The organism is Fuscibacter oryzae, from assembly GCF_016765795.1.
Lineage (GTDB): Bacteria > Pseudomonadota > Alphaproteobacteria > Rhodobacterales > Rhodobacteraceae > Fuscibacter > Fuscibacter oryzae.
Window position 1 is genome coordinate 339,462 of the sequence record NZ_JAESVP010000004.1, and the last position, 106,765, is coordinate 446,226.

The window sequence follows — 106,765 nt, forward strand, 5'->3', positions numbered from 1 at the left end:
GGCGCTGAACCGCACCGATCTGTTCGTGGATGAGGCGCAGTATTGGCTTTGGGGTCAGCATTTCGCCTTTGGCTACTATTCCAAACCGCCGCTGATTGCCTGGGTCATCGGGGCGGTTACGGGGTTGGTCGGGTCGGATGCGCCGTTCTGGGTGCGTATGCCGGGGGCGGCGTTTCACGGCGCAACCGCGCTGCTTCTTGGGGCCTTGGCCGCACGGGGGGGCAGGGCGCTGGCCTTGTGGACGGTGGCGGCCTATCTGACGCTGCCGATGGTGGCCTTCGGCAGCCTGATCCTGTCCACCGACACGATCATGGCACCGTTTTTTGCGGCGGCTTTGCTGTTTCACGCGCGCCTGATCGAGCGGGGCCGGACCACAGACGCGGTTCTGGCCGGGGTGATGGTTGGGGTGGCCTGTCTTGCGAAATATGCGGGGGTCTATTTTCTGATCGGTGTTGCACTGGCGGCGATCTTGCGGCGCGATCTGCGGATCGGCTGGCGCAATGCCGGGCTGATGGTGCTTGCTTGGGCCGTCACGCTGTCGCCGAACCTGATCTGGAACCTGACCCACGGACTTTCGACCTTTTCGCACACCGCCGACAACATCGGCTGGGTGAAAGAGGACAGCGCCGGACCGGGGCTGAACCCCGCCTCGATGGCGGAATTCGTGGTCAGCCAGTTCGGCGTGATGGGGCCTGTGCTGTTCGGGGCGCTGGTTACCGGGCTTTGGCGCTTTCGGCAGAATGCACAGCTTGCCGCTTTTGCTTTGCCCGCGCTGGCGGTGGTGTCGGTCCAGGCGCTGCTGGACAAGGCCTATGCCAATTGGGCGGTTTCGGCCTATTTCGCGGGAACCGTGCTGGCGATGACCCTGTTGGCCAATCGCCCCCGCCTGCGGCTCGGGGGGGTGGCTATCAATACCTCCCTTGCCCTCGCACTGCCTTTGCTGACGGTGTTCCCCGAAGTCCGTCTGGGTGGCGACCGTCCGTTCCTGTTCCGCTATCTTGGACGGGCCGATCTTAGCCAGCAGATCATCGCATTGGCGCAACAGCCGGGAAATCTGCCCGTGGTTTCGACCGACCGTGATGTGCTGGCCGACCTTTTCTATACCGGGCGGGCCAGCGGCTTGGCCTTTTACGCCCCCCGCCCGCAGGGCAAGCCGCAAAGCCATTATGAACAAAGCTATCCTCTGCCCGCCGATCTGCCGGGGCAGGTGCTGGTTATAACCGGCAGGCCAATGCCCTGTCTTGGCGCGCCTATGCCGCTGAAGGCGGATGGCGGTGCCTTTGCGCGCCGCAACCTTGCCGCCTATGTGGCCGATGCGGCCTGCGCAGGGCAGCTCTGATCCCGCGGCATTGACAAGCGGGGTAGCAGGACGTATCAGCCCCTCACTTCCATGACAGGGGATTCTCTGCCGTGGTGGTCAGAATGCTTGATGTGGTCATGATCCGGGCCTTGGCCCCGATCCTCTGAATCTGCACCGCGTCATCCCCATGGGGATGATTGCGGTTTTGTGTTTTGCGATACGCGCAAGATGCACGTCGAGAAGCAGCGTGCCGGGGTCCGGTACGAGTATTGACAGAGCAACACGAGGAACGTGAATGCCGACTATCCAACAGCTTATCCGCAAGCCGCGGGAAGCCAACGTGCGGAAGTCCAAGTCCCAGCACTTGGAATCCTGCCCGCAAAAGCGTGGGGTTTGCACCCGCGTTTACACCACCACCCCGAAAAAGCCGAACTCCGCTATGCGGAAGGTCGCCAAGGTCCGTCTGACTAATGGCTTCGAGGTCATCTCCTACATCCCCGGCGAGAAGCACAACCTTCAGGAACACTCTGTGGTTCTGATCCGTGGCGGCCGGGTAAAGGACTTGCCGGGCGTGCGTTATCACATCCTTCGTGGTGTTCTGGATACCCAGGGCGTCAAAGACCGTCGTCAGCGTCGTTCGAAGTACGGCGCCAAGCGTCCGAAGTGAGGAGATAACAGATGTCCCGCCGTCACGCCGCAGAGAAGCGCGAAATTCTCCCGGACGCCAAGTTTGGCGACCGCGTCATCACCAAATTCATGAACAACCTGATGCTCGACGGCAAAAAGTCCGTCGCCGAGTCCATCGTCTATGGTGCGCTGGAGCGGGTGCAGACCAAGCTCAAGCGTGAGCCGGTCCAAGCCTTCCACGAAGCGCTGGACAACGTGAAGCCTTCGGTCGAAGTGCGTTCGCGCCGCGTCGGTGGTGCGACCTATCAGGTTCCGGTCGAAGTGCGCACCGAGCGCCGCGAAGCTCTGGCCATCCGCTGGCTGATCATTGCTGCCCGCAAGCGCAACGAAAACACCATGGAAGAGCGTCTGGCCGCCGAATTGTCGGATGCCGTCAACAACCGTGGTACGGCTGTTAAGAAACGCGAAGATACCCACAAGATGGCGGATGCGAACAAAGCATTCAGCCACTACCGCTGGTAAGAGGGCATCATGGCACGCGACTATCCGCTCGAACGCTATCGTAACTTTGGCATCATTGCGCACATTGATGCCGGCAAAACCACGACCTCCGAGCGTATCCTGTATTACACAGGCAAGTCCCACAAGATCGGCGAAGTCCATGACGGCGCCGCGACGATGGACTGGATGGAGCAAGAGCAAGAGCGCGGCATCACCATCACTTCGGCTGCCACGACTACGTTCTGGAACCGTCAGGTTGATTCGACCGCTGGCCTTGGCGACAAGGCGACGAAGTTCCGCTTTAACATCATCGACACCCCCGGCCACGTTGACTTCACCATTGAAGTTGAGCGTTCGCTGGCGGTTCTCGATGGCGCAGTCGTTCTTCTGGACGGCAACGCAGGCGTGGAACCGCAGACCGAAACCGTGTGGCGTCAGGCTGACCGCTACAAGGTTCCGCGGATCGTGTTCGTCAACAAGATGGACAAGACCGGCGCAGACTTCATGAACTGCGTTCGCATGATCAAGGACCGTACCGGCGCGAATGCGATGCCGATCGTTCTTCCGATCGGGGCCGAAGACAAGCTGGAAGGCATCATCGACCTCGTGACCATGGAAGAATGGGTCTATGAGGGCGAAGATCTGGGCGCTTCGTGGAAGCGTCAGCCGATCCGCGCCGAGCTGAAGGATGATGCCGACACTTGGCGTCTGAACCTGATCGAAACCGCCGTGGGTCAGGATGACGCCGCGATGGAAGCCTATCTTGAAGGCAACGAGCCCGACGCCGAAACGCTGCGCGCTCTGATCCGCAAGGGTACGCTGGCGATCGACTTCATCCCGGTGATGGCTGGTTCATCGTTCAAGAACAAGGGCGTGCAGCCCCTGTTGAACGCCGTGATCGACTATCTGCCCTCGCCGCTGGACGTGCCGCCCTACATGGGCTTTGCGCCGGGCGACGAGACCGAAACCCGCAACATCGCGCGTTCGGCCGATGACGATCAGCCCTTCTCGGGTCTGGCGTTCAAGATCATGAACGACCCCTTCGTCGGTTCGCTGACCTTTACCCGGATTTATTCGGGCAAGCTGGCCAAGGGTGATGCGATGATGAACGCGACCAAGCAGCGCAAAGAGCGCGTTGGCCGCATGATGATGATGCACGCGATCGAGCGGGAAGAAATTTCCGAAGCTTTCGCTGGCGACATCATCGCATTGGGCGGTCTGAAGGAAACCACCACGGGCGATACCCTGTGCGATCCGGCGAACCCGGTCGTTCTGGAAACCATGACCTTCCCGGTCCCGGTTATCGAAATCGCGGTGGAACCGAAGACCAAGGCCGACCAGGAAAAGATGGGCATCGCTTTGGCCCGTCTGGCTGCCGAAGACCCGTCCTTCCGTGTGGAGACCGATATTGAATCGGGCCAGACGATCATGAAGGGCATGGGCGAACTTCACCTCGACATCCTCGTTGACCGTATGCGTCGCGAGTTCAAGGTCGAGGCGAACATCGGCGCGCCGCAGGTGGCTTACCGCGAAACCATCTCGCGCGAACATGAGATCGACTACACGCACAAGAAGCAAACCGGCGGTACGGGCCAGTTCGCACGCGTGAAGCTGGTCATCACCCCGACGGAACCGGGCGAAGGGTATTCGTTCGAGACCAAGATCGTGGGTGGTGCGGTGCCAAAGGAATATATCCCCGGCGTCGAAAAGGGCATCAAGTCCGTCATGGACTCGGGCCCCTTGGCTGGCTTCCCGGTGATCGACTTCAAGGTCTCGCTGATCGACGGCGCGTTCCATGACGTTGACTCCTCGGTTCTGGCTTTCGAAATCGCTTCGCGCGCTGCTATGCGCGAAGGTCTGAAGAAAGCCGGTGCGAAACTGCTGGAACCGATCATGAAGGTCGAAGTTGTCACCCCGGAAGAGTACACCGGCGGCGTCATCGGCGACCTGACCTCGCGTCGGGGCATGATCAACGGCCAGGACAGCCGCGGCAACGCGAACGTTATCGCCGCCATGGTCCCGCTGGCCAATATGTTCGGCTACATCAACCAGCTCCGCTCGATGACCTCGGGCCGCGCTGTGTTCTCGATGGAGTTCGACCATTACGACTCGGTACCTGAGAACATCTCTCAGGAAATCCAGAAGAAGTACGCCTGATATTGAGCGGTGGGCGGCAACGCCCACCCTACCCACCGTAGGGAGCGCCCTCGCGCGCCGCCCATGAACCTCAAGGAGATGCCATCATGGCAAAGGCAAAGTTTGAACGTAACAAGCCGCATGTGAACATCGGGACCATTGGTCACGTTGACCATGGCAAGACGACGCTGACGGCTGCGATCACGAAGTATTTCGGTGAATTCCGGGCCTATGACCAGATCGACGGCGCGCCGGAAGAGCGTGCTCGCGGGATCACGATCTCGACGGCTCACGTTGAGTATGAGACGGAAAACCGTCACTATGCGCACGTCGACTGCCCCGGCCACGCCGACTATGTGAAGAACATGATCACCGGTGCGGCGCAGATGGACGGCGCCATTCTGGTTTGCGCCGCTTCGGACGGCCCGATGCCGCAGACCCGCGAGCACATCCTCTTGGGCCGCCAGGTGGGTATCCCCTACATGGTGTGCTACATGAACAAGGTTGACCTTGTTGATGACGAAGAGCTGATCGAGCTGGTCGAGATGGAACTGCGCGAGCTGTTCTCGTCCTACGAATACCCCGGCGATGACATTCCGATCATCAAGGGCTCGGCCCACCAGGCGATGATCGGCGAGCGCAAGGACATCGGCGAGGATTCGATCCGCGCGCTGATGGCTGCGGTTGACTCGTATATCCCGACCCCGGCACGCGCTGTTGACCAGCCGTTCCTGATGCCGATCGAAGACGTGTTCTCGATCTCGGGCCGCGGCACGGTTGTTACGGGGCGTATCGAGCGTGGCGTGATCAACGTCGGCGACGAAGTTGAAATCGTCGGCATCCGCGACACCAAGAAATCGACCTGCACGGGCGTGGAAATGTTCCGCAAGCTGCTGGATCGTGGCGAGGCTGGCGACAACGTCGGCATCCTGCTGCGCGGCATCGACCGTGAAGGCGTGGAACGTGGCCAGGTGCTGTGCAAGCCGAAGTCGGTGAACCCGCACACCAAGTTCGAAGCCGAAGCCTACATCCTGACCAAGGAAGAAGGCGGCCGCCACACCCCGTTCTTCGCGAACTACCGCCCGCAGTTCTACTTCCGCACGACGGACGTGACCGGGACGGTGAAGCTGCCGGAAGGCACGGAAATGGTGATGCCGGGCGACAACCTGAAGTTCGAGGTTGAGCTGATCGCTCCAATCGCGATGGAAGAAAAACTGCGCTTCGCCATCCGCGAAGGCGGCCGCACCGTCGGTGCAGGCGTCGTCGCAAGAATCATCGCCTAAGACAGTCGCGAATCCCCTTTTCAAAGGGGTTCGCACCGTATAGAGCCACCGCGGCGCGCCTTGTTTCAGGGCGCGCCGCAGACCATCAACAATGTGAACCTATGGGCCGGGCCTGTTGCCCCGCCTACGTTCCGAAGGAAGAGCAATGCAAGGTCAGACCATTCGCATCCGCCTCAAGGCCTTCGATTACCGCGTGCTGGATGCTTCCACCGCGGAGATCGTCAATACGGCCAAGCGGACCGGCGCCCAAGTGCGCGGCCCCATCCCGCTGCCGAACAAGATTGAGAAATTCACGGTTCTCCGTGGTCCGCACATCGACAAGAAGTCGCGCGACCAGTGGGAAATCCGGACGCACAAGCGTCTTCTCGACATCGTTGATCCGACCCCCCAGACCGTGGACGCGCTGATGAAGCTCGACCTCGCCGCTGGCGTGGATGTCGAGATCAAAGTGTAAGGGGGGGCAAAAGATGCGCTCTGGAGTTATCGCCAAGAAGCTGGGCATGACCCGGCTGTTCCTGGAGAACGGCACGCAGGTTCCTGTGACCGTCCTTCAACTCGACAATCTGCAAGTGGTCGCACAGCGCACCGCCGACAAGGATGGCTATACCGCCGTTCAGTTGGGCGCAGGTTCGGCCAAGGCCAAGAACACCACCGCCGCGCAGCGCGGCCATTTCGCCAAGGCCAACGTGGCCCCGAAGCGTAAAGTGGCAGAGTTCCGCGTGTCGGCTGACTGCCTGATCGACGTGGGTGCGGAAATCACCGCCGAGCACTATCTGGCTGGCCAGTTCGTGGACATCGCAGGCGTCTCGATCGGTAAAGGCTTTGCCGGTGCGATGAAGCGTCACAACTTCGGTGGTCTGCGGGCCTCTCACGGTGTGTCGGTTTCGCACCGTTCGCACGGCTCTACCGGCCAGTGCCAGGACCCCGGCAAGGTGTTCAAGGGCAAGAAGATGGCTGGCCATCTGGGCGCCGTGCGTGTGACCACGCAGAACCTTCAGGTTGTCAAGACCGACGCCGACCGTGGCCTGATCCTGGTTAAGGGCGCTGTCCCCGGTTCCAAGGGTGGCTGGGTCACCGTCAAGGATGCGGTCAAGAAGCCCGAGGCCAAGGATGCTCCGCGTCCCGCCGCGATCCGCACCGCTGCTGCTCCGGCTGCCGAAGTTGCCGCCGAAGGGGGTGAAGCATGAAACTCGATGTGATCAAACTTGACGGCGGCAAAGCCGGTTCGATCGATCTGGACGAAGCCCTGTTCGGCTTGGAGCCGCGTGCAGACATTCTGCACCGCGTCGTCCGCTGGCAGCGCGCGCGTTCGCAGGCTGGCACCCACTCGGTGCTGACCCGTGCGGAAGTGTCGTACTCGACCAAGAAGATCTATCGCCAGAAGGGCACCGGCGGCGCACGCCACGGGTCCAAGAAGGCTCCGATCTTCCGTCACGGTGGTGTTGTGAAGGGCCCGACCCCGCGCAGCCACGCCCATGACCTGCCGAAAAAGTTCCGTGCCCTGGGCCTGCGCCATGCGCTGTCGGCCAAGGCAAAGGCGGGCGAGCTGGTGATCATTGACAGCCTGGCGCTGTCGGATGCCAAGACCGCCCAACTGGCCAAATCGGTCAAGGAGCTGGGCTGGAAGCGCGTTCTGGTGATCGATGGTGCGACGGTTGACGCGAATTTCGCGCTGGCTGCCCGCAACCTCGATGGCATCGACGTGCTGCCGACCATCGGCGCAAACGTCTACGATATCCTGAAGCGTGACACCCTGGTGATCACCAAGGCGGGTATCGAAGCCCTGGAGGCTCGTCTGAAATGAGCGCGAAACCCGAACACTACGACGTGATCAAGAAGCCGATCATCACCGAAAAGGCCACTATGGCCTCGGAAAATGGTGCGGTGGTTTTTCAGGTCGCCATGGATGCAACCAAGCCGATGATCAAGGAAGCGGTCGAAGCCGTTTTCGGCGTCAAGGTGAAGGCGGTCAACACCACCATCACCAAGGGCAAGGCCAAGAAGTTCCGTGGCCGCGCCGGCGAGCGCAGCGACAAGAAGAAAGCCTATGTGGTGCTTGAAGCAGGCAACACTATCGACGTTTCGACCGGGCTTTGATAGAAGCCCGACGAATCGCACGGCCCCGGGTTTCCGGGGCCGTGGATTTTTCTCGGAATCGGTAACGCTTTTGTAGCGAAACTGAACTTGGGGACCTTCGGGGCCCTATAACCTGGGTCGCTTGCGATCCATCTAGCTGACGGAAGACAGAGAACATGGCACTCAAGTCGTATAAGCCGACTACGCCAGGCCAGCGCGGGCTGGTTCTGATCGACCGTTCGGAGCTGTTTAAAGGTCGGCCTGTCAAAGCCCTTACCGAGGGTTTGCAGAGCCACGGCGGCCGTAACAACACCGGACGGATCACTGTGCGCCACCAGGGCGGCGGGGCAAAGCGCCTCTACCGCATCGTGGACTTCAAGCGCCGCAAGTGGGACGTTCCCGCCACGGTCGAGCGTATTGAATATGACCCCAACCGGACCGCGTTCATCGCTCTGGTGAAATACAACGACGGCGAGCTGGCCTATATCCTGGCTCCGCAGCGTCTGGCCGTGGGTGACTCGGTTGTCGCCGGCGCCAAGACCGACGTCAAACCCGGCAACGCGATGCCCTTCTCGGGCATGCCGATCGGGACGATCGTTCACAACGTCGAACTGAAGCCCGGCAAGGGCGGCCAGTTGGCCCGCGCTGCGGGCACCTATGCCCAGTTCGTCGGCCGTGACGGTTCCTACGCCCAGATCCGCCTGTCCTCGGGCGAGCTGCGCATGGTGCGTCAGGAATGCATGGCCACCATCGGTGCCGTGTCGAACCCCGACAACTCGAACCAGAACTTCGGTAAAGCTGGCCGTATGCGCTATAAGGGCATCCGCCCGACGGTGCGCGGTGTTGCGATGAACCCGATCGACCACCCGCATGGTGGTGGTGAAGGCCGGACCTCTGGTGGCCGTCACCCGGTTACGCCGTGGGGCAAGGGCACCAAGGGCAACAAGACCCGGACGAACAAGACGACTGACAAGTACATTGTCCGCTCGCGTCACGCCAAGAAGAAAGGGCGCTAATCCATGGCACGTTCCATTTGGAAGGGCCCATTCGTCGATGGCTATCTGCTGAAAAAAGCAGAAACCTCGCGCGCGTCGGGCAAAAGCGAAGTGATCAAGATCTGGTCGCGTCGTTCGACGATTCTTCCGCAATTCGTGGGTCTGACCTTCGGTGTCTACAATGGCAAGAAGCACATCCCCGTCGCGGTTTCCGAAGAAATGATCGGCCAGAAGTTCGGTGAATACTCGCCGACCCGGACCTATTACGGTCACGCTGCCGACAAGAAAGCCAAGAGGAAATAAGCCATGGGTAAGGAAAAGAATCCGCGCCGCGTGGCGGAAAACGAAGCGCAGGCCATTGCCCGCATGCTTCGCACCTCGCCGCAAAAGCTGAATCTGGTTGCCGGTCTGATCCGGGGCAAAAAGGTTGACAAGGCTCTGGCCGACCTGACCTTCTCGAAGCGCCGCATTGCGGGCGACGTGAAAAAGGCCCTGCAATCGGCCATCGCCAACGCAGAAAACAACCACGGCCTGGACGTTGACAGCCTTGTCGTCGCCGAAGCCTATGTCGGCAAGAACCTGGTGATGAAGCGTGGCCGTCCGCGCGCGCGTGGCCGGTTCGGCAAGATCATGAAACCGTTCAGCGAGATCACCATCAAGGTGCGTCAAGTCGGGGAGACTGCGTAATGGGTCAGAAAGTCAACCCGATCGGGATGCGGCTGCAAGTCAACCGCACCTGGGACAGCCGCTGGTTCGCCGAGTCGAAAGACTATGGCAACCTGCTTCTGGAAGATCTGCGCATGCGCGAGTTCATCCATGAAGAGTGCAAGCAGGCTGGCGTTTCCCGCGTGATCATCGAGCGTCCGCACAAGAAGTGCCGTGTGACCATTCACACCGCACGTCCGGGCGTGATCATCGGCAAGAAAGGTGCAGACATCGAAGGTCTGCGCAAGAAGCTGACGGTCTTCACCAAGTCTGAACTCCATCTGAACATCGTCGAAGTGCGCAAGCCGGAAATCGACGCCCAACTGGTGGCCGAGTCGATCGCCCAGCAGATGGAGCGCCGGGTGTCCTTCCGTCGCGCGATGAAGCGTGGCGTTCAGAACGCGATGCGCATGGGGGCCCTGGGCATCCGTGTGAACGTGGCTGGTCGTCTGGGTGGTGCGGAAATCGCGCGGACCGAATGGTACCGCGAAGGCCGCGTGCCGCTGCACACGCTGCGTGCCGACATCGACTATGCGCTGTCGGAAGCCTCGACCCCCTATGGGATCATCGGTGTGAAAGTGTGGATCTTCAAAGGCGAAATCCTTGAGCATGATCCGCAGGCCCACGATCGCCGTCTGGCAGAAGCCGCTGACGCTCCGGCGCCGCGCGGTCCGCGCCGTGACCGCGAGCGCGAACGCGCGTAAGGAGTAGAAAAGATGCTGCAACCAAAGCGCACTAAGTTCCGCAAGATGCACAAGGGCCGCATCCATGGCGAAGCCAAGGGTGGGTTCCTGCTGAACTTCGGGTCGTTCGCCCTGAAAGCGACCGAACCGGAGCGTGTGACGGCGCGTCAGATCGAAGCGGCCCGCCGCGCGATCACCCGCCACATGAAGCGTCAGGGTCGTGTCTGGATCCGGATTTTCCCGGATGTTCCGGTCTCGGCCAAGCCTGTCGAAGTTCGTATGGGTAAGGGCAAAGGTTCGACCGATTACTGGGCGGCCAAGGTCAAACCCGGCCGGATCATGTTCGAGATCGACGGCGTGAACGAAGAAATCGCGCGTGAGGCCCTGCGCCTTGGCGCGATGAAGCTGCCGGTCACCACCCGTATCGTGGCCAAGGAAGACTGGTAAATCCGGTCGGCCCTGCGCCGTGAAAGTATCGGCCCCCGGCGCGCAATCGCCGGGGGCTTTTCGTTGGCGGATGTTCATGCCAGCGCGGCAATGCTAGACAGCGCCCAACGCGCCCATCCGTGAGAGACCGCCATGCCCGAAATCACCTCGCTTTTCGTCACCCGCCTTTACCGCTCTGCCCTGAATGACCTTGCGAAAAAGAAGGTCAATTATGACGAGCTGCGCTCTTCCTGCGACGCCATCGCCGAAGATGACGACGCCGGGCAGGAATGGTGCGAGGCCAATGGCTATCCGGGCTATACCAGCTATGCCTCGCTGGATGACCTGCCCTGGCGGTTCCCGATCTTTGGCGATCTGGAAAAGGCGCTGGATAAACACGTCGCGGCCTTTTGCGACGATCTGGGCTTTGACCTTCAGGGCAAAAAGCTGAAGTGCAATTCGCTCTGGATCAACATCCTGCCCGAAGGCGGCACCCACGCCAGCCACATTCACCCCCATTCGGTGATTTCCGGCACGACCTATGTGGCGATGCCCGAAGGCACCAGCGCCCTGAAACTGGAAGACCCGCGCCTGCCGATGATGATGATGGCGCCCGTGGTGCGCAAGAACGCGGGGCAGGAGCTCCAGCGGTTCGTCTATGTGCAGCCCAAGGTCGGTGATGTGTTGCTGTGGGAAAGCTGGCTGCGCCATGAGGTGCCGATGAACATGGCCGAGGATGAGCGGATTTCGGTGAGTTTCAACTATGGGTGGGCATAGCATTGCTCGAAGGTCTAGCCCTTCTAGCGATCTCAATGCTGGCGATGTTGCTTGGCGGATTGTGCCGTAGCAACGCCGCAAGATTTCTGCTTTGCGGTTGGGCGATCCTTCCGCTTGTTGGGGCCATAGGGTTCTTGGTGTTTTGGGCGCTTCGGTGTGACGTGGATTGGCTAAAGGGGAATCTCTGTTCTCAGGTTGGTTTGGTCAGAAGCGGAGTTGCCGTGACGTTATTTAGTGTGGGGGCGGGCGCCATTCTGGTCGTTCCCATTGCGATAATCTCTGCGTTCCTTGAGCGCATGGTCCGCCGAGATCAATGTCGCACATGAAGGCTGCTGACACCTGTAGGTCTTCCGGTCGCCGGACAACTTCCCCCTTGCCACCCCAGCCCTTCCCCCCTATACGGGCGCATCCACGGCTCCGGGGCGACTCGGATTCGGTGGTTTGTCATTGATCCGCCAGGTCTCCGGTGACCCTTTCAACAGGGGGCCGTCTGGCGATTGTCAAAAGGAAAAGGCGCATGACCGCCAAGGAACTGATCGGGAAGACCCCCGACCAACTGCGTGACAGCCTTGTCGCGCTGAAGAAAGAAGCCTTCAACCTGCGTTTCCAGCAGGCCACGAACCAGTTGGAAAACACCGCCCGCATGAAGGCCGTCCGTCGTGACGTGGCCCGCATCAAGACGGTGCTGAACGCCAAAGCCGCTGAAGCCGCGAAGTAAGAGGACCGACAAATGCCCAAGCGTATCCTGCAAGGTGTCGTGACCTCGGACAAGAACGAGCAGACCATCACCGTTCTCGTCGAGCGCCGCTTCAAGCACCCGCTGCTGCAAAAGACCGTCCGTAAGTCCAAGAAGTACCGGGCTCACGACGAAGCAAACAAGTTCAAGGTCGGTGACACCGTTCGCATTGAAGAGTGCGCGCCGATTTCGAAGACCAAGCGTTGGACGGTCGTTGTCGAGGCGTAAGCCAGACGTAACCGGTCAGCGATGATCGAAACCCTGGGGCGCTGTCTGCACGGCGTCCCCAAAGGTCGGGAGAAACCAAATGATCCAGATGCAGACGAATCTGGATGTAGCTGACAACTCCGGCGCTCGCCGAGTTCAGTGCATCAAGGTTCTTGGCGGTTCGCACCGCCGTTATGCTTCGGTCGGCGACATCATCGTGGTGTCGGTGAAAGAAGCGATTCCTAAGGGCCGCGTGAAGAAGGGTGACGTGCATAAAGCCGTCGTCGTTCGCACCGCCAAGGAAGTTCGCCGTGAAGATGGCACCGCGATCCGGTTCGACCGGAACGCTGCCGTCATTCTGAACAAGCAGATGGAGCCGGTCGGCACCCGTATCTTCGGGCCGGTCGTGCGTGAACTGCGTGCGAAGAACTTCATGAAGATCATCTCGCTTGCGCCGGAGGTGCTGTAATGGCTGCGAAACTCCGCAAGGGTGATACGGTCGTCGTGCTGACCGGCAAGGACAAGGGCAAGAAGGGTGAAATCACCTCGGTCTCGCCCAAGGACAACAAGGCCGTGGTCGAGGGCGTGAACGTCGCCATCCGCCACACCAAACAGTCGCAGACCTCGCAAGGCGGCCGCCTGGCCAAGGCCCTGCCGATCGATCTGTCGAACCTGTCGGCCGTTGACAAGAACGGCAAGGCAACCCGCGTCGGCTTCCGCATGGAAGGCGACAAGAAGGTTCGCTACGCCAAGACCACCGGGGAGGCGATCTGATGCTGGATCAAGCCACTTACACCCCGCGCCTCAAGGCGCTGTACAAGTCGTCCTACCGGGCCGCTCTGAAAGAAGAGTTCGCCTACAAGAACGACATGATGATCCCGCGTCTGGACAAGATCGTCCTGAACATGGGCGTCGGCGAAGCCGTCAAAGATACCAAGAAGGTCAAGCAGGCCGCCGAGGAACTGACGCTGATCGCCGGCCAGAAGGCTGTCATCACCAAGGCCAAGAAGTCGATCGCCGGCTTCCGCGTCCGTGAAGAGATGCCGCTGGGCACCAAGGTCACCCTGCGCGGCGACCGGATGTATGAATTCCTCGACCGTCTGGTCAACGTGGCTCTGCCCCGCGTCCGCGACTTCCGCGGCGTGAAAGGCAACTCGTTTGATGGCCGCGGCAACTACGCGATGGGTTTGAAAGAACACATCGTGTTCCCCGAGATCAACTTCGACAAGGTCGATGAAGTTCTCGGCATGGACATCATCATCTGCACCACCGCGAAGACCGACGCGGAAGCCAAGGCGCTGCTGAAGCTTTTCAGCATGCCCTTCTCCAACTGACGCGCGAGGAAAAACTCATGGCAAAGAAATCCATGGTGAACCGCGAAGTGAAGCGCGCCAAGCTGGTCAAGCAACATGCTGCCAAGCGCGCCGCACTGAAGACGGTCATCCACGACCAGGCAAAGCCGATCGAAGAGCGCTTCAAGGCGACTCAGAAGCTGGCCCAGCTGCCCCGCAACTCCTCCGCCACCCGGCTGCACAACCGCTGCCAGCTGACGGGCCGTCCGCATGCGTTCTATCGCAAGCTCAAACTCAGCCGCATCATGCTGCGTGAACTGGCCTCGTTCGGTCAGATCCCCGGCATGGTCAAGTCGAGCTGGTAAGGAGATCGCACGATGTCGATGAACGATCCTATCGGCGATATGCTGACCCGCATTCGCAACGCCTCGATGCGTGGCAAGTCCACCGTCGTGTCGCCCGCTTCGACGCTGCGCGCCCGTGTTCTGGACGTGCTGCTGTCGGAAGGCTACATCCGTGGCTATGAAAAGAAAGCCACGGCCAATGGCCAGGGCGAGTTTGAAATCAGCCTCAAGTACTACGAAGGCACCCCGGTGATCCGCGAAGTCAAGCGCGTGTCGAAGCCCGGTCGTCGTGTGTACATGGGCGTCAAGGAAATCCCTACGGTCCGCAATGGCCTGGGTGTCTCCATCGTCTCGACGCCCAAGGGCGTCATGTCGGATGCAAATGCACGCGCGGCCAATGTTGGCGGCGAAGTGCTTTGCACCGTATTCTGAGGAGGGGTCCATGTCTCGTATCGGCAGAAAACCCGTAGAGCTGGTCAAGGGCGTTTCGGCGTCCCTGTCCGGCCAGACCATCGAAGTGAAGGGTCCGAAAGGCACCCGTTCGTTCACCGCTGGCGACGACGTGACCATCACGATCGAAGCCGAAGCTGTGAAGGTCACGCCGCGTGGTCTCTCCAAGCGCGCTCGTCAACAGTGGGGCATGACCCGCTCGATGATCCAGAACTTGGTGACTGGCGTCACCACCGGCTTCAAGTCGGATCTGGAAATTCAGGGCGTTGGTTACCGCGCCGCTGTTCAGGGCAACATCCTGAAGCTTTCGCTGGGCTACAGCCACGAAGTGAATTTCGAAGTGCCGAAAGGGGTCACCGTGACCTCGACGAAGCCGACCGAAATTTCGGTGGAAGGTATTGACCAGCAACAAGTCGGCCAAGTGGCAGCGAACATCCGCGAATGGCGTCGTCCCGAGCCCTATAAGGGCAAGGGTATCCGCTATAAGGGCGAGTTCGTCTTCCGCAAGGAAGGCAAGAAGAAGTAAGGGGCGCAAAAATGGCTTTGAACAAACGAGAGCTGTTCCTCAAGCGCCGCCTGCGCGTACGGAACAAAATCAAGGCGACGTCGGCTGGCCGTCTTCGTCTTTCGGTGCACCGCTCGTCCAAGAACATCTCGGTCCAGTTGATCGACGATGCCAAGGGCGTGACCGTTGCGGCAGCCTCCACCCTGGAGAAAGATCTGGGTGTGGTCGGTCAGAACAACGTCGAAGCGGCGGCCAAGGTTGGCGCGGCAATTGCCGAGCGGGCCAAGAAGGCTGGCGTGGAAGAGTGCTACTTCGACCGCGGTGGCTTCCTGTTTCACGGCAAGATCAAGGCTTTGGCCGATGCTGCCCGTGAAGGTGGCCTGAAGTTCTAAAATCAGCGGGCGGCGCGTCTTATGGATGCGCCGCCCCGATGATCCGGGCCCCGGACCTGATCCGGCGCACCAGGATTGGTGACACCGGCGCTGCGCGCGCCACCAGTGAAGGAATGCCTTATGGCAGAACGTGAAAACCGCCGGGACAATCGTGGGGGCAATGACCGCCGCGACAACCGTCCCGAGGAAACCCCGGAATTCGCCGACCGTCTGGTCGCGATCAACCGTGTTTCGAAAACCGTAAAGGGTGGCAAGCGCTTTGGCTTTGCAGCCTTGGTCGTGGTCGGTGACCAGCGTGGTCGCGTCGGCTTTGGCAAGGGCAAGGCCAAGGAAGTGCCGGAAGCGATCCGCAAGGCGACCGAGCAGGCCAAGCGCTCGCTCATCCGCGTGCCGCTGAAGGACGCCCGCACCCTGCACCACGACATGGAAGGCCGTCATGGCGCTGGTAAAGTCGTGATGCGGACGGCTGTTGCCGGTACGGGCATCATCGCCGGTGGCCCGATGCGCGCCGTGTTCGAAATGCTGGGCATTCAGGACGTCGTGGCCAAGTCGATCGGGTCGCAGAACCCCTACAACATGATCCGCGCGACCATTGATGGTCTGAAGTCGGAAACCTCGCCCCGTCAGGTTGCGGCTCGCCGCGGCAAGAAAGTGGCCGAGATTCTGAAGAAGCCCGAAGCTGAAGCAGTGGAGGCTTGATCATGGCTGCGAAGAAAACCGAGGCTCCGGCCAAGAAGACCATCGTGGTCAAGCAGGTGGCTTCCGCCGCCCGCCGCCCTGCCGTTCAGACCGCGACCCTCAAGGGGCTGGGCCTGAACAAGATGAACCGCACCCGCGAGCTGGAAGATACCCCGGCTGTGCGCGGCATGGTCAACAAGATCGCGCATCTGGTGCAGATCATCGAAGAGCGAGGCTAAAACCAAGCTGCGTGCATAGCACGCTTCTGCCGCAGAAATCAGGCACCCCGGTCGCAAGGCCGGGGTGTTTGCGTTTGTCGATGTCGCAATCTTGCTCCCGAATCCCTGACGTTGGGGTAAGCTGCCCCCGTTGCCATCCGGCACATTCCTTTGGGAGGAGGACAAAATGGCGGAACTCAACGGCGGCTGCGCCCATGTGCATACCCATGCCAAGGCAGGCCCGATCGACAACCACGTTTGCCACTGCAACGTCTGCAAGGGTGTGACGGGACAGCAGACGACGCATGTTGCCTTCTTCAACTATGCTGATCTGGAGGTGGATCATCCCGAAAAGCTGAAGCGGGTGCCTTTCAACAAGGACAACCCCGACGGCCCGCTGGAAATCTGCCTTTGCACCGATTGCGGGGTGGCGATCATGCTGGACGACAAGCAGCACCGAATCCGTGTCGCCGTGCCGAATGTGATGGGCTATGACGACGCCAATTTCCCCAAGGCGACTTATCACGCGTTCTATGACACGTCGAAGGGCTATGCGAAGCCCGATGACGGCCGCCCGGTGTATGAAGGACTGCGGCCGGACTTTGTGTGGCCCAAGGGGGCATGACACAATGCGGGATGGGCCATAACTGCCGCCCATCCCGCGCTTGCAAAGATGTGAGCCGCCCTCTATACGCCCCCGGTGGCCACAAAGGTCACGACTCACAATCAAGAAAAGCCGTGGTCGCCCCGTTTTCGCTTCGGGGGCGTTTCCGGCAAGGAGAAGCGACATGAAACTGAATGAACTCCGCGACAACGACGGCGCGGCCAAAAAGCAGAAACGCGTTGCCCGTGGTCCCGGTTCGGGCAAGGGCAAGACTGCTGGCCGTGGTATCAAGGGCCAGAAATCGCGTTCGGGCGTGGCTTTGGGTGGTTACGAAGGCGGCCAGATGCCGCTGTACCGCCGCCTGCCGAAGCGCGGCTTCAACAAGCCGAACAAGCTGCATTACTCGGTGGTCAACCTGGGCCTGATCCAGAAGTTCATCGAAGCCGGCAAGCTGGACATTAAGGCAGAGATCACCGAGGACGCGCTGGTTGCAGCCGGCCTGACCGCGATCAAGCGCGACGGTATCCGCATTCTGGCCAAGGGTGAAATCAAGTCGGCGGTCAAGCTGAGCGTCACCGGCGCTTCGGCTTCGGCGGTCGAGGCGATCAAGGCTGCGGGCGGTTCGATCACTGTCAAGGCCGATGCGGCGGAATAACGGGTTGTGAGCGGACGCAAGACCGCTTAAATCCATCCAAGTTTTCCCGCGCCGCCGACCGGAGAACGGTTCGGCGGCGCAGTCATGAAAGAGACCGGACATGGCATCTGCTGCAGAGCAAATGGCGGCGAACCTGTCGTGGGGGGCGCTTGGCAAGGCGACCGACCTGCGCCAGCGCATCTTCTTCACGCTTGGCCTTCTGATCGTCTATCGCCTCGGCACCTATGTGCCGGTTCCCGGCATTGACGCCGAAGCGCTGCGCAACTTCATGGACCGTGCGGGTCAGGGGATCGGCGGGATGCTCTCGCTGTTCACCGGCGGTGCGATCAAGCGCATGGGGATTTTTGCCCTTGGCATCATGCCCTACATCTCGGCCTCGATCATCATCCAGCTTTTGTCCTCGATGATTCCCGCCTGGGAAGCGATGAAGAAAGAGGGTGAGCAGGGCCGCAAGAAGATGAACCAGTACACCCGCTACGGCACGGTGGCACTGGCGACCTTTCAGGGCTGGGGCATTGCCGCCTCGATCCAGGCGGGGGGGCTGGCACATACGCCGGGCCTGTTCTTTACCCTGTCCTGCGTGATCACGCTGGTCGGCGGGACCATGTTCCTGATGTGGCTGGGCGAACAGATCACCGCGCGCGGCATCGGCAACGGCACCTCGCTGATCATCTTTGTCGGCATCGTTGCCGAAATTCCGCGTGCGCTGGCGCAGTTCTTTAGCGCAGGTCGTGCGGGCAGCATTGCAACGCCGGTCATCATCGGTGTGCTGATCATGGTTGTCGTGGTCATTGCGGCGGTCGTCTTCATGGAGCGCGCGCTACGCAAGATCCATATCCAGTATCCCCGCCGTCAGGTGGGCATGAAGGTGTATGACGGCGGCTCTTCGCACCTGCCGATCAAGGTCAATCCGGCGGGCGTTATTCCCGCGATCTTCGCCTCGTCGCTGCTGTTGCTGCCGACCACGATCTCGACCTTTTCGGGTGCGCAGACCGGGCCGATCATGTCCACGATTCTGGCCTATTTCGGCCCCGGACAGCCGCTGTATCTGGTGTTCTTCATCTCGATGATCGTGTTCTTCGCCTATTTCTACACCTACAACGTCTCGTTCAAGACGGATGATGTGGCCGAGAACCTCAAGAACCAAAGTGGCTTTATCCCTGGCATCCGCCCCGGAAAGAAGACCGAAGAGTATCTGCACTATGTCGTCACCCGCATTCTGGTGCTGGGGTCGGCCTATCTGGCGCTGATCTGTCTGCTGCCGGAAATTCTGCGCGATACCTTCTCGGTGCCGTTCTACTTCGGCGGCACCTCGGTGCTGATCGTGGTGTCGGTGACGATGGATACGATCAACCAGATCCAGTCGCACCTTCTGGCGCATCAGTACGAAGGTCTGATTGAAAAGTCGAACCTGCGCGGCAAAAAGCGCAGTGCCCCCAAGGCCCCCGCGCGTCGCTAAGGAGAGACAATGACGAATATCATTCTTCTCGGGCCGCCCGGGGCCGGTAAAGGCACGCAGGCCAAGCGGCTGGTGGACGAACGCGCCATGGTGCAACTGTCCACCGGCGACATGCTGCGCGAGGCCAAAACCTCGGGCACCGAGATGGGCAAGCGCGTATCGGCCATAATGGACCGGGGTGAGCTGGTCACGGATGAGATCGTCATTGGCCTGATCGAGGAAAAGATCGGGCAGGGCGCGGGCGGCGGCTTCATCTTTGACGGCTTTCCGCGCACGTTGAAGCAGGCCGATGCCTTGGGCGACCTTTTGGCGAAGACCGGCCAAAAGCTGGATGCCGTGATCGAGATGCAAGTCGATGATGCGGCGCTGGTCGCCCGCATCACCGGGCGCTTTACCTGCGGCAATTGTGGTGCGGTCTATCATGATGTGACCAAGCCGCCGGCCGTCGCCGAAACTTGTGACGCCTGCGGCAGCCACGACCTGCGACGCCGGGCCGATGACAATGAGGATGCGCTCAAGACGCGCCTCATGGAATACTACAAGAAAACCTCGCCCCTGATCGGCTATTACTATGCCAAGGGGCAGCTTTCGTCGGTGGACGGGCTGGCAGAAATGGACGCTGTTGCGGCGGCCGTCTCGAAAGTTCTTGACAAGGCATGAAATCCGGGTCGGGCCGCTTGACGGCCCGCCGGAAAGCCCTTACAGCACGGCGTCCCGCTGCGGAATCGCCCGCTGTCGGGTTTCTCGTTGTTTCGCAAGAGGCGCGGGAAGATCGTTGCCCCGGTCCGCCGGGGCAGTTGTGAAAAAAGGTTCTGGCAAAACGGAACCGCAACCGAAAGGAAGCTACGCGTGGCACGTATTGCTGGCGTCAACATCCCGACCCAAAAGCGCGTCCCGATCGCGCTGACCTACATCACCGGCATCGGTTCGCATTCTGCGGCCCAGATCTGCGAAGCGCTCAAGATTGAGCCTGCGCGCCGCGTGAACCAGCTCACGGACGCCGAAGTTCTCGCGATTCGCGAATACATCGACGCCAACTTCACCGTCGAGGGCGACCTGCGCCGTGAAGTTTCGATGAACATCAAGCGTTTGATGGACCTTGGCTGCTATCGCGGCCTGCGTCACCGCAAGGGCCTGCCGGTCCGCGGCCAACGCACCCACACCAACGCTCGCACCCGCAAAGGCCCCGCAAAGGCCATTGCCGGCAAGAAGAAATAAGAGGGCGCAACCATGGCACGTGATACCAAAACCGCCCGCACCAAGAAAAAAGAACGCAAGAACATCGCCGCTGGTGTGGCGCATGTAAACTCGTCGTTCAACAACACCAAGATCCTGATCTCTGACGTGCAGGGCAACGCCATTTCGTGGTCGTCGGCCGGCACCATGGGGTTCAAGGGGTCGCGTAAATCGACCCCCTATGCCGCCCAGATGGCCGCTGAAGACGCGGGCCGCAAGGCGCAGGAACATGGCGTGAAAACGCTTGAAGTCGAAGTGCAGGGCCCCGGTTCGGGCCGTGAATCGGCGCTGCGCGCGCTGGCTGCGGTTGGCTTCAACATCACTTCGATCCGCGATGTGACGCCCCTGGCGCACAATGGCTGCCGCCCGCCAAAGCGCCGCCGCGTCTGATCGCCTTTCATAGGGTCGGGCCATGCCTTCGCATGGCCCGACTTGCTTATTTCTGAACCTCGGGCGTCTCCTGCTTTTACCGGACATGGGCAGGCGACTGGAATGGAGGGAAGTCCATGATCCACAAGAACTGGCAAGAGCTGATCAAGCCGCCGCAATTGGTCGTCAAGGCCGGGCCGGATGCGAATCGCGTCGCCACGGTTATTGCCGAACCGCTGGAACGCGGCTTTGGTCTGACGCTGGGCAACGCCCTGCGCCGGGTGCTGCTGTCCTCGTTGCAGGGCGCGGCCATCACTTCGGTGCAGATCGACAACGTCCTGCACGAGTTTTCAAGCGTTGCTGGTGTGCGTGAAGACGTGACCGACATCGTTCTGAACCTGAAGGGCGTTTCCCTGAAGATGGAAGTCGAGGGGCCCAAGCGCCTGTCGATCTCTGCCAAGGGGCCGGGCGTCGTGACGGCTGGCGACATTTCGGAAACCAACGGGATCGAGGTTCTGAACAAGGACCATGTGATCTGCCACCTTGATGATGGCGCCGACGTGTACATGGAACTGACGGTTTCGACCGGCAAGGGCTATGTCTCGGCCGACAAGAACCGCCCGGAAGATGCGCCCATCGGCCTGATTCCGATCGATGCGATCTATTCGCCGGTCAAGAAGGTCAGCTACGAAGTGCAGCCCACCCGCGAGGGTCAGGTGCTGGATTATGACAAGCTGACCATGAAGATCGAAACCGACGGCTCACTGACCCCAGATGATGCCGTGGCCTATGCCGCGCGCATTCTTCAGGACCAACTGGCGATCTTCGTCAACTTCGACGAGCCGGAAGCTGCCAAGGCTGGTGAGATCGACTCGGGTCTGGAATTCAACCCGCTTCTGCTGAAGAAGGTTGATGAGCTGGAACTGTCGGTCCGTTCGGCCAACTGCCTGAAAAACGACAACATCGTTTACATCGGCGATCTGATCCAGAAAACCGAAGCCGAAATGCTGCGCACGCCGAACTTTGGCCGCAAGTCCTTGAACGAAATCAAGGAAGTGCTGTCGGGCATGGGGCTGCACCTGGGCATGGAGGTCGAAGATTGGCCGCCGGAGAACATCGAAGATCTGGCCAAGCGCTTCGAAGACCAGTTCTAAGAACAAGGGGGGCTGCAAAGCCCCCCGCAAATGCCCGGACAGCCGGGGAAAGCATGGGCAATTCCGCCCCAACGACGTCGGGTCAACGCAATCCGGCAACACAAAGCAAAACACGCTATAGGAGATTACCATGCGTCACGCCCGCGGCTATCGCCGTCTGAACCGCACCCACGAACACCGCAAGGCCATGTTCGCCAACATGTCCGGCGCCCTGATCGAGCATGAGCAGATCAAGACCACCTTGCCAAAGGCCAAGGAACTGCGCCCGATCGTCGAAAAGCTGATCACGCTGGCCAAGCGTGGCGACCTGCACGCACGTCGTCAGGCTGATGCGCAGCTCAAGGAAGACAAGCACGTCGCGCGCCTGTTCGAAATCCTTGGCCCGCGCTACAAGGACCGTCAGGGTGGTTATATCCGTATCCTGAAGGCCGGTTTCCGCTATGGCGACATGGCACCGATGGCAATCATCGAATTTGTTGACCGTGATCCTTCGGCCAAGGGCGCTGCGGACCACGCCCGCACAGCTGCTGAAGAAGCTGCGGAAGAGTAATTCAGGCAACAGCCTGTGGAAAAGTCCGCCATGGGCGGGCTTTTTTTATTGCTTGGCAAGGTTTTGCATGGCTTTTCGAATGTAGCGCTGATGAATGTGCATGGACAACCGCGCCATGCAATTTAAAGTTGCTCTAGATTCGTAAAGGTATCCAAATCGTCATGACAGTGAAGCTTGCGCTTGATCGGGAACTGCACCAACTGACGCTTTTTGCGCCGGGGGGGTATTCCATCGGCCTGCATATCCGCTTCACATCGCCGCTGTTCATGTTTCAGACCTATGATCAGTCGTGGCAGGATCATTACACCGAGAATGGTTATGTCCTGCGCGATCCCATGGTTGCCTGGGGGTTTTCGACCACGGGAACCATCCGGTGGAGTGATCGGTCCCTGCCCGATCCGTTCAGTCTGTTCAAAGAGGCGGCGAAATACGGCCTGCTGTTTGGCGCAACCATCGCTTGCGGGCCGATCAAGTCGCGGACCATTGCGTCGTTCAGCCGGGCTGACCGGGAATTCTCTGACGAGGAAATTTCGGCGATCGAGGGGATTGTCCTGCGGATGCACGACATGACCGAGCCGCCGGAAGAACTGACCAAGGCCCAGATCGAGGCGCTGCGCTGTATTGCCGGGGGGGACCGCATTGCGGCGGCGGCTGCCAAGCTGGGCATTTCGGAAAGCGCGCTGAAGGCCAGAATCACCTCTGCCCGAATCCGGTTGATGGCGCGCACCACCGCCGAGGCCATTCAACGGGCCAAAGACTATCGTTTGATGTAAAGATGACCCCCGCGTGGAGTGACTGCCATCAACCCCGAAGGAGCCTGCCATGCTGACAACCACGCTCTCGTTCGCTAATCTGCACCAGCATGGCGAACTGTTCGCCAACATGCTGCGCGCCCGGCGAGAGCTTTTCATCGTGCATAACAAGTGGAAGCTGCCCGAGGCCTTGGGGATGGAGTACGATCAGTACGACACGCCCGCCAGTCGGTGGGTTGTTGTGCATGACGAAGACGGCAAGGTCATGGCCGGCAACCGCCTGACGCCCACGACGGCGCAGTGCGGCATCTACAGCTATATGATACGCGATGCGCAGCGGGGGTTGCTGGATACGATTCCCGATACGCTGCTTTATGACGAAGCCCCGGTTGCCGAGCATATCTGGGAAAGCTCTCGTCTGTTCGTGGCGCATGACGTGCCCGCAGTCATCCGCCGCAGGGTTCATGCGCAACTGATTTCCCAATTGGGCGATACGGTGCGTGGCCTTGGGGCGACCCATTGCCTGACGCTGTTGTCCGCCACCTGGCCACGCTGGGCGGACCGGGTTGGCGTCAAGATGAAGGCGATGGGGCCGGTGCTGGAAATTGATGGCATCGATAACCAGGTCGTGATGATGGATTTCTCCAGCACGCTTCACTAGCGCGCGCCTGCATGGCACCAATTGCGCGGGGTCGCGTCAGCGTCCCGGCAAAATCGGAGGTCACATGCGCCGCCTTTCAGCCCTTTGCCTTGTCATCTGTCTGCCCCTGATGGCCTTGGCCGAAACGGCGGTGCCGCAAAGCCTGCCACAGGTGCAACTGTCCTTCGCGCCGGTTGTGAAAGCCGCCGCGCCGGCGGTGGTGAACATCTACGCCACGCGCATTGTGCAAGACCGCAGCAGCCCGTTCTCGGGTGATCCGTTCTTCGACCAGTTCTTTCGTGACCTTGGGCCGGTAACGCCCCGGGTGCAGAATTCACTGGGCTCCGGTGTGATTGTGGGGGCGGATGGCATCGTGGTGTCGAACTATCACGTTGTCGAACAGGCCACAGATATCCGCGTTGTTTTGACCGACCGGCGCGAATACCCGGCCAAGGTGCTGTTGGCCGACCAAAGCGTTGATCTGGCGGTGCTGCAATTGCAGGGGGCGACAGGGCTGCCCGCGCTGCCCTTGCAGGATTCCGATGCGTTGCAAGTGGGTGATCTTGTCCTGGCCATCGGCAATCCGTTCGGAGTGGGGCAGACGGTCTCCTCCGGCATCGTTTCGGGGCTGGCGCGCTCTACCCTGTCGGTGGGCGACGGGCGGGGATATTTCATCCAGACCGACGCGCCGATCAATCCCGGCAATTCCGGCGGGGCGCTGGTGGATATGAACGGCGCGCTGATCGGGATTAACACGGCGATTCTGACCAAGGGCGGCGGGTCGAATGGCATCGGCTTTGCCATTCCGTCCAATCTGGTCTCGGTGGTGCTGAAGCAGGCACGCGATGGTGCGACCCGGTTCCAGAAGCCCTGGGCAGGTGTGTCCGGGCAAGAGGTTGATGCTGCGATGGCCGAGGCTATGGACATGCCGTTGCCGCATGGGGTTGTGCTGACCACACTGCACTCCCTTAGCCCGTTCACGGCGGCGGGGATGAAGCCCGGCGATGTCGTGATCCGGCTGGGTGCTTTTGACACGAACACCCCGCAAGAGATGATGTTCCGCCTGAATACCCTTGGTGTAGGGGCCACGATCCCGGTCAGCTTTCTGCGGGGCGGGCAAGAGACAACGACGACGCTGACCCTTGCACCGCCGCCCGACGATCCACCCCGACAAGAGACGGCGATCACGCAGGATGTTGCGCTGCGTGGGGCCACGCTGTTGCGCATCAACCCCGCCGTTATCGCCGAATATGACCTACCTGCCGATGCAAAGGGTGTGCTGGTAGCCAAGGCCGAGGACATAGCCGCCAGTGTCGGCCTTGCGCCCGGCGATCTTGTGCAGGCGATCAACGGCGTTGCGGTTCAAACCCCCGGCGAGGCGCTGGCGGTTTTGAACCAGGGGGGCCGCCGCTGGGTTTTGGACATTCAGCGGCAAGGCCAGATGTTGCGCCTGCGTTTCCGCCTCTAGCGGTCGGCACGCGCTGCGCTTACCTTGGGCACATGGCCGACCTGTTTGACAGCCCGCACACCCCCAACACCCATCAGGCCCCGCGCCCGCTGGCAGATCGGTTGCGGCCCAAAACGCTGGCCGAGGTGATCGGGCAGGGCCATGTGCTGGGGGCAGAGGGGCCGTTGGGTGCGATGCTGGCTGCTCGCAGTCTTTCGTCGCTGATCCTTTGGGGGCCGCCGGGGGTGGGCAAGACCACAATCGCCCGTCTGCTGGCCGCCGAAACCGATCTGGCCTTTGTGCAGATCAGCGCGATTTTCACCGGCGTGCCCGATCTGAAAAAGGTGTTCGAACAGGCCAGGATCCGTCGGCAGAATGGGCAGGGCACGCTTTTGTTCGTGGATGAGATCCACCGCTTCAACAAGGCCCAGCAGGACGGTTTTCTGCCCCATATGGAGGATGGCACCATCCTTCTGGTCGGGGCCACCACCGAAAATCCCAGTTTTGAGTTGAACGCCGCTCTTCTGTCCCGCGCTCAGGTCATCGTGCTGGAACGCCTATCGCCCGCCGATCTGGAGCGGATGACCCAGCGCGCCGAAAAGGAACTGGGTCGCGCCCTGCCTTTGTCCGGCGAGGCGCGCGAGGCGATGGTCGATATGGCCGATGGCGACGGGCGCGCGCTTTTGAACCTGATTGAACAGGTCGCGGCGTGGAAGCTGGACAAGCCGCTGACCCGCGATCAGCTTGCCCAGCGTCTGATGCGCCGCGCCGCGCGCTACGACAAATCGGGCGAGGAACATTACAACCTGATCAGCGCCTTGCACAAATCAGTGCGCGGCAGCGACCCGGATGCCGCGCTTTACTGGTTTTCCCGCATGCTGGAAGGCGGCGAAGACCCCCGCTTTCTGGCCCGCCGCATCACCCGTATGGCGGTGGAAGATATCGGTCTGGCCGATCCGCAGGCCCAAGGCATCTGTCTGGATGCCTGGAACACCTATGAACGGCTGGGCAGCCCCGAAGGGGAACTGGCGCTGGCCAATGCGGTGGCTTATCTGGCGCTGGCCCCGAAATCCAACGCGATTTACACCGCCTACAAGGCGGCGCGGGCAGCGGCCCGCGAAACCGGCAGCCTGATGCCGCCCAAGCATATCCTGAACGCGCCGACCCGGCTGATGAAGGACATCGGTTATGGCTCGGGCTATGCCTATGACCACGACGCCGAAGACGGCTTTTCGGGGCAAGACTATTTCCCCGAGGGCATGAAGCGCCCGGTGTTCTACAGCCCGCTTGAACGCGGGTTTGAACGAGAGCTGAAAAAGCGGGTCGATTACTTTGCCAAACTGCGCATCAAGCGGCACAGCAGCTAGCTGCGCTTGACTTTCCGGCCCCCTTGCGGACAAGGAAACCCGATGTTTTCCACGCTTGCCCAAGTTGCCCTCGGCGGAGCCATCGGTTCGGTTCTGCGCTTCCTGTCCGTTCAGGCGGTCGGGGCGCCCGTTGCCACGCTGGTGGTGAATGTGGTGGGCAGCTTTGCCATGGGTGTGCTGTTTGTGGCCCTGTCGGCCCGGATGCAATTCGCGCCTCTGCTGATGGCGGGGGTTCTGGGCGGGTTCACCACCTTTTCCGCTTTCTCGCTGGATGCGCTGAAGCTGTGGAGCACGGGGCAGGCCGCTCAGGCCGCCCTCTATGTCGCGGCCTCGGTCGCCCTGTCTCTTGCCGCCGTCGCCCTTGGCGCGGCCCTCGCCAAAGGAGCCCTCGGATGAGCGGCGTGAAAACCCTGACCGTTTCGGAAGATGACGGCGAGCAGCGGCTGGACAAATGGTTCAAGCGCCGCTTTCCCCATGTGACCCAAGGGGCGGTGGAAAAGATGTGCCGCACCGGTCAGGTGCGGGTCGATGGTGGGCGGGCCAAGGCCTCTGACCGGGTGGCCCCCGGCATGACGATTCGCATTCCGCCGCTGCCCGATGCCGAGGCGCCCGCGCGCCCGCGCGATGGCGGTATCAGTGCGGCCGATACCAAGATGATCCAGAACGCGGTCATCTTCAAAGATGAGCATATCATCATCCTGAACAAACCTGCGGGTCTGCCCTCGCAGGGCGGATCGGGGCAGGGAGAGCGGCATGTCGATGGTTTGGCCGAGGCGCTGAAGTTCGGCTACAAGGACAAGCCCAAGCTGGTGCATCGGCTGGACAAGGACACCTCTGGCGTTCTGATGCTGGCGCGCACCGACCGCGTGGCGCGGGCATTGAGCGAGGCGTTGCGGCATCGCGAGGCGCGCAAGATCTATTGGGCCGTGGTCGCCGGTGTGCCGCATCCGCGCAAAGGGTCGATCAAATACTATCTGATGAAGGCACCGGGTCATGGCCGGGGCGGCGAAGGCGAAAAGATGGTCTGCATCCATCCCGCCAAAGCCGCCGAACACCCTGATGCCAAGCGCGCCCATACCGATTACTTCACCCTGTGGTTCCTTGGCACCCGCCTGTCGTGGATGGCGCTGGAGCCGGTAACAGGCCGCACCCACCAGTTGCGCGCCCATATGGCCGAGATGGGTCACCCCATTCTGGGCGATGGCAAATACGGCGGCTCTGGGTCCGAGAACATGGGCGATGGCTGGGGCGCAACGATTGGGGGCGAGATTTCAAGGAAACTGCACCTGCACGCGCGCAGCCTGACCATCCAGCACCCGATCACCAAGGCGGTGATGACCTTCACCGCCCCCTTGCCCGACCACATGGCCCGCACCTGGGCCGCGCTGGACTGGAAGGAAGATGACGTGCCCGCCGACCCGTTCGAGGTGTTCAAGTGAGCGCATGGAAGCCGAAACGCTTCTGGAAAGACGCGGTGGCCGAGGCTTGTGACGGCGGGTTCACCGTCCGGCTTGATGGCAAGCCGGTCAAGACCCCGGCCAAGGCGGCCTTTGTTCTGCCCAGCATGGCCATGGCGCGTGCTGCTGCCGCCGAATGGGCTGCGCAGGACGACGTGGTCCGACCCGAAACCATGCCTGTGACACGCGCCGCCAATTCCGCCATCGACAAACTGGGCCACCAGTTTGCCGAGGTGGTGGACCTGCTGGCCGAATATGGCGGCAGCGACCTGTTGTGCTATCGCGCCACAGGGCCACAAGCGCTGATTGACCGGCAGGCCGCTGCGTGGGACCCGCTGCTGGCTTGGGCGCGCTCAGACCTTGGGGTAGAGTTGCGCGTCACCTCTGGCGTCATGCACGTTGCCCAACCACCCGAAGCCCTGGCCCGCCTGCGCGCCGAACTGGCCGCAGCGACGCCTTTTGAACTGGCGGCGCTGCACGACATGATCGCAATCACCGGATCGCTGATTCTCGGACTGGCCGTCGCGCGTGGCCATCTGTCGGCTGCTGAAGCTTTCAGCAAAAGCCGAATCGATGAGCATTGGCAGATTGAACTTTGGGGTGAAGACGAAGACGCGGCCAAGATCGAGGCCGCAAAAGCCGCCGCTTTGGAAGAGGCCGCGCGCTTTCACGCCCTTTGCTGCTAACATTCTTTCGCCAGATTGATCTCCAACATTCTTTCCAAACCAAAGCCCTGCTTTGAAAGGGAAGAAAACTTGTGTGGGTCACAATCTCGCGGTTTTGCTTGACCTTTCCAAAGACGATGGCCGATGATGCCCGACACTGGCGGAGCTTTCCGCCTATCGAACTGTCACCTGCACAGGGAAGCAGGGATATAACCGCCACCCCTCGAAGGGTGGCCCACAGGAAGAGGTAAGTATGAGAAAATCCGTATTCCTCGGCACCGTCGCCGCTGCAACGCTGTTTGCTGGCTTGGCTTCGGCCGGAACGCTGGACGATGTGAAGGCCCGCGGTCAACTGCTCTGCGGCTCGAACACCGGCCTGACGGGTTTTGGTTCGCCCGACGCAAGCGGCAACTGGACCGGCCTTGATGTTGACGTCTGCCGTGCCGTTGCGGCTGCTGTTTTCGGCGATTCCACCAAGGTGAAATTTGTGCCGCTGACTGGCGAGACCCGCTTTACTGCATTGCAGTCGGGCGAAGTTGACGTGCTGGTCCGCAACTCGACCTGGACCTATTCGCGCGACACCGACCTGAAGCTCGATTTCGTCGCGGTGAACTACTACGACGGCCAGGGCTTCATGGTGAAGAAAGATCTGGGTGTGTCCTCTGCCAAAGAGCTTGATGGCGCAACGGTCTGCATCCAGTCCGGCACCACGACCGAGCTGAACCTGGCGGACTTCTTCAAGACCAACAAAATCAGCTACACCCCCGTCAACGTGGCCGATGACGCCGAAGCCCTGCGCCAGTTCGAAGCTGGTGCTTGCGACGCCTATACCACCGACGCCTCGGGCCTTGCCGCCAGCCGCGCCGGTCTCAGCAGCCCGCAAGATTACGTTATCCTGCCGGAAATCATCTCGAAAGAGCCGCTCGGGCCGGCAGTGCGCCATGGCGACAGCGCTTGGGGCGATGTTATCCGCTGGAGCTATTTCACCATGCTGATTGCCGAAGAAAAGGGGATCACCAAGGCGAACGTGGACGAGATCGTCAAGGCCGCGACCGACGACACCAACTATGACCCCGAAGTGCGCCGCCTGTTGGGCGTTGATGGCGACATGGGCAAGCTGATGGGGGTGGACGCCAAGTTCGCCTATAACATCATCAAGCAAGTCGGCAACTACGGCGAAAGCTTCGAGGCCAACGTCGGCACCAACACCCCGATTGGTCTGGCCCGTGGCCTGAACGCGCTGTGGACCCAAGGCGGTCTGCAATACGCGCCGCCGCTGCGCTGATCGCACAGACTTTCGGGCGCGGGGACAATCCTCGCGCCCGGTTTTTTCAAAAGCTGGCGCAGGGATATGTCCCGCCACAATACCGCATCAGACGGTTGGCTGCCAGCATAGGGGGATAAATGTCGTTCGCAGACCCTGCGCCGAAAGCTGGCTTTCGGCTGTCTCAACTTATCTATGACACCCGATATCGCAGCTACACGATTCAGGTCGTTGTCTTGCTGCTGCTTGTCGCGGTTTTGGTCTGGCTGGTGAATAACACCGTTGCCAACCTTGCCGTGCGTGGCAAAGACATCAACTTTGATTTCCTGTGGGGCCGGGCCGGATATGATATCGGCCAGACCCTGATCCCCTATACCAACGACAGCACGCATGGCCGTGCGCTGGTGATCGGGCTTTTGAACACCCTGCTGGTTGCGGTGCTGGCCTCGTTCTTTGCCACCATCCTCGGTGTTATCGTCGGGGTTCTGCGGCTGTCCAACAACTGGCTGGTCGCGCGGCTGATGACGGTCTACGTCGAGGTTTTCCGCAACATCCCGCTGCTGTTGTGGATCATTCTGGTCTTCGTGATCCTGGGCGAAACGCGTCCCGGCCCCAAGGACTTCAAGGTTACACAGGAAATGCTGGATGCGGGCCAACAGCCCGCGGCCTCGATGTGGTTCTGGGATTCGGTGGCGGTGACCAATCGGGGCACCAACATTCCCCGTCCGCTGCTTGAACACGGAATTGGCAGCTTTGACATTCTGGGCCTGCCGATCAACCTGTCGGTGATCGCAACAATCCTGGTGCTTTTCGGATCAATCTGGGTGAACCGGATTCTTCTGCGCAAGGCCAGCGCAATGCAAGAGGCGACCGGAATCCGTCCGACAACCTGGTGGAAGTCGCTGCTGATCATTGTGGTGCCCACGCTGGCCCTGCTGCTGGCAATGGGCTTGCATTTTGAATACCCCGAGTTGAAGGGCTTCAACTTTCAGGGCGGCCTGCTGGTGTTCCACAGCCTTACTGCCCTTCTGGTCGCGCTGACGCTTTATTCCGCCACCTATATCGCCGAGGCGGTCCGCTCTGGCATTCAGGCAATCTCGCGTGGGCAGTCAGAGGCCGCGCATGCCCTTGGCCTGCGCCCGGGACGCACCATGAGCCTTGTGATCATGCCGCAAGCCCTGCGGGTGATTATCCCGCCGCTGATCAGCCAGTATCTGAACATCACCAAGAACACGACGCTGGGTATGGCGATTTCCTACATGGACCTCAAAGGCACGCTGGGGGGGATCACCCTGAACCAGACCGGCCGAGAGCTGGAGTGTATGTTGCTGATGATGCTGATTTATCTGGCACTCAGCCTGCTGATCTCGGCGCTGATGAATATCTATAACAATGCCGTCCGGCTGAAGGAGCGTTAATATGGCATCGCCCCTTTTTGTGCGCAACGACATGCTGCCCCCGCTTCCACCCCCGGCAGGAGAGCGCGGGGTGGTGAAATGGCTGCGAGAGAACCTGTTCTCGTCAGTTCTGAATTCGGTCCTTACTCTGCTGGCCTGCCTGGCCGTGCTGTGGCTTGCCAGCTTCATCCTGCCTTGGCTGGCGCACAGTGTCTGGAACGCCAGTTCGCTGGCTGAATGCCGGGAGAAGATCGCCGCCAGCTTTGGCCCCGAGGCTGCTGGTCCCTGCTGGGCCGTGATCCGGCTGCGCTGGAATCAGTTCCTGTTCGGCCTTTATCCGCAGGCTGAATACTGGCGCCCGACCACGGCGGCGGCACTGATGATGGTTTCACTTTCACCGGTGCTTTATTATGGGCTGCGGCGCCCGGCCCTGAATATCACTGTCACGATGACGGTGCTTCTGGTGCTGGCGTTGATCGGTCTGGGCACCGATTGGGGGCATATCGTCCTCTCGGTCGCGATCATGCTGGCACTGATGGCGGTGGCGGCGACTGCGCCCAAGCGGTTGCTGTGGCTGACCCTGTTGTTCCCGTTCATCGCCTTCTTTCTGATCTGGGGCGGGCCGATCTGGACAGCGGTTGGCACTTTGGCGGGCTTTGTCATCTTTGCCCTCGTCTGGCAGTTTGTACAAAAGCCGCTTGGCGTTGTTGTCGGTGCTGGCGTCGGACTTGTTGTTGCTGCGATCTGGTGGACCAGCCTGCAAAGCAGCGTGACTGGTGTTTTGGCCGCAGCACTGCCTTGGGGGCTGCCCTATGTCGTCTCTGATAACATCGGTGGCTTCCTGCTGGCCTTTGTCATCGGCATCACCGCGATTTCAGCGTCCCTGCCAATCGGCGTTCTGCTGGCCCTTGGTCGCCGGTCGGACATGCCGCTGATCCATTCTCTCTCGGTCGGCTTTATCGAGTTCTTCCGGGGCGTGCCACTGATCACCGTTCTGTTCGCGGCCAACTTCCTGCTGCTGTATTTCTTGCCGCCGCGCACCAACTTTGACCTGATCTTGCGGGTTATCATCGTGGTGATCATCTTCGCCTCGGCCTATATCGCCGAGGTGATCCGGGGTGGCCTTGCCGCTCTGCCGCGGGGGCAATACGAGGCGGCGGATGCCCTTGGGCTGGATTATTGGCAGGCGCAGCGGCTGATCATCATGCCGCAGGCGCTGAAAATCTCGATCCCCGGCATCGTGTCCAGCTTTATCGGTCTGTTCAAGGACACCACGCTGGTGGCCCTCGTCGGCCTGATGGACCCGCTGCAAGGAGTCACCAAGATCGTGCGGTCCGACAATGCCTGGAAGGGTCTTTACTGGGAGCCTTACATCTTTGTTGGCGGCATCTTCTTCCTCGTGTGTTTCAGCATGTCGCGCTATTCGATGTATCTCGAGCGCAAGCTGAAAACCGACCATCGTTAAGGAGCCCTGAATATGGCTGAAGCATCCAAGAAAATGGTGGTCTCGGACGAAGTTGCGATCCAGATCACCGCAATGAACAAATGGTACGGTCAGTTCCACGTTCTGCGCGACATCAACATGACCGTGCAGCGTGGCGAACGCATCGTGATCTGCGGGCCGTCAGGGTCGGGCAAGTCCACCCTGATCCGCTGTATCAACCGGCTGGAAGAACACCAGTCCGGCCAGATCATCGTTGATGGCACCGAACTGACCAATGACATCAAGAACATCGACAAGGTGCGGTCAGAGGTTGGGATGGTGTTTCAGCACTTCAACCTGTTCCCGCATCTGACAATTCTGGAAAACTGCACTCTGGCGCCGATCTGGGTCCGCAAGGTTCCCAGGAAAGAGGCGGAAGAGACCGCGATGCACTATCTGACCAAGGTCAAGATCCCGGATCAGGCGCATAAATACCCCGGCCAGTTGTCGGGCGGGCAACAGCAGCGCGTGGCCATCGCCCGCAGCCTGTGCATGAAGCCGCGCATCATGCTGTTTGACGAACCCACCAGCGCCCTTGATCCCGAAATGATCAAAGAGGTGCTGGATACCATGATCCAGCTTGCCGAAGAGGGCATGACCATGCTGTGCGTTACCCACGAAATGGGCTTTGCCCAAGCCGTGGCGAACCGCGTGATCTTCATGGACAAGGGCCAGATCGTCGAACAGAACGAGCCGCGAGAGTTCTTCAACAACCCGCAGAGCGAGCGGACCAAGCTGTTCCTGTCCCAGATTCTGGGTCACTAAAGTAAAGGTGCGTGTAAAGCACGCACCCTACCCCCTTAACAGGCTGACACCTGACAGATGGGGTAGGGTGCGTGATTCCACGCACCGCTATTGTTACATTGCGATTTCACGCGGGATGACAAAGTCATCCACCACACCGGTGCCCCAGACCAGTTGATCCCAGCTTTCTATCGCGAAATCGGCCACCAGCGTGGCCCCCGTCGGATAGCGCCCGAAATCGGCATTCTGCGGCGCGCGCGCCACCAGTTTCGTGGCAAATTCCGCAATGCCCGGGTTATGGCCGATCATCATCACGACGTCGGCCTTTGCATGGCGCAGGACGGCCAGCATCACATCTGGCCCGGCATGGTAAAGCGCGGGTTTCAACTCCAGCACGGGGGTGCCAGGCAGGGCGGGAGCGATCCCGCTCCAAGTCTTGCGGGTGCGCAGCGCATCCGAGCAAAGAACTTCGCCGGGCACATAGCCTCGGCTACTCAGCCATTGGCCCAGATCGGCCGCGGCGGCCTTGCCGCGTTCGTTCAAGGGGCGGTCGTGGTCGGGTGTCAGCGGGTCATCCCAGCTGGATTTCGCGTGCCGCGTCAGGATCAGCCGTTTCAAGATTTCCTCCCGCTATCAGGCGGTTCGACCCGCCTTATGGAATCGGCTCATGTGATAGGCCGATTGTTGGGCAAGTCTTGCATAGCCTGCCGACACCGGGCAAGCGCGGCGCACAAGGCAACCCGTATTCAGGCAATCCCCCCCCGCGTCCCCATCCAGAAATGCGTGGCAGGCTGGAACATCATAGCCCGCCGCGCCAAGCGCCCCGGCAGGGCAAACGTTCAGGCAGGGTTTTGAACACCCCTCACATGGCCGGTCAGCGGCAGGCGGCACCTCAATCACCTGTTTGAATGCCAGCGCCCCGCGAAAGCTGACCATCATGCCTTGGCTGGCATGAACCAGCAGGCGCACCGGGCTGTCCCATACCCGCCCCGTGCGCAGCGCCCATTGATAGAACGGCTGATAGGGCGGCCCGCCAAAGGGAAACAGCGCCTTCGCGCCCAGATCACAGGCCATCCGCCCGATCACCCGCCGTGACCAGCGGTCCACCGGGTCCGCCCCTCCGTCCCATTCGGGTTGGGCCGTCAGATGGGCCCAGAACCCCGGCTCTGCCGGACCCAGCATCAACAGGCTGCGGGTGCCAGCGGGAAGGGTCGTATCTCCCTCGCAAACAAAGCCGCCCAGAATCTCCAGCCGCTCTGCTGCCAGTCGCGCCGCAAGGTCGTTCAGCACATCCGCCCCCATTTGCACCTTTCAAAATACTCCCGCCGGAGGCATCCGCCCGCAACACCAAACCGGACATCAAAAAGCCGGGAGCGACGCCCCCGGCCCTATCCGCGTTTCAAAGCACCTTAGCGCCGGACGCGCGGCTTGACCCGTGGCTCGGTTGACCGGATCTGCGACCCTGCGCCATGGTCGGTGAACAATTCCAGCAGGCAGGCATTCGGAATGCGGCCGTCCAGAATCGTCACCGCCCGCGTGCCCTGTTCCAGCGCCATCAGGGCTGTTTCGGTCTTGGGGATCATGCCGCCCGCGATGGTGCCATCCTTGATCATCGCCCGAATTTCTTCGGGGCTGATCTGGGTCATCACCTTGCCGTCGGCCCCCTTGACCCCCGGCACATCGGTCAGCAGCAGCAGGCGGTCCGCCTTCAGCGCCCCGGCAATCGCCCCTGCCGCCGTATCGCCGTTCACGTTGAACGTCTCATTGTCGGCCATGCCCGTTGCCACCGGGGCCACCACCGGAATGATGCCCGCGCTGTAAAGATCGCGCAGCACCTGCACGTTCATTTCAACCGGGCGACCGACAAAGCCCAGCTCGGGATCATCCGCTTCGCAGACCATCAGGTCGTCGTCCTTGCCCGAAATGCCAACGGCGCGCCCGCCCTGATCGTTGATCGCCTGCACGATGCGCTTGTTCACAAGGCCGGACAGGATCATTTCAACCACTTCGACCGTGGCCTTGTCAGTCACGCGCTTGCCACGCACGAATTCAGACTTGATGCCCAGCTTGGCCAGCATCTCGTTGATCATCGGTCCGCCGCCATGCACCACCACCGGATGGGCGCCGACCTGCTGGATCAGCACGACATCGCGGGCGAATTCGGCCATCGCGGCATCATCTCCCATGGCATTGCCACCGAATTTCACCACCACCACCGCATCAGAATAGCGTTGCAGATGGGGCAGGGCTTCGGACAGCATCTTGGCGGTGTTCAGGGCGTCTTGCATGGTCAGGGTCTGCTGCTTCATGGGGGCCTCCGGGTCAAAACCGCCCATAAGGCTTTTGCCCGCCCCTGCCAAGCGCCGCTTGCGCTTGGGCCGCAAAAGTCTAGCCTGCGCCAAAACGGAGGCCGCGATGACCGAACAGAAAACCCTTGTGCTGACAGGTGCTTCGCGTGGGATCGGCCATGCGACCGTCAAGCGGTTTTCGGCCGAAGGCTGGCGCGTGCTGACCTGTTCGCGTCAGCCCTTTGATCCGCGCTGCCCTTGGCCGGGGGGCGAGCAGGATCATATCCAGATCGACCTTGGCAGCCCCGACAAGACCATTGCCGCCATCGAAGGCATCAAGGCCAAGCTGAACGGCCGTCTTGATGCGCTGGTCAACAATGCCGGCATCAGCCCCAAGGGGCCGGGGGGCAGCCGCCTGAACACGCTGGAAACCGACCTGCGGACCTGGGGGCAGGTGTTCCATGTGAACTTCTTTGCCTCGATCGTGCTGGCGCGCGGGTTGAAGGATGAATTGTCGGCGGCCAAGGGCAGCGTGGTCAACGTGACCTCTATCGCCGGGTCGCGTGTTCATCCCTTTGCCGGGGCGGCCTATTCGACCTCCAAGGCCGCGCTGGCGGCCCTGACGCGCGAAATGGCGCATGATTTTGGGCCTTTGGGTGTGCGGGTGAACGCGATTGCGCCCGGAGAGATTGAAACCGCGATTCTGTCGCCCGGCACCGACAAGATTGTGGAAAAGCTGCCGATGCAGCGCCTTGGCCAACCGTCAGAGGTGGCCGATGCCATCTGGTTCCTGTGTTCGCCGCAGTCAAGCTATATCTCGGGCGCCGAGATCGAGGTGAACGGCGCCCAACACGTTTGAGGCAGCACGTCTAAAGCACCTTGGGCCGCTCGATGATCGGCAGATCATCATGGGCGGGAACCGTCTCGCGCTCTATCATGCGGTGGACCTTGGGTTCTGCGGGGCCGCGATGCAATTCCAGCAGACGGTCGCGGTTGGTGGCATCGGCGGCGGTGCGGCGCTGGTTATGGCGCAGATACTCGGTCCAGGTGGCGACGTGATAGCTTTCCACCCAGATGTCAGGGTCTTCCAGATCGCGCATCAGCGCCCATTGCCGCGCCCCGTCACGCAGCCGGATCACCCGGCGTTCGGCCATCAGCGCAAGAAAAGGCACGGTGTTTTGCGGCGCAATGTCATAATCGATCATGATCATCAGCGGCCCTGATCGTGCCCGCAGGTCCAGCCGCAGCGCGGGTTCGTGAAAGCGGTTGGCGGGATCAAGGTTCACCTCGGAAAAATCGGGCATCCGCCACAGCCGCCCCATCAGCGCGCCCAGCAGCAGAACCGCCGCCGCCAGCAGCAGCGCCACCTCGGTTCCCCACCATTCAGAGGTTTGGCCCCAAAGCCAGCTTCCCAGCGCCATGCCGCCAAAGGTCGCCGTCTGATATATCGCAAGCGCCCGCCCCACCACCCAACGCGGCGTTGCCAGTTGGGTGGATACGTTGAACAGCGACAGGGCCAGCACCCAGGACGCCCCCGCCAGCAGCAGCCCCGGTATCGCCAGCACCGCAGTCGGGGCCATCGCCAGAATGGCGCAGCCCACGGCAAAGGTGGCAAAGGCGCTGGCCACGATGGTCTCGATCCCGGCATAGCGCCGCAGGTGGGGCGACAGGAACGCCCCGCCAATCGCGCCAAAACCAAAGGTTCCCAGCAGCAGGCCAAATGCCGTTGCCTCGCCGCCCAGCCGGTCACGGGTGACCACCGGCAGCAGGGCCATCACGGCAATGGCGGCAATGCCAAAGACGAACCCGCGCGAGATGATTCGCACCAGATTGGGCGACAGCGCGACATAGCGCAGCCCTGCGCGAACCGCGCTGCCCAGATGCTCGGCAGGCAGGGTGCGTTCTTCCACCGGGCCAGACCAACGATAGAGCGCCCAGATCACTGCAAGATAGCTGACCGCGTTCAGCGCAAAGGCCACCGGCGCGCCCGCTGCCGCCACGATCAACCCGCCCAACGCAGGCCCGACGGACCGCATCAGGTTGAAGCTCATTGAATTCAACGTCACCGCCGCAGGCAGGTCATCGCGCGGCACCAGATCGCGCATCGAGGCTTGCCAACTGGGCAGGTGCATCGCAGACCCCAGCCCCAACAGGAAGGTAAAGGCCAGCAGGCTCCACGGCCCCAACCAGTTCAGCGCCGCCGCAGCCGCCAGCGCGGCCGAAACCGCGCACATGAAAAGCTGTGCCGACAGCATTACCTTACGCCGGTCGAAATTGTCGGCAATCGCGCCCGCCACTACGGCCAGCACCATGATTGGTAGCGTGGTGCTGGCCGTAACCAGCGCGACCATCCCTTCGGAGGGCGTCATCAGGGCCATTTGCCAGGCGGCCCCCACCCCCTGAATCAAACTGCCAAGGTTAGAGGCAAGCGTAGCCGTCCAGATCAGCCGAAAGGCCGGATGGCGCAGCGGGGCAAGCGGAGAAGGGTTTGCAGGGGGCATCACACGGTTCCTGCCCCGACATTGGCCCAAGCCATCGCCGGATGCCAGCCCCCTTTGCCTTACTCCAGTGTGGCGATGATCGCGCGCAGGGTCTCGATCCCCTCGCCCTTTTCCGAAGAGGTGACGATGATTTCCGGATAGGCGGCAGGATGGCGGGCCAAGGCCCCCATCACCTGCGCGATATTCGCCTCGCGGGTTTCGCGGTTCACCTTGTCGGCCTTGGTCATCACCACCTGAAAGGTCACAGCCGATTTATCCAGAAGCGTCAGAATTTCCTCATCCACCGCCTTTACGCCATGCCTTGTGTCAATCAGCACAAAGGCCCGGCGCAGCGTGGCGCGGCCTTGCAGGAATTGTTTCAGCAGCGCCTGCCATTTGGCCACAATCGCCACTGGCGCCTCGGCATAACCATAGCCCGGAAGGTCAACCAGATGGCGGCTTTCGCCTAAGGCGAAATAGTTGATCTCTTGCGTTCGCCCCGGCGTATTCGACGCGCGCGCAAGGTTCTTTCGCCCGGTCAAAGCGTTGATCAGGCTTGATTTCCCCACGTTCGACCGGCCCGCAAAGCACACCTCCAGCCGGTCGGCCGGGGGCAGGCCAGACATGGACACCACGCCCTTTACAAACTCGATCGGTCCGGCGAACAGCAACCGGCCCGCCTCGCGGGCTTCATCTTCCGGCTCGGGGGCCAGAGTAAACGCCATGCTCATCCCAGCACCTCTACCTTGTCGCCGGGCATGATCGCCCCGCCCTCGACCACGACGCCGAAAACGCCGAAATCCTGTTCGCCCACAACCTCGCGCAACGCGCGAAGCGTGTCTGCATCAATCACACCTGTCGCCGGATTGGCGCTGGTGGCCTTGCACCGCCCGACGCGCTCGCGAATCTCCAGCACGGTTTTACCCACGCGCAGATGCTTGCCCACCCAGTCGAATTCCGCCCAAGGGGCAAAGCCATCAACCCACAGGTTGCCGCGCCAGCGGTGGATCGACAGATCCATTCCCAGATGCGCCCCCAAAGCGGCATTCGAGGCAAGGCTTTTGATCGACACTGTGGGATAATCTGAATCCGTCATCGCCACGCCCGGCGCACGCACCAGCGCCACCGGAACAAAACGGTCGGTCGGGCTGATCGGGCGCAACCAGTCGATCAGCTTGGCCCCTTCCTCTGCCGGATCAAAGCTGAGGGGGGGCAGCAATGGGTGGGTCAGCGTCAGCCAGCTTGCCTCTTCGTCAAACTGCGCCTCAATTGCCATCAGGGCAGGCGTCCTCGCCCCGCGCTGGAAATTGGGGCAGGGGGTCCATTCGGGTGCCGCAGGATCGAATTTAGACAGATCATGCGCCACGGCCCAATGCCTGTCCCACGGCAGGGCAGCCCCCGCCGAAAGCACAACGGACGCGAGTTCCTCGCGTCCGTGGGCCTTGATGGGGTGGCGGAAGATATGCGCCAGACGCCCTGTCATTTTTTGCTCGCCTTGCCCTTTTCAATCACCGGCGCCTCAGCCTTTTTCTTGAAGCTGGACCTGATGTTGCCGAAAATGTCGGGTCGATGGCCGTGGCTGGTCATGATGGCATACTGCTGAAGGAAGGTGATGGTGTTGTTGGTAATCCAGTAGAGCACCAGCCCCGACGCGAAACTGCCCAGCATGAACATGAACACCCAAGGCATGAAGGCGAACACCTGCTGCTGCACCGGATCGGCGGGTGCCGGGTTCAGCTTTTGTTGCAGCCACATGCTGATGCCCAGCAGGATCGGCAGGGCACCGATAAAGATGGTGTGGGTCAGCGTGCCCGAAGGTGGCCCGCCCCAGGGCAATGCGCCAAACAAGTTATAGAGCGACGACGGGTCCGGCATCGACAGGTCTTTCAACCAGCCAAAGAACGGGGCCTGCCGCAGTTCCAGTGTAACGAAGATCACCTTGTACAGGCTGAAGAAAATCGGGATCTGGATCAGGATCGGCAAACAGCCCGCCGCCGGATTAACCTTCTTTTCCTTGTAAAGCTGCATCATTTCCTTTTGCAGCTTTTGCTTGTCCTCGCCCGCGCGCTCTTTCAGCGCCTCCATCTCTGGCTGCAACTCTTTCATGCGGGCCATCGAGACATAAGATTTATAGGCCAATGGCAGCACAAGAACCTTAAGCACAAAGGTCAGGGCGATGATCGCCAGACCCATGTTGCCGATCAGGCCATGCAACCAGTGCAGAACGCGGAAAATCGGCTTGGTCAGGAAGTAGAACCAGCCCCAGTCGATCGAATCGATGAAACCGGGAATACCCGCATTGTCCTGATAGTCGCGGATGGTTTCCCATTCCTTGGCACCGGCAAAAAGGCGGGTCGAAGTGGCCGTCTTTGCGCCCGGAGCCAGCGTCACCTGTGGCTGGCGCAGCTCGGTCTGGTAGATGTTCGAGGTCGCGACATGCTTGGTCACGGCGGTATAGGGTTTGCCCTGTTCGGGGACCAATGTGGTCATCCAATAGTGGTCGGTGAACCCGATCCAGCCATCAGAAGCGCCATCCACAACCTCGGCCGGGCCGCCTTCGCGGTCGATGGCGGGCAGATCGACGACATTCTTGTACTTGATCTCTTCCAGTTTGCCGTCGGTGCGGCGCACCACGCCTTCATGCACAACATAGATGTTTTGCAGTTTGGGCAGGCCAACGCGGGTCAGCGACGAATAGGGATACAGGCTGACCTCGGTTGCGCCGGTGTTTTCCACAGCATCCGACACAGTGAACATGAACTTGTCATCCACCGAAATCGTGCGGATGAAGGTCAGGCCCTTCCCATTGCTCCATTGCAGCGTGATCGACGTTGCGGGGGTCAGGGTGGTGCCCGAAGTCACCTGCCACAAAGTCTTGGCATTGGGCACGTCCGCTTCGGTCAGGCCAGCGCCGGGGGCCCAGCGGAACAGCGCATAATAGGGGAACTCTTTGCCGACCGGCGACAGCACATGCACCGGCGACGAGGCAGGGTCCACCGTTTCGCGGTAGGTCTTCAGCAGCAGATCGTCGATCCGCGCCCCTTCGGTCGAGATCGTGCCGCCCAGCATCGGGGTGTCGATGGTCAGGCGCGGGGCCTCGGTTGCGGTTGCAGTCTCTTGCGGGGTGGCGGTTGTGGCCGCCGCCGGGGCTGCCGTGTCGCCTGCGGGAACCGCCGTCAGCGCGTCGGTGCCTGTGGGGGCGGTTTGCTGCGCCTCTGGGAACCATTTGGGGAACAGCATGGGCCCCGCAACGAACCAGCCAAGGATCACAAGGAAACTCAGCACGGTTGCAAGGATTAGATTCTTGTTCTGATCGTCCATCTGGACCACACCGCTTTGTTCAGGGTCAGCGGTGCTTCAACAGAAGGGGGGGGCAAAGGTCAAGCGGTTTTCCCGAAACCATGCCCGTCAGCCTCTTGCCCGCAACAATCCAGGCGGTCCGTCATACCCAAACCGGCCCCGTCAGCAGGATGGGGCGAGGTGGCAGTCATCAGGCACATGCCCGCTACCCGGCACCCAAGCCTGCCGCCTAACTTTGCCGCCGCGCCTTTCCGCCAATCCGGGGTGCCTGCGACTGCGCCGCGCGGTGCCGCGCGATCCAGTCAATCGTCTCTTCAAACGGCATCGGGCGCGCAATGCCAAAACCCTGCACATCGCCACACCCCAGTTGCGCCAGCATCGCATGTTCGCCCGGCGTTTCGACCCCTTCGGCCAGCGTCGCAAGGCCCAGTTGCTCGGCCATGGCCAGCACCGCAATCACGATCTTTTGCTGTTCGCGGTCTTCGTCGATCCGGGTCACAAAGCTGCGGTCAATCTTCAGCCGTCGCACCGCGAACCGCCGGATCGAGGTGATCGACGCATGGCCGGTGCCGAAATCATCCAGATCGATCCCGCAGCCCAGCCGCGCCAGCGCCGCAATGTTCGACACGATCACATCCTGCGCGGTTTCGGCCACCACGCTTTCCAGCACCTCGACCGTCAGCCTTGCGGGTTGCAGGTCAAAGCGGTCCAGCTCCCATTTCAGCTTGTCGGCAAGCTTGGGGTCGCGCAACTCCTCGGCAGAGAAGTTGACCGCAACCTCTGGCACGCCCAGACCTGCGCGGTCCCAGCGCGTCAGCGCCTGCAACGCTTCACGCAGGATCACCTCTCCCAGCCGGGTGGCCAGCCCGGCCTGTTCGATCAGCGGCAAGAATTCGGCAGGCGGCACCAGCCCGCGCACCGGGTGCTGCCAGCGCGCCAGCGCCTCTAACCCCGAAATCGCGCCGGTATCGGTGGAAACCTGCGGCTGATACCATGGTCGGATCTGGCCATTGTCCAGCGCCGCTTCAATCTCTTCGCGCATCGCGACGCGCGCGGCCTGACGGCGGATCATATCCGGGGCAAAGGCGCGGATAGCGCCGGGGCCATTGGCGGTGGCATCATCGGTGGCCAGCAAGGCCGCATCCAGCAGCGCCTGCGCCCGTGGCACGGGCGCGCGATCAGACAGACAGAACCCGATCGATGCGCTGACTTGCAGCCGTGTTGCATCAAGGCTGACCGGCACCGCGACGCAAGATTGCAGCCGCGCCGCGATTTGCACCGCTGATTCCAGATCCAGCCGGCGCACCGGCTCCAGCACAATGGCAAAGGCCGCCCCTTCCAGCCGTGCCACCACATCGGCGGGCCGCAGCGTTGCCGTCAGCCGCTCTGCGCTGCGGGCCAACACCTCGGCCTGTGCCTGTCGGCCGTGGCGGCGGGCCAGCCCTTCCATATCGTCGATCTGGACGACAAAGCAGACAGAGCTTGCCCCGCCCGCTGCGCCATCGCGCAAGGCCCGCTCCAGCATGGACATCAGGCGGGTGCGGCGGCCCGGCTCTGTCGTGGTCGCATCCAAAGGTTCGGCAAAGCGGAAGGCCCCGGCGAGCGCAAAGATCAGCGGCGCACAGAGCGCGGTGACAATCAGCGCCCGTTCTCCGCCATACCAGAAGGCCGCCAGCGTCAGCGCGGGCAGGAACACCATCAACTCTGGCCGACGAAATTGGCCATAAGACCAGCGGAACGCGCCGGCAAGGTCGAGTTTGGGGCTGTTGGGCATCAGCAACCTCTGCAGATCGGGCACGGTTGCCCGTTCGGCGCAGGCTACGTCTTTAGGTTGAGCAACAGGTTAATCGCGGTCCCGCAGATCGGGCACATTTCCAGACAATTCGACAGTTTCGCGTATCAACGCCGCAAAGTCGAAAAGGCCTGGGTCGGCCAGGTGCGACGGCCGCACATTCATCAGGGCGCGGAACATCACCTGACGGCGGCCTGGAGACCGAACCTCCCACTCATCCAGCAGCTTTTTCACCTGCGCGCGTTGCAGGCCTTCCTGGCTGCCACACAGATCGCAGGGAATGATCGGGTAATTCATGCCACGGGCAAATTTCTCGCAATCGGCCTCGGCCACGAAGGCCAGAGGGCGGGCCACGAACAGATCGCCCTCTTCGTTCAGCAGGCGTGGCGGCATGCTGGCCAGCCGCCCACCGTGAAACAAGTTCATGAAAAAGGTTTCAAGAATGTCGTCGCGGTGATGGCCCAGCACCACGGTCGAACAGCCTTCTTCCCGCGCGATTCGGTACAGGTTCCCCCGCCGCAGCCGCGAACACAGGGAACACATCGTTCCGCCCGGTTTGATCTTGTCGATCACCACCGAATAGGTGTCCTGATACTCGATCCGGTGCGGCACGCCCATTCGGGTCAGGAATTCCGGCAGCACGGTCGCGGGAAAGCCGGGCTGGCCCTGATCAAGATTGCAGGCCAGCAATTCGACCGGCAAAAGGCCGCGCCATTTCAGTTCGGTCAGAACGGCAAGCAGAGTATAGCTGTCCTTGCCACCCGACAGGCAGATCAGCCAGCGGTCGCCGGGCGTTACCATGCCATAGGTCTCAATGGCCTCGCGCACGTTCTGCACCAGCCGTTTGCGCAGCTTGCGGAACTCGGTCGATTTCGGCGCGCCGTGGAACAGTGGATGAATGTCGTCGGCGGGATCTTCGTCGAACATGGGCTTCCCTTTCGGCATGGCTTGCTATGCCAGAACTGCCGGTCGAATGCAAAACTCAGCGGGTGCGGTCAAAGGCCGGGTCTGCGCCGGGAACCGGGTCATAGCCATGGCCGCCCCAGGGGTGGCACCGGCACACCCGCCGTACCATCAGCCAGCCGCCCTTTGCGCCGCCATGGCGCTCCAGCGCCTCCAGCGCATAGGCGGAACATGTGGGCTGATAGCGGCAACCGTGACCGACCCAGGGCGACAGCACCAGCCGATAGGCCCGCACCGGCAGCGCCAGCATATGGGCCAACGGGGTCATGGCTGTTCACGGTGAATCTGGCGCAGGGCCTGCGTCAGATCGGCCAGCAGGTCGGAAAAAGCCCGCTCGACGGTGGCACCGGGGCGGGCGACCAGCACATAGTCCCAGCCCGCCAGCGCGCGGCCGGGCAACGCCTCGCGCACAAGTGCCCGCAGCCGCCGTTTGGCCCGATTGCGCAGCACCGCATTGCCGATCTTTTTCGAGGCGGTATAGCCCACGCGGATCGCAGCACTTTCATCGTGCCGCTGGCGGGCCTGCAATAAAAAGCCAGCCGTGCCCTGCCGCCGCGCCTGTGCAGCACGCAGAAAGTCGGGGCGGTTCTTCAGCGTCTCGATCTTGTCAGCCGGGCAAAGCGAAACCGCCGGAGACGCTGCGGGCGCTTCGGCTGGTTGGCCTTGGCCCGGTGTCTCCGGCGGTGTCATCGCGTCATCCTTTGGGCCAGCAGGCCCCAAAGGCATCAGGCGGACAGAACCTTGCGGCCCTTGGCGCGGCGCGCGGCCAGCACCAGACGGCCGCCTTTGGTGGCCATGCGGGCGCGGAAGCCGTGGCGACGGGCACGGACCAGTTTGGACGGTTGGTAGGTGCGCTTCATCGCGTCTTCTCCATCAGCGGGTTGCCCGAACCCGGCAAAGGATTCGAGGGCGTGTAACTTGAAGCCCGTCCTTTACGGACCTTGTTCCCCCCTGTCAACGAGGGGAGCCGGTCATTTCCGCAACATTTCCCGCTTTATGCCGGGTCACGCCAGCCATCAACCCGGCGTGAGGGGACTGGTCAGCACGGGGCACCCCGGTCATCCTGCCGCAATGATCAACCGCCGTCACCCTTTGTTGCGCCGCCTGCCGCTGGCCCTTGTGGCGCTGGCGGCTGTGATTGGCCTGCTGTTTTTCCGCGATGCACTGGCCCCTGATGCAATCGCCACCCATGCCGCGCGGCTGGCGGCGATTCGCGATCAGCACTATGCACTTGCCGTGCTGGTGTTCATGGCGGGGTATGTGGCAATCGTGGCCCTGTCATTGCCGGGGGCGACGCTGGCCACCCTGACCGGGGGGCTGATGTTCGGCCTGTTTCCGGGGGTGCTATATAACATCGGGGCCGCGACCCTTGGCGCGACGCTGATCTTTCTTGCTGTGCGGATCGGGCTGGGGGCAGAGGTGGCGGCGCGGCTGGCACAAGGGAACGGCCGGGCTGCGCAGTTGATGGCAGGGCTGAGCCGCAACCCCTGGTGGGCGCTGCTGGCGCTGCGTCTGGCCCCTGTGGTGCCGTTTTTCGTGGCCAACCTGTTGCCGGCTTTCGCGGGCATCCGGCTGTGGCCCTTTGTGGTGACAACCGCGCTGGGCATCGTTCCGGGCGCTGTGATCCTCACCGCTCTGGGGCAGGGTCTGGGCGGTGTTCTGGCAGCAGGGGGCAAACCAGATCTGGCGGTGCTGGGTTCGGCCAGCGTGGTGGTACCCTTGACCTTGCTGGCGGCGCTGTCACTGGTGCCGATGCTGTTCCGGCGCGGCAAGGAGGGGTGATGGGGCGTTTGAAAACCGACATCTGCATCATCGGGGCCGGCGCGGGCGGATTGTCGGTTGCCGCCGGGGCGGCGCAAATGGGCGCACGCGTTGTTCTGATCGAGGGCGGCGAGATGGGGGGCGATTGCCTGAACCATGGCTGCATCCCGTCCAAGGCGCTGATCGCGGCGGCTCATCGTGCCCATCTTGCCCGCAGCGGTGGTCTTGGCATCGCGCCTTGCGACCCCGTGGTCGATTTTCCCGCCGTCATGGCGCATGTTGCCGCCACCATTGCCACCATCGCCCCGCATGACAGCCAGCAGCGGTTCGAAGGGCTGGGTGTGACCGTCTTGCGCGGCTGGGCCAGGTTCACCTCGCCGCAGGAGGTTGCGGTTGGCGAACATCGCATCCGCGCCCGCCGGTTCGTTATTGCAACCGGGTCGCGCCCGGTGGTCCCGGCGCTTCCCGGTATCGAAACGGTGCCGGTTCTGACGAATGAGACGCTGTTCACCCTGCGCGATCTGCCGCGGCATCTGATGATTCTTGGCGCCGGGCCGATTGGCTGCGAGATGGCGCAGGCCTTTCGCCGTCTTGGCAGCCTTGTCACGGTGGTCGAGGCGAAATCACCCCTGTCGCGCGAAGACCCGCAGGCCACTGCCGCCGTGCTGGCTGGCTTGCAGGCCGAAGGGGTGGATTTGCGGAGCGGTGCCAATGTGGTGCGTCTGCGCGACCTTGGGGGCCAGATCGAGGCGGTTCTGGACGATGGGTCGGTGATCGTGGCCAGCCACCTGCTGGCCGCCACGGGGCGCAAGCCCGCGCTGGACGGTTTGAACCTGCCCGCCGCGCGCATCGCATGTGATTACAGGGGGATCCGTGTGAGCGCAAACCTGCGCTCTGCCACCAACCGGCGGGTCTATGCGGTGGGCGATGCCGCAGGGCAGGGGCAGTTCACCCATCTTGCCGGGGCCCATGCCGGGGTGGTCATTCGTCAGGCACTGTTGTCGCTACCCGCCCGTGCGCCGCAACAGGTGCCGCGCGTGACCTATACCGACCCCGAACTGGCGCAAACCGGCATGACCGAGGCCGAGGCCCGCGCCATCTATGGCGGTCGCCTGACCGTGTTGACCGAGGCCTATGCCCGCAATGATCGCGCCCTGACCGAGGCCGCGCCGCAGGGCTTCGTCAAGGTCATGGCGGTCGCGGGCCGCCCGGTCGGGGCCACTCTGGTTGGCCCCGGCGCGGGGGATCAGCTTGCCCTGTGGCAACTGGCCATCGCGCGACGGATCAAACTGTCGGCCATCGCCGGGCTGGTTCTGCCCTATCCCACACGGGCAGAAACCGCCAAACGTGCGGCAGGGGCCTATTTCTCGGCCAAACTCTTTGATAATCCTGCACTCAAGCGCATGGTGCGGCTGGTTCAGCGGTTTGTACCCTGATCCCGTTGGGCGGGACCTCTGGCACAGACGGAACCCGCTGCTCTGCGCGTAAAACAAACGGCGTGATGTGCGCCGCAACGGTGGGGGCAGGTTTGACAGCGGGGCGAGGGCGCTTCCTCAACACCCTTTCGGGGCGGTTCCTGATCCTGACCGTCGCCTTTGTCATGCTGGCCGAGGTGCTGATCTTTGTGCCCTCGATCGCGCGCTATCGCGCCGATTTTCTGATGAACCGGCTGGAAAAGGCGCAGATTGCCTCGCTCGCGCAATTGGCTGCGGCGGATATGGTGTCGCCCGATCTGGAAAAGGAACTGCTGGCCAACGCCGAAGTGTATAACGTCGTGCTACGCCGGGACGAGGTACGCCAGCTCGTTCTTTCCTCGCCCATTCCGCGCCCCATCGCCGCAACCTATGACCTGCGCGAGGCCGGGCCATGGCAGTTGATCCGCGATTCCTTTGCCTGCCTGTTCGACCATCGCGACAACATTATCCGCGTCATCGGCAACCCGGTGCAAAAGGCCGGTCTGCTGATTGAAATCACCATGGACGAGGCGCCGCTGCGGGCGGCGATGTTCGACTATGGCGGGCGGATCCTGATTCTGTCGGCGTTGATTTCTGCGGTGACGGCCCTGCTTTTGTTTCTTGCCGTGCAGCGGTTGATCGTGGTGCCGATCCGCCGGGTGTCGCAGCACATGGCCGCCTATGCTGAAGCGCCCGAAGATGCCCGCCGCGTCATCGCCCCGATGGCCCAGGTCGAGGAACTGCGCGAGGCCGAAGAGGCAATGCGAAGGATGCAGCAGCAATTGACGGGCAGCCTGCGGCAAAAAGAGCGGCTGGCCCAATTGGGCGGGGCGGTTGCCAAGATAAGCCACGATTTGCGCAACATACTAACCACGGCGCAACTGTTCGCCGACCGGATGGAAAGCAGCGCCGACCCCGCCGTTGCCCGGTCTGCGCCCAAGCTGGTCGCCTCGATCAGCCGGGCGGTGGCCTTGTGCGAATCGACGCTGACTTTTGGCAAGGCCGAAGAATCCGCCCCTGTCCTGCGGCCCCTTGCGCTGGCCGAACTGGCCGAAGAGGTCGCCGAAGCCGAGGGGCTGGCCGAAGGCAACGCGGTTTCGTGTCTGATCGAGGTGCCGCCCGATCTGCGCATCACCGCCGATTCCGAACAGCTTTACCGCGTTCTGTCCAACCTGATCCGCAACGCCCGTCAGGCGATTGAGGCCACCGGCAACCCCGGCACAATCGAGGTTTCGGCGGGCGAAGATGCCGATGAATTCTGGATTCGTGTTGGTGACAGCGGCCCCGGCCTGCCAGAAAAGGCCCGCGACCATCTGTTCGAGGCGTTTCAGGGCGGCGCGCGCAAGGGCGGCACTGGCCTTGGCCTTGCCATCGCCGCCGAACTGATCCGCGGTCACGGCGGTCGCCTTGATCTTGCGCGCAGCGATGCCGAGGGAACCGAGTTCCTGATACGCTTGCCAAAGGATGGCAAAGTCGCTGGTTGAAAAAGAACTGCGGTTTGGCCCTTGCCATCGCCCGCACAGCCCGCTAAATGCCCCCTCAAGACGGACCCGTAGCTCAGCTGGATAGAGCATCAGACTACGAATCTGAGGGTCGGGCGTTCGAATCGCTCCGGGTCCGCCACTCACACTCATCTCTGCCATCTGATCCTGCTTTGCCGGATGTTTTTGTTGCGACGGACCAGCTTCTGCACAACGGCGGATTAATTTCTGCACGAGAAAATTCTCGGCAGACGTTTGCCTGACAGGCCGCAAGGGCGGGGGCGGGACAGATGATGTAATAACCGAGGGCTTTAGCTCTTCTGCCAGTTCATCGAGAAGAACGACCTCTGCCGCGACACCCGCCACACATCGTCGTCACGGATCGTCTTAGCTTTACGACGAGTTCCCCCGGTCTGGTCAGGATTTCCACATCCGGGCTGTCGAAGATGGCGCTGCGCAGATCATCCGAATGCGCTGGTGTCCGACTGTAAACCTGATTGTGGAATTCGCCCACAGTCACGGCGTCGCCAAACCCGCAATCGTACGCGGGACATCATCAAGCAATTGCTCCTTTGCCATCGCGCGGCCGTCGGTATCGAACAGGTATAGCGTGCCTTCCCTCGCCGGATCAAAGCTGAACATATCCAGCCCCGCTTGATCAAAGTGGGCTTGTGAATTGGCATTGTCCAGCGCCGCTTAACCCGACCCGGCCCGCAAACCTGACCTGCACTGACCGAGTGTGACACATGACCAGCCGGACGATCCTGCACCAGACGGACATCACCAACGCCCCCCTTATACCGGCAGGGCAACGCAAGGGGCGGGGTGCCGGTGATCCGCAATTACGAGTGATGCCGATTGATACCGGAAGCTCGGGGCGCATCGGACTATGGGAATGCGCACCCGGCGGCTGGCCCGTGATTGACCGCATCGATACCGAGGTTTGCTATACCTTGTCGGGCAGGGCGACACTGACCGATCAGGACAGCGGCTGGGCGGTCGAGGTTGCGCAAGGTGATCTGGTGATCTTGTCGGTCGGCTGGACGTGCCGCTGGGATGTGATCAGCCCCGTTACCAATATATATGTCATCTTTTAGGGGCTTACCCGCAAAACCCGTAACCCACCGACGATGATGAGGCAGGCACTCCATGAGAGAGGGAAACAGGCCAAGGACAAAGCGGGGCCAGACGCCCAGTCATATGTTTTCCCGCGTATGAATCTCGAATGGCGCGATGCTTGTCTGGTTGCTGCCGGGGGTGTTGCAGGCGCGGACCATTCCGTCGATGGCCTCCCGTGCTAGCCGCGCAAGGGGGTGCGAGATGACCAGCGTCATCGCGCCGTCCAGCAGTGCGGCACGCGTGACATCGGTCAGATCGTAGCCCACGACCACAATTGAACCCATCCTGCCGCTGGCGCGCAGGGCCGCAAGCGCACCACTGATCCCGCCGCCAGAGATATAAAGACCCGCCAGATCAGGGTGATCGGCCAGCAGTTTCTCGGTCATTTCCTGTGCCACGGCTGCGGATTCAAAGGTAGAGATCGGCTCCAGCAGGGTAAAATTCGGAGCATGTTCGCGAAAATAAGACCGGAAGCCAGCCTCGTTCATCTCTTGGTTTCGGTAACGCGGATTGCCCATCAGGATGCCGATCTTGCCGGGCACCTTGCAGATGTTGGCGAAGGTCCAGGCCGAAGTGCGGCCAACCTTCCAGTTATCAAGGCCGATGTAGGAAATCTGCCCGCTGATCGAAATCTGCGAGATCAGGGCGAAGACGGGAATACCCTGTCCCTGAATGGTTTCCAACGCCTGCGTCACCACCGGATGCACCGCGACCGTCACGCAGATCGCATCACATGTCCCGGCCATATCCAGCGCGCGGGTAGCAATGTTCTGGGGCGAGAGGTCTTCAAGAAAATCTATCCGCAAGTCAACATCCGCCCCGACTGCGCTGGAAGCCGCATCTTTCAAGGCACGGGCGACGTTTTGATAGAACGGGCGATGCGGCTGCAAAAGCAACACCCCAAAGCGCAGGCGCGGACGGGCGGCGGCAACGCGGGCCTGTATGCTGCCGACCCCGTAAAATCCCATCTGTTCAGCCGCTTGCTGCACCCTTTCGCGGGTGGCCAGACGCACATTGGCCGCACCAGAGAGGACGCGGTTCACCGTCGCAACGGAAACGCCTGCGGTTTCTGCAAGATCTGGGATTGTGGGGCGCCGCATGTCTTTCCTGATCTGTTTCGTGTCATTATTCTGAGTTTCAGATACGAATGATACGATCTTATATTTCACATATCATGGCGGCTTGATTTGATCTGCGTCAAGGCGCTTATCTCTCCTCGTTGCGGCGGACGTGACCACTGAGTCCCGCCCCCAACAGGAAGACGGTTTCGAAAGCATCAAGGAGGGGACCACAGCGGTCCCAGCACCGTGGAACACATCCCACGGGCCAAGGCCTTATGCCATCCGAAGCCTCACGATAACGGCAGGGGAAGGCGAAGATGGACGATCTGAAATTCGGCATCCGTAACAAGCGTGGCGATTGGGCGCCCAGTGCCAGCCTTGAACTGCCGCCCTTCTGGGCCCGTCCGGTAAGCCTGCCGAAAGTGCTGGCTTGGGTGCCGGAATACCTGTGGCCGTGGAACGCATTCCACCTGACGACGGCGCTTTTGTGGTGGTTTTTCGTCGTGCCTGATGTCGCGGTGCTGAAAACCCTGTCCTGGGGCTGGGCGTTGTGGCTGTACGCTGTAAATGCTGCGGCAATCTTTGTCTTTTACGGCTCGGTAGAGCTGTTTTGGTATGTGAAGCGCAAGCAGGGCACCCGTTTCAAGTACAACGGCAAATTCCCGGCCGATCAGCCCTCTGACGTGTTCTGGTTCAAAAGCCAGAACATCGACAACTTCCTGCGGTCTTTCTTCATCTCTATTCCGCTATGGACGCTGGTCGAGGTATTGTTCCTGTGGGCCTTTGCCAACACTTGGGCGACTTGGCTGCCCTGGGAGAGCTATTGGCCATGGCTGGTTGTTCTGGGCTTGATCAGCCCGGCGATCCATGAGGTGCATTTCTTCTGCATCCATCGCCTGATCCATGTGCCGATCCTTTATAAATGGGTCCATTCGGTTCACCACAACTCGGTCAACCCCAGCCCGTGGTCCAGCCTGTCGATGCATCCGGTAGAGGGGTTTCTGTATCATGCGGTGGCGTTCTGGCATCTGCTGATCCCGTCCAATCCGCTGCTGGCCATATACCAATTGCACCTTGCGGGGTTTGGCGCGGTGAACGGCCATATCGGCTTTGACAAGCTGGAACTGACCGAGGGACAGGCGCTCGATAGCCACGCCTATGCCCACTACCTGCACCACAAATACTTTGAGGTGAACTATGGCGGTGACGGGCTGATCCCCTTGGATAAGTGGTTTGGCTACTGGCACGACGGCACCAAAGAGGCCGAGGCCCGGATGGATGCCCGCTTCAAGAAAAAGAAGGAGCGGTTGAACGCCAAGGCGAACCGCGCCTGACCCCCGAAAATAGAGCGCAAGTCCCGGCGAGGAGGCCGGGGCCGGCCGCAGGTTGCCCAGATTTTAACGTCGTCATCAAGACGCGAACAGGGAGGAGACCCCGAATGAAGCTGATGAAAACTCTTGCATGGGCGATGGCCACGACGACGCTGGTGGCATCTGCCGCCGCCGCCGCCGACATTGCCGTGATCGGCGGGTCGAACGACGACGCCTTCTGGAACAAGATCAAGAAAGGCATCGACGATGCCCGCCCGGCGGTAGAGGCCAATGGCGGCACGGTGAACTATCTGCGGCTGGTCAACTATGACAACTTCGCCCCCGATGTGGTGCAACTGATCCGCACCGCAATCAGCCAGGATGTCGATGGGCTGGTCATTCCAAACTGGGTGCCAGAGGCCGAAGACCCCGCGATCAAGGATGCCATCGCCGCCGGTATCACCGTGATCCTGATGAACGCGGGCGGTGCTGACAAGGCGCATGAGCTGGGCGCCATCAACTACATTGGCAATGAGGAATATCCGGCGGGCGTTGCCGGGGGCGAGTATTTCGCCAAGCATGGGCAAAAGAACGTGCTGTGCGTCAACACGCTGCCCGGTGCCACCAACACCGAAGCGCGCTGCAAGGGGGTGGCCGATGCCATCACCGCAGGCGGTGGAAAATCAACGCAACTGCCGCTGCCCACCACCTCGTTCGGCGATGCGACGGCAGTGGCCGAGGCGATCAAGGCCGAACTGCTGAAGGATGAAACCATCGATGGTGTCATAACCATTTCGGCAGGTGACGCGGATTCGGCCGCCATCGGCATTTCGCAATCGGGCCGGGCTGACAAGGTTTCGCTGGCGTCGTTCGACATGAACGAGGCGGGGTTGGCCCGCATCAAGGCGGGCACCCAGACGTTTGCCATCGACCAGCAACCCTATCTGCAAGGGTTCCTGTCGGTGTCGGTTCTGGCTTCTGCGATCGACTTTGGCACCTCTCTGCCGACATTCCCGGTGCTGACCGGCCCGGGGATCGTGGATGCGTCGAACATCGAGGCCACGCTTGTCGGTGTTGAAAAAGGCGCGCGCTAAGGCTTGCCGCCCGGCCCGCGTCTTGCGCGGGCCGGGTTCACCTTTGTCCTTGCATTTTGGGGGAAGCCTATGATCCGCAATTCCTCGGTCGGTGGCCTGTTGCGCCGCCCCGAAGCCGGCGCCTTCCTTGGGCTTGTCGCCGTTCTGCTGTTCTTTGCCGTCTTTGGCGGCCTGACCTTTCTCAAGCCGGCGGGCATGTCGAGCTGGCTGAACGTGGCGGCAAACCTTGGCATCATCGCCATTCCGGTCGGCTTGCTGATGATCGCCGGAGAGCTTGATATTTCCGTCGGCGCGATGGTGCCCTTTGGCGCCATGACCACCGCCGTCATTTCGGGCCATTACGGCCTGCCGATCTGGCTGGGCATCGCGGTCGCCTTGGGCTTTGGCGTGCTGGTCGGGCTGATCAACGGCTATATGGTCATCCGCACGGCGGTGCCGTCGCTGATCGTGACACTGGGCAGCCTGTTTGCGGTGCAGGGCATTGTGCTGGGGCTGACGGTGCTGATCACCAAATCAACCAGCGTTGCCCTGACGGTGGAAGGCCCGGCCAAGGCCGTCTTCGGCGATTTCATTCTGGGCGGGCAGTTGCAGACTTCGGTTGGCTGGTGGCTGGCATTTACCGCCTGCTATATCTTTTTCGTCCACTTTTCGCGCTATGGAAACTGGATCTTCGCCATGGGCGGCGACAAGGTTTCGGCCCGCAACGCTGGCATTCCGACCGACCGGATGACCATTCTGCTGTTCGTGCTGTCCTCGACCAGCGCATCCTTTGTCGGGATGAGCCAGGCAATCCTGTACAACTCGGCCCAGGTTGCGGGCGGACAATCGTTCATCTTCAACGCGATCATCTCTGTCGTGGTGGGGGGTGTGCTGCTGACCGGGGGCTTCGGGTCGGTGGTGGGCATCTTCTTTGGCACCATCACCTTCGCCATCGTGAACCAAGGCATCTATTACACCGATTTCGACCGCAATTGGTCGTCCCTCATCATCGGCGTGCTGCTGCTGGGTGCCGTCTTGATGAACAACACCTTCCGCAAGATGGCGCTGTCCTATGCCCCGAAGAAAGGAGCCAAGTGATGACCGCCCCGATCCTTTCGCTGCGCAATGTCAACAAAAGCTTTGGCCCGATTGACGTGCTGCATGACATCAACATCGATCTGCGGGCGGGCGAGGTTTTGTGCCTGCTGGGCGACAACGGGGCGGGCAAGTCAACCGTGATCCGTCTGCTGTCCGGCGTGCACAAACCCAGTTCGGGCGAGATCCTGATGGATGGCAAGCCCGTCACCTTTGCCAGCCCGCGCGATGCGTCGGAACACGGCATCGCGACGGTGCATCAGTTTGGCGGCACCTTCCCGCTGATGTCGATTGGCCGCAGTTTCTTTGTCGGGGTAGAGCCGACCAAGGGCTGGGGTCCGTTCAAGGTGTATGATCGCAAAAAGGCCAATGCCATCGCGGTCAAAGCGGTGCGCGAATTCGGCATCACCCGGATTGAGGATGGCGACCGGCTGGTCGGTGGCCTGTCGGGCGGCGAGCGCCAATCGCTGGCCATTGCGCGGGCGGTTCACTTTGGTGCGCGGGTTCTGATCCTTGATGAACCCACCGCCGCGCTGGGCGTAAAACAGGCCACGCATGTGCTGCGCATCGTGAATGAGGCCAAGCGGCGCGGGCTGGCCGTGATCTTCATCACCCATCAGGTGATGCACGCGATGGCCGTGGGCGACCATTTCGCTGTGCTGATCCGGGGAGCCGTCGCCGCCGATTTCAAGAAGGGCGAAAAGACCCGCGAAGAGATCACGGACTTGATGGCAGGCGGGGCCAGCATGGCCAGCCTTGAGGCCGAGATCGAAGGTTATATGGCCAGCCATGATGGCCACCCGCCACCTGTTGCGGCGCATTGAAACGGGCTGCGGTCTCCACATCGCGCGCCCGGTTGCGGCCGGCCCTCTCCACCGTAGGCCGGCCGCATCCCCCGCCGGGCCGGGCATTCCCCGGCCCGGCCTTCCACCCCACCGAACCAAGAGAGCCGACATGCCGACCTGGACCCGCGCTTGCGCCACAAACGACATCGACCCTGATGACCTGATCCGCTTTGACCATGGCGCGCAGACCTTTGTGATCGTGCGCAGCGAAGATGATGAGTTCTACGCCATGGACGGGATTTGCAGCCACGAACACGTTCACCTGTGCGACGGGCTGGTGATGGAAGGCACCATCGAATGCCCCAAGCACAACGCCACGTTTGACTATCGCAGCGGCGAGGCGAAACGCGCGCCCGCCTGCATCAACCTGAAAACCTTCCCTGTCCGTGTTGAAAACGGCGACGTCTGGATTGAGGTCTGACATGACATTCCAACTGGCCGCCTGCGCGGAAATGATCTGGCGCGACCGCCCCATTGAATGGCGCGCCAGCCGCTTGAAAGAGATGGGCTTTGGCGTCGGACTGTGGAACTGGCCCGCCCATGACCTTGCCGCGCTTGAACGTACAGGCGCCACGTTCACCATCATGAACGGCTATCTGCAAGGGCGGCTGGCCGATGATGCCGGGGCCGACATGCTGCTGGCCTCGGCCCGCGAAACGGCAGCGGTGGGCAAACGGCTGGGGGTTCACCGACTGAACCTGCATGGCACGGGCCTTGGGGATATGGGCATTCCCATCCCGCAGATCGGCTCTCATGCGCCAGGGGCAGAGCTGCGCGCGCGCGATACGCTGCACCGCCTTTGTGATCTGGGGCAAGAGATGGGCGTTGTCTTCACGCTGGAGAACCTGAACCCCATCGACCACCCGGGCTGCCCCTTCGGCTCAACCGGGGCTGTGCTGTCGCTGGTCTCGGCGGTCAATCGCCCCGAACTTCGCATCAACCTGGACCTTTACCACACCCAGATTGGTGAGGGCGACCTGATCCGCTGGTGCGCGGCCTGCCTGCCGTGGATTGGCGAGGTGCAGGTGGCCGACAATCCGGGGCGGTTTGAGCCCGGCACCGGAGAGATCAACTATCGCGGCGTGGCGATGGCCCTGAAGGACATGGGCTATCGCGGCCCCGTCGGCCTTGAAGCCTTCGCCAAAAGCGATGCCGAGGCCGCGCTGACCGCGTTCCGCAACGCATTTTCGGTTTAAGAAGGCAGGGTGTAAATCATGGTCCACAAGGCAAACCGCCCCACCGTTCACGACATGCGCGCCATGAAGGCGCGGGGCGAAAAGATTTCAATGCTTTACGTCACCACGCTGGAGGAAGCGGCGGCAGCGGATGCGGCGGGCATTCACATGCTGTCGATCGAAAGCCGCTTTTTCAGCCCCGAGATGCGAGAGGCGGCGGGGCGCTGTTTCGTGCAGGTCGGCCTGCCCTTCGGTCCCTATGGCGGCCTTGCCACCGCCGAGGATTACCTGCGCGCCGCGTTCAAATTCACCGCGATGGGGGGCGATTGCTTTTACTGCGCTGCGTCCTTGGACATCCAGAAGGCCCTTTGTGACAACCACATGCCCGTGGTCGCCCATGTCGGCCTGATCCCCAGCTATATCACCTGGACCGGCTGGCGCGCCGTGGGCAAGACCGCCGCCGAGGCGCGGGCGGTGTGGGATCACGTCAAGCGGCTGGAAGCCATCGGCTGCTTTGGCGCCGAGCTGGAGGTGGTGCCCGACCGTCTGGGCGCGCTGATTTCGGCCAACACCCCGATGATCATGCTGGGAATGGGTGCAGGGCCGGGGGCCGATGCGCAGTATCTGTTTGCCGAGGATGTTCTGGGCTGCACCGATGGCCACAAGCCGCGCCACGCCAAGACCTATCGCAACTTTGCCGCCGAATATGCCCGCCTGCAAAACGAACGCATCGCCGCGTTCAAGGAGTTCATCGCGGATGTGAACACCGGCGGCTACCCGCAACCCGAACACAACGTCACCATGGCGGATGACGCGTTCTACGCCTTCAAGGCCGGCCTCGGCCTGTAACCCAAAGGAAAAACCATGCTGAAAGTAGGCCTTCTTGGCGCCGGGCGCATTGCCGGTGTTCATGCCACTGCCATCACCTCGAACCCCGGCTCGACCCTTGTGGCGGTGTCGGACATCAACGCCGAAGCCGCCGGGCGCCTTGCCAGCCAATATGGGGCCGAAGCGCGCAGCACCGATGCAATCCTGAACGACCCTGCGATTGATGCCGTCCTTATTGCCACCTCGACCGACACCCATTCCGACCTGATCGAACGGGCCACCGGGGCGGGCAAGGCGGTGCTATGCGAAAAGCCGGTGGACCTGAGCCTTGCCCGCGCGCAGGCCTGCCAGACCGTGGCCGCCCGGAACGGCAAGCCGGTGATGATCGGCTTCAACCGCCGCTTTGACCCGAACTTTGCTACCCTGAAAGCCTCTGCCGACAAGGGCGAAATTGGCAAGACAGAGCTGCTGTCGATCACCTCGTTCGATCCGGCCCCACCGCCGGTGGCCTATATCAAGGTGTCGGGCGGCCTGTTCCGCGATATGATGATCCATGACTTCGACATGGCCAATTTCATCATGGGCGCTGTCCCGGTCAGCGTGTTGGCCGTCGGCAGCTCTATTGTCGATCCGGCTATCGGGGCTGCGGGCGATGTGGACACCGCCGTCGTTACCCTTGCCTATGCCGACGGGCGCATTGCTGTGATCAAGAACAGCCGCCGCGCCGTTTATGGCTATGACCAAAGGGTAGAGCTTTTGGGCTCCAGCGGGTTGCTGCAAGCGCAGAACATGCTGGAAAACACCGTGGTCAAATCGACAACCGCTGGCGTGAGCAGCGCAAAGCCCACCTACTTTTTTCTTGAACGCTACATGCCCGCCTATGCCGCCGAATGGGCCGCATTCGTTACGGCCGTGACCACGGGCACGCCCCTGCCGGTGACCCTTGCTGACGGTGTGGCTGCCTTGGCCATGGCAGAGGCTGCCACGCAATCTGCAAAAACCGGCCTGCCGGTTACGCTGGCCAGCGTTCTGGGCTGAACACGGTAGCCTGCCCCGCGTCCTTTGGCGGGGCAGGCTAGCCTTTTCGAATGCAGGTATTGTGCGGGCCACGCATCTGCCTACGGCCCGGTGTTTCCCGCAATGCCGAAACGGCCATCAGGCAACACGCGGCAAGCCGAAGAAAACCCGGCCATTCATCTTTCCTGTTCATAAAGCCATGCCGGATTTAGCGGCTAATCCAGCCGCGCTGTGCCGCGTATATTGGCGTCAGTCACGAACAGGAGGTGTCAGATGCTGGCAACCATGCTTTACGGCCCCGGCGATATCCGTTTCGAGGAAGTGCCAGAGCCACGGATTGAAAAGCCGACAGACGCGATCATCCGGCTGGCGGCCTCCTGTGTCTGCGGATCGGACCTGTGGCCCTTTCGCGGCTTGCAGCCTGTCACCGCGCCGCAAGCCATGGGCCATGAATATTGTGGCGTGGTGGTGGAGGTTGGCAGCGCCGTCACCAGCGTAAAGCCCGGACAGTTCGTCGTGGGATCTTTCTGCATTTCCGACAACACCTGCCCGCATTGCCGCCACGGGTTCCAGTCGTCCTGCGAGAATATCGAATTCATGCGCGGCGCGCAGGCCCCGCTGGCCCGCGTTCCGCTGGCCGATGGTACGCTGGTGGCGACGCCGGGCATCCCATCGGAGGATCTGATCCCCGACCTGTTGGCGGCTTCGGATGTGCTGGGTACCGGCTGGTATGCGGCAGATGCGGCACGGGTGCAGCCCGGTTCGACTGTTGCGGTCGTGGGTGACGGCGCGGTGGGTCTGATGGCGGTACTGGCGGCCAAACAGATGGGGGCCGCGCGCATCATCGCAATGAGCGGCCACAAGGCCCGTCAGAACCTGGCACTGGACTTTGGCGCAACCGATATTGTCACCGAACGGGGCGAAGACGGCATTGCGAAGATCAAGGAACTGACCCGAAATGTCGGCGCAGATGCCGTTCTGGAATGCGTCGGCACCGACCAGTCGATGAAGCAGGCGATCTATGCGGCCCGCCCGGGCGCCATGATCGGCTATGTCGGGGTTCCGCATGGTGTGACGTTCGATGGTGCGCAATTGTTCTTTGCCCAGCGTGGCCTGATGGGCGGCCCCGCCCCGGTGCGGCGTTTTCTGCCCGATCTGATGGACAGGGTGATGAGCCGCCAGATATCTCCGGGCAAGGTCTTTGATCTTGAAATTCCGCTGGCCGATGTGGCCGAAGGCTATCGGGCAATGGACGAGCGGCGGGCGATCAAGACGCTGCTTCGGGTGTAAGGGAACGATCATGGATATCAAACGCAACGGCACATCCCCCTCGGCCCGTGGCCCGGCAGGCTGGTTCACCGGCACGGTGCGCATCGACACGCCGTTCAGCGCAACGGCGCCGGGCCGCGCCGGAGGGGCCATCGTCACCTTTGAACCGGGGGCACGCACCGCCTGGCACACCCATCCTTTGGGCCAGATGCTGATCGTCACCGCAGCCTTGGCCTTGCGCAGCGCGAAGGGGGCCCGATCGAAGAGATTCGCCCCGGCGATACCGTCTGGTTCGCGCCCGGCGAAAAGCACTGGCACGGGGCATCGCCAACTGCGGCCATGACCCATATCGCCATTGCCGAGGTGCAGGATGGCAGGGCGGTTGATTGGCTGGAGCATGTCAGCGACGCCGATTACACGGCACAGCGGGGCTAAAGGATCAACATGACAAGTGCCATTCTGAAACAGCCGACCGGCATCGCCGGATCGGATGGGCCGGTTGATGCCCTGCGGCAAAAGCAGGCGGTGCTGATCGTGGTGCTTGCCAGCTATCTGATGATCTTGCTGGACACCTCTATCGTCATCACAGGCCTGCCGGATATTCGTGACGGGCTGGGGTTTACGCCCACGGGGCTGAGCTGGGTGCAGAACACCTATACGCTGGCCTTTGGTGGCTTTTTGATGCTGGGCGCGCGGGCGGGCGATCTGTTCGGGCGCAGGCGGGTTTATCTGGCGGGTCTGGCGCTGTTCACGTTTGCGTCTCTGGCCATCGGGCTGGCCCCGAACCCGGCGACAATGTTAGCGGCGCGCGCAGTTCAGGGGATCGGGGCGGCAATCCTTGCACCCACCACACTGGCGCTGCTGTCCACCCATTTCGCCGAAGGGGAAGAGCGTAACCGCGCCCTGTCGCACTATGCCTCGACGGCGGGGGTGGGGGCCAGTCTGGGTCTGGTTCTGGGCGGCATCTTTGCCGGGTGGATTTCCTGGCGCGTCGGGTTTTTGATGAATGTGCCGGTGGGCATGGCCCTTTATCGGGCAGCCTCGCGTCTTTTGACCGAAAGCGCGCCATCGGGCGGGCGGGTGGATGTTGCCGGGGCCATCACCTCGACCTTGGGCATGGGCGGGCTGGTTTACGGCATCGTCAGGTCCGCGACCTCGGGCTGGCATGATCCGCTGACGCTTGTCACCGCTGGCATCGGGGCCGGATTGATCGCGGCTTTCCTGTGGATGCAGGCCCGCACCGCTGACCCCTTGCTTCCACTGCGCCTGTTCGCCAGCCGGGGGCGATCCGGAGCCTATGCTGCAAGGGCGCTGTTCCTTGGGGCGATGGTCAGCTTTTTCTTCTTCAGCACGCAACTTATGCAAGGCGTGCTGCATATGACGCCGGTTCAGGCGGGCTTTGGCTTTCTGCCGATGACCGTCGTGACCTTTCTGATCTCTCTGGCGCTGCCACGCCTGCTGCGCCGCTTTGGCAGCGGGATCGTTCTGGCTGGGGCGTTTTCCTGTGTGGCGGCGGGTCTTGTCTGGCTGGCGCAGGCCGGGGCAGGGCAAGGTTATGTGCTGGCGGTCGGCCTGCCGATGCTGTTGATCGGGCTGGGCAATGGCGCGGCTCTGGCACCGTTGACCGTTTCTGGCGTGCGTGGGGTTGCGCCGCAGGATGCGGGTGCCGCCTCGGGTCTCGTGAATGCGGCGCATCAACTGGGCGGCACATTGGGACTGGCGGTGCTGGTCACCGTCTTTGCGGCGGCGATGCGTGGTGCGCCTGCTTCTGACACGGCACTGGCACATGGCATTTCGGCGGGGCTTTGCGGCGCGGCTCTTCTTCAGGTGGTTGGCCTTGCCGTGACGCTGCTGTTTGTCCTGCCCGCCGACAAGCCATCGCGGGTGCCGGGATGAAAGAGCCTGCGGCCTAGCCAACTTCTATGGAATCTTGATATGAATGGTACAGCCAGCCATATCAAGGTTTCACGAATGAAGCGCGATGAACTTGGCGACCTGATCGCCTTTCTTGCCGTCTGTGAAGAGCGCAGCTTCACCCGCGCGGCGGCACGTCTGGGCACGTCGCAATCGGCACTAAGCCATACGGTCAAGCGGCTGGAAGAGCGGATGGCCCTGCGCCTGCTGAACCGCACAACCCGCAATGTCGCACCCACCGACGCCGGCGAAAAGCTGGCCGAGACATTGCGCCCCGCACTTGATGACATCGAGGCCCGGCTGGACAGCCTCAATGCGCTGCGCGATCGCCCGGCGGGCAACATCCGCATCACCGCCAGCCGGGATGCCGCCCATACCATCCTGTTTCCAAAAGTGGCTGCGCTGATGCGCGAATATCCCGACATCACCATTGAAATTTCGGTGGATCAAAGGTTTACCGACATCGTGGCAGAGCGTTTCGATGCCGGTGTCCGGCTTGGCGAAAGCGTTGAAAAAGACATGATTGCCGTGCGGATCGGCCCAGACCTGCGGATGCTGGTGGTCGGATCTCCTGACTATCTGGCCAGAAACGGGCGGCCAGAGGTGCCCGACGATCTGACGCATCACACCTGCATCAACCTGCGGCTGCCCACGCTTGGTGGGCTTTATGCCTGGGAGTTGGGCAAGGACGGGCGCAATATCAACGTGCGGGTCGAAGGCCAGTTCACTTGCAGCGACCCCGATCTGGTCATTGAGGCTGCCGTCGCCGGTCTGGGCCTTTGCTGTTTGCCCGACACGCATCTGCAATCTGGTATCGACAGCGGAAAACTGGTGCCCGTGATGCAAGAGTGGTGCCCCAGCTTTCCGGGCTATCACCTTTACTATCCGTCGCGCCTGCAAACCTCTCCGGCCTTCGCGCTTTTGGTCGAGAGGGTGCGCTGGCGGGGATAGGCCGCCCTGTGGAGAGTGAGGGTCGTGGCACTTTTGAATGCGCAGCCTTGGTCCGCGCGAAAGCCGAAGGTCACTGGCGGCCCATGTGCCGCAATCAGACCTGACCCGTCGGGCCGCGAGAGCACAGCGCGCTGGCAGCGCCACAGCATGATCGATCAGGGGTGGAAGGTGCCCAGCCCCCGTCTCAAGCGTCAGCAGGAACAACGCCTTGCCCTTCGGGGTGATCTGCGCGCTGCCAGACCTTGCACAGCCCCTGAGACCTGGCGAATGAACGCCCGCCCGCGCGAATTTCCATGCAGAAAGCTGGCATTGACACTCAGGCAGGCGCCTTTGTGGTTTGGCTTTCCTGCCGTGCAAGACCGGTTGCGCGCGAAACAGGAATCCCGGGCCCCATCCTGCACCGGTGCCCCGCCGCTGGTTGACGCCGCATCCCCTTTGGCAAACCCTGCGCCCCTTGACGGACAGGAAGGATATGACATGTCTTTTGTGAAACCTTGGGCCACGGTCGCGCCCGGTATCGTGCTTTGGCTGGCTGTTTCAGGCAGCGTCATGGCCGGCGGTGCGCTGCCTGTCCTGCCCGTCACCGAAACCTTACCCGATTTTGCCACCTGCCTTGCCCAACTAGAGGGTTATGCCCGCGAAGATCAGGCCCAGGTCATGGCCCGCCAGACCGATGCCACCGGCCTGATCCGAGAGGTCACGCTGGAAACCGTGGGCGTGGTGTCAACCGCCGCCGCCAAGGCGCGGTACGAGGCGACGCTGTGGTTTCATGCCGGGCGGCCTGATGCCGCGCTCAAGCAGGTGGAAACCAGCCACAGCTATCAATCCCGCAGCCACACCTGCGACGGTGGTACCCTGACAACCGAGGGCACCGATGGTTATACCCTTAGCACCTTTGATCCCTTGCCCTAGGCCGGGGCCTTATGGAATCTGCCGCGCCAGCCCGGCGCGAAAGGCTGTCAGATAGGTGCGCCCCACCCGGATTTCCGATCCGTCGGTCAGCACAACCGCCAACCCGCCCAACGGCAATTGCCTGACCCGCGCAATCGCGCTGCGCCGGATAATCGTGCTGCGATGCACGCGCGGAAACTCGGCCGGGTCCAGCCTGCGCTCCAGCGAGGACAGGCTTTCCTGATGCAGGTAATCTGCCCCCGCCACATGAATGCGGACATAGTCGCGCTCTGCCTGAAACCGCAGCACGGCCTCTGGTGACACGCGCAAATAATCGCCGCGCACCCGAACCCAGAACTCTGTCGCGCGCTGCCCGCGCTCTGACAAGGCGCGTTTCAGGGCCGCCACCGTCTCTTGCATCTCGGCCAGCCGATCAGTCTGCTCGCGCTGGGTCGCGGCCTTGCGCGCACGCTCCATCGCCTGAACAAAGCGGCCCGGCTCGACCGGCTTTGTCACATAGTCGATGGCATTGACCACAAAGGCCCGCAGCGCCTGATCGTCAAAGGCCGTCACGAACAACAGCGCGGGTGGCACCGGCGTCAGCCCGTCCAGCACATCAAAGCCGCTGCCGCCGGGCATCTGGATGTCGAGCACCAGAATGTCAGGGCGGAGTGCGGCAGCCATCTGGCGGGCCTGCGGCGCATCTGCTGCCTCATCGATCCGGGTGATCCAGTCCAGCTTGGCCATCAGCCGGATCAGCCGCCGCCGCGCCAGGGGTTCGTCATCCACCACCAGAACGCTCACGCCTGACATGCCGCCTCTCCTGTTTCGTCGGGCATCAGCATTCCGCGCCTGGCGGCGCGCTGCAAGCCCCCGCCATTCGTCGGCCCAAGGACGCCGTTCGTCGAATTGCCTTGCCCTTCATCGGCCACAGGCGGGCTGCTGGGCGAAATCGGGGTCAACAGCGGCAAATCGGGTTGCTAGCCTTGTCATATTCACAAAAAACGGGTTCCCGCCATGTCGGTCATGTCAGAAATTGCCCTTACCTCCGTGCCGGAATTTACGGCTAGTGCCGATCCGCAGCCGGTTCGTTTCACCATCTCGGTCGAGGGGGGATACCCCGCTTCCCGGATGTCTGCCGAATTGTCTGCGCTGTTGGCGCAAATGCGTCACAGCCTGCCCGCCGCGTACCGCATCACGCTGCATGAAAGCCGCTCCGGCCTTGCCGATATGACCGCGCGGCAGCAGCAGATCCTGCAACTTATGGTACATGATCTGTCGAACAAGGATATCGGCAGGCGGCTTGGCCTGTCGCATTTCACCGTGCGCAACCATGTCTCGCAGCTTTTGCGCCTGTTGGGCGTTTCCAGCCGCAAGGCCGCGACCGCGCTGATCCGCAAGATGGCAGAGGGAGGCGACCAGGGCGGGGCGGGGCATGGGGGGCATGATGCTGGCTGGGAAATGCGGCTTGGCCAAGATTGCCCCTCCGGGGGGCAATTGTCATACTGGCCCGGCGTACCGGTGCGGCATTCCGGCTGCGGTGACACGATTGGTCGGCTGTGATGCTGTTCACCTTGACCCATCCATGATCAGGCGGCCATTGCCGCCGCCGCCCCCCCATTCCGCATCAAGCCCTTCAACTGCCAGAGTATGTCCAGATGATTGTTCGTTCACCCTTTTGCCTTGCCGTGCTGTGCGCAACCCTTTCCTTTTCTGCCCCCGCCCATGCCGAAGGCCGTTGCCCGCCGGGCTACTTTCCAACCGGCGGCGGCGATGCCGGTTGGCTGGGTTGCGCGCCGATGGATGGCGGGGTTGGTTACGATGACGGCTATGATGACGGTGGGTATTACGAGGACGACTATTACGAAACACCGCCCCCGATGAACTATTCGGCGCAGGATTGGGCCGATTTCGCTGCCGCCTCTGCCCGCGCAGAGGCGGAGGCAGAGGCGCAGCGCCAGAACGATCCGATTTACCGCAAGCTGAAAGCAGGCATCTGGGATTTCGACAGCTCTCCCTCCCGCAGCAAGGCCGGGGTCTGCATGGCCAGTTGGCTGACCCTTGGTGGCGGTGTGCTGATGGCCGATTGGGCTGGCAAGGAGGGTGGCACGTTTCTGGGCTTTTTTGGCCCCAACATCCCGCATGTCAGCCGGATCAAGAAGGCCAAGGTTACCCTGACCCAATCGGGCGAACGCCAGACGGTGCAGGCCTTTATCGCGCCGTTTCCCTGGTCGAAGGATCTGGGGATAATCCTGTTCGCCGTGCCCTCAACCAAGGCCCTTGTCACCTCGATCGAGGACAAGCAGGACTATACCGTCACCTATAAGGGCAACACAGTTGTTCAGGGCGAATGGCACAGCGGGTCAAAGGCCCGCAATTGGCTCAAGAACTGCATCGGCGGGCGGTAGCCTGCCTAAGCATCCCCCCTAAGCCCGCCCTGCGTGCCCCTCTCTCGCACCCATCCAGCCTTGCCGATCCCCGGCCTTATTGGGCCGGGGCCAGCGGCAGGCCATTGGCCACCCAAGCCTCTATCCCACCGCGATACCAATAAACGTGCCAGCCCAACTGCCCGACCCTGAGCGCGCCGTTATAGCTGGACCTGTCCTGCATGCCCGCGCCAAAGAACACGATCGGCACCTGCCCGTTGCCGCCGGTCTGCTCTTGCAGCCAGCTTGACAGCACCTGTTGAAAGCTGTCGGTCACACTGCCGTCGCGCCCGGCATCGGGCACCGCAAGCGCCTGCGGCAGCGTATTGCTTGCGCCGCTGGTATCGATCAGCAGCACCCGCCCGCCTTGGTTCAGCAGTTGCGCCAGACCCTCGGTTGTCACCACCTCGGCCTTGGTGTGGCTGCTTGGCGTGGGGCCTCGGTAGGGGGCGGGGAACAAAAGGCTGGTCGGCGGAACGCCCAGATCCTGTAGCTCGTTGCTGAGCGGCTTGGCCGGGGCAGGGGCCGCCCCGCCGCCCGTGCCCCCCCCCGAAGAGGCCGGCACCGTACCACCCGCCGCTGGCCCATCCTCGATGTCAGAGATCATCACCGCCAGATCCTGCAACAGATCATAGCACATGGTGATGCTGGCCTCGTCATTGCTGTACCAGGCGTTCAACTGGTCACAGTCGCGGTAGATCACCTTCATCGGGCGCGGCAGGGCATAGGTCTTGGCCAGCTCTTCGGCAAAGCCGCGCAGCGCATCGGAAAAGCGTTCTGTGATGAACTGGCCGACAGGAAAGCGCGACGGTTCAAACACCACGTCTATCGGCTGGCCGGGGGCATCGGCGGGCAACATGCCTTCCGGGCTCCATTGGCCCACGCGGGTATGGGGGGCCAGTATGGTGCGCCAGGCGCGGTTCTGTTTGGTGAATTCATCGCCACAGCGGCCCAGCGTGCGGTCATCAAAGCCGACCTCTTGCGCCATGCCCTGAAACAGCGCCGGATTGCCGCCGTAAAGCACGCAGAACACGTTGCGGAACCGTTTCAGGTCGGCGGTATGCTCATCCATCCATGGCGTGACAGAGCCGCTTTGTTCACCCAGTTTGCCGCTGTAATACCATTGCAGCGCGGCATAGGTCGCCACGCCCGCGCCGATCTGGTCAATTTCCTTTTCACCCGATGGGTACATCGTGGGTTCCACCACGCGCAGGGCGGCAAAGATGTCTACCGCATCCTCCTCTGGCCCGGTCGAGGGCAATTGCAGCTCTCCGATCAGGGCATGGCCGAATTCGTGCATGAAGATGCCATTGGTCAGGCCAAGGTAAACCGACACCAGCCGCACCGTATCATTGCCAAACATCGGCAAGGGCAGGCTGGCCGAACCCTGACCGCCGCCGCCAACCTGCCCCGCAGGCCCCCCAGTGCTGCCACCGCCCTGCGACTGGGCCGGGCCGATGGCAAAGGCCCCCACATGAAACAGCCCGCGCTCCCACGCCAGAATGCCGACATCGGCCCCTTGTGAGGGGTCATTCGCGACCTGGGCGATGACCTGACCGTTCAGCGCGAATTCCGCCAGCCCCGGCACTTCGTACAGCGTCAGCGTGTCACTGCCGTCACCATGCGCGGCCCCCGGCAGACGCCCCATTTCATGCGAAGCACCATCGGGGCCAAAGCACAGCACCAGCCCGTCACGCGCACCGGTGATTTCGCCCACGCAAGACGCGTTGGCCTTCGGATTGTCGATCACCAACCCGACCGCCGATTTCGGCATATCCTCAATGCGCCAGCCCTCGGCCGGAAGAATACCAACCGCCAGCTTGGTCAGTCGCCCCTCGGCGCCGGGCGGGCCTGCGGGCATTGTGACCATCATGCTGCCCCCGGCTTTGGCGGCGTTTTCATAGACCAGCCAGTCATTCTTCAGATAGACCTGCCAGCCTTCTGGCGCGGTCGCCGCCTGAATCGCATCGGCCAAAGGCCCCATCACCTGCGCCAGCGTCGGCGCGCTGCCGCCGCCCTGACCTGCCTCTGGCTGGGGGGCGGGTGCGCTTTCAACATTGGCAATTGAAAATCCCGACAGGCCAAAGGTGCCGCGATCATAGGCCATGATGCCAATCTCATCGCCCAAGGCGGGTGAGCCCTCGACATCGCCGACCTGCTGGCCGTTCAGATAGAACCGCGCGGCACCGGGCACGTCCACCATCTCGATCGTATCGCTGCCGTCCATCCGGGCTGCATTGGGCAGGTTGGCGATGGTGCGGGTCTTGCCGCCCTCGACGCAGAACAGGTTGGCCGCCGCTTGTGCCGTGATCTCCATCAGGCATAGCGCGCCGGCCTGACCGCTGCGCACCATCAACCCGACCGAGGCCGACGCTTCCTTTGATGCGACAGACACCTGCACCAGCGTTCGCCGCCCGCCTTCTGGCGGCGGCCCTGCGGGAATTGTCAGCGTCTGTTCCGCCTCATCCTGCGCGGTGTTGCGCATCATGAACCAGGTGCCGTCCACCCCGCTTTCCCACCCTTGTAGCATCTGGCTGCGCGCAGCATCCTCCAGCGGCCCCAAGGGCGAGGTTTGTGCCCCGGCGGGCTGTGGGGGTGCCGCAGCAAGGGCTAACAGGATCAGGGGGAACAGGGCGGCAAAGGAAAATGGGCGCATGAAAACCGATCCGCTTGGGCTTAGATCGGGACCGTTGGTCCCTGACCCTCACCTAAGCCCCCCCGCCCGCACTCCGTCAGGGCGCATGGTGTACTGGTGCGTCTTTCATCCTGCCAAAAAGGGCAGATCCAGCGCCGCCCGATAGCGCAAAGGTGAAACCCCGCGCCCGTCAGACACCGGGCCGCCCGTCAGATCAGCTTCCAGTACACCGACATCCAGTACACCGGCCTCCAGCACACCAGCCCCCTGATACCGGGCGCGCAGCCGGTCGGCGACGTTGCGAAGCCCCAGCCCGGTGCCAACCGTAACCGCGCGGCCCGCAGCGGCACTGTCGCCCTGCGGCATGTCATTTTCAACCGTCAACCGCAGGCGATCCGCTTCGCGGCGGGCGGTCAGCGAAATCTCGACCCGCCCGGTCGCACGCCCGACGCCGTGCTTGACGGCATTCTCGATCAGGGGTTGCAGGATCAGGCTGGGCACCCTTGCGCCCCGCAATTCGTCCGGCAGGTCGATGCGCAGGGCCATGCGGTCGGAAAATCGCTCCCGCTCGATGGCAAGATAATCGCCTTGCAGAGCCACCTCATCGGACAGGGGCACATCGCTCATCGGGTCCAGCGCCAGCGTTGTGCGCAGGAAGGTGGAAAGTGACATCACCATGCGTCCGGCGCGATCATCTGCCCCCTCTTCGATCAGCCCGGCGATGGAGTTCAGCGTATTGAACAGGAAATGCGGGTTCACCTGATAGCGCAGCGCGCGCATCTGCGCCGACAGCGCCTCTTCGCGCAGGGCCGCCAGCCGACGCTCGCGCTCTCGCAGGTCAAAGCTGTAAAGCAGGGTGATGAACAGGCACGACCAGCCAAAAAACAGCCCGCCGCCGTAAACCATGTCATAGCCGAAATCCAACCAGTTCCAGATCGCGGGCAGCGGGGCGATCCAGAACGAATAGACCCCGAACCCCACCAGCGCCCAGACCGGCGCTGCTGCCAGCGACATGATGAAGCACAACATCACCAGCCAGCCCAGCGGCACCTCGCCCCGCCTGCCCAGCCAGCGGTGCTGATGGTAAAGCGCCGCCGCCATGCCCAACGTCAGGGGGGCGCAGATCGTGTAATGGATCAGCTTGCCTGCGGCGGATTCCAGCGGGTTGGTGCCGACAATCCCCCATAACACGCTGGAAAAGACGAAGACGCCCGCCCAATAGATCAGCCCCATCGTCAGCGCGGCCCTGCGCAGGCCGGTCTCGACCCTTTTGGCCTCTGGCTCCATCGTGCTTTCTCCGCGTTCCCCGCGCCCATGCTACGCGCGTTGACGACGCAGGAAAGGGGCCAAGGCGCGTACCAGTACGCCGGGGAACTTAACATTTGCTGATCTGCTGCCTAGTCTGGCCCAAAACCCGGATATTTCCCCATGCTGTTGCGATTTTCCCTTGCGCCCGTTTTCAACCTTGCCTGCGCCTTGGTGTGCCAACTGGGCCTGACCGGACCGGCACCGGCCGAAAGCCTGTCTGAATCGGATCAGATCCTGATGGGCATGATGGAGGGCGCCTGCCAGAACCGCGACTATCGCGCGTTTTTCGAGGTCATTGCCCGGTCCGAGGTGATCCGCCGCAAATACACCGCCGCCAAGGTCGAACTGTCCGAGGTTCACCCCGGCGACAAGGCCATGGTCCGGCAGGTTCCGGGTGACGAATACGCGGATTTTCCCGTCACGCTGCGCGACTATACCTATGTTCCCGCGCCGGCAGTGGCCGGAAATGATCCCGATATGGGTCTGATGCTGGAGTTCAATCAGGCCAGCGACGAGCGGGTCGCGGTTGAATGGACCCGCGTCCACTATGTCCAGCCTGCGGGTGAGGGGGATGAGTTGGGCACACCCATGCACCTTGACGGCACACCCTGGGTTTCGGGCGACATGTCTGACGGCACCCTGCTGATCTATCCCACCGACACCTGTTTTGAGCTGGTGTCCGACACCCGGTATGCAAGCAAATGAAACATCTTGTCCTTGGTTTCATGCTGATCCTTGCGACCCCGCTGGCCGCCCGCGCCTGTAATGGTTGTGGCCCCATTGATCCGCTCTTGCTGGCCCTTGTGGCGGGCATTTCGGGCGATGATTTCCCTAAGGCGGTGCCCGAGGTAACCTGGACCGGCCCTTCCTATCCCACTGATTCCGAGGCGGATGGCAGCGTCACATGGTATCAGATCGGCGCGCTGGTTCTGGCCGGGTTCGGCCAGGTGGTCTTGCCGCAAGGTGTGGGTGCCGATCAGGCAACGCGAGAGGGGAACGAGGGAGAGGCGGGCGTTACTGTGCAGATTCACAGTGCCCGTGGCGTGCAATATGTCGCGCTGCGCAAGTTCTATCCCGATGCCGATTATCTGGACGTGCTGACCCGGCAGACCGATGCCCACGTCACGCCTCTTGCCGCGAACTGCACACAAGACCCCTATGGCTCTGCTCCCGACCGCGAGGAAACCGCCTTTTACCGCTTGCAGATGCCGCAGTCCGACATCCCGGTTTTCGCCACAGCCGCACGGGCCGAGGATGCGGGCCAGATGGGCCCCGGCTATACCACCTATACCTTCTTTCTGACCGACCCGGCACCGACCATTGCCCGGATGGGCTGCACCGCGAACTGAGCGCTGATCAGCTTTCGTCGCGGGCCCAGCGGCAGGCGGAGGCGCAGATCGGGCGCCCGGCGGTGATGGCGCTGGCGATCAGGGCAGGCACCCTGCCATCCTGGCCCAAGGGAGGCAGGATGCGACCGCGAAACCAGGCCAGCTCCAGTTGGGCGGGAATATCTTCGGTGACATGCCCGCCGCCTGTAGCAAAAAATGGCAGGCACACCGCATTGGGGCCGAGGCCCGTCGCTTCGGACAGGCGTGGCGGCTGATCGATGAAAACCGCCTCGGAATGCAGACCCAGCCGCATCGAGATCAGCCCCGCCACATGGCGCGCGATCTCGGCGGGGGCGGTGCTGCGACCCGAACCATGGGCAGCCAGCAGCACCTCCTCTGCGCCCGATTCCTTGGCAATGGTCAGGGCAAGCTGGTGGATCGCAGGGTCACAACCCATCGGCTCCAGCACCTGCCAGTCTGCGCCGCCCGCCTCGGCCAGTTTTCTGGGCAGGTGGATGCGGGTGAACCAGCCGCCCGCCATGAACAGCGGATAGACCAGACCCGGTCGGCCTGCCATCTTGTTTGCCGCCGCAATGGCCGCGGGCAAAGCCTCCGGCTCGGCCAATGTGGCTGCCCCGAGATGACGGCCCGGTAGCAAGGCTGCGACGCGGGCCGCAAGACTTCCAACCTCTGCCGCCAAAGGCTGCGGATCAGAGGGCTGGCCATGGGCCACGATCAGGACAGGCTGTTCCACAAGTAACCCCGGCAGTTTCATCGGGTATAGGCGCTTTGTCCGCCCGACCCAAGCCGGTTCAGTCGGGAATCATCCCGGCGATATAGCGCGCAAAGTCGAAATTAGGCCGCTCCAGATGGCTGAGGGGGCCGGGCGACGACATACCGGAACACAGCCCGCGATAGACCTTTTCAACGCAACCCTTGTCTTCGATGTTCACCTCATCCAGCAGCACCTTCAACTGGGCGAAACTTTCCTGCGCCTGCGGGTCTGCCACGAATTCGGGCGCAAGCCCGCCGCCGAACAGCACGTTCACATGGCCGGGGCCATCGGGTGTCAGGCACAGATACCAGAAATATCCCGGTGTCAGCGTGATCATCAGCGACGGATAGATCGAGATCAGCCAGGTTGTGCGCCGCTCATCCCCCTCAAGCCGGGTGTTGGTGGGATGGGCCAAGGCCAGCGCCAGCGAGTCATTCTTGAGGATATAGTGATAGTTGAAGGCAGGCAGCCCTTCGGGGCAAGTCATCTTCATCAGGTCCACCGTGCCGCCGATGGTGCCCGCGTGACAGACCGGCAGATGATAGCTTTCCATAAAATTCTCGGCCAGCACCTTCCAGTTGGTGGTCCAGCGAAATTCTTCGCGGAAGGCTTCGGTATAGTTTTCCATATGCAGCTTGCCGACCAGCGCCTCGACCTCGGCCAGCTTTTCGCGCGGGTCAGGGGCATCGGGGTTCAGCGTGACCATGATCCAGCCCAGCCATTCCTGACACCGAACCTTTGGCAGCGCGATCTGGTCGCGGCAGAAGTTTTCGTTCAGCGCCATGGCGGGTGCGCCGCGCAGGGTGCCATCCAGATTATAGGTCCAGGCGTGATAGGGGCAGACGATCGACCGGGTGTTGCCGCGCCCTTCCAGCAGGGTGGACATGCGGTGGCGGCAAACGTTCGACATGGCGCGCAACTGCCCGTCGCGGTCGCGCAGCACGATGATCGGTTCGCCCGAGATCTGCATCGTCAGATAGTCGCCGGGGTTTGGCAGGGCATCGGCACGGCCAGCGCACAGCCAGTCTTTGGCAAAGATGTGCTGCATTTCCTGCGCCGCAAATTCGGGGCTGGTATAGACCGATTTCGGCATGGCCAGCGCCCGTTCAAACGGCACGCCAACATTCTGGCGCAGCTCTTCAAGGGGCGTCAGGGTTGTGTCGTGGCGGGTCATGACGAAGGCTCCTGCTGCGGGGGATTGGGGCATGAAAACATTCAAGGCCCGGCTTGTCATCCCACATTCACGTCGTGGGCGGGATAGTGGGGCGTGAAAATAGCAGAGCAACGCTTAGGGCAAGGCTAACCTTGGCGCGCACAGGGCGGAGACCGAAATGAAGATCGTCAAGCTGGAAACCTTTACCAACCAATATGTCGGCTTTGTACGCGCCACCGCCGAGGATGGGTCGCAAGGCTGGGGGCAGGTTTCAACCTATCACGCCGACATTACCTGCGAGGTGTTTCACCGCCAGGTCGCACCCTATGCCTTGGGCACGAATGCGTTGGACTTTGCCGATACGATCCAGCGGATTTACGAAAAGGAACACAAGTTTCCCGGCAGCTATCTGCGCCGCGCCCAGACCGGCCTTGATACCGCGCTGTGGGATCTGCGCGGCAAGGTCGAGGGCAAGCCCGTGGCCAGCCTGATCGGCGGCAGCCCGGGCAAGGTGCGGGCCTATGCCAGTTCAATGAAGCGCGACATCACGCCCGAGGATGAGGCGGCGCGGTTCCTGAAACTGCGCGACAAGCATGGCTTTACCGCCTTCAAATGGCGCGTGGGGGCCGAATGCGGTCGGGACCAAGATGAATGGCCGGGCCGGACGGAGGCCGTGGTGCCCGTGGTGTCCAAGGCGCTGGGCGACGGGGTGGACAAGCTGGTTGACGGTAATTCCTGCTATTCGCCCAAGAGGGCGATAGAGGTGGGCAAGCTGTTGGAAGACAACGGCATTGGTCATTTCGAAGAACCCTGCCCCTATTGGAACTATGACCAGACCGCCGAAGTGCGCGCCGCCCTGAACATCGATGTGGCGGGGGGCGAGCAGGACAATGAACTGTCAAGCTGGCAGTTGATGATTGAACACAAGTCCGTCGATATCCTGCAACCCGATGTGATGTATCTGGGCGGCATCCACCGCACACTGGAGGTGTGCCGGATGGGCGCTGCGGCGGGCCTGCCGATCACGCCCCATGCCGCGAACCTTGGGCTGGTCACGATGTGCACCATGCACCTGCTGCGGGCGATTCCCAACCCCGGCAAGTATCTGGAGTTTTCCATCGAGGGCTTGGATTATTACCCGTGGCAGGACGGGCTGTTTCTGGGCAACCCCTATGACATCGTTGATGGCCACGCGACCGTCACCGACGCACCGGGCTGGGGGGTGGAGATCAACCCGGAATGGCTGATGAAATCGGCCTATAAGGTATCGGAAATTGGCTAAGGCAGGTGCGTGACATCACGCATCCTACGTCTCGTAGGGCCAAGTCGCTTGGGAAAACACCCCGCCATCGACCCAGATCGTCTGGCCGGTGACAAAACCGGCCGCGTCCGAAATCAGGAACAGCAGCGGCCCGGTCAGGTCGGCGGGCGTGCCAACGCGGCGCAGGGGGGTAACCTTGGCCCATGTGGCCGAATAATCCCCCGCTTCGGCCGCCGTGCGCTCGGTGGCGATGGCGCCCGGCGCGATGCAGTTGACGCGGATGTGGTTTGGCCCCAGCTCCACCGCAGCCACCTTGGTAAACTGCTCGATCCCGCCTTTTGAGGCGGTGTAGTCAACCAGCCGGGGAAAGGCCAATTTGTTGCAGCCCGACCCCAGATTGATGATCGACCCCGGAACCCCCGCCTCGATCATCGCCTTTGCGGCGGCCTTGGTGTTCAGAAAAGTGCCACGCAGGTTGGTGGCCATCACCCTGTCCCAATTTTCTACCGACAGATCGACCAGCCGCGACCAGGTTTGTATGCCCGCGTTGTTCACCATCACCTGCGGCGCAATACCGGCCCAATCGGCGGCAAGGGCGTGGAACCGGGTAACCGAAGGCTCATCTCCTGCGTCGCTTTCCACCGCCAAAGCCTGCCGCCCCAAGGCCTGAACGCTGGCCACCAGTGCGGCGGCGGCCTCTGCCTGCCCCAGATGGGTGAAGGCCACATCATGCCCTGCCCCGGCAAGGGCGGTGACAAGGCTGCGGCCAATCGCCGACGGGCCTGCGGTGACAAGGGCAAGTGCCATGGTTCGCCCCTAGGCCAGCGCGCGTTCGGCGGCGATGCCAAGCCGCAACAGCCGCTCTTCGCCCATCGCCGCCCCCATCAGCGAGATGCCGCAAGAGGGTTGCGACGTTGGCAGCGTAAGCCCGCAAGTGCCCATCAGGTTCCCGATCCGCGTGTTGCGCAGCGCCAGCAGGTTTTCCGAGACATAATAGGCGTCATCAGTCATCAGCCGCTGCGCATCGGGGGGCAGAATGGGCGAGGTAGGCACCAGAACCGCATCATAGCCCGCGACCTTTTCGGCCCAGATCCGGCGCAGCACATGCAGACGCCGCCAGCCCGCAACGTAGTCTTTGGCCGCAATCTGCGCGCCCGAGCGGAAGCGGTCGAGAATGCGAGAAAACATCTTTTGCGGTGCAGCCTCTACCGTCGCTTCCCAGATGCCATAGGCCTCGGCGGTAAACAGGATGGCGGCAAGGCGCATCGCCTCTGCCACCTCGGGAATGGCAGCATGGGTGATATGTGCCCCGGCGCGGGATAGGCGGGCCAGTGCATCGTCAAACCCCTTGGCCGGGCGGTCGCGCAGATCGTCCAACGCCACAGTCTCCAGCACCAGAAGACGGGTACCCGACAGGCTGCACCCCCCCAGATCGGCAGGCGCGCGGCCCTCCAGCGCCGCCATTATCAGGGCGCAATCCTCGACCGAATGGGCAAGGGGGCCAACGGTGTCGAACAGTTCGCACAAGGGGACCACACCTTGCAGCGACAGTCGGCCATGTGTGGTTTTAAGCCCCACAAGGTCGTTCCACGCCGCCGGTATCCGCACCGATCCGCCGGTATCTGACCCGACAGCCGCAGGCGCCATGCCCCAGGCAACCGAGGCCGCCGCCCCCGAGGACGATCCGCCTGAAACCGCACGTTCATCATTGATACAGGGCGGCGTGGCGGTGATGGGGTTCAGGCCAAGGCCGGAAAACGCCAGCTCTGACATATGGGTCTTGCCAAGGCAGATGGTGCCCCCTCTGGTTGCAACCTCCAGCACCTCGGCGTCGCGGGCGGGGATGCGGCCTTTCAGCAAGGCGGACCCGGCCTCTGTTGCGGTGCCTGCGGTGTCAAACAGGTCTTTCCACGACAGCGGCACGCCATCCAGCACCCCCCGACGCTGGCCCGCCTTGGCGCGAGAGGCAGCCCCCATCGCCTCGCCTCTGGCGCGCGCGGGGGTAAGGCGGGCAAAGATGCGCGGTGCCAGCGCATGGCCAGCGATCTTGTCCAGAAAGAATTCGGTCAGTTCAACCGGGTTGATCCGGCCTTTGCCAATCTCGCGGCCCAGGTCTGCCGCCGTCATGTTGGACCAGGTAATCGCCATGCCGTCCCCGCGTTTTGCCTGCCGAAACATGACACTGGCCTTGGGGGATTTGGCAAGGCGGTTCGGGCTTGCGGGAAAATTTACCCTTCCTTAACCATGTCCGGGCAGGATGGATCTGATGATCCGCCTTGTTCCCCTGCTATTTTTAGCCGCCTGCGCAGCCTCTCCCGCGCCAGAGTTTTTTGGGGCGCAAAAGGTTGAGGTCACGCGAAAGGGCCGGGCCTATTCGGTCTGGTTCACCGATAAACGGGTCGAGGTGGTGCGCCACGGCTACGCCCGGAATGGCGAGCATGAGAGGCTTCGTTCCGCGATGATCGCGTTGATCCCGGAAGTTACGGGCTGCAAGCTGAACGAGCGGTCGCTGACCGGGGATTCCGGCGAAATGCGCGGCTCAATCCGATGTGCGAAAAAATAGCTCATAGGCGGCATAGGCACCGGCCGCGATGAACAGCACGCCCCAGAAGGGATCGCCTATCCACAAGAACTCGACGCAACCCCACGCCAAGGGCAGCCCTGTAGTGACCCACCGCAGCCAGGGGTTATGATGAAAAATCGGATCATTTCGGTCAAGAAGTTTGCGCATGGCCCATGCTAGCTGGCGCAGGCCGTCTGCGCCAGCCCTGCAATTTTGGTGAAATTCAAAAGCTTCTGTGGCAGACTCGGTTTACCGGAGGAGCCAACATGCCGAAAATCGTCGCTGATTTCAAAGGCCAGACCATCATCACTACGTTTGAGATGACACCGGCCACAGCCCATGAGCTGATGGAGAAACTGCAAGCCGCCTATGATCAGTTCATTCGCGTTCAGCCGGGATTTCTGGCGGCCGGGCTGCATATGAACGACGCGATGACGCGGATCTGCAACTATTCGCAGTGGCAGCGCCGAGAGGATTACCAGGCTATGCTGCGCACGCCCGAGATGCGGGCGCGTAACAAGGAAATCGCCGCGCTGTGCAAAGGATTCGAGCCGGTGATGTACGAAGTGGTCGCCAGTTTCTGACGGCCACCAAACCGGGGTGGGCATGACCCGCCCCATAACCTGAGGAGAAGGCGAGATGGGTATCGAGAGTATCATCATTCTTCTGGTCATCGGGGCCGTGGCCGGATGGCTGGCCGGGCAGATCGTATCGGGCTTCGGCTTTGGCCTGATCGGCAACATCGTCGTGGGGATCGTGGGGGCCTTCATTGCCACGCTGATCCTGCCACGCATCGGGCTGGGTTTTGGCGGGGGTATCCTTGCCTCGATCATCCACGCCACGATTGGCGCGGTCATCCTGCTGGTGCTGCTGAAAGTCATCAAGCGGGCCTAGGAAATTGGCGAGGGCCGGCCATCTTGCCGGCCCTTTGCCTTACGTGCCAGAGTTGCTGAATGAAGGTCCTGTGGTTCATTGCCGTCTGGTCTGCGGCGCTGCTGGTTGCCGCATTGTCGGTGCCCGCGCTTTCAGATTATGTAATGTTGGCAGGGCCTTGTCTGGTGGCCAGCGTGTATCTGATGCTGCGGGGCCTGTTTCTGGCGCCCGATGCGCCCAAACCTGACATAACCAAATCCGGCAGGCCCAAAGCCGAAACGGCACCAGAGCCGAGAACCGGCATGGCCCGCATTCTGCCACGGCGGGTGCCGAAAAAGCTGCCGCGCTGGGTGGTGGTCGATGGGTCGAACGTCATGCACTGGGACGAGGGCAAGCCGTCACTGGAAACGCTGCGTCTGGTATTGGAAGAACTGTCAGCGCGCGGCTTCAGCCCCGGTGTGATCTTTGATGCCAATGCAGGCTGGAAACTCCATGACCGCTATGTCGATGACCGCAGTTTTGCGCGCCAGCTGAAGCTGCCCGAGGACACGGTTCTGGTCGTGCCCAAAGGCGTGCCCGCCGATCAGTACATTCTGGAATCGGCGCGCGACCTGAAGGCGCGGGTGGTGACCAACGACAGGTTCCGTGATTGGGCCGAACACTTCCCCGAGGTGCATGACCCAGATTTCCTGATCCGGGGCGGGGTCAGGGTGGGGCATGTCTGGCTGGATGAAACGGCGCGGGTGTAAGAACCGGTGTAGCGGTGGTCATCATGGCAGGGAACGTGACCGTGCCACGCCCTAGCGCCCCCGCCGCTTGTTGCCGCCCCTTTGGCCCGCCCGTCCGGCAGTGGACCGGCCGCTTCGCTTGGTGGCCTCTTCCACAGCCTCTTCGATCACCGATTGCCGCGCCAGCGGGTCATCATGGACCGTCAGTTCCACGGTTTCCAGCCGCTTGACCTCATCGCGCAAGCGGGCGGCCTCTTCAAATTCCAGGTTCTCGGCGGCCTTGCGCATGGCAAGGCGCAGGGCATCCAGATGGGCGGCAAGGTTCTGGCCGATATTGGCCTTTTCAACCTTGGCAGTGACGCGGCTTTGGTCGGTGTCGCCCTGCCACAAGCCGGACAGCACATCTTCGACGTTCTTTTTCACCGTCTGCGGTGTGATGCCGTGTTCAAGGTTATAGGCCACCTGCTTTTCGCGGCGCCGGTCGGTCTCGGCCATCGCGCGTTCCATGCTGCCGGTGATGCGGTCGGCGTACATGATCACCCGGCCCTCGGCATTCCGCGCCGCGCGGCCAATGGTCTGCACCAGAGAGGTTTCGCTGCGCAGGAAACCTTCCTTGTCGGCATCCAGAATGGCGACCAGTCCACATTCGGGAATATCCAGTCCCTCGCGCAGCAGGTTGATGCCGACCAGCACGTCAAACGCGCCTAGCCGCAGGTCGCGCAGAATCTCGATCCGCTCAATCGTGTCGATGTCGCTGTGCATATAGCGCACACGGATGCCCTGTTCGTGCATGTATTCGGTCAGGTCTTCGGCCATGCGCTTGGTCAGCGTGGTCACCAGTGTACGCATTCCGGCCAGCGAGACCTTGCGCACCTCGTCCAGCAGGTCATCAACCTGCATGTCCACCGGGCGAATTTCGACCTGCGGGTCGATCAGGCCGGTGGGGCGGATGACCTGTTCGGTGAACACGCCGCCGGTTTGTTCCAGCTCCCACGCGGCTGGCGTGGCGCTGACAAAAACCGACTGGGGCCGCATCGCGTCCCACTCCTCGAACTTCAGGGGGCGGTTGTCCATGCAGCTTGGCAGGCGGAACCCGTGTTCGGCCAGCGTGAATTTCCGCCGGTAGTCGCCCTTGTACATGCCGCCGATCTGGGGCACCGAGACGTGGGATTCGTCTGCAAAAACAATGGCATTGTCGGGGATGAATTCAAACAGCGTGGGTGGCGGTTCGCCCGGCGCGCGGCCCGTCAGATAGCGCGAATAGTTTTCAATCCCGGCGCAGACGCCCGTAGCCTCCAGCATTTCCAGATCAAAGTTGCAGCGTTGCTCCAGCCGCTGCGCCTCCAGCAGTTTACCGTTGTCCTGCATCTGTTTCAGGGTCTGGAACAGCTCTGCCTTGATGCCCTTGATCGCCTGCTGCATCGTCGGGCGCGGGGTCACATAGTGGCTGTTGGCATAGATGCGGATCTGCTTGAAATTGTCTGTCTTGGCCCCGGTCAGCGGGTCAAACTCCAGGATCGCCTCCAACTCCTCGCCAAAGAACGAGAACCGCCAGGCGCGGTCTTCAAGGTGGGCAGGCCAAACCTCGATGCTGTCGCCACGCACACGGAAGGCGCCGCGTTGAAAGGCGGCATCCTGACGGCGGTATTGCTGGGCCACCAATTCGGCGATGAACTTGCGCTGATCGTAAAGTTGGCCAACGGTCATGTCTTGCGTCATGGCCGAATAGGTTTCGACCGACCCGATGCCATAGATGCAAGAAACCGAGGCGACGATGATCACATCATCGCGTTCCAGAAGGGCGCGGGTGGCAGAGTGGCGCATCCGGTCGATCTGTTCGTTGATCTGGGATTCCTTCTCGATATAGGTATCCGTGCGCGCGACATAGGCCTCTGGCTGATAATAATCGTAGTAGGAAACGAAGTATTCCACGGCGTTGTCCGGGAAGAAGCCTTTGAATTCCCCGTATAATTGTGCGGCCAGCGTTTTGTTCGGGGCAAGGATGATGGCGGGGCGCTGGGTCTCCTCGATCACCTTGGCCATGGTAAAGGTTTTGCCGGTGCCGGTGGCCCCCAGCAGCACCTGATCGCGGTCGCCAGCCAGCACACCCGCAGACAGTTCGGCAATGGCCGTGGGCTGGTCGCCCGCCGCCTGAAACGGGGTCTGCATCACAAACCGCTTGCCGCCCTCCAGCTTGGGGCGGGTCAGCACATCTGGGCGGAACATCGGCAGGTTGGTGTTGTTATGGGGCATGGTGATTCCCTTCGCCCGCCAATCTATTCCGTTTTTGTTCCCGTTAAAGGGTGCCCATTGATCAAAGGTGCCTGTCGCGCAAAGCCGATGTTAACAATGATTTCCGAATGGTTAATATCGACTTCTCAATTTTAGCGAAAATTCGCCTACATCTTTCATCTTTGGGTTGCATTAAGGGTTTTGTTGCGCCAATCTGATCTTGCAAGCAGCACACTAAAGCTGTCGGTTGGTCGCAGCACACACCCCACCCACACTCCCGCGACCAACCGGCAGCACCTTTCCAGAAAAGGAAAGCAAGGCTTGCCAAGCGCCCCGGATTTCGGAATATGCGGACAGAATGTGACGGAGACATCCATGCGCGCCCGTATCTATCAGCCTGCCCGCAATGCCATGCAATCGGGCACCGGAAAAACGAAGAACTGGGTTCTGGAATATGGCCAGTCTTCCGCGCGCAAGGTTGATCCGCTGATGGGCTGGACCGGATCGGACGATACGCAAGCGCAGGTGCGCCTGCGGTTCGACACCAAGGAAGAGGCGGTGGCCTATGCCGCCGCCAAGGGGATCGAGGCTGACGTGACCGAGCCGCAGGCCCGCAAGCCCAACATCCGCGCCCGCGGCTATGGCGAAAACTTCGCCACAGACCGCAAAGGCGCCTGGACCCACTAACGCAGCATCGCGTCGATGGTTTCCGCTGTAGCATAGCCCAGCTTGATGGCGGTTTCTGCAACCGCTGCATTATCTGCCAGCGCGGTCTTCGCCACCTTGGCCGCCTTTTCATAGCCGATGTGCGGCACCAGCATGGTGGCCAGCACAAGGCTGTTTTCCAATGCACCCTCGCATTGGGCCACGTTCGCCTCGATCCCTTTCACGCAACGCTCGGCCAGCGTGTCCATCGCCTGCATCAGGATACGCATGGATTGCAGTACGTTCAGCACGATCACCGGTTCAAAGGCGTTCAACTGCAACTGCCCGCCTTCGGCCGCCATGGTCACGGTCAGGTCATTGCCGATCACCTGAAAGGCGACCTGATTCACCACCTCTGGGATGACAGGGTTGATCTTGCCCGGCATGATCGACGATCCGGCCTGCACCGCAGGCAGGCGGATTTCATTGAAACCCGACCTTGGGCCAGAGGACAAAAGCCGCAGGTCGTTGCAGATCTTCGACAGTTTCACCGCGATCCGCTTCAAGACACCAGAGAAAGTGACATAGGCGCCCGTGTCGGACGAAGCCTCGATCAAATCACTCGCCAGTTTCGCATGCAGGCCAGAGACCTGCGCCAGCTCGGCCACGGCAATCTCGGCGTATCCGGCGGGGGTGTTGACGCGGGTGCCAATCGCCGTGCCGCCCAGGTTCACTTCCAACAGCAGGTTCGACAGGCGGCCGATGATCTCTACATCCTCGGCGATCGTGGTGGCATAGCCCGCAAACTCCTGCCCCAGCGTCATCGGCACGGCGTCCTGCAACTGGGTGCGGCCGATCTTGCGGATATGGGCAAAGGCATCGGCCCGCTCTTTCAGCCGCTCAATCAGGCGGCGCTGGGCGGCGCTGAAGGCATCACATTGTGACACCATCGCAAGGCGCAGCGCAGTGGGGTAGACGTCATTGGTGGATTGCGACCGGTTCACATCGTCATTCGGGTGCAGATGGGCATAATCGCCGGGCTTGTAACCCATTTTCAGCAAGCCAAGATTAGCAATCACCTCATTGGCGTTCATGTTGGTCGAGGTGCCCGCCCCGCCCTGAATCATGTCCACCCGAAAGGCATCGTGCCAGCGACCGGCGATGATTTCATCGCAGACTTCTTCAATAACGCGGGCCTTTTCAGCCGTAAGTACACCCAAGGACAGGTTCGCGCGGGCACAGGCCTTTTTCACCCAGGCCAGCGAGCGGATGAATTCCGGGAACATCGACAGCGACAGGCCAGAGATCGGAAAGTTCTCAATCGCGCGCTGGGTGTGGATGCCCCACAGGCAGGTGCGGGGCAGATCCATCGCGCCAAGGCTGTCGGTTTCGTGGCGCATGTCGTGCATCATGGTCTTGGTTCCTGTTCGGACTGTGTGTGACCGAGGAATGCGCCCGTTGGCGGAACGGGTCCAATGCAAAAACTGCATGGGTCATGCGGGTGTTAGCGCTGACCTTGCAAAAGCGCCGACCAGATCTTTTGCATCAGCGGGCTGGCGATGCGGCGGGGGCGAAAGGCGCAGATGTCCAGCGGCAGCTCCCATTCCGGGCCGCCGACCGGGGTGATCTGGTCGCGCGCGGCATCCACCGCACTTTCAGGCAGCCAGCCAACGCCGTAACCCGCCACGATCACCTCTTTCAGCACATCGGTCATGTCGCACTGCACCGCCACGCGATAGGCGGGGGGCGTTTCGGCGCGGGCAAGGATATGTTCGACCAGTTGCGCGAAATAAGCGCGCTGAGCATAGGCGATCAGCGGGAAGGGGGCTTTGCCGCTGCCCGGAAAGGCGAAGTCGCCCGCAGTGGTGCTGGCATAGGGTAAAAAGCGGTCCTGCCGCAGCACCAGCTTTTCCTGCGCGGCAAGGCTTTCATGCACCGGCAGCACCGGGCAATCATGCGCCAGCAGGATGTCGGCATCACCCGCCAGATAGCGCGCCGTCACTTCGGAGGTGGTGCCGACGATGACCGAGAACGAGGTGTTCCGCCCCATGCCGATCACCCCCAACAGGCGGCGAAAGTCGCTGCGGGCAAGGACGGTGGGCATGGCAAGGCGGACCTGGCTCATCACCTCGAACTGGTTGCCGCGAATTGTGGCGCGCGCCTCTAGCAGCCGTTCGACCGAAACCTGCGCCCCTTCGCGGAACTGCTCGCCCGCTTCGGTCAGCCGCACGGGTTGCGAGCCTTTGACCACAAGCGCCGTGCCGACCCAATGCTCCAAGGACTGAATGCGGCGGGAAAAGGCGGCTTGCGACAGGTTCTGAAACTCTGCCGCGCGGGTGAAGTTCCGCAACTCGGCCAAAGCCAGAAAATCCTGTAGCCAGCGAACGTCCATTTGGCCTCCGGTTTGCCGCCCCCGGTGGGGACGGCAGGGGGTTACGCTTCGGGGATCAGAATCTCGCGCTTGCCCACATGGTTTGCCGGGGTGACGACGCTGTTTTCTTCCATCTGTTCGACCAGACGCGCGGCCTTGTTATAGCCGATGCCCAGTTTGCGCTGGATGTAACTGGTCGAGCATTTGCGATCCTTGGCGACAATCGCCACCGCCTGATCGTAAAGCGCATCCTCGCCACCCTCGCCGCCGCCAAGGCCCAGAACCGCGTCGATGTCGGAAGCCGAGTCCTCATCCGGACCTTCCACCACACCCGACATATAGCTGGGCGGGCCGAAGCTCTTCAGGTGGTTGACGATTTCCTCAACCTCTTCGTCCGACACGAACGGCCCGTGGATACGGCTGATCCGACCACCACCGGCCATGTACAGCATGTCGCCCATGCCCAGCAGTTGCTCGGCCCCCTGTTCGCCAAGGATGGTGCGGCTGTCGATCTTTGACGTCACCTGAAAGGAAATCCGGGTGGGGAAGTTGGCCTTGATCGTGCCGGTGATCACGTCAACCGATGGGCGTTGGGTGGCCATGATCAGGTGAATACCCGATGCGCGGGCCATCTGGGCAAGACGCTGGATGCAGGCCTCGATCTCCTTGCCCGCAACCATCATCAGGTCGGCCATTTCGTCAACGATCACAACGATATAGGGCAGGGCGACCGGCGCGAATTCATCGGTTTCGAACACGGGTTCGCCGGTATCTTCGTCAAACCCGGTCTGGATGGTGCGCTTGAACATCTCGCCCTTGGACAGGGCTTCGCGCACGCGGCCGTTGTAACCTTCGATGTTCCGCACGCCCATCTTGGACATCTTGCGATAGCGCTCTTCCATCTCGCCCACGACCCATTTCAGGGCGACGACCGCCTTTTTCGGGTCGGTGACGACGGGCGAGAGCAGATGCGGGATGCCGTCATAGACAGAAAGTTCCAGCATCTTGGGGTCGATCATGATCAACCGGCATTCCTCTGGCGTCAGCTTGTAAAGCAGCGACAGGATCATGGTGTTGATCGCCACCGACTTGCCCGAGCCGGTGGTGCCCGCGATCAGCAGGTGGGGCATCTTGGCAAGGTTGGCCACGATCGGGTCGCCGCCGATGTCCTTGCCCAGGGCCAGCGGCAGGCGCAGGTTGCTGTCGCCAAAGTCGCGGGCCGACAGGATCTCGCGCAGCACGACCTTTTCGCGGTGGACGTTCGGCAGTTCGATCCCGATGACCGAACGCCCTGGAACGGTCGAGACACGGGCCGACAGGGCCGACATCGACCGCGCGATATCATCGGCAAGGCCGATCACGCGGGATGCTTTCAGGCCGGGCGCGGGTTCCAGCTCATACATCGTGACAACGGGGCCGGGGCGGACGGAAACGATCTCGCCCTTGACGCCGTAATCATCCAGCACGTTTTCCAGCATGCGGGCGTTTTCTTCCAACGCTTCATCCGACAGGGAATGGCGCTGGATGCTGGCGGGGCTGGCCAGCAGCGACAGGGGCGGCAGTTCATAGGTCTGGCTGACCTGATCTTCAAACCGCAGGCGGGGCTGCGCCTCGGCCATCGCCTGACGCGAGGGGGCCGCTACCTTTTTGGCCGGGTGCTGCACCATCGCGCGTTTCGGTTCGGTGGTGCCAGTGCGCGCGCTGATCGGCGTCGGGTCGTAATCGGGCTCCAGATCGGCACCCGCACTCCAGTCATCCATCGGCTGCCAGTCTTCGGCACCCTCGTCTTCCTCGACATGGGTGAACACATTGGCGGGGCCCGATGCGGGGCGGGGCGGGGTGACCGGCGGCACGGCGCGCGACAGGCTTTGCAGGGCGGCGTTGGCCGCAGCCATTGCGGCGGCGGTCGCAGCCTCGGTTGCCGGGGTCAGGGGCGCGCGCGCTAGAACCGGCGGCTCGGCCCGCAGGCCGGGGGCAGGCAGGTGTGCCGAGGCCGTGGCTGGCAGCGGGCGACGCGTGTCGGCGATCAGCGGCACGGGGCCGCGTGGGCGCGACAGGCTCGGCTCATGGCGCTGCACGGCGGCGGAAATCGGGTTCAGGTCAGCCGCTGGGGTGCGGGTGCGGGCACGCACCACATCGGTGATGCGGGCGCGGATACGGTCGTCATCGGGGGCGTAATCATCAAAATCGTCGCCGGTGTGCAGCATCGGCTCCACCAGTTCCGGCTCAGGCTCGACCACGCGGCGCATCAGGGCGGGCATACGCGCCAGGAGGCCCGCTTTTTCGCGCGGCGGAGCGTATTGCGGTGCCTCTGCCAAGGGTTCGGCATAGCGTTGGTCGGCCCGCAAGGTGGCGGGGCGGCCCCAGCCGGCAGAATCCGTAACCACATCCCCGCCCAGAACCGGCGGAGACCGGCGCACCACACTGCCACGCGCGGTGGCAGGTTCGGCACGGCTGGGTTCATAGCGCGCGGTTTGCGCGGCAAGCTGTGCCGCCCGGCGGTCCTGCAAGGCAACGGCGGCGCGGCCCGCCCCCTTGCCCGCAGCCCCCAGTGCCATGGAATAGGCATAGATCAGGCTGTGCATCAAAAAGGCGAACAGTGCCCGGATCTCAACCAGATCAAAGCCCATCACATAAAGCATCAGCACAACCAGCGTCAGCCCCGACCCGGCCGAGGCGATCTTCAGGCCGATGCCCGCGCCCCCCGGCACAACGCCCAGAATGGCCCCCAGAACCGTATCGCCGAACAGCCCGCCCAAGCCAAAGGAATGTGTCCATTCCACGCCCGGCACCAGCGTTGCGGCATAGACCGACCCCATGGCAACTGCGATCACCGCAAAGACCATGCGGCTGACAACCCGGTCAGCGCCCCGGTGCATCACGAACCGCAGGCCCCAAGCGAACAGCACGAACGGAATGCCCCAGGCCCCCTTGCCACCGATGATGACAAGGGTCGAAGACAGCGCCGCGCCGAACTTGCCCAACCCATTGGAAACCGGCTTGTCCGAGGCGACCATCCAGCCCGGATCGTCGGGCGAATAGCTCCAAAGCATGATGAAGAACGCAAGACCCGCCAGCAACAGGCCAAGGCCCAGCAGTTCCCGGCCCCGCTTTTCCAGCATGGCTTGGGTGTTCTGATCAAGAAGCGGATCGCGCTGCCGAACCTGATAAGATGCCATTCTGCCTGTCCCTCAATAGAGGCAGTCGCGGAGCGTGATCAGCCCGCGCTGCATTTCTTGCTTTGGGGCCACCAAGGCGACCCTGATATACCCCTTGCCGGGGTTTTCACCGTTCACGTCGCGCGAAAGATAGGCGCCGGGCAACACCCGAACGCCCGTTTCGCGCCACAGCCGCAGCGCGGCCGCCTCACCATCCTCGACCGGCAGCCACAGGAAAAACCCGCCTTCGGGCAGGTCAAACCCTTGCAGGCCGGAAAAGACCTGCGCCGCGATGGCGAATTTCTCGTGGTAGAGCGCAAGGCTGGCCTGCACATGCGCCTCATCTGCCCAGGCCGCCTCGCTGACCCGCTGGATCGGCAGGGGCAGGGGGGCACCGGCAAAACTGCGCAACTTGCGGATTTGCGCAATGCCCAGCGGGCCACCGGCGACAAAGCCAGAGCGCAGGCCGGGCAGGTTCGACCGTTTCGACAGCGAATGAAAGCTGAACACCCGTTCGGGGTTGGCGCCGGTTTCCGCAGCCACTTGCAGGATGCCGGGCGGCGGGGCTGTGCGCCAGATCTCGGAATAGCATTCATCGGCAAAGAGGATGAAATCGTGCTTTTCGGCCAAAGCCAGCAGGTTCGCCCAATACTCCCGGCTTGCCACAGCACCCTGCGGGTTCGCGGGCGAGCAGATATAGGCCGCCGTTACCCGGTTCAGCACATCGGGTGGCAGGCTGGCATAATCGGGCAGAAAGCCATTGGCGGCGATTGCGGGCACATAGACCGGATCGGCCCCCACGGTCAGCGCGGCGACGGCGTAAACCTGATAAAACGGGTTCGGCATCAGCACGACGGGGCGCTGGCCGTTCTTGGTTTCGGGCGACAGGGCGACAAGGGCGTTGAACAGCCCCTCTCGCGTGCCGTTCAGCGCCATCAGGCGGTTTTCGGTGACATTCACGCCATAGCGCCGCGCGATCCAACCGGAAATCGCGGTCAACAATTCCGGCGTGCCGTCATTCGGCGGGTAGACGCCGAAGCCCGAAAGGTTGGCAGCCAGGATCGGCCCGACGAAATCCGGCATCGGATGCGTCGGCTCGCCAATGGTCATGGCAACAGGCTCGCCCCCCGGTTTGTGGGAATCGAGCAGCTTCCGCAGGCGCGGAAACGCATAATCGGGCAGGTTCAAAAACCGCTCTGGAAACGCCATGGTGCCTCAGGTTTCGGGGTCGTAGCGCCCCGTTTTATGGAACCATAGCAAATGTCGTGCGGGCCGGTCCAGCGAAACCCAAGGGGTTGGTGGGGTTGCAAAAACGCTTGTGGCTTTTGGGTCAGGGGAAGGGAGGGGGCGCTGCCCCCTCGGGCCGATGGCCCTCACCCCCGGAGTATTTGCAGAAGGGCAAATCGCATGGGGTTATGCCCCCCAGGTTGCCCCAAGCAGGCGGAACCAGTTTTCGTGGCAGATTTTATGCAAAAGGGCGTCGCCATAGCCGTGGTCGCGCATCGCCTGCACAAGGTTTTGCTGGCCCGCGACATCGGTGATGCCTTGTGGGATGGTCGCGCCGTCATAGTCGGAGCCGAGGCCAAGGTGGTCCTCTCCCAGCTTTTCCAGCAGATGGTCGAGGTGGACCAGAACGTCGGTCCAATCCATATCTGCCGATTGTTTGCCATCGCGGCGCAGGAACGAGGTGGCATAGTTCAGGCCGACCATGCCACCCGACTCGCGGATCGCGGCCAGTTGCTTGTCGGTCAGGTTGCGCGAGGATGGCGTGACAGCATGGGCGTTGGAATGGGTGGCAACCAAGGGGGCGTCGGAATGTTTGGCGACATCCCAGAAGCCCTTTTCGGTGATGTGGCTGAGGTCGATCATGATTTTCAGCTTGTTGCAGGCCTTGACCAGCGCCTTGCCCGTGTCGGTCAGTCCGTCGCCGGTGTCGGGCGAGGACGGGAAGGCAAAGGGCACGCCGTGGCCAAAGACGGTCGGGCGCGACCAGACCGGGCCGATGCTGCGCAGGCCCATGTCGTAATAAAGGTAAAGCGCGTCGAGGTCAGGGCCGATCGCCTCGGCGCCCTCCATGTGCATGATGCCGGAGATGACGCCCTTGGTGAGGCAATCGCGCAGCTCTGCCACCGTGGTGCAGACCTTGAAGGCGCCGTCCGAGGCGCGCTCCATCCAGCGCAGATGCCCGGCCATCGACAGGGCGACGGGTTGGGCCGCGTGATGGTCGATCAGGTCGGGCAGGGGCAGGCGGAAGGGCGGGTTTTCCATCGCGGCCATGTAATCGGTGCCGTAATCCTTGTGCGGCGAGGGGATGTAGATGGCGAAAAAGCCGCCCGCAAAGCCACCCGCCTTCATGCGTGGCAGGTCAAGGTGGCCCTTGTCTTCGCCGGTCAGCCAGATTTCCGCGCGCTTTTCGGGGGCGTTGTGCAGGCGAAGAAGGAGGTCATTGTGACCATCGAATACGGGGATCATGGTGGTCCTTTCAGGCGCCAAGCATGCGGTCTGCACTGGCGGCAAACAGGCTGCGGGCATAGTCGGTTTTCATTTCGGCGCGGGCCAGCGCCTCTCTCGGCAGTTCTTCGACCGCTTGGCCGTGCTGCATCACCAGAATCCGGTCGCACATATGGTCGATCACGGCAAGGTCGTGGCTGACCATCAGGAAGGTCAGGCCCCGTTCGGCGCGCAGGCGGTTGAGGAGGTTCAGGGTTTCGGCCTGAACGCTGGCATCAAGGGCACTGGTGGGTTCATCCAAGAGCAGGATCGAGGGTTCCAGCATCAGGGCGCGGGCGATGGCGACGCGCTGTCGCTGGCCGCCGGAAAGCTGATGCGGGAAGCGGAAACGGAAGTTCGGCGGCAGGCCCACGTCGTTCAAAGCCTGCGTCACCCGTTGGTCGGTGTTGCCGATGCCGTGGATGGCAAGAGGTTCCGACAGGGTGCGGTCAATGGTGTGGCGGGGGTGCAGGCTGGCGTAGGGGTCTTGGAACACCATCTGCACCTGGCGGCTGAAGGCAGGCCCGCGCGGGTGGGGCAGGGGCTGGCCGCCGATGCGGATCGTGCCGCCCGACACGGGTGCAAGGCCGCAGATCGCGCGCAGGATGGTGGATTTGCCCGACCCGCTTTCGCCGACCAAACCATAGCTTTCGCCTTGCGCCACGTTCAGCGACACGCCCTTGACGGCGCGGACCGGGCGGCCCTTGGCGGTGAAGGTGACGGAGAGGGTGTCGATTTCAATCAAGGCCATGTCAGTTCGCCCAGGCTGCGTTGCGGTCAAGGGCGGGCAGCGGTTCGCGGGGGCCACCGATGCGGGGCAGGCAGTTCAGCAAGCCTTGGGTATAGGGATGTTGCGCCTTCATCAGATCGCGGGCGGGCAGTTCTTCAACCACCTTGCCCTTGAACATCACCAGCACCCGGTCACAAAAGCGCGACACGAGGCGCAGGTCGTGGCTGATGAAGATCAGCCCCATGCCACGGGTGCGCACGAGGTTATCGAGGATCGACAGAACCTCGGCCTGAACGGTCACATCCAAGGCGCTGGTCGGCTCATCCGCAATCAGCAGGTCGGGGTTGGGGATCAGCATCATCGCGATCATCACCCGCTGGCCCATACCGCCCGACAGCTCATGCGGCCAGGCGTCCATCACGCGTTCAGGGTCGCGGATCTGCACGGCGGCCAGCGCCTCGATCGCCTTGGCGTGGGCTTCCTTTTTCCCCATGCCGTCGCGCTGGCGCAGGCCCTCCATCAATTGTTCGCCCACACGCATGACGGGGTTCAGCGAGTATTTCGGGTCTTGCATCACCATGGCGATGCGCGGACCACGCAGGGCGCGCATGTCGCGCTCGGAGGCTTTCATCAGGTCGATGCCGTCGAAAGTCATCGCATCTGCCTCAATCCGCCCCGGCGGGCGGATCAGCCGCAGAACGGAGCGGCCGGTTTGCGTCTTGCCTGAGCCGGATTCGCCCACGATGCCAAGGCGTTCGCGGCCAAGGCTGAACGACACGCCGCGCACCGCCTCGACCACGCCCGCCTCGGTATCAAAGGTTACGCGCAGGTTTTTCACCGAAAGCAGGGTCATTTTCCCGAATTCCTTGGGTCAAGCACATCGCGCAAACCGTCGCCCAGCAGGTTGAAGCCCAGCGAGACGATGAAAATGGCCATGCCCGGCATGGTGGCGACCCACCATTGTTCGAACAGGTATTTGCGGCCCGCCGAGATCATTGCGCCCCATTCCGGCATCGGCGGCTGCACGCCAAGGCCAAGAAAGCCCAGACCGGCGGCGATCAGGATCACGCCCGCCATATCCAGCGTGACGCGGATGATGACCGAGGGGATGCACATCGGCATGATATGGCCCCAGATGATCCGCGCCGCGCCAGCGCCCTGCAACCGTACGGCGGCGATATAGTCGGAATTGCGCACCGTCAGCGTCTCGGCCCGCGCGACGCGGGCATAGGGTGGCCAGGAGGTGATGGCGATGGCCAGCACGGCATTCTCCATCCCCGGCCCCAGCACGGCAACCAGCGCCAGCGCGAGGATCAGTTTGGGGAAGGCCAGAAAGATGTCGGTGATCCGCATCAGGATTTCATCTGTCCAGCCGCCGAAATAGCCTGCGACCGTGCCGATGATCAGGCCGAACACCGGGGCTGTGACGGCGACCAGCGCGATGATGAACAGGGTGATCCGGCTGCCGACGATCAGGCGCGACAGGATATCGCGGCCGAAATCATCGGTGCCCAGAATGTGCCCCGGCGTCAGCGGCGGTTGCAGGCGTTCGCGCAGGGCTTGGGTGATCGGGTCATGCGGGGCGATCCATGGCGCCAGTGCGGCAACGATGATCAGCAGCGCCACAATGGCAAGGCCGATCATCGCCAGCCGGTTCCGTTTCAGCCGCAGCCAGGCCAGATAGGCCTGACCCAGCCGGGCCTGACGGCGAGAGGTTGGCGACGGGTCGCGCAGCCATGCGGTCAGGGTGGTCATGTGCGCGCCCTCGGATCGACCAGCTTGTACAGGAGGTCAGAGACCATGTTCAGCCCGATATAGCAGGCTCCGACCACAATGGTGCCGCCCAGAACCGACGGCATGTCACCGACCAGCAGGGCATCGGTGATATAGGCGCCCAGTCCGGGCCAGCCAAAGATTGTCTCGGTCAGAACAGCGCCCTCCAGGAGATAGGCATAGGACAGGGCGACGACAGTAATCAGCGGCACCATGACGTTCTTCATGGCGTGAACCCAGATTACCCGGCGTTCGGGCATGCCCTTGACGCGGGCGGTGGTGATATATTCCTGACCCAGCTCGTTCATCATGAAACTGCGGGTCATACGGCTGATATAGGCCATCGACAGATAGCCCAGCAGGCTGGCCGGCAGGATGATGTGGCTGATCGCATTGGAAAACATATCCCAGCGACCGGCAAGGGCAGTGTCGATCAGGATCATGCCGGTGTGGGCCGTCACCTCGAACTGGAACATCATGTCATAGGCCGCATCCAGCCGCCCCGGCCCGCCAACCCAATCCAGCACGCCGTAAAACAGCAAGAGCCCCATCAGGCCCAGCCAGAAGACCGGCATCGAATAACCCATAAGCCCGATCAGCCGCACAATCTGGTCGGCCCAACTGCCCGGCTTGGTTGCCGCTAGCACACCTGCAGGCACGCCCAGCAACACCCCCACCAACGTGCCCAGCGTTGCCAGCTCCAGCGTCGCAGGGAAATATTGCGCGATTTCGCTGATGACGGGCTGCTTGGTGCGGATCGATACCCCCAGATCGCCATGAACGGCCTGCCAAAGATAGATGCCGAACTGTTCGATCATTGGCTTGTCGAGGCCCAGCCGCGTGCGCTCTGCCGCGATCTGCGCCTCGGTCGCGCGGTCGCCCAGAATCGACAGCACCGGGTCGATTGGCACGACACGGGCAATGATGAAGGTGACCAGCAGCAGGCCAAGAAAGGTGAAGGCCAGCGAGATCAGCACCCCGGCGGATTGCCGGGCGAGGATGCCAACCCGCGACGGGGCGGTGTAATCGGATGTGTCTGCCATCGGAGTACGGGGCGCCGGACCGAACCGGCGCCCCATGGTCTTACTTGGTCACGGTCCAGTAGGCGGCCGAGTCGGTCGCCCCGCCGGTATAGAAGCCGGACAGATTGGCGAGCGTGCCGGTCTGATAGCCGATCTGGAACATGACGATGAAGGGAGAGGTTTCGCGGTGCGTTTTCTGCATCTCTTCATACATCGCCTTGCGCTTGGCCGCGTCACCTTCCTGCACGGCGGCATCGACGGCAGCGTTCAGCGGGCCGGGGTCATAGGCATTGCGCCAGGCAAGGGTGCCCACCTTCGCCTCGTCCGTGTTGTCGTTGTTCCAGGCGAACGACCCGGCGTTGGTCTGCGGATCGGGATAGTCCGGACCCCAGCTTTGCAGGGTGCCGTCATGCTGGCGCGCACGGTAGCGCTTGAGCTGTTCGGCACCGTCCCCGATGTTCAGCTCTACCTTGATGCCAACCTGACCAAAGGTGTTCTGGATCGACTGCGCCATTTCCATGCGGTCGGATGCGTTGCGCACATCCAGCGTGATCGTCGGGTCCTTGATGCCGCTTTCCGCCAAGAGGCCCTTGGCCTTTTCCACGTCCAGCTTGTAGGGCAGATCTTCCAAGGCACCCAGATAGCCTTTGGGCAGGAAGGCCTGATGCGGCACCATCGCACCCTTCAGGATGGTATCGGCCATGCCCTGATAGTCGATGGACCAGCGCATCGCATCAAGGAACTTCTCGTTCTTGTAGTTCTCGTTCTTCTGGTTGAACGACAGATAGAAAATCTGGCCGCCAACGTCCTGCTGGATCTTGACCTCGGCATTTCCGGCCATGCCTTCGACGTCAACCGGGGTCAGCTCTCGCGAAATGTCGATATCGCCCTTTTCCAGCATCAGCCGCTCGGTGGCGGCCTCGGGCACATGGCGCATCAGCACCTTTGCCAGTACCGGCTTGAACACGGCGGCATTGGCATTGGCTTCCAGCAGATAACCTTCCTTGGGCTTGTAGCTTTTCAGCACATAGGCGCCGGTTCCGGCAGAGGCGGTGCCGGTGGCCAGATAGGCATAGCCCATGTCGCCATCGGTCGCGTTTTCTTCCAGCAGCTTCTTGTCCACGATCGAGGCAACGCCTGCCGTCAGGCAGTTATAAAGGAACGTCGGCGCGTATTTCTTGTCGGTTTTTAGGGTAAGCGTATCGCCAGAGGCGGTGACCATCTGATCCACGTTGTCTTTGGTCCAGCCGAACTGGTTCAGGATGAAGGCAGGCGTCTTGTCCAGCTTGACCACGCGTTGCAGCGAGTAGGCGGCATCATCGGCCGTCACCGGGTTGCCCGAGGCGAACATCAGGCCCGCCTTGATCTTGAACGAATAGGTCAGCCCGTCTTCCGACACCGTCCAGCTCTCGGCCAGGCCGGGCACCAGCTCTCCCGGTTTGGTCGGGTCCAGCTCGATCAGCCCGTTGTAAAGGTTGTTGACCACATCAAGGCCCGAGAATTCATAGGCCTCCGCCGGGTCCAGTGAAACAATGTCGTCAATTGCATCGGCAATGACCAAAGTATCGGCAGGCGTTTCGGCCAGAAGGGCTGTCGGGGCCGCGCCCAGCAGCAGGGCTGCCATCGCAGCGGCGCCAACCCGGCGCAGGGCAGGTTCAAAGCTCATGTCTAACTCCCTGTTTTTATGTTGTTTACGAAGGCGTGACAGCAGACTCACACGTTCTTGACCAATTGGGCAACTTTCGCGAAGTGTTGTCAACAGGTTGCGGGCCTTGGCGGGGGGGCGTCCGGGCACTGGCCCTTTGCAGTCGGGGATGCGATGCTGGGCCGAACAGGGAAAGGGCACCATCATGCCAGAAACTCCGCTGATCCGGCGCGCCACGCGGGCCGATGTGCCCGCCATCCAGTCTTTGCTGCAAGAACAGGCCAGCCACCATGACGAGACGTTACAAGCCGGGCCAGAGGCGTTGGAGCGCTATGGCTTTGGCCCCTTCACGCTGTTTCATTGCCTTTTGGCAGAACGCGGGGCCGAAGCGCTAGGCTTTGCCCTTTACTATCCCGATTTTTCGACCCTGCGCGGGCGACCGGGAATCATGCTGCAAGACATCTTCGTGCGCCCCGCGGCGCGCGGCCTTGGCCTTGGCCGCACCCTTCTGACCGAAGTGATCGCCGATGCCCGCGCATGGGAGGCCGGGTTCCTGACCCTGATGCTGGACCGACACAACGCCTCGGCACGCGCCTTTTACGCCCGCCACGGCTTTGCCCCGCGCGGCGACTACGACCTGCTGATCCTCGAAGGGCAGGGCCTGACTGACCTGATGGCGCAGGAGCCGGGCTGATTCCGCTAGACAAAGCCAACCCCAAACGGCTGCGAAGTCAGGTGGTTGAGTCGGGAATATTGCGGCGGAGGGGTGGGCTACGGGCCAACCTTTTCTGGCGACCATTGACTATGCCTGCAAGGCGGCTGTGAAATTCAGAGCAGGCAACACTATGGTCTTACTTGGATATCAGGCGAAATCCTCACGGAAACGGTCAATCCGGTGCATCCGTTCATGCAGGATCGTCACGATGCCGATGTCGCCGTTGGACAACTTGCGCCAATGGACCATGTGATGCTCGTAGCGGAAGAAGAACCCATCGACGCCGAACTCGGCCGGAACAGGCTTCGAGGCGACGCCATGCGAGGCGACTCGATCAAAAGCGGCGAACAGTCCGATGATGTAGCGGTCTGCCTGTTCGATCCCCCATCGATCCCGTGTGTAACGGTAGATCCCATCTAGGCGCAGCGACGCGCCCGCCTGTATGCGGACCCCAGCCATCCGGTCATGTCCGGTTGCGGGCGATGACTTCGGCAGCGGTTAGGGGTTGATAACTGTCCTCGGGTACCGCGAAGGCATGGGCTAGCTCGGCCTTCAGACGGCCGAAAGCCTCGGCTTCCGCCCGTTCCTTGTCGCGACGGATCAGATCGCGGATGTATTCGCTGACGTTCTCATACGAGCCTTCGTCGCCGACGTTGGCGGCGACGAAATCACTCAGGGCGCCGCCGACACGGACGGTCATGGTCGTGGTCCGGGACATTGGCCAACTCCGATTGCTGTCTGCGTATTCAATATAACCAATAACGAACGCGCAACAAGGTCGGGCAACCACGATCTACGCCGTGCCGCTGGTCACCCGCCGGGCGGGATAACGCGCATTACGAAGCCCTGCACCGTTTCACTTGGCCCAAACGGCCCGATAACTTTGTTGGACACTACAGGAAGCGATTTCAAGTATGCTGTGATCGCATGCACATCTTGCGTGGCAAGGTTGGCGTAACTCATCCAGGGCATCGCAGGGGCCAACTGGCGCCCATCGGGCCGAACTCCAGTTGTGAGGGCCGTCATGATCTCGGCTTCAGTCCAGTTGCCAAGGCCGGTCTTGGCGTCCGGTGTCAAGTTAGGTCCGTAGAACGTACCCAATCCTGGGATTTCGAATCCGACGTCGGAACCTCCCAAGAGCCGGCTTTGGTCGGGCTGGCCGAGAAAATGGCCGGGCGTGTGGCAGTCACCGCATCCGGCAATGGTGACCAGATAAGCGCCCCGCTCGATGGGCGTTTCTTCGGCGACGGCTGCTCCTGCCAAGGAAACCACCAGATAGACGAGCGGCGCTATGCTGCGAAGATTGAACATGGATGATGCCTCGTTGGTTCATCGATGCGTCGGTGTAGATCGACGGCGACCCGGCGGCATCCTAAATGTTCCTTAACCTAAGGCCCGAATTCCTATGAGTTTCCTAAAATGCCTGCCTGGACTCCTCATCAGGCCCGCTGCCAGCAGCAGTGCCATCTACTCGCCCGCTACCTTTAGTGTGATCGGGCCTTCTGCTTCCAGCCGCAGGCGCCCACGCTCGACCCGAACGATCCGAAGCGCAGCACCCTTTTCCTCCAGGCGGCGGCGAAGGAGAAGCAGTCTGGTTTCGAGATTGTCTTTTATCTCTGGAAGGCGCGGCCCCGCCGCAAGCCGCATTTCACGGTTCGTGAACACGTTCCGGCCCTCGTTTAGGTGCCATTCAAGAATAAGTCGGAGAAGCGCGCCCGCGATACCCTTTACGATGTAGGTGCCGTCGATGAATATGCTGTCGTCATACCTGTGGTGGATCACATGCACGCCCCGACCCGCAATCGTGGCGGGAAGCGGTGGCACAGGGACGGGCACGGTCTGCGCCGCCTCCCTCTCGCTCGCGCGAAGAGCGCTGGCTGCCTGAGTTGCAAGGATAAGCAGGGCCGCTTCGTCCTCTTCTCTGAACGCAAGTCTGGCCTCGCTCTCCACGAAAAGTACGCCTAGCACCGCGCCACGAAAGACCATCGGAACGGCGATCTGGCTATTGGCGGTCGGAAGGTCCGGAAAGGCGATGGCGCGGGTGCTGTTTTCCGCGGCGTCGCTATTGAGCGCGATGGCTTCGCCAAACCGACGCAGACGGCTCATGTCATTGACCTTGATCGCTTCTCCGCTCCTAGCTGCCGTGCCGATCAAGCCCTCGCTGTCTGAAATCTCCGATCCCAGCCCGGACCTTGCGTAACCGATGCTGCCCATGGTGGTCAGGGTGCCTGAAACGTCCTCGCGGATAAGAACAAGCGCATGCTCGTAACCGAATATGCGCCGCACACCTTCGAGCAGGCTGTCAATGATCCCACCTGGGTCTACCTGCCGGTCTATCGCGCTGACGGTGTCTGAAAGCACCACAAGATCAACCGCTTGACGATCCGGAGACGACGCAGGGTCGTTAATGGGGGCAGGAACTTTTTCGATTGCGGCGACACGGAAAATGTCGGCGCTCTTCAGACGCATCACGTCCGCCATGCCGAGTTGTGCGCTGGTCGCCTTAAGCTGGCGTGCAATCTTCTCGAACACGTATCCGGCGTCGACGGACCGCACGAAACTGACGTCGAGCAGGTATTGGTCGCCCGTCAGCCCGTCGACAAGGATAAGAGTTACCTTGGGATTTGCCCGCACGTTTGCCGCGGTCTTGGCAAAGAATTGGTTGGACAATGCCACATGTTCGTCACCAATCCGGATGACATGGGAGAGGTACGAGACGTTCGGCATTCCATCCGCGGCGGCAGTGGCGATGATCGATGGGATCACACCTTCGAAACAGGCTGAAAGATCGGCGAGGCGCGGTCTCATGGCGACACCACATCCGTCAACATCCCGGCAAGAGGTCCGGGGGTCTGGACGTAAACTTCACGGACAGAAAGCCGCACCACCCGCGCGTCGCGCACCGTCAACCATGATGCAATCATGTGTGGAGGAACGCCGAGGGAGCAAAGTGCCGCGGTCGCCGCGGCAATGAAGTGGTCTGCGTGGGGGATATCTGATGCTTCTGTCCCACGCATCGTTGCAGATCCCTTGAGCTGAAATGTGACATAGTCAGAAGGGCTGACGAAGGTAGCCGTAAACTTTCCAGTCTCGCGGATCGATTGTTCCATGCGGGGCCACTGCCAGCCGGAAAAGATGACATCAATGGTCTCACGGTCATCGAGCAGTTCGAAGCCGACGCCTCGCCCTGCCGCCGGCTGACCGGTCCGGTCTGCACTGGCGATGATGCACATGAGGGGCCGCTGGAAGAAATCCATGAGCCTGTCATCAAGCCGCATGTTCACCCTCTCGCTTTAATGACCGCATGAACGAACCATTTGTTAGCAAAGTTTTAAGATATCTACCGCCGCTTGCACATCCTTTTAGGAAATACGGTTTTGGAACCCCGCTATACGGGCGCCACGCCTCCCCGATGGCAGATCATCGGCAAGTGATCTCAAAAATGAAAGGGGGGGACCGCAGATGAAACATCATCGGAACCGTCTATACGGCCACATGAAAGGAAACTGAAGGATGTCCAAAATCACATCTAAGGACGACAGCGCGACACTTACCGACGTACAGCTCGACGCCTATCTTGCTCGGATCGGGTTGGATCGCCCGCGAGCCCTCGACCTCCAAAGCCTCAAGGAACTGCACCGTGCCCACCTCATGGCCTTCACATGGGAGGCCCTGGATGCCTTTATGAATTGGCCCTCAGGAGTATCGCCGCAGGCAGCCTTCACCAAAATGGTCGATGGACGGCGTGGTGGGTGGTGCTATGAGATGAATGGCCTGTTCGGTGCCGCGCTCTCTGCTTTGGGATTTTCAGTTACGCGCCTCTGCGGCGGCGTCAATCGAGCCATCCTCGGAGATGTGGCGATCGGCAACCACTTGGGCCTGCGTGTAGATATTGATCTTCCGTATCTCGCAGAGGTCGGTATCGGCGATGCGATTGTCGAGCCGGTACCAATGATGGAATCTCAGTTCAGCCAGCGCGGATTGGAATTCTCGATTACCCGGTCGGGGGACGGCTGGATGCGTTTCAACAACCACGCCCTAGGCGTTGCAAGAAGCATGGATTTCCGTCCCGATCACACCGACGAGAAAGCGATTGCGGCAGCACACGGGTGGTTGATGACGGACGCCGGCTCGCCCTTCACCCAAGCGCTTGCGGTGATGCGGCACACCAATGATGGTTATGTTGCGTTGCAGAATCATAGCCTCCGGCACGTGACGAATGTCAGCTTCAGCGAGAAAAGCATCACAAGCGCAGATCATTTGGCCGAGATACTGGAGACTGTCTTTGATCTCGAAATTGCTGATCCTGGGCGCGTCTGGGATCGCGTCTGTTCTATCGACCGCGAACGGGCAGCGTAAGAGCTGGTGGCGAGGAGTGACAGGTCTTCGACCCGATCAGCGATCAGATGGGTGACCTAGCCATCGCGCTCGATCCGGCCCGTGACGCGCAGGAGCCGACCTGCGATCACCGCTTTGCGGAAGGCGCCTTAGATATTGCGACAGATCACCACGCTTGCGGTGCCGGTCTCGTCCTCCAGCGTCAGGAAGATCACGCCTGACGCTGCGCCCGGCCGCCGGCGAGCGATGATCAGGCCGGTGATGGTGATGCCCCCCGGGCCTCTGGCATGCGACAATGGGGCAGGCTCTCGGTCATGCCTGGCCGAAGACGTTCATCGGATGCGCACGCAGTGACAGGCGCCGGGCGCGAGAGGCATCGATCACCTCCTGACCGAATGTCATCTGCGGCAGGAGCACGCTGGTTTTCGTCACTCCCTCGCCATTCGCTCCGAACATCGGCAGCAGCTTTGACGACCGAAGCGCGTGAGCGGCCCAGAGGGCGTCGCGGCGGGTCAGGCCAAGGGCTGCAAAGGCATCGCCTTCGGCCAACCGTTCCAGCGTATCGGCGCGGAAAGCCAAGACTATCTTGAATCGCTTGGATTGTTGTCCAGCGTGATCGCAATACCCCCTGCGAGGCTGATGAATTCACTTACCGCCCGGTCGGCAAAGCTTTCCAGTTCGGCACGCTGTCCTAGGCTGAATTCTCGCGGCTTATGATCGATCAGGCAGAACGCTCCTAGGTGGATCGCTTCCAGATAGATCAGCGGTGCCCCGGCATAAAAACGGATGTTTGGCGAACCAGTCACCATCGGATGGTCCCGGAACCGCGCATCGTCTGACGCGTTGCTGACGACGAAGGTTGAACTGGCAAGAATCGTATAGTTGCAAAAGGCCTGCCCGCGCGGCGTAGAGGTGGCCTCCAGACCCTGCCGGGCGAAGATGTGTTGCACATCCTCTTCCAGAAGGCTGATCAGCGCGATGGGCACGTCAAAGCGGGCTCGGGCCTCCTGACATAGTTGATCCAGTTCCGGCGAATTCGCCAATGCCAGTATCCGGCTGTCGCGCAGCACGCGCAGGCGCCGTGCCTCATTTTCTCCGACCGGATATTCCAATCCGTGTACCCCAACCCCGACAAAACCCCCCCCTCTCATAGCCGTTTTCACACAAACGGGAACGCGTATTGCAGGTTTCCTGCAAATATCGGAAAGCTTTCCGCGACCTCATGCTATGGTCCACAGCACAACCAAAGATTGCGCCCATCGCAGAAGGGGGGCCCTCTGACCCGAAATGCACGAGCCAGAGCGTCGGTCATGACGATCAAGCGGCTGCTGATCCCCCTGTTCTTCCTTATGGGGGTCGCCCTGTTTTCAATGATCGCCCTGCAATTGACGCAGGCGCTTCAAGTCAGGGATGAGGCGCAGCGACAGATTTCACAGGTGACTGTGAGGGCGCCGGTCGTTGCCCTGCTGGACGCGCTTTATGCCGAGCGTGGTGCGACATATCTGGCACTGATGACCGATGGCCCGATTGATGCGAGTCTGGCAGAAAAGACCAACGGTTTGATCGCACAGGCGCGCAGCAGTCTGGAATCCTCCGGTTTGCCATCGGCCCCTACCGGCATTTCAACGTTGAATTTTCTGTCACACGCGGTCGGAATTGGGCGTGCGGCCTCGCAGGAGCCTGCCGCCTCAACCGATAAAACACAGAAGGCCAGTATCTGGTTTGACGTCATGTCTCTTCAGATCGACCGTCTTGGCGCGCTGCGACTGCAACTGCTGGCCGGTTCTCATGTCGTCGATCAGGAACTGGCGCCGAACTTTCAATTGCGCACCTATCTGCTTGCCTTGCTTGACCATATCGAGAGCAATGAGCCCTTGCTGGCGGCAGAATTGTCAAACCGGCCGAACGTGCGTCAGAACATCCTGCTGGAAGTTGACCACAACCGAACAAGATCCGAGGTCGCACTTGAACTGCTTGACGAGCTTCTGGGCAGCTTGAACCCCGCCCTGCAGGGTGAGGTGGCGCAAGTCATGACTTCGGTGCGAACCGATTTCAGACGGCGCGAAGCCGAACTGACCGGGATCTTGCGTGCGACCGGCAATGCAAGTCCGGCGGTGATCAGCCGGTGGGAACAGGCCAGCGCAAAAGCGCGTGGCGAAATCGCGACCCTGCAAGAACACCTTGGCGCCTTTGTCCGGCAGCGTCTTGATGCCCATCTGAGGGATGCGACCGACAGCTTGTTCACTTGGGCACTCGCGCTGATGTTGACGGTGCTAGCCTTGGGCACGGTTTCATTTGTCCTACTGGAACGCGTCATCCGCCCCGTCGAACTGATGCGCGACCGGATGCTGCGGCTGGCCGAGGGGAATGTGGACATCGACATTCCAAGCAGCCGCGGGCTGGCCGAGATCAACGCAATGATGGATTCACTGCGCGTCTTCCGCATCAACGCCGTTCGCCGCGCGCGGCTGCAAAAGGAGCGTCTGACGCTTCATGCCCGCCTTTCTGAAACCTACCGACTGATGCGCGACGATCTGAAGGCGGCGGCGCTGGTGCAGGTGTCCCTGCTGCCTGACAGCCGCCAGCACAACGGTGTTAGGCTTGCCTCTTTCTTTAGGCCTTCGAACTATCTGGCGGGCGACACCTTTGATTTCATTCCGAGCCCTGGTGGCAGCGTGATCATGTTCCAGATCGACGTGGCCGGCCACGGCACCGCCGCAGCCCTTGTTTCGGTTGTGTCCCACAACGCGGTCAGGAAGGCCATCGAGCAGTGGGATGGCGTCTCGCTTGCAGGATTGTGCGCCAGTATCAATGCCGCCTGGCCCGAAAGCCTGACCTATTTTACCTTGCTTCTGGTCGAGATCGATCCCTTGGCCGCGCGCGGGCGCATGGTTCAGGCAGGGCACCCGCACCCCTTCCTGCTGACCGGCGACACTCTTGTGCGCCTTGGGGCTGGCGGGCTTCCGATCGGCGTTCTGCCTGATGCCGACTTTGATGAGGTTCCGTTCGATTTTACCTCTGGCACCCGGTTCCTTGCCCTGACGGACGGGGTGATGGACCTTGAAACTTCAGAAGGCGAACCATTTTCCGAGGAACGTCTGATAGATTTTCTGACTGCAAAGCGCGACATGCCGACGGCCGCCCTTTTGGCAGAGATTGAGAGGGCGCTGCGCGACTGGCATCATCAGGATACATTCAAGGACGATGTGACGATCGTCATACTGGAAGGAGACGACAAAGTTGCTGGCACGCAGGCATGAACAGGACGGCGTGACCGTCTTTGAGATCGATGAGGCTCGACTGGACGCCGCCAAGGCGCCCGAACTGAGGCAAACGCTGCTGGATGCCGTGGATGCCGGGGCGCAGTCTTTTGTGCTGGACCTGACGAGGGTCGAATTCATGGACAGCTCTGCTCTGGGGGCACTCATCTCCACCGTCAAGCGGCTGGGTCCGCTAGGCGCGCTGCATATCGCGGGTGCTGCCGGGTCAGTTGAAAAGCTGTTCGCCATTACGCGGATGGATCGCGTCTTCCGCATCTTCCCGACGCGCGACGCCGCCATCGCGGCGGCACAGGCCTAGGAGCACCGCGATGTCCCCTGAACGGCACGATCTGATCGTCAGGCGTGATCGTAACCAGATCACCCCGGCGACTGAATGGCTGGTTGCCCTTGCGCGCCCCGCGCTGCGGCCCGACGATGTGATGGAGTTGGAGCTGGCCTTCGTCGAGGCCCTGACGAATGCCATCGTTCATGGGGCGGCAGAAGAAGATGAGCAGATCCAGATCCACGCCACGACCCAGCCCGGAGAAGTATCGGTCGAGCTTGTCGATTGCGCACCGCCGATCCCACGCCAGTTGCTTGACGCTGCCGGGCGATACAGCTTCGAATTCGATGAGAACGACATAGCCGCCCTGCCGGAAAGCGGGCGTGGCTTGGCGCTGATGGTCGCGCTGTCCGATGAGGTCAGCTATCGCACCGAGAAGGGGCAGACCCGGCTGCGTCTGGTGCGCCGTAACCGCGCAGGCTAGGGCCGCCCGTCACGGCCCGAGCGGGGCGATTATCTCGGCCACGGCCGGGTTCTCCTTTGCGCGCGCCTTCAGGGCCTTGATGTCCACCTGGGTCAGCCCGGCGTTGCTCTGTGCCGCGATGAGCAATGCTGCAGCCGTCTCGGGCGACATATCACCGGCAGCCGCCAGCCGGTGCAGTCCGGTCAGCGCAGAGGTCACAGCGGCCCCCGCCGACCCACCCGCCGGCAGGCCCGGCCCGACTTCCAGCTGTTCCAGCCGGACGATGACAGCGGTGGATACCGCCAGCGCCAGTATCCAGGCAATATGGGACCGCGCCTTCAGCAGTCCGTCACGCAGGCTCATTGCGGAACCTCTCCATGATAGGCAATTCGTGAACAGGATCGGGTTGCCAGACGGCGGCCCGGATGATCGGCAGCATGGACAGCACGTTGTTCAACCCCCAGACCGTGTTGGCGATGATCGCACCCAGAGAATAGCCCGGCGTACCCGCCAGATAGGCAAGCCAGCCCACCACCAAGCCCACAAGGGTCGCCAGACTGAGGACGATCTGCCAACGCGCCAGCCGCAGGAAGCGCCCCGAGGTACGATCTTTCGGCGTCACTGGAAAGCTGATCCGACGCCCCCGCGCAACCGCCCACAGTGCCGACAGGTTCAAGGGGAACATCGCGATATGCCAGCGCCGCCCCTTCATCGTATCGGTGCCCCACAACCCGACCAGCTGCGCCAGTTCGTTCAGCAGCAGGAACGGCACGATATGCAGGAAAAATTCCAGTGAATAAGTGGCGACCGGTGCAATCCCGGTCAGCAGGAAGACGACCGGCGCGATGATGAAAACCACGTTCCACAGCGCCGACAGATAGGAATAGAAGGTCGAGCCGTACATCAGCTTTTGACCAAAGGTCAGCCCGCGCCGCAGGATGGGGTTGTCGTTGCGCAGAATGTCCAGCGTGCCTCCGGCATATTTGAACCGCTGCACCGTCCAGGACAACAGGTCGCTGGGCGACTTCATCCGCGATACGACCACCGGATGCAGCACCGATTTCCAGCCCCGCTCGCGGTCCTCATGCAGGATGATCGAGGTGTAGATGTCTTCCGAGACATGCAGCTTGAACGGGGTGAAATCGGTGTCCTGCACGCTGGTCATGGCCGCGGCACTTACCAGCTCATCTGACAGCGCCTTTTCCTTGGTGACCCGGCGAATGGCCCTGCCCTGATCCCGCCGCGCTTCATCCACTTCCAGCGCCCAGGCGCGGATTGATGCCTCCATGATCGCCTCGCGCCGATGGACCGAGGCCGCACCGCAGCAGAAGCTGGCGTTCACCCGGTTCCGGCGGCGCAGGATCACGTCATAAAACATCTGGGCATCGTTGGCGAAAGGGTCTTCACCAATCCGCATCGGGCCAAGAATGTGCTGAAGCCCGTTGCCCAGCCATCGGCCCGGCCGCCCTGCACGACGCTCCAGCCATGCGGCCAGCGGCACGCCCGGCGGAATGTCCCAGAACCATTGGGGCGTCTGCACCCAGGCGACCTTGGGGTCGCGGAAATAACCCAGCGTCTCGGTCAGCAAATTCGGAAATGGCCGGGTGTCGGCATCGCAGATCACCACGAAATCGCCGCTGGTGACCTCCATTGCGTTGCGCAGGTTGCCGGCCTTGTAACCCACATTGTCGGACCGTGTGATATAGTTTGCACCCTCTTCGGCAGCCACCTGCTGCATCTCTGGCCTGCGTCCGTCATCCAGCACATGAACGCGCAAATCGATGGGATGGGGGTATTCGAACCTGCGCGCATCCCGCAAGCCAAGGCGGACCAGTTCGACATCTTCGTTATACGTCGTGAAGAAAACGTCCACAGCAATGGGTCTGTCGATCTTGTCCTGGTCTGTGACCGTATCGCTGAATATCTCAGGCAACGCACCACGCTTGGGGTCGCGTATCGACCAGATGTTGATCGTGAAGAGGATCAAGCCAAGGAAAGCCGCTGTCTCGGCGATCAGCAACGGCACTGAAAACCAAGCCGCCGACCAGTTGAGAGATGCCGTCCAGCGCCACCACAGATACCAAGCGCCAAAAATCAGACTGGACGTGGCCAGGAATTGCCACAGGGCGAGATGAAACCCACCCATGCGTGAGGGAACCCAAGGGTCTTGCCGAGAAAATCGGGTGGCTGCGCCTTGTTGATCCGGGCTTGTGTCCGTCATATTTCTAGTCTGCTGCTCTTGCTTGGCGTCAGAATAGGCATATTCGCCTCCCAGCGCCAAGTCGTGCCAAGCTGGAGCACACCGTCGAAACGACATTTCCCATCATTGCGGCACCGCGGCCCGAGCGCTTGCAGGTCAGAAACCACGGTGGCGTCGGCAGTAGCCATTGCGCCATCGAAAGCCACTCGTCGCCATTCCTTCCCCGCAGTGGGCAGCTATGCACGACTTGCTGACATTGGCTCTAGACGCCCGCGGGGATCGGCCGGATGACTTCGATCTGACCCGCTTGCGCGAATGCACTTTCCAGCCGCCTCGCGGGTGATGAGGAAGGGACGCGGGGACACGAATCTCCTTTCATTGCGCCACTTCGTAAGTCCAGACGCGGAATGATTTCAGGACATGAGGGCCGAATGAATTGATCAATGGCACATCAGTTGCATCGCGTCCTCGTGCCACAACGATCCGGCCGATTCGCGGTTTGTTGTTGCGTGGATCGAAGGTGTGCCATGCACCGTCGAGCCAGACCTTCATCCAGGCGCTGAAATCCATCGGATCTACCACCAGTACGCCGATGTCACCCAGATGCCCGTTGATATAGCGGGCGGTGACCTGCCCCCCGGTCGTCCCTCGTTCATAACGAGAGTCCTTGGGGTTGATAGTGGTCGGTTTCGGGTTGGGCAAGCGCGCCGGGCGCGGAGCCCTCAGATTGCTCAAGCGCCCGGCGCGCG

Annotated in this window: 120 protein-coding genes, 1 tRNA gene and 2 pseudogenes (1 of these 123 running past the window's edge); 79 read left to right on the top strand and 44 right to left on the bottom strand. The window is 61.9% G+C overall.

Annotated elements, in window-relative coordinates; translation table 11 throughout:
- From JI744_RS09835 to JI744_RS10055, 45 genes are all read left to right on the top strand, one after another.
- Nucleotides 1-1,339, top strand: the 3' portion of a protein-coding gene (locus JI744_RS09835; RefSeq protein ID WP_202660133.1) for an ArnT family glycosyltransferase. 80 nt of this gene lie to the left of the window's left edge; the window shows 1,339 of its 1,419 coding nt (coding positions 81-1,419); its start codon lies beyond the left edge, outside the window; its stop codon occupies nucleotides 1,337-1,339.
- A 256-nt stretch (nucleotides 1,340-1,595) separates the two neighbouring features.
- Nucleotides 1,596-1,967, top strand: coding sequence for a 30S ribosomal protein S12 (gene rpsL, locus JI744_RS09840; protein ID WP_165014620.1), 372 nt, complete (start codon nucleotides 1,596-1,598; stop codon nucleotides 1,965-1,967).
- 11 nt (nucleotides 1,968-1,978) lie between these two features.
- Nucleotides 1,979-2,449 (top strand): 30S ribosomal protein S7, encoded by a 471-nt coding sequence (gene rpsG, locus JI744_RS09845; protein ID WP_202660140.1) that lies wholly within the window; start codon nucleotides 1,979-1,981, stop codon nucleotides 2,447-2,449.
- Between the two features lie 9 nt (nucleotides 2,450-2,458).
- Complete coding sequence (gene fusA, locus JI744_RS09850; RefSeq protein WP_202660142.1) at nucleotides 2,459-4,585, top strand: elongation factor G; 2,127 nt, start codon at nucleotides 2,459-2,461, stop codon at nucleotides 4,583-4,585.
- Nucleotides 4,586-4,671: 86 nt separating this feature from the next.
- Nucleotides 4,672-5,847 carry an elongation factor Tu gene (gene tuf / locus JI744_RS09855; protein ID WP_202660101.1) on the top strand — a complete coding sequence of 392 codons (1,176 nt, stop codon included), beginning with the start codon at nucleotides 4,672-4,674 and terminating at the stop codon, nucleotides 5,845-5,847.
- A gap of 145 nt (nucleotides 5,848-5,992) precedes the next feature.
- A complete protein-coding gene (rpsJ, locus tag JI744_RS09860; protein WP_068305476.1) occupies nucleotides 5,993-6,301 on the top strand; it encodes a 30S ribosomal protein S10 in 309 nt (102 codons plus the stop codon).
- A 13-nt stretch (nucleotides 6,302-6,314) separates the two neighbouring features.
- On the top strand, nucleotides 6,315-7,034 hold the full coding sequence (gene rplC, locus JI744_RS09865) for a 50S ribosomal protein L3 (protein ID WP_202660144.1): 720 nt from the start codon (nucleotides 6,315-6,317) through the stop codon (nucleotides 7,032-7,034).
- Nucleotides 7,031-7,651 (top strand): 50S ribosomal protein L4, encoded by a 621-nt coding sequence (gene rplD / locus JI744_RS09870; protein WP_202660145.1) that lies wholly within the window; start codon nucleotides 7,031-7,033, stop codon nucleotides 7,649-7,651. The genes rplC and rplD overlap by 4 nt, the downstream gene beginning before the upstream one ends.
- Nucleotides 7,648-7,944 carry a 50S ribosomal protein L23 gene (locus JI744_RS09875; RefSeq protein ID WP_202660147.1) on the top strand — a complete coding sequence of 99 codons (297 nt, stop codon included), beginning with the start codon at nucleotides 7,648-7,650 and terminating at the stop codon, nucleotides 7,942-7,944. Before rplD ends, JI744_RS09875 begins: the two co-directional genes overlap by 4 nt.
- Nucleotides 7,945-8,099: 155 nt before the next feature.
- Nucleotides 8,100-8,939, top strand: a complete 840-nt coding sequence (rplB, locus tag JI744_RS09880; protein WP_202660149.1) for a 50S ribosomal protein L2 — start codon at nucleotides 8,100-8,102, stop codon at nucleotides 8,937-8,939.
- Nucleotides 8,940-8,942: 3 nt separating this feature from the next.
- Nucleotides 8,943-9,221, top strand: coding sequence for a 30S ribosomal protein S19 (gene rpsS / locus JI744_RS09885; protein ID WP_202660151.1), 279 nt, complete (start codon nucleotides 8,943-8,945; stop codon nucleotides 9,219-9,221).
- 3 nt (nucleotides 9,222-9,224) lie between these two features.
- Complete coding sequence (gene rplV, locus JI744_RS09890; RefSeq protein WP_202660159.1) at nucleotides 9,225-9,605, top strand: 50S ribosomal protein L22; 381 nt, start codon at nucleotides 9,225-9,227, stop codon at nucleotides 9,603-9,605.
- Nucleotides 9,605-10,327, top strand: coding sequence for a 30S ribosomal protein S3 (gene rpsC, locus JI744_RS09895; protein WP_202660161.1), 723 nt, complete (start codon nucleotides 9,605-9,607; stop codon nucleotides 10,325-10,327). Before rplV ends, rpsC begins: the two co-directional genes overlap by 1 nt.
- 12 nt (nucleotides 10,328-10,339) lie before the next feature.
- Nucleotides 10,340-10,753: a 50S ribosomal protein L16 gene (gene rplP / locus JI744_RS09900; RefSeq protein ID WP_202660172.1), complete on the top strand. Its 414-nt coding sequence runs from the start codon at nucleotides 10,340-10,342 to the stop codon at nucleotides 10,751-10,753.
- Between the two features lie 132 nt (nucleotides 10,754-10,885).
- Nucleotides 10,886-11,509: a TIGR02466 family protein gene (locus JI744_RS09905; protein WP_202660174.1), complete on the top strand. Its 624-nt coding sequence runs from the start codon at nucleotides 10,886-10,888 to the stop codon at nucleotides 11,507-11,509.
- A 517-nt stretch (nucleotides 11,510-12,026) separates the two neighbouring features.
- Nucleotides 12,027-12,227 (top strand): 50S ribosomal protein L29, encoded by a 201-nt coding sequence (gene rpmC / locus JI744_RS09910; protein ID WP_202660176.1) that lies wholly within the window; start codon nucleotides 12,027-12,029, stop codon nucleotides 12,225-12,227.
- 12 nt (nucleotides 12,228-12,239) lie between these two features.
- Nucleotides 12,240-12,473, top strand: coding sequence for a 30S ribosomal protein S17 (gene rpsQ, locus JI744_RS09915; protein ID WP_174212194.1), 234 nt, complete (start codon nucleotides 12,240-12,242; stop codon nucleotides 12,471-12,473).
- A 79-nt stretch (nucleotides 12,474-12,552) separates the two neighbouring features.
- On the top strand, nucleotides 12,553-12,921 hold the full coding sequence (gene rplN / locus JI744_RS09920; protein WP_202660178.1) for a 50S ribosomal protein L14: 369 nt from the start codon (nucleotides 12,553-12,555) through the stop codon (nucleotides 12,919-12,921).
- Nucleotides 12,921-13,226 (top strand): 50S ribosomal protein L24, encoded by a 306-nt coding sequence (gene rplX, locus JI744_RS09925; RefSeq protein ID WP_202660180.1) that lies wholly within the window; start codon nucleotides 12,921-12,923, stop codon nucleotides 13,224-13,226. The genes rplN and rplX overlap by 1 nt, the downstream gene beginning before the upstream one ends.
- Entirely contained in the window at nucleotides 13,226-13,786 is a 561-nt protein-coding gene (gene rplE / locus JI744_RS09930) for a 50S ribosomal protein L5 (protein ID WP_202660182.1), read from the top strand. The genes rplX and rplE overlap by 1 nt, the downstream gene beginning before the upstream one ends.
- A 17-nt stretch (nucleotides 13,787-13,803) precedes the next feature.
- A complete protein-coding gene (gene rpsN, locus JI744_RS09935) occupies nucleotides 13,804-14,109 on the top strand; it encodes a 30S ribosomal protein S14 (protein ID WP_202660192.1) in 306 nt (101 codons plus the stop codon).
- Between the two features lie 12 nt (nucleotides 14,110-14,121).
- Nucleotides 14,122-14,520 (top strand): 30S ribosomal protein S8, encoded by a 399-nt coding sequence (rpsH, locus tag JI744_RS09940; RefSeq protein WP_202660194.1) that lies wholly within the window; start codon nucleotides 14,122-14,124, stop codon nucleotides 14,518-14,520.
- Between the two features lie 10 nt (nucleotides 14,521-14,530).
- On the top strand, nucleotides 14,531-15,064 hold the full coding sequence (gene rplF, locus JI744_RS09945; RefSeq protein WP_202660196.1) for a 50S ribosomal protein L6: 534 nt from the start codon (nucleotides 14,531-14,533) through the stop codon (nucleotides 15,062-15,064).
- Between the two features lie 11 nt (nucleotides 15,065-15,075).
- On the top strand, nucleotides 15,076-15,435 hold the full coding sequence (gene rplR, locus JI744_RS09950) for a 50S ribosomal protein L18 (protein WP_202660198.1): 360 nt from the start codon (nucleotides 15,076-15,078) through the stop codon (nucleotides 15,433-15,435).
- Between the two features lie 120 nt (nucleotides 15,436-15,555).
- Nucleotides 15,556-16,134 carry a 30S ribosomal protein S5 gene (rpsE, locus tag JI744_RS09955; protein WP_202660200.1) on the top strand — a complete coding sequence of 193 codons (579 nt, stop codon included), beginning with the start codon at nucleotides 15,556-15,558 and terminating at the stop codon, nucleotides 16,132-16,134.
- A 2-nt stretch (nucleotides 16,135-16,136) separates the two neighbouring features.
- Nucleotides 16,137-16,352 carry a 50S ribosomal protein L30 gene (gene rpmD, locus JI744_RS09960; protein WP_202660201.1) on the top strand — a complete coding sequence of 72 codons (216 nt, stop codon included), beginning with the start codon at nucleotides 16,137-16,139 and terminating at the stop codon, nucleotides 16,350-16,352.
- Nucleotides 16,353-16,518: 166 nt separating this feature from the next.
- The gene (locus JI744_RS09965; protein WP_202660209.1) at nucleotides 16,519-16,956 is read left to right on the top strand and encodes a GFA family protein; all 438 of its coding nucleotides are present in this window, start codon (nucleotides 16,519-16,521) and stop codon (nucleotides 16,954-16,956) included.
- Nucleotides 16,957-17,119: 163 nt separating this feature from the next.
- The gene (gene rplO / locus JI744_RS09970) at nucleotides 17,120-17,590 is read left to right on the top strand and encodes a 50S ribosomal protein L15 (RefSeq protein WP_202660211.1); all 471 of its coding nucleotides are present in this window, start codon (nucleotides 17,120-17,122) and stop codon (nucleotides 17,588-17,590) included.
- Between the two features lie 100 nt (nucleotides 17,591-17,690).
- Complete coding sequence (secY, locus tag JI744_RS09975) at nucleotides 17,691-19,049, top strand: preprotein translocase subunit SecY (RefSeq protein WP_202660213.1); 1,359 nt, start codon at nucleotides 17,691-17,693, stop codon at nucleotides 19,047-19,049.
- 9 nt (nucleotides 19,050-19,058) lie between these two features.
- Entirely contained in the window at nucleotides 19,059-19,709 is a 651-nt protein-coding gene (locus JI744_RS09980) for an adenylate kinase (RefSeq protein ID WP_202660215.1), read from the top strand.
- Between the two features lie 189 nt (nucleotides 19,710-19,898).
- Nucleotides 19,899-20,267, top strand: a complete 369-nt coding sequence (gene rpsM / locus JI744_RS09985) for a 30S ribosomal protein S13 (RefSeq protein ID WP_202660217.1) — start codon at nucleotides 19,899-19,901, stop codon at nucleotides 20,265-20,267.
- A gap of 12 nt (nucleotides 20,268-20,279) precedes the next feature.
- Nucleotides 20,280-20,675, top strand: a complete 396-nt coding sequence (gene rpsK, locus JI744_RS09990; RefSeq protein WP_202660227.1) for a 30S ribosomal protein S11 — start codon at nucleotides 20,280-20,282, stop codon at nucleotides 20,673-20,675.
- A gap of 116 nt (nucleotides 20,676-20,791) precedes the next feature.
- Nucleotides 20,792-21,808 (top strand): DNA-directed RNA polymerase subunit alpha, encoded by a 1,017-nt coding sequence (locus JI744_RS09995; protein WP_202660229.1) that lies wholly within the window; start codon nucleotides 20,792-20,794, stop codon nucleotides 21,806-21,808.
- 130 nt (nucleotides 21,809-21,938) lie between these two features.
- Nucleotides 21,939-22,358, top strand: coding sequence for a 50S ribosomal protein L17 (gene rplQ / locus JI744_RS10000; RefSeq protein ID WP_202660231.1), 420 nt, complete (start codon nucleotides 21,939-21,941; stop codon nucleotides 22,356-22,358).
- A 161-nt stretch (nucleotides 22,359-22,519) separates the two neighbouring features.
- On the top strand, nucleotides 22,520-23,131 hold the full coding sequence (locus JI744_RS10005; protein ID WP_202660233.1) for an autoinducer binding domain-containing protein: 612 nt from the start codon (nucleotides 22,520-22,522) through the stop codon (nucleotides 23,129-23,131).
- A gap of 49 nt (nucleotides 23,132-23,180) precedes the next feature.
- Complete coding sequence (locus tag JI744_RS10010) at nucleotides 23,181-23,771, top strand: acyl-homoserine-lactone synthase (protein WP_202660235.1); 591 nt, start codon at nucleotides 23,181-23,183, stop codon at nucleotides 23,769-23,771.
- A 64-nt stretch (nucleotides 23,772-23,835) separates the two neighbouring features.
- A complete protein-coding gene (locus JI744_RS10015) occupies nucleotides 23,836-25,218 on the top strand; it encodes a trypsin-like peptidase domain-containing protein (RefSeq protein ID WP_202660237.1) in 1,383 nt (460 codons plus the stop codon).
- A gap of 32 nt (nucleotides 25,219-25,250) precedes the next feature.
- Nucleotides 25,251-26,564, top strand: a complete 1,314-nt coding sequence (locus JI744_RS10020) for a replication-associated recombination protein A (protein ID WP_202660239.1) — start codon at nucleotides 25,251-25,253, stop codon at nucleotides 26,562-26,564.
- 42 nt (nucleotides 26,565-26,606) lie between these two features.
- Nucleotides 26,607-26,960 carry a fluoride efflux transporter FluC gene (locus JI744_RS10025; RefSeq protein WP_202660241.1) on the top strand — a complete coding sequence of 118 codons (354 nt, stop codon included), beginning with the start codon at nucleotides 26,607-26,609 and terminating at the stop codon, nucleotides 26,958-26,960.
- Nucleotides 26,957-28,003: an RluA family pseudouridine synthase gene (locus JI744_RS10030; protein ID WP_202660243.1), complete on the top strand. Its 1,047-nt coding sequence runs from the start codon at nucleotides 26,957-26,959 to the stop codon at nucleotides 28,001-28,003. Before JI744_RS10025 ends, JI744_RS10030 begins: the two co-directional genes overlap by 4 nt.
- The gene (locus tag JI744_RS10035; protein ID WP_202660245.1) at nucleotides 28,000-28,707 is read left to right on the top strand and encodes an ATP12 family chaperone protein; all 708 of its coding nucleotides are present in this window, start codon (nucleotides 28,000-28,002) and stop codon (nucleotides 28,705-28,707) included. Before JI744_RS10030 ends, JI744_RS10035 begins: the two co-directional genes overlap by 4 nt.
- Before the next feature lie 232 nt (nucleotides 28,708-28,939).
- Complete coding sequence (locus JI744_RS10040) at nucleotides 28,940-29,971, top strand: amino acid ABC transporter substrate-binding protein (protein ID WP_202660247.1); 1,032 nt, start codon at nucleotides 28,940-28,942, stop codon at nucleotides 29,969-29,971.
- 119 nt (nucleotides 29,972-30,090) lie between these two features.
- Nucleotides 30,091-31,368: an amino acid ABC transporter permease gene (locus JI744_RS10045; protein WP_202660249.1), complete on the top strand. Its 1,278-nt coding sequence runs from the start codon at nucleotides 30,091-30,093 to the stop codon at nucleotides 31,366-31,368.
- 1 nt (nucleotide 31,369) lies between these two features.
- Nucleotides 31,370-32,812 carry an amino acid ABC transporter permease gene (locus JI744_RS10050; protein WP_202660251.1) on the top strand — a complete coding sequence of 481 codons (1,443 nt, stop codon included), beginning with the start codon at nucleotides 31,370-31,372 and terminating at the stop codon, nucleotides 32,810-32,812.
- Nucleotides 32,813-32,824: 12 nt separating this feature from the next.
- Nucleotides 32,825-33,595 (top strand): amino acid ABC transporter ATP-binding protein, encoded by a 771-nt coding sequence (locus tag JI744_RS10055; protein ID WP_202660253.1) that lies wholly within the window; start codon nucleotides 32,825-32,827, stop codon nucleotides 33,593-33,595.
- Between the two features lie 93 nt (nucleotides 33,596-33,688).
- On the opposite strand, the gene JI744_RS10060 is transcribed toward JI744_RS10055, so the two are convergent.
- From JI744_RS10060 to argB, 3 genes are all read right to left on the bottom strand, one after another.
- Entirely contained in the window at nucleotides 33,689-34,195 is a 507-nt protein-coding gene (locus JI744_RS10060; RefSeq protein ID WP_202660475.1) for a SixA phosphatase family protein, read from the bottom strand.
- Between the two features lie 12 nt (nucleotides 34,196-34,207).
- Complete coding sequence (locus JI744_RS10065; protein ID WP_202660255.1) at nucleotides 34,208-34,864, bottom strand: ferredoxin; 657 nt, start codon at nucleotides 34,862-34,864, stop codon at nucleotides 34,208-34,210.
- A 119-nt stretch (nucleotides 34,865-34,983) separates the two neighbouring features.
- Nucleotides 34,984-35,862 carry an acetylglutamate kinase gene (gene argB, locus JI744_RS10070; protein WP_407927585.1) on the bottom strand — a complete coding sequence of 293 codons (879 nt, stop codon included), beginning with the start codon at nucleotides 35,860-35,862 and terminating at the stop codon, nucleotides 34,984-34,986.
- A 127-nt stretch (nucleotides 35,863-35,989) separates the two neighbouring features.
- Here argB and JI744_RS10075 point away from each other — a divergent pair, with 127 nt between their 5' ends.
- On the top strand, nucleotides 35,990-36,721 hold the full coding sequence (locus tag JI744_RS10075; protein WP_202660259.1) for an SDR family oxidoreductase: 732 nt from the start codon (nucleotides 35,990-35,992) through the stop codon (nucleotides 36,719-36,721).
- Between the two features lie 10 nt (nucleotides 36,722-36,731).
- Here the strand turns inward: JI744_RS10075 and JI744_RS10080 are convergent, their stop codons facing one another.
- From JI744_RS10080 to rpmH, 9 genes are all read right to left on the bottom strand, one after another.
- Nucleotides 36,732-38,363, bottom strand: coding sequence for an MFS transporter (locus JI744_RS10080; protein WP_202660261.1), 1,632 nt, complete (start codon nucleotides 38,361-38,363; stop codon nucleotides 36,732-36,734).
- Nucleotides 38,364-38,422: 59 nt separating this feature from the next.
- Nucleotides 38,423-39,073, bottom strand: a complete 651-nt coding sequence (gene yihA, locus JI744_RS10085; RefSeq protein WP_202660263.1) for a ribosome biogenesis GTP-binding protein YihA/YsxC — start codon at nucleotides 39,071-39,073, stop codon at nucleotides 38,423-38,425.
- Nucleotides 39,070-39,825, bottom strand: coding sequence for an MOSC domain-containing protein (locus JI744_RS10090; protein WP_202660265.1), 756 nt, complete (start codon nucleotides 39,823-39,825; stop codon nucleotides 39,070-39,072). Before JI744_RS10090 ends, yihA begins: the two co-directional genes overlap by 4 nt.
- Nucleotides 39,822-41,663 (bottom strand): membrane protein insertase YidC, encoded by a 1,842-nt coding sequence (yidC, locus tag JI744_RS10095; protein ID WP_202660267.1) that lies wholly within the window; start codon nucleotides 41,661-41,663, stop codon nucleotides 39,822-39,824. The genes JI744_RS10090 and yidC overlap by 4 nt, the downstream gene beginning before the upstream one ends.
- Before the next feature lie 208 nt (nucleotides 41,664-41,871).
- The gene (locus JI744_RS10100) at nucleotides 41,872-43,416 is read right to left on the bottom strand and encodes a putative bifunctional diguanylate cyclase/phosphodiesterase (protein ID WP_202660269.1); all 1,545 of its coding nucleotides are present in this window, start codon (nucleotides 43,414-43,416) and stop codon (nucleotides 41,872-41,874) included.
- 69 nt (nucleotides 43,417-43,485) lie between these two features.
- Nucleotides 43,486-44,361 (bottom strand): tRNA 2-thiocytidine(32) synthetase TtcA, encoded by an 876-nt coding sequence (gene ttcA, locus JI744_RS10105; RefSeq protein ID WP_202660271.1) that lies wholly within the window; start codon nucleotides 44,359-44,361, stop codon nucleotides 43,486-43,488.
- A 55-nt stretch (nucleotides 44,362-44,416) separates the two neighbouring features.
- A complete protein-coding gene (gene yidD / locus JI744_RS10110; protein ID WP_202660273.1) occupies nucleotides 44,417-44,665 on the bottom strand; it encodes a membrane protein insertion efficiency factor YidD in 249 nt (82 codons plus the stop codon).
- Nucleotides 44,662-45,087: a ribonuclease P protein component gene (gene rnpA / locus JI744_RS10115; RefSeq protein WP_202660275.1), complete on the bottom strand. Its 426-nt coding sequence runs from the start codon at nucleotides 45,085-45,087 to the stop codon at nucleotides 44,662-44,664. Before rnpA ends, yidD begins: the two co-directional genes overlap by 4 nt.
- A gap of 35 nt (nucleotides 45,088-45,122) precedes the next feature.
- Nucleotides 45,123-45,257 (bottom strand): 50S ribosomal protein L34, encoded by a 135-nt coding sequence (rpmH, locus tag JI744_RS10120; RefSeq protein WP_092895917.1) that lies wholly within the window; start codon nucleotides 45,255-45,257, stop codon nucleotides 45,123-45,125.
- Nucleotides 45,258-45,468: 211 nt separating this feature from the next.
- Between rpmH and JI744_RS10125 the strand changes: the two genes are divergently transcribed.
- The 4 genes from JI744_RS10125 (at nucleotide 45,469) to JI744_RS10140 (ending at nucleotide 49,235) form a co-directional block, all read left to right on the top strand.
- Nucleotides 45,469-46,179: a TVP38/TMEM64 family protein gene (locus JI744_RS10125; protein ID WP_202660277.1), complete on the top strand. Its 711-nt coding sequence runs from the start codon at nucleotides 45,469-45,471 to the stop codon at nucleotides 46,177-46,179.
- Complete coding sequence (locus JI744_RS10130; RefSeq protein ID WP_202660278.1) at nucleotides 46,179-47,594, top strand: dihydrolipoyl dehydrogenase family protein; 1,416 nt, start codon at nucleotides 46,179-46,181, stop codon at nucleotides 47,592-47,594. Before JI744_RS10125 ends, JI744_RS10130 begins: the two co-directional genes overlap by 1 nt.
- Before the next feature lie 65 nt (nucleotides 47,595-47,659).
- The gene (locus tag JI744_RS10135) at nucleotides 47,660-49,096 is read left to right on the top strand and encodes a sensor histidine kinase (RefSeq protein WP_202660280.1); all 1,437 of its coding nucleotides are present in this window, start codon (nucleotides 47,660-47,662) and stop codon (nucleotides 49,094-49,096) included.
- Between the two features lie 62 nt (nucleotides 49,097-49,158).
- Nucleotides 49,159-49,235, top strand: a tRNA-Arg gene (locus JI744_RS10140).
- A 374-nt stretch (nucleotides 49,236-49,609) separates the two neighbouring features.
- Here JI744_RS10140 and JI744_RS19240 read toward each other — a convergent pair.
- Nucleotides 49,610-49,735 (bottom strand): hypothetical protein, encoded by a 126-nt coding sequence (locus JI744_RS19240; protein WP_268885789.1) that lies wholly within the window; start codon nucleotides 49,733-49,735, stop codon nucleotides 49,610-49,612.
- Between the two features lie 104 nt (nucleotides 49,736-49,839).
- On the opposite strand from JI744_RS19240, the gene JI744_RS10145 reads away from it, so the two are divergent.
- A complete protein-coding gene (locus JI744_RS10145; RefSeq protein WP_202660282.1) occupies nucleotides 49,840-50,190 on the top strand; it encodes a cupin domain-containing protein in 351 nt (116 codons plus the stop codon).
- Between the two features lie 99 nt (nucleotides 50,191-50,289).
- Here JI744_RS10145 and JI744_RS10150 read toward each other — a convergent pair whose 3' ends face one another.
- Nucleotides 50,290-51,312, bottom strand: coding sequence for a LacI family DNA-binding transcriptional regulator (locus tag JI744_RS10150; protein ID WP_202660284.1), 1,023 nt, complete (start codon nucleotides 51,310-51,312; stop codon nucleotides 50,290-50,292).
- A 278-nt stretch (nucleotides 51,313-51,590) separates the two neighbouring features.
- Between JI744_RS10150 and JI744_RS10155 the strand changes: the two genes are divergently transcribed.
- The 13 genes and pseudogenes from JI744_RS10155 to JI744_RS10215 all read left to right on the top strand — a co-directional run bounded on the left by JI744_RS10155 (nucleotide 51,591) and on the right by JI744_RS10215 (nucleotide 63,662).
- Nucleotides 51,591-52,607: a sterol desaturase family protein gene (locus tag JI744_RS10155; RefSeq protein WP_202660286.1), complete on the top strand. Its 1,017-nt coding sequence runs from the start codon at nucleotides 51,591-51,593 to the stop codon at nucleotides 52,605-52,607.
- A 104-nt stretch (nucleotides 52,608-52,711) separates the two neighbouring features.
- On the top strand, nucleotides 52,712-53,677 hold the full coding sequence (locus tag JI744_RS10160) for a substrate-binding domain-containing protein (protein WP_202660288.1): 966 nt from the start codon (nucleotides 52,712-52,714) through the stop codon (nucleotides 53,675-53,677).
- Nucleotides 53,678-53,746: 69 nt separating this feature from the next.
- Nucleotides 53,747-54,754 carry an ABC transporter permease gene (locus JI744_RS10165; RefSeq protein WP_202660291.1) on the top strand — a complete coding sequence of 336 codons (1,008 nt, stop codon included), beginning with the start codon at nucleotides 53,747-53,749 and terminating at the stop codon, nucleotides 54,752-54,754.
- Nucleotides 54,754-55,575 carry an ATP-binding cassette domain-containing protein gene (locus tag JI744_RS10170; protein WP_202660293.1) on the top strand — a complete coding sequence of 274 codons (822 nt, stop codon included), beginning with the start codon at nucleotides 54,754-54,756 and terminating at the stop codon, nucleotides 55,573-55,575. Before JI744_RS10165 ends, JI744_RS10170 begins: the two co-directional genes overlap by 1 nt.
- Nucleotides 55,576-55,705: 130 nt before the next feature.
- A complete protein-coding gene (locus tag JI744_RS10175; protein ID WP_202660304.1) occupies nucleotides 55,706-56,017 on the top strand; it encodes a MocE family 2Fe-2S type ferredoxin in 312 nt (103 codons plus the stop codon).
- Between the two features lies 1 nt (nucleotide 56,018).
- Complete coding sequence (locus JI744_RS10180) at nucleotides 56,019-56,792, top strand: TIM barrel protein (RefSeq protein WP_202660306.1); 774 nt, start codon at nucleotides 56,019-56,021, stop codon at nucleotides 56,790-56,792.
- An 18-nt stretch (nucleotides 56,793-56,810) separates the two neighbouring features.
- Nucleotides 56,811-57,620, top strand: coding sequence for a 3-methyl-2-oxobutanoate hydroxymethyltransferase (locus JI744_RS10185; RefSeq protein ID WP_202660308.1), 810 nt, complete (start codon nucleotides 56,811-56,813; stop codon nucleotides 57,618-57,620).
- Nucleotides 57,621-57,635: 15 nt separating this feature from the next.
- Entirely contained in the window at nucleotides 57,636-58,637 is a 1,002-nt protein-coding gene (gene iolG / locus JI744_RS10190) for an inositol 2-dehydrogenase (protein ID WP_202660310.1), read from the top strand.
- 252 nt (nucleotides 58,638-58,889) lie between these two features.
- Nucleotides 58,890-59,906 carry a zinc-dependent alcohol dehydrogenase family protein gene (locus JI744_RS10195; RefSeq protein WP_202660313.1) on the top strand — a complete coding sequence of 339 codons (1,017 nt, stop codon included), beginning with the start codon at nucleotides 58,890-58,892 and terminating at the stop codon, nucleotides 59,904-59,906.
- Between the two features lie 10 nt (nucleotides 59,907-59,916).
- Nucleotides 59,917-60,320: pseudogene (locus JI744_RS10200) on the top strand ((R)-mandelonitrile lyase).
- 9 nt (nucleotides 60,321-60,329) lie between these two features.
- Nucleotides 60,330-61,781, top strand: coding sequence for an MFS transporter (locus tag JI744_RS10205; RefSeq protein WP_202660315.1), 1,452 nt, complete (start codon nucleotides 60,330-60,332; stop codon nucleotides 61,779-61,781).
- A 75-nt stretch (nucleotides 61,782-61,856) separates the two neighbouring features.
- Nucleotides 61,857-62,750: a LysR family transcriptional regulator gene (locus tag JI744_RS10210; RefSeq protein ID WP_202660317.1), complete on the top strand. Its 894-nt coding sequence runs from the start codon at nucleotides 61,857-61,859 to the stop codon at nucleotides 62,748-62,750.
- A 477-nt stretch (nucleotides 62,751-63,227) separates the two neighbouring features.
- Nucleotides 63,228-63,662, top strand: coding sequence for a hypothetical protein (locus tag JI744_RS10215; protein ID WP_202660319.1), 435 nt, complete (start codon nucleotides 63,228-63,230; stop codon nucleotides 63,660-63,662).
- Between the two features lie 9 nt (nucleotides 63,663-63,671).
- Here JI744_RS10215 and JI744_RS10220 read toward each other — a convergent pair whose 3' ends face one another.
- Complete coding sequence (locus JI744_RS10220) at nucleotides 63,672-64,454, bottom strand: LytR/AlgR family response regulator transcription factor (RefSeq protein ID WP_202660321.1); 783 nt, start codon at nucleotides 64,452-64,454, stop codon at nucleotides 63,672-63,674.
- Nucleotides 64,455-64,667: 213 nt separating this feature from the next.
- Between JI744_RS10220 and JI744_RS10225 the strand changes: the two genes are divergently transcribed.
- On the top strand, nucleotides 64,668-65,204 hold the full coding sequence (locus tag JI744_RS10225) for a response regulator transcription factor (protein WP_202660323.1): 537 nt from the start codon (nucleotides 64,668-64,670) through the stop codon (nucleotides 65,202-65,204).
- A gap of 95 nt (nucleotides 65,205-65,299) precedes the next feature.
- Nucleotides 65,300-66,049 (top strand): hypothetical protein, encoded by a 750-nt coding sequence (locus tag JI744_RS10230; RefSeq protein ID WP_202660325.1) that lies wholly within the window; start codon nucleotides 65,300-65,302, stop codon nucleotides 66,047-66,049.
- A 76-nt stretch (nucleotides 66,050-66,125) separates the two neighbouring features.
- On the opposite strand, the gene JI744_RS10235 is transcribed toward JI744_RS10230, so the two are convergent.
- Entirely contained in the window at nucleotides 66,126-68,723 is a 2,598-nt protein-coding gene (locus tag JI744_RS10235; protein WP_202660327.1) for a DUF4344 domain-containing metallopeptidase, read from the bottom strand.
- A gap of 105 nt (nucleotides 68,724-68,828) precedes the next feature.
- Nucleotides 68,829-69,989 carry a sensor histidine kinase gene (locus tag JI744_RS10240; protein ID WP_202660336.1) on the bottom strand — a complete coding sequence of 387 codons (1,161 nt, stop codon included), beginning with the start codon at nucleotides 69,987-69,989 and terminating at the stop codon, nucleotides 68,829-68,831.
- A gap of 141 nt (nucleotides 69,990-70,130) precedes the next feature.
- Here JI744_RS10240 and JI744_RS10245 point away from each other — a divergent pair, with 141 nt between their 5' ends.
- Both JI744_RS10245 and JI744_RS10250 read left to right on the top strand, forming a co-directional pair.
- Nucleotides 70,131-70,715 (top strand): hypothetical protein, encoded by a 585-nt coding sequence (locus JI744_RS10245; protein ID WP_202660338.1) that lies wholly within the window; start codon nucleotides 70,131-70,133, stop codon nucleotides 70,713-70,715.
- Nucleotides 70,712-71,359, top strand: a complete 648-nt coding sequence (locus tag JI744_RS10250) for a hypothetical protein (protein ID WP_202660340.1) — start codon at nucleotides 70,712-70,714, stop codon at nucleotides 71,357-71,359. The genes JI744_RS10245 and JI744_RS10250 overlap by 4 nt, the downstream gene beginning before the upstream one ends.
- Nucleotides 71,360-71,366: 7 nt before the next feature.
- Here the strand turns inward: JI744_RS10250 and JI744_RS10255 are convergent, their stop codons facing one another.
- Together JI744_RS10255 and JI744_RS10260 are read right to left on the bottom strand one after the other, a co-directional pair.
- A complete protein-coding gene (locus JI744_RS10255; RefSeq protein ID WP_202660342.1) occupies nucleotides 71,367-72,092 on the bottom strand; it encodes a sirohydrochlorin chelatase in 726 nt (241 codons plus the stop codon).
- 58 nt (nucleotides 72,093-72,150) lie between these two features.
- On the bottom strand, nucleotides 72,151-73,287 hold the full coding sequence (locus JI744_RS10260) for an aromatic ring-hydroxylating oxygenase subunit alpha (RefSeq protein ID WP_202660353.1): 1,137 nt from the start codon (nucleotides 73,285-73,287) through the stop codon (nucleotides 72,151-72,153).
- Between the two features lie 157 nt (nucleotides 73,288-73,444).
- Here JI744_RS10260 and JI744_RS10265 point away from each other — a divergent pair, with 157 nt between their 5' ends.
- Entirely contained in the window at nucleotides 73,445-74,548 is a 1,104-nt protein-coding gene (locus JI744_RS10265) for a mandelate racemase/muconate lactonizing enzyme family protein (RefSeq protein WP_202660355.1), read from the top strand.
- 24 nt (nucleotides 74,549-74,572) lie between these two features.
- On the opposite strand, the gene JI744_RS10270 is transcribed toward JI744_RS10265, so the two are convergent.
- Together JI744_RS10270 and JI744_RS10275 are read right to left on the bottom strand one after the other, a co-directional pair.
- On the bottom strand, nucleotides 74,573-75,334 hold the full coding sequence (locus JI744_RS10270; protein WP_202660357.1) for an SDR family NAD(P)-dependent oxidoreductase: 762 nt from the start codon (nucleotides 75,332-75,334) through the stop codon (nucleotides 74,573-74,575).
- A gap of 9 nt (nucleotides 75,335-75,343) precedes the next feature.
- Nucleotides 75,344-76,675 carry an amidase gene (locus JI744_RS10275; protein ID WP_236019368.1) on the bottom strand — a complete coding sequence of 444 codons (1,332 nt, stop codon included), beginning with the start codon at nucleotides 76,673-76,675 and terminating at the stop codon, nucleotides 75,344-75,346.
- Nucleotides 76,676-76,793: 118 nt separating this feature from the next.
- Between JI744_RS10275 and JI744_RS10280 the strand changes: the two genes are divergently transcribed.
- Entirely contained in the window at nucleotides 76,794-77,090 is a 297-nt protein-coding gene (locus JI744_RS10280; protein WP_202660359.1) for a hypothetical protein, read from the top strand.
- On the opposite strand, the gene JI744_RS10285 is transcribed toward JI744_RS10280, so the two are convergent.
- Nucleotides 77,067-77,258: a hypothetical protein gene (locus JI744_RS10285; protein ID WP_202660361.1), complete on the bottom strand. Its 192-nt coding sequence runs from the start codon at nucleotides 77,256-77,258 to the stop codon at nucleotides 77,067-77,069. The two genes, JI744_RS10280 and JI744_RS10285, sit on opposite strands and share 24 nt — an antisense overlap.
- A gap of 98 nt (nucleotides 77,259-77,356) precedes the next feature.
- Between JI744_RS10285 and JI744_RS10290 the strand changes: the two genes are divergently transcribed.
- Genes JI744_RS10290 through JI744_RS10300 form a run of 3 tightly spaced genes read left to right on the top strand, consistent with a single transcriptional unit; the run spans nucleotide 77,357 to nucleotide 78,712 of the window.
- A complete protein-coding gene (locus JI744_RS10290) occupies nucleotides 77,357-77,674 on the top strand; it encodes an antibiotic biosynthesis monooxygenase family protein (RefSeq protein WP_202660363.1) in 318 nt (105 codons plus the stop codon).
- A gap of 55 nt (nucleotides 77,675-77,729) precedes the next feature.
- Entirely contained in the window at nucleotides 77,730-77,984 is a 255-nt protein-coding gene (locus tag JI744_RS10295; protein ID WP_202660364.1) for a GlsB/YeaQ/YmgE family stress response membrane protein, read from the top strand.
- 59 nt (nucleotides 77,985-78,043) lie between these two features.
- A complete protein-coding gene (locus JI744_RS10300; RefSeq protein ID WP_202660365.1) occupies nucleotides 78,044-78,712 on the top strand; it encodes an NYN domain-containing protein in 669 nt (222 codons plus the stop codon).
- 51 nt (nucleotides 78,713-78,763) lie between these two features.
- Here JI744_RS10300 and uvrB read toward each other — a convergent pair whose 3' ends face one another.
- The gene (uvrB, locus tag JI744_RS10305) at nucleotides 78,764-80,944 is read right to left on the bottom strand and encodes an excinuclease ABC subunit UvrB (RefSeq protein WP_202660366.1); all 2,181 of its coding nucleotides are present in this window, start codon (nucleotides 80,942-80,944) and stop codon (nucleotides 78,764-78,766) included.
- Between the two features lie 354 nt (nucleotides 80,945-81,298).
- Between uvrB and JI744_RS10310 the strand changes: the two genes are divergently transcribed.
- Nucleotides 81,299-81,610, top strand: a complete 312-nt coding sequence (locus JI744_RS10310) for an ETC complex I subunit (RefSeq protein WP_202660367.1) — start codon at nucleotides 81,299-81,301, stop codon at nucleotides 81,608-81,610.
- On the opposite strand, the gene JI744_RS10315 is transcribed toward JI744_RS10310, so the two are convergent.
- From JI744_RS10315 to JI744_RS10360, 10 genes are all read right to left on the bottom strand, one after another.
- On the bottom strand, nucleotides 81,607-82,980 hold the full coding sequence (locus JI744_RS10315; protein WP_202660368.1) for an aspartate ammonia-lyase: 1,374 nt from the start codon (nucleotides 82,978-82,980) through the stop codon (nucleotides 81,607-81,609). The two genes, JI744_RS10310 and JI744_RS10315, sit on opposite strands and share 4 nt — an antisense overlap.
- A gap of 92 nt (nucleotides 82,981-83,072) precedes the next feature.
- Nucleotides 83,073-83,960 (bottom strand): LysR family transcriptional regulator, encoded by an 888-nt coding sequence (locus tag JI744_RS10320; protein ID WP_202660369.1) that lies wholly within the window; start codon nucleotides 83,958-83,960, stop codon nucleotides 83,073-83,075.
- A gap of 41 nt (nucleotides 83,961-84,001) precedes the next feature.
- Nucleotides 84,002-87,118, bottom strand: a complete 3,117-nt coding sequence (locus tag JI744_RS10325; protein ID WP_202660376.1) for a DNA translocase FtsK — start codon at nucleotides 87,116-87,118, stop codon at nucleotides 84,002-84,004.
- 12 nt (nucleotides 87,119-87,130) lie between these two features.
- The gene (locus tag JI744_RS10330) at nucleotides 87,131-88,306 is read right to left on the bottom strand and encodes an aminotransferase class I/II-fold pyridoxal phosphate-dependent enzyme (RefSeq protein ID WP_202660380.1); all 1,176 of its coding nucleotides are present in this window, start codon (nucleotides 88,304-88,306) and stop codon (nucleotides 87,131-87,133) included.
- Between the two features lie 204 nt (nucleotides 88,307-88,510).
- Nucleotides 88,511-89,569, bottom strand: coding sequence for a dipeptidase (locus JI744_RS10335; protein WP_202660381.1), 1,059 nt, complete (start codon nucleotides 89,567-89,569; stop codon nucleotides 88,511-88,513).
- Between the two features lie 10 nt (nucleotides 89,570-89,579).
- The gene (locus tag JI744_RS10340) at nucleotides 89,580-90,338 is read right to left on the bottom strand and encodes an ABC transporter ATP-binding protein (RefSeq protein WP_202660382.1); all 759 of its coding nucleotides are present in this window, start codon (nucleotides 90,336-90,338) and stop codon (nucleotides 89,580-89,582) included.
- A 1-nt stretch (nucleotide 90,339) separates the two neighbouring features.
- Nucleotides 90,340-91,170: an ABC transporter ATP-binding protein gene (locus tag JI744_RS10345; RefSeq protein ID WP_202660383.1), complete on the bottom strand. Its 831-nt coding sequence runs from the start codon at nucleotides 91,168-91,170 to the stop codon at nucleotides 90,340-90,342.
- Nucleotides 91,167-92,072: a nickel transporter permease gene (gene nikC / locus JI744_RS10350; protein WP_202660385.1), complete on the bottom strand. Its 906-nt coding sequence runs from the start codon at nucleotides 92,070-92,072 to the stop codon at nucleotides 91,167-91,169. Before nikC ends, JI744_RS10345 begins: the two co-directional genes overlap by 4 nt.
- On the bottom strand, nucleotides 92,069-93,133 hold the full coding sequence (locus JI744_RS10355; RefSeq protein WP_202660387.1) for an ABC transporter permease: 1,065 nt from the start codon (nucleotides 93,131-93,133) through the stop codon (nucleotides 92,069-92,071). Before JI744_RS10355 ends, nikC begins: the two co-directional genes overlap by 4 nt.
- Before the next feature lie 40 nt (nucleotides 93,134-93,173).
- Nucleotides 93,174-94,778, bottom strand: a complete 1,605-nt coding sequence (locus JI744_RS10360) for an ABC transporter substrate-binding protein (protein ID WP_202660389.1) — start codon at nucleotides 94,776-94,778, stop codon at nucleotides 93,174-93,176.
- Between the two features lie 184 nt (nucleotides 94,779-94,962).
- Here JI744_RS10360 and JI744_RS10365 point away from each other — a divergent pair, with 184 nt between their 5' ends.
- Complete coding sequence (locus tag JI744_RS10365; protein ID WP_202660391.1) at nucleotides 94,963-95,451, top strand: GNAT family N-acetyltransferase; 489 nt, start codon at nucleotides 94,963-94,965, stop codon at nucleotides 95,449-95,451.
- A gap of 168 nt (nucleotides 95,452-95,619) precedes the next feature.
- Here JI744_RS10365 and JI744_RS10370 read toward each other — a convergent pair whose 3' ends face one another.
- The 5 genes from JI744_RS10370 to JI744_RS10390 all read right to left on the bottom strand — a co-directional run bounded on the left by JI744_RS10370 (nucleotide 95,620) and on the right by JI744_RS10390 (nucleotide 98,750).
- Nucleotides 95,620-95,931: a type II toxin-antitoxin system RelE/ParE family toxin gene (locus JI744_RS10370; RefSeq protein ID WP_202660393.1), complete on the bottom strand. Its 312-nt coding sequence runs from the start codon at nucleotides 95,929-95,931 to the stop codon at nucleotides 95,620-95,622.
- Nucleotides 95,932-95,935: 4 nt separating this feature from the next.
- Entirely contained in the window at nucleotides 95,936-96,190 is a 255-nt protein-coding gene (locus JI744_RS10375; RefSeq protein ID WP_202660395.1) for a ribbon-helix-helix domain-containing protein, read from the bottom strand.
- 92 nt (nucleotides 96,191-96,282) lie between these two features.
- Nucleotides 96,283-96,783: a c-type cytochrome gene (locus JI744_RS10380; RefSeq protein WP_202660397.1), complete on the bottom strand. Its 501-nt coding sequence runs from the start codon at nucleotides 96,781-96,783 to the stop codon at nucleotides 96,283-96,285.
- Nucleotides 96,784-96,939: 156 nt separating this feature from the next.
- Entirely contained in the window at nucleotides 96,940-98,280 is a 1,341-nt protein-coding gene (locus JI744_RS10385; RefSeq protein ID WP_202660399.1) for a GAF domain-containing protein, read from the bottom strand.
- Nucleotides 98,277-98,750: a pyridoxamine 5'-phosphate oxidase family protein gene (locus tag JI744_RS10390; RefSeq protein ID WP_202660401.1), complete on the bottom strand. Its 474-nt coding sequence runs from the start codon at nucleotides 98,748-98,750 to the stop codon at nucleotides 98,277-98,279. Before JI744_RS10390 ends, JI744_RS10385 begins: the two co-directional genes overlap by 4 nt.
- A gap of 235 nt (nucleotides 98,751-98,985) precedes the next feature.
- Here JI744_RS10390 and JI744_RS10395 point away from each other — a divergent pair, with 235 nt between their 5' ends.
- On the top strand, nucleotides 98,986-99,831 hold the full coding sequence (locus tag JI744_RS10395) for an arylamine N-acetyltransferase family protein (protein WP_202660403.1): 846 nt from the start codon (nucleotides 98,986-98,988) through the stop codon (nucleotides 99,829-99,831).
- A gap of 128 nt (nucleotides 99,832-99,959) precedes the next feature.
- Here the strand turns inward: JI744_RS10395 and JI744_RS10400 are convergent, their stop codons facing one another.
- Genes JI744_RS10400 through JI744_RS10410 form a run of 3 tightly spaced genes read right to left on the bottom strand, consistent with a single transcriptional unit; the run spans nucleotide 99,960 to nucleotide 100,922 of the window.
- Nucleotides 99,960-100,106 carry a hypothetical protein gene (locus tag JI744_RS10400; protein ID WP_202660405.1) on the bottom strand — a complete coding sequence of 49 codons (147 nt, stop codon included), beginning with the start codon at nucleotides 100,104-100,106 and terminating at the stop codon, nucleotides 99,960-99,962.
- Nucleotides 100,107-100,122: 16 nt separating this feature from the next.
- On the bottom strand, nucleotides 100,123-100,389 hold the full coding sequence (locus tag JI744_RS10405) for a hypothetical protein (protein WP_202660407.1): 267 nt from the start codon (nucleotides 100,387-100,389) through the stop codon (nucleotides 100,123-100,125).
- Between the two features lie 2 nt (nucleotides 100,390-100,391).
- Nucleotides 100,392-100,922 carry a GAF domain-containing protein gene (locus JI744_RS10410; protein WP_202660409.1) on the bottom strand — a complete coding sequence of 177 codons (531 nt, stop codon included), beginning with the start codon at nucleotides 100,920-100,922 and terminating at the stop codon, nucleotides 100,392-100,394.
- Between the two features lie 198 nt (nucleotides 100,923-101,120).
- On the opposite strand from JI744_RS10410, the gene JI744_RS10415 reads away from it, so the two are divergent.
- Genes JI744_RS10415 through JI744_RS10425 form a run of 3 tightly spaced genes read left to right on the top strand, consistent with a single transcriptional unit; the run spans nucleotide 101,121 to nucleotide 103,837 of the window.
- Nucleotides 101,121-103,070 (top strand): PP2C family protein-serine/threonine phosphatase, encoded by a 1,950-nt coding sequence (locus JI744_RS10415; RefSeq protein ID WP_202660411.1) that lies wholly within the window; start codon nucleotides 101,121-101,123, stop codon nucleotides 103,068-103,070.
- Complete coding sequence (locus JI744_RS10420; protein ID WP_202660413.1) at nucleotides 103,051-103,389, top strand: STAS domain-containing protein; 339 nt, start codon at nucleotides 103,051-103,053, stop codon at nucleotides 103,387-103,389. The genes JI744_RS10415 and JI744_RS10420 overlap by 20 nt, the downstream gene beginning before the upstream one ends.
- Before the next feature lie 10 nt (nucleotides 103,390-103,399).
- On the top strand, nucleotides 103,400-103,837 hold the full coding sequence (locus JI744_RS10425) for an ATP-binding protein (RefSeq protein ID WP_202660415.1): 438 nt from the start codon (nucleotides 103,400-103,402) through the stop codon (nucleotides 103,835-103,837).
- Between the two features lie 9 nt (nucleotides 103,838-103,846).
- Here the strand turns inward: JI744_RS10425 and JI744_RS10430 are convergent, their stop codons facing one another.
- From JI744_RS10430 to JI744_RS10440, 3 genes and pseudogenes are all read right to left on the bottom strand, one after another.
- Complete coding sequence (locus JI744_RS10430) at nucleotides 103,847-104,179, bottom strand: hypothetical protein (RefSeq protein ID WP_202660417.1); 333 nt, start codon at nucleotides 104,177-104,179, stop codon at nucleotides 103,847-103,849.
- Entirely contained in the window at nucleotides 104,166-105,962 is a 1,797-nt protein-coding gene (locus JI744_RS10435) for a glycosyltransferase (protein ID WP_202660425.1), read from the bottom strand. Before JI744_RS10435 ends, JI744_RS10430 begins: the two co-directional genes overlap by 14 nt.
- A 429-nt stretch (nucleotides 105,963-106,391) precedes the next feature.
- Nucleotides 106,392-106,646: pseudogene (locus JI744_RS10440) on the bottom strand (transglutaminase family protein); the annotation flags it as partial.
- Between the last annotated feature and the right edge of the window lie 119 nt (nucleotides 106,647-106,765).

What these genes read in the sequence shown, in the direction of transcription:
- rpsL (WP_165014620.1), top strand. Translation starts at nt 1,596, where the DNA reads ATGCCGACTATCCAACAGCTTATCCGCAAGCCGCGGGAAGCCAACGTG.
- rpsG (WP_202660140.1), top strand. Translation starts at nt 1,979, where the DNA reads ATGTCCCGCCGTCACGCCGCAGAGAAGCGCGAAATTCTCCCGGACGCC.
- fusA (WP_202660142.1), top strand. Translation starts at nt 2,459, where the DNA reads ATGGCACGCGACTATCCGCTCGAACGCTATCGTAACTTTGGCATCATT.
- tuf (WP_202660101.1), top strand. Translation starts at nt 4,672, where the DNA reads ATGGCAAAGGCAAAGTTTGAACGTAACAAGCCGCATGTGAACATCGGG.
- rpsJ (WP_068305476.1), top strand. Translation starts at nt 5,993, where the DNA reads ATGCAAGGTCAGACCATTCGCATCCGCCTCAAGGCCTTCGATTACCGC.
- rplC (WP_202660144.1), top strand. Translation starts at nt 6,315, where the DNA reads ATGCGCTCTGGAGTTATCGCCAAGAAGCTGGGCATGACCCGGCTGTTC.
- rplD (WP_202660145.1), top strand. Translation starts at nt 7,031, where the DNA reads ATGAAACTCGATGTGATCAAACTTGACGGCGGCAAAGCCGGTTCGATC.
- JI744_RS09875 (WP_202660147.1), top strand. Translation starts at nt 7,648, where the DNA reads ATGAGCGCGAAACCCGAACACTACGACGTGATCAAGAAGCCGATCATC.
- rplB (WP_202660149.1), top strand. Translation starts at nt 8,100, where the DNA reads ATGGCACTCAAGTCGTATAAGCCGACTACGCCAGGCCAGCGCGGGCTG.
- rpsS (WP_202660151.1), top strand. Translation starts at nt 8,943, where the DNA reads ATGGCACGTTCCATTTGGAAGGGCCCATTCGTCGATGGCTATCTGCTG.
- rplV (WP_202660159.1), top strand. Translation starts at nt 9,225, where the DNA reads ATGGGTAAGGAAAAGAATCCGCGCCGCGTGGCGGAAAACGAAGCGCAG.
- rpsC (WP_202660161.1), top strand. Translation starts at nt 9,605, where the DNA reads ATGGGTCAGAAAGTCAACCCGATCGGGATGCGGCTGCAAGTCAACCGC.
- rplP (WP_202660172.1), top strand. Translation starts at nt 10,340, where the DNA reads ATGCTGCAACCAAAGCGCACTAAGTTCCGCAAGATGCACAAGGGCCGC.
- JI744_RS09905 (WP_202660174.1), top strand. Translation starts at nt 10,886, where the DNA reads ATGCCCGAAATCACCTCGCTTTTCGTCACCCGCCTTTACCGCTCTGCC.
- rpmC (WP_202660176.1), top strand. Translation starts at nt 12,027, where the DNA reads ATGACCGCCAAGGAACTGATCGGGAAGACCCCCGACCAACTGCGTGAC.
- rpsQ (WP_174212194.1), top strand. Translation starts at nt 12,240, where the DNA reads ATGCCCAAGCGTATCCTGCAAGGTGTCGTGACCTCGGACAAGAACGAG.
- rplN (WP_202660178.1), top strand. Translation starts at nt 12,553, where the DNA reads ATGATCCAGATGCAGACGAATCTGGATGTAGCTGACAACTCCGGCGCT.
- rplX (WP_202660180.1), top strand. Translation starts at nt 12,921, where the DNA reads ATGGCTGCGAAACTCCGCAAGGGTGATACGGTCGTCGTGCTGACCGGC.
- rplE (WP_202660182.1), top strand. Translation starts at nt 13,226, where the DNA reads ATGCTGGATCAAGCCACTTACACCCCGCGCCTCAAGGCGCTGTACAAG.
- rpsN (WP_202660192.1), top strand. Translation starts at nt 13,804, where the DNA reads ATGGCAAAGAAATCCATGGTGAACCGCGAAGTGAAGCGCGCCAAGCTG.
- rpsH (WP_202660194.1), top strand. Translation starts at nt 14,122, where the DNA reads ATGTCGATGAACGATCCTATCGGCGATATGCTGACCCGCATTCGCAAC.
- rplF (WP_202660196.1), top strand. Translation starts at nt 14,531, where the DNA reads ATGTCTCGTATCGGCAGAAAACCCGTAGAGCTGGTCAAGGGCGTTTCG.
- rplR (WP_202660198.1), top strand. Translation starts at nt 15,076, where the DNA reads ATGGCTTTGAACAAACGAGAGCTGTTCCTCAAGCGCCGCCTGCGCGTA.
- rpsE (WP_202660200.1), top strand. Translation starts at nt 15,556, where the DNA reads ATGGCAGAACGTGAAAACCGCCGGGACAATCGTGGGGGCAATGACCGC.
- rpmD (WP_202660201.1), top strand. Translation starts at nt 16,137, where the DNA reads ATGGCTGCGAAGAAAACCGAGGCTCCGGCCAAGAAGACCATCGTGGTC.
- JI744_RS09965 (WP_202660209.1), top strand. Translation starts at nt 16,519, where the DNA reads ATGGCGGAACTCAACGGCGGCTGCGCCCATGTGCATACCCATGCCAAG.
- rplO (WP_202660211.1), top strand. Translation starts at nt 17,120, where the DNA reads ATGAAACTGAATGAACTCCGCGACAACGACGGCGCGGCCAAAAAGCAG.
- secY (WP_202660213.1), top strand. Translation starts at nt 17,691, where the DNA reads ATGGCATCTGCTGCAGAGCAAATGGCGGCGAACCTGTCGTGGGGGGCG.
- JI744_RS09980 (WP_202660215.1), top strand. Translation starts at nt 19,059, where the DNA reads ATGACGAATATCATTCTTCTCGGGCCGCCCGGGGCCGGTAAAGGCACG.
- rpsK (WP_202660227.1), top strand. Translation starts at nt 20,280, where the DNA reads ATGGCACGTGATACCAAAACCGCCCGCACCAAGAAAAAAGAACGCAAG.
- JI744_RS09995 (WP_202660229.1), top strand. Translation starts at nt 20,792, where the DNA reads ATGATCCACAAGAACTGGCAAGAGCTGATCAAGCCGCCGCAATTGGTC.
- rplQ (WP_202660231.1), top strand. Translation starts at nt 21,939, where the DNA reads ATGCGTCACGCCCGCGGCTATCGCCGTCTGAACCGCACCCACGAACAC.
- JI744_RS10005 (WP_202660233.1), top strand. Translation starts at nt 22,520, where the DNA reads ATGACAGTGAAGCTTGCGCTTGATCGGGAACTGCACCAACTGACGCTT.
- JI744_RS10010 (WP_202660235.1), top strand. Translation starts at nt 23,181, where the DNA reads ATGCTGACAACCACGCTCTCGTTCGCTAATCTGCACCAGCATGGCGAA.
- JI744_RS10015 (WP_202660237.1), top strand. Translation starts at nt 23,836, where the DNA reads ATGCGCCGCCTTTCAGCCCTTTGCCTTGTCATCTGTCTGCCCCTGATG.
- JI744_RS10020 (WP_202660239.1), top strand. Translation starts at nt 25,251, where the DNA reads ATGGCCGACCTGTTTGACAGCCCGCACACCCCCAACACCCATCAGGCC.
- JI744_RS10025 (WP_202660241.1), top strand. Translation starts at nt 26,607, where the DNA reads ATGTTTTCCACGCTTGCCCAAGTTGCCCTCGGCGGAGCCATCGGTTCG.
- JI744_RS10030 (WP_202660243.1), top strand. Translation starts at nt 26,957, where the DNA reads ATGAGCGGCGTGAAAACCCTGACCGTTTCGGAAGATGACGGCGAGCAG.
- JI744_RS10040 (WP_202660247.1), top strand. Translation starts at nt 28,940, where the DNA reads ATGAGAAAATCCGTATTCCTCGGCACCGTCGCCGCTGCAACGCTGTTT.
- JI744_RS10045 (WP_202660249.1), top strand. Translation starts at nt 30,091, where the DNA reads ATGTCGTTCGCAGACCCTGCGCCGAAAGCTGGCTTTCGGCTGTCTCAA.
- JI744_RS10050 (WP_202660251.1), top strand. Translation starts at nt 31,370, where the DNA reads ATGGCATCGCCCCTTTTTGTGCGCAACGACATGCTGCCCCCGCTTCCA.
- JI744_RS10055 (WP_202660253.1), top strand. Translation starts at nt 32,825, where the DNA reads ATGGCTGAAGCATCCAAGAAAATGGTGGTCTCGGACGAAGTTGCGATC.
- argB (WP_407927585.1), bottom strand. Translation starts at nt 35,862, where the DNA reads ATGCAAGACGCCCTGAACACCGCCAAGATGCTGTCCGAAGCCCTGCCC.
- JI744_RS10075 (WP_202660259.1), top strand. Translation starts at nt 35,990, where the DNA reads ATGACCGAACAGAAAACCCTTGTGCTGACAGGTGCTTCGCGTGGGATC.
- JI744_RS10080 (WP_202660261.1), bottom strand. Translation starts at nt 38,363, where the DNA reads ATGCCCCCTGCAAACCCTTCTCCGCTTGCCCCGCTGCGCCATCCGGCC.
- yihA (WP_202660263.1), bottom strand. Translation starts at nt 39,073, where the DNA reads ATGAGCATGGCGTTTACTCTGGCCCCCGAGCCGGAAGATGAAGCCCGC.
- JI744_RS10090 (WP_202660265.1), bottom strand. Translation starts at nt 39,825, where the DNA reads ATGACAGGGCGTCTGGCGCATATCTTCCGCCACCCCATCAAGGCCCAC.
- yidC (WP_202660267.1), bottom strand. Translation starts at nt 41,663, where the DNA reads ATGGACGATCAGAACAAGAATCTAATCCTTGCAACCGTGCTGAGTTTC.
- JI744_RS10100 (WP_202660269.1), bottom strand. Translation starts at nt 43,416, where the DNA reads ATGCCCAACAGCCCCAAACTCGACCTTGCCGGCGCGTTCCGCTGGTCT.
- ttcA (WP_202660271.1), bottom strand. Translation starts at nt 44,361, where the DNA reads ATGTTCGACGAAGATCCCGCCGACGACATTCATCCACTGTTCCACGGC.
- yidD (WP_202660273.1), bottom strand. Translation starts at nt 44,665, where the DNA reads ATGACCCCGTTGGCCCATATGCTGGCGCTGCCGGTGCGGGCCTATCGG.
- rnpA (WP_202660275.1), bottom strand. Translation starts at nt 45,087, where the DNA reads ATGACACCGCCGGAGACACCGGGCCAAGGCCAACCAGCCGAAGCGCCC.
- rpmH (WP_092895917.1), bottom strand. Translation starts at nt 45,257, where the DNA reads ATGAAGCGCACCTACCAACCGTCCAAACTGGTCCGTGCCCGTCGCCAC.
- JI744_RS10125 (WP_202660277.1), top strand. Translation starts at nt 45,469, where the DNA reads ATGATCAACCGCCGTCACCCTTTGTTGCGCCGCCTGCCGCTGGCCCTT.
- JI744_RS10130 (WP_202660278.1), top strand. Translation starts at nt 46,179, where the DNA reads ATGGGGCGTTTGAAAACCGACATCTGCATCATCGGGGCCGGCGCGGGC.
- JI744_RS10135 (WP_202660280.1), top strand. Translation starts at nt 47,660, where the DNA reads ATGTGCGCCGCAACGGTGGGGGCAGGTTTGACAGCGGGGCGAGGGCGC.
- JI744_RS19240 (WP_268885789.1), bottom strand. Translation starts at nt 49,735, where the DNA reads ATGTTCAGCTTTGATCCGGCGAGGGAAGGCACGCTATACCTGTTCGAT.
- JI744_RS10145 (WP_202660282.1), top strand. Translation starts at nt 49,840, where the DNA reads ATGACCAGCCGGACGATCCTGCACCAGACGGACATCACCAACGCCCCC.
- JI744_RS10150 (WP_202660284.1), bottom strand. Translation starts at nt 51,312, where the DNA reads ATGCGGCGCCCCACAATCCCAGATCTTGCAGAAACCGCAGGCGTTTCC.
- JI744_RS10155 (WP_202660286.1), top strand. Translation starts at nt 51,591, where the DNA reads ATGGACGATCTGAAATTCGGCATCCGTAACAAGCGTGGCGATTGGGCG.
- JI744_RS10160 (WP_202660288.1), top strand. Translation starts at nt 52,712, where the DNA reads ATGAAGCTGATGAAAACTCTTGCATGGGCGATGGCCACGACGACGCTG.
- JI744_RS10165 (WP_202660291.1), top strand. Translation starts at nt 53,747, where the DNA reads ATGATCCGCAATTCCTCGGTCGGTGGCCTGTTGCGCCGCCCCGAAGCC.
- JI744_RS10170 (WP_202660293.1), top strand. Translation starts at nt 54,754, where the DNA reads ATGACCGCCCCGATCCTTTCGCTGCGCAATGTCAACAAAAGCTTTGGC.
- JI744_RS10175 (WP_202660304.1), top strand. Translation starts at nt 55,706, where the DNA reads ATGCCGACCTGGACCCGCGCTTGCGCCACAAACGACATCGACCCTGAT.
- JI744_RS10180 (WP_202660306.1), top strand. Translation starts at nt 56,019, where the DNA reads ATGACATTCCAACTGGCCGCCTGCGCGGAAATGATCTGGCGCGACCGC.
- JI744_RS10185 (WP_202660308.1), top strand. Translation starts at nt 56,811, where the DNA reads ATGGTCCACAAGGCAAACCGCCCCACCGTTCACGACATGCGCGCCATG.
- iolG (WP_202660310.1), top strand. Translation starts at nt 57,636, where the DNA reads ATGCTGAAAGTAGGCCTTCTTGGCGCCGGGCGCATTGCCGGTGTTCAT.
- JI744_RS10195 (WP_202660313.1), top strand. Translation starts at nt 58,890, where the DNA reads ATGCTGGCAACCATGCTTTACGGCCCCGGCGATATCCGTTTCGAGGAA.
- JI744_RS10205 (WP_202660315.1), top strand. Translation starts at nt 60,330, where the DNA reads ATGACAAGTGCCATTCTGAAACAGCCGACCGGCATCGCCGGATCGGAT.
- JI744_RS10210 (WP_202660317.1), top strand. Translation starts at nt 61,857, where the DNA reads ATGAAGCGCGATGAACTTGGCGACCTGATCGCCTTTCTTGCCGTCTGT.
- JI744_RS10215 (WP_202660319.1), top strand. Translation starts at nt 63,228, where the DNA reads ATGTCTTTTGTGAAACCTTGGGCCACGGTCGCGCCCGGTATCGTGCTT.
- JI744_RS10220 (WP_202660321.1), bottom strand. Translation starts at nt 64,454, where the DNA reads ATGTCAGGCGTGAGCGTTCTGGTGGTGGATGACGAACCCCTGGCGCGG.
- JI744_RS10225 (WP_202660323.1), top strand. Translation starts at nt 64,668, where the DNA reads ATGTCAGAAATTGCCCTTACCTCCGTGCCGGAATTTACGGCTAGTGCC.
- JI744_RS10230 (WP_202660325.1), top strand. Translation starts at nt 65,300, where the DNA reads ATGATTGTTCGTTCACCCTTTTGCCTTGCCGTGCTGTGCGCAACCCTT.
- JI744_RS10235 (WP_202660327.1), bottom strand. Translation starts at nt 68,723, where the DNA reads ATGCGCCCATTTTCCTTTGCCGCCCTGTTCCCCCTGATCCTGTTAGCC.
- JI744_RS10240 (WP_202660336.1), bottom strand. Translation starts at nt 69,989, where the DNA reads ATGGAGCCAGAGGCCAAAAGGGTCGAGACCGGCCTGCGCAGGGCCGCG.
- JI744_RS10245 (WP_202660338.1), top strand. Translation starts at nt 70,131, where the DNA reads ATGCTGTTGCGATTTTCCCTTGCGCCCGTTTTCAACCTTGCCTGCGCC.
- JI744_RS10250 (WP_202660340.1), top strand. Translation starts at nt 70,712, where the DNA reads ATGAAACATCTTGTCCTTGGTTTCATGCTGATCCTTGCGACCCCGCTG.
- JI744_RS10260 (WP_202660353.1), bottom strand. Translation starts at nt 73,287, where the DNA reads ATGACCCGCCACGACACAACCCTGACGCCCCTTGAAGAGCTGCGCCAG.
- JI744_RS10265 (WP_202660355.1), top strand. Translation starts at nt 73,445, where the DNA reads ATGAAGATCGTCAAGCTGGAAACCTTTACCAACCAATATGTCGGCTTT.
- JI744_RS10270 (WP_202660357.1), bottom strand. Translation starts at nt 75,334, where the DNA reads ATGGCACTTGCCCTTGTCACCGCAGGCCCGTCGGCGATTGGCCGCAGC.
- JI744_RS10275 (WP_236019368.1), bottom strand. Translation starts at nt 76,675, where the DNA reads ATGGCGATTACCTGGTCCAACATGACGGCGGCAGACCTGGGCCGCGAG.
- JI744_RS10280 (WP_202660359.1), top strand. Translation starts at nt 76,794, where the DNA reads ATGATCCGCCTTGTTCCCCTGCTATTTTTAGCCGCCTGCGCAGCCTCT.
- JI744_RS10285 (WP_202660361.1), bottom strand. Translation starts at nt 77,258, where the DNA reads ATGCGCAAACTTCTTGACCGAAATGATCCGATTTTTCATCATAACCCC.
- JI744_RS10290 (WP_202660363.1), top strand. Translation starts at nt 77,357, where the DNA reads ATGCCGAAAATCGTCGCTGATTTCAAAGGCCAGACCATCATCACTACG.
- JI744_RS10295 (WP_202660364.1), top strand. Translation starts at nt 77,730, where the DNA reads ATGGGTATCGAGAGTATCATCATTCTTCTGGTCATCGGGGCCGTGGCC.
- JI744_RS10300 (WP_202660365.1), top strand. Translation starts at nt 78,044, where the DNA reads ATGAAGGTCCTGTGGTTCATTGCCGTCTGGTCTGCGGCGCTGCTGGTT.
- uvrB (WP_202660366.1), bottom strand. Translation starts at nt 80,944, where the DNA reads ATGCCCCATAACAACACCAACCTGCCGATGTTCCGCCCAGATGTGCTG.
- JI744_RS10310 (WP_202660367.1), top strand. Translation starts at nt 81,299, where the DNA reads ATGCGCGCCCGTATCTATCAGCCTGCCCGCAATGCCATGCAATCGGGC.
- JI744_RS10315 (WP_202660368.1), bottom strand. Translation starts at nt 82,980, where the DNA reads ATGATGCACGACATGCGCCACGAAACCGACAGCCTTGGCGCGATGGAT.
- JI744_RS10320 (WP_202660369.1), bottom strand. Translation starts at nt 83,960, where the DNA reads ATGGACGTTCGCTGGCTACAGGATTTTCTGGCTTTGGCCGAGTTGCGG.
- JI744_RS10325 (WP_202660376.1), bottom strand. Translation starts at nt 87,118, where the DNA reads ATGGCATCTTATCAGGTTCGGCAGCGCGATCCGCTTCTTGATCAGAAC.
- JI744_RS10330 (WP_202660380.1), bottom strand. Translation starts at nt 88,306, where the DNA reads ATGGCGTTTCCAGAGCGGTTTTTGAACCTGCCCGATTATGCGTTTCCG.
- JI744_RS10335 (WP_202660381.1), bottom strand. Translation starts at nt 89,569, where the DNA reads ATGATCCCCGTATTCGATGGTCACAATGACCTCCTTCTTCGCCTGCAC.
- JI744_RS10340 (WP_202660382.1), bottom strand. Translation starts at nt 90,338, where the DNA reads ATGGCCTTGATTGAAATCGACACCCTCTCCGTCACCTTCACCGCCAAG.
- JI744_RS10345 (WP_202660383.1), bottom strand. Translation starts at nt 91,170, where the DNA reads ATGACCCTGCTTTCGGTGAAAAACCTGCGCGTAACCTTTGATACCGAG.
- nikC (WP_202660385.1), bottom strand. Translation starts at nt 92,072, where the DNA reads ATGACCACCCTGACCGCATGGCTGCGCGACCCGTCGCCAACCTCTCGC.
- JI744_RS10355 (WP_202660387.1), bottom strand. Translation starts at nt 93,133, where the DNA reads ATGGCAGACACATCCGATTACACCGCCCCGTCGCGGGTTGGCATCCTC.
- JI744_RS10360 (WP_202660389.1), bottom strand. Translation starts at nt 94,778, where the DNA reads ATGAGCTTTGAACCTGCCCTGCGCCGGGTTGGCGCCGCTGCGATGGCA.
- JI744_RS10365 (WP_202660391.1), top strand. Translation starts at nt 94,963, where the DNA reads ATGCCAGAAACTCCGCTGATCCGGCGCGCCACGCGGGCCGATGTGCCC.
- JI744_RS10370 (WP_202660393.1), bottom strand. Translation starts at nt 95,931, where the DNA reads ATGGCTGGGGTCCGCATACAGGCGGGCGCGTCGCTGCGCCTAGATGGG.
- JI744_RS10375 (WP_202660395.1), bottom strand. Translation starts at nt 96,190, where the DNA reads ATGTCCCGGACCACGACCATGACCGTCCGTGTCGGCGGCGCCCTGAGT.
- JI744_RS10380 (WP_202660397.1), bottom strand. Translation starts at nt 96,783, where the DNA reads ATGTTCAATCTTCGCAGCATAGCGCCGCTCGTCTATCTGGTGGTTTCC.
- JI744_RS10385 (WP_202660399.1), bottom strand. Translation starts at nt 98,280, where the DNA reads ATGAGACCGCGCCTCGCCGATCTTTCAGCCTGTTTCGAAGGTGTGATC.
- JI744_RS10390 (WP_202660401.1), bottom strand. Translation starts at nt 98,750, where the DNA reads ATGCGGCTTGATGACAGGCTCATGGATTTCTTCCAGCGGCCCCTCATG.
- JI744_RS10395 (WP_202660403.1), top strand. Translation starts at nt 98,986, where the DNA reads ATGTCCAAAATCACATCTAAGGACGACAGCGCGACACTTACCGACGTA.
- JI744_RS10415 (WP_202660411.1), top strand. Translation starts at nt 101,121, where the DNA reads ATGACGATCAAGCGGCTGCTGATCCCCCTGTTCTTCCTTATGGGGGTC.
- JI744_RS10425 (WP_202660415.1), top strand. Translation starts at nt 103,400, where the DNA reads ATGTCCCCTGAACGGCACGATCTGATCGTCAGGCGTGATCGTAACCAG.
- JI744_RS10430 (WP_202660417.1), bottom strand. Translation starts at nt 104,179, where the DNA reads ATGAGCCTGCGTGACGGACTGCTGAAGGCGCGGTCCCATATTGCCTGG.
- JI744_RS10435 (WP_202660425.1), bottom strand. Translation starts at nt 105,962, where the DNA reads ATGGGTGGGTTTCATCTCGCCCTGTGGCAATTCCTGGCCACGTCCAGT.